This is a genomic window from Desulfovibrio sp. UIB00, assembly GCF_022508225.1.
Classification (GTDB): Bacteria; Desulfobacterota; Desulfovibrionia; order Desulfovibrionales; family Desulfovibrionaceae; genus Desulfovibrio.
This window is the reverse complement of record NZ_JAETXJ010000001.1, coordinates 346,029-460,391: the sequence shown is the minus strand read 5'-3', so window position 1 is coordinate 460,391 and position 114,363 is coordinate 346,029. Positions and strand designations below refer to the sequence as shown.

Here is a 114,363-nt window from a genome sequence, read left to right as displayed (position 1 = left end):
CGAAATGGTGGGCGCCATCACCGGAGAATGCGGCATTGCTGGCCGCAGCATCGGCGCCATCAGCATTCAGAAGCATTTCAGCCTTGTTGAAGTGCAGAGCGAATTTGCCGATGACGTGCTGGCCGTTCTTAACCGGGGCGTGTTCATTGCCGGTACGCGCGTGACCGCCAAGCTCGACACTGGCGGCGGCTCGTTCCAGCGCAAGAGTTTTGGCCCCGGCCCCCGCGCGCCGCGTGGCCCCCGGCCCGGGTACCCTGCCCGCAATCAACGCGATGGCGGCGGTAACGGTGGTGGTGGCGGTAAGCGGTTTACGCACCCCGACAAATGGGGCAGAAAACCGCGCGGCGCTGAAGACGACAGGGATTAATCTTTGTTGCCAGCACAACGGCCCGTTGACTCCTGGAGTCAACGGGCCGTTTTATTTTCATCTACGTGCCGCTCTAACTGTTGCATGAGGAACGAGAGCAGGCCCATTGCAGCGGCCACGCCTCCGGGTATCCGCACGGGCGGCTCCTTCCCAATCCTTGGGTAACGCCCCCACCTCAGATGCGCTTATCCCTTTATATGTCCAAAAGAAAAAGGGCTTACAGTGATTAGCTGTAAGCCCTTGAAATATGTGGTGGGTCGTGCGGGGATCGAACCTGCGACTCTCTGCTTAAAAGGCAGATACTCTACCTACTGAGTTAACGACCCGTAGAGACGCGGAATATAGCGACAGCCTTAGCAACTGTCAAGCGCGTCTTGCGACAAAATGCCGATCAAACCCATATTTGCTCAAAAAGTCGCTATGCGCCCTTCTTTTCCAGCTTGGCCCAGGTGTCGCGCAGCGTGGTTGTGCGGTTGAACACGGGCTTGGCGTCGGTGCTGTCCTTATCCTTGCAGTAGTAGCCAAGGCGCTCGAACTGCATCTTGTCCCCGGCCTTGAAAGTAGCCAGTGCAGGCTCCAGCAGGGCCTCCACCTTAGTGAGCGATTCGGGATTAAGGTTATCCAGAAACGTCTTGCCCTCGGGCGCGGCATTGGGGTTTTCCACCGCGAAAAGCTGATCGTACAGGCGCACTTCTGCGGGGATGGCGTGAGCCGCCGACACCCAATGGATGGTTCCCTTCACCTTGCGGCCATCGGGGCTTTGCCCGCCCTTGCTTTCTGGGTCGTACACGCAACGCAGTTCAACCACGTTGCCCGCATCGTCCAGCACGGCCTCGCGGCAGGTGATAAAGTAGGCGTAGCGCAGGCGCACTTCCGCACCAGGGGCCAGCCGGTGGAACTTTTTGGGCGGCTCAAGGCGGAAGTCGTCCCGCTCAATATACAGCTCGCGCGAAAACGGCACCTTGCGGCTGCCATAGGAGGCATCTTCCGGGTGGTAGGGCATGTCAAATTCTTCCACCTGGCCTACGGGATAGTTCTCAATAACCACCTTCACCGGGTCGAGTACAGCCATAACGCGCGGGGTATGCTCGTTGAGATATTCGCGTACGCAGAACTCGAGCATGGAGTATTCCACGGTGGAATCGGCGCGGGCCAGTCCGATACGGGAGCAGAATTCACGCAGGGCCTCGGGCGGGATGCCACGGCGGCGCATGCCGCTCAGGGTGGGCATGCGGGGATCGTCCCAGCCTGTAACGTGGCCTTCCTTCACAAGCTGAATGAGCTTGCGCTTGGAGAGCACCGTATAGGTGACATTAAGCCGCGCAAATTCGATCTGCTGCGGGCGGTACGCGCCGAGGGTTTCGAGCACCCAGTCGTACAGTTCACGGTTATTGATGAATTCCAGCGTGCAGAGCGAGTGGGTGATGCCCTCGATGGAGTCGGACAGGCAGTGGGTGTAGTCGTACATGGGGTAGATGCACCACTTGTTGCCCGTGCGATGGTGCTCCGCATGGCGGATGCGGTACAGCGTGGGATCGCGCATGACCACGTTGGGCGAAGTCATGTCGATCTTGGCGCGCAACACTTTTTGACCATCGCCAAATTCGCCCGCGCGCATACGGCGGAACAGATCAAGATTTTCGTCCACGCCCCGGTTACGCCAGGGGCTTTCGCGCCCAGGCTCGGTCAGGGTGCCACGATATTCGCGGATTTCCTCCGCCGAAAGGTCATCCACATAGGCCTTGCCCATCTTGATGAGCTGTTCGGCATAGTCATAGAGCTTCTCGAAGTAGTCGGAAGCGTAAAATTCGCGGTCATGCCACACGCCGCCAAGCCAGCGCACATCCTCACGGATGGAATCAACGTATTCCGTTTCTTCCTTGGTGGGGTTGGTGTCGTCAAAGCGCAGGTTGCACTGCCCGCCAAACTCCCTGGCAACGCCAAAGTTAAGGCAGATGGACTTGGCATGCCCCAGATGCAGATACCCGTTCGGCTCTGGAGGAAAACGCGTGTGTACGCGATTGCCGAATCGGCCCGAAGCGTTGTCTTCAGTTATGCGGGTACGGATGAAATCCAGGCCGACTTTTGCAGTATCGCCAGCGGCGGTGCCTTCAGCAACATTGGCGGGTGTCGTATCATTTTCGGGGGCCATAATGCGCTCCAATAGTTCCATTTAATGGGAAGTCCATAAAATTACGCCAAGCTGCGCCCCCGGTCAATGCGTGGCTGTGCTGGCTGCACGGCCCGCTTGTGATTCCCTTTTATTCATAGATGGCAGAACATTCTTGACAGGTGCCGCCGTCTAGGCTAGCTTGCTTTTCTGCATTCTGGTTCGCTTAGTTGCTGACCTGATGCTGCGGAGAGGTGTCCGAGCCGGCCGAAGGAGCTCGCCTGCTAAGCGAGTATACGGGCTTAAACCTGTATCGAGAGTTCAAATCTCTCCCTCTCCGCCACATACGCAAGTAAAACGGCGAGTTACTGTTAAAGGTAACTCGCCGTTTTTGCGTTCTAGAGGGGTAAAATTCGGGGTGGCGCGGGGTGGCGTACATACCGGCGTACATACTTTTGGGAAATCTGCGGGAGAAATATCTGAAAAATATTTTGTTTAGCCGCCGATAATCTGCATAGCCATCTTTGGCATGGAATTGGCCTGCGAGAGCATGGCTACCGAGGACTGGGTCAATATCTGCTCGCGCACAAACTGCGTCATTTCCGAGGCCACGTCCACATCCGAAATACGCGACTCTGCGGATTGCAGGTTTTCAGCCTGAGTCTGAAGATTGCTGACGGTATTTTCAAGCCTATTTTGCAAGGCGCCGAGAGACGCGCGAATCTTGTCTTTTGAAACAACGGCGTTATTGATGGCTACAAGGGCTTGTTGGGCCGCATCCTGCGTGCGGATATTCCCACCCGCTCCAGAAGAAGTACCAGAACCAATCGCGACATCGCTGGTAATAGTTTCTGTCGGGTCTGATACACTTGTTTCTATCGCATGTATCGTTCCAGAATTATCGGTTGCAAACCTATATATATTATTACCAGATGCATCCCTGTAATCTGATGTCGTTTGTGATGGATTGTAATTTGAAAAATATGACGTGTTAAACATATAGAGAAGCGATGAACTAAATAGGCTAGAACCCAGATACGTCAAACCATGATTGGCGGCATATGCATCCACTGGTGACGAGTTACTACCATCTCCCAACCCCAAAGAACTCGCCGTAGCGCTACCGATCTGAATATAGTAATAGTCTTCGGCGCTGTCGTTGGCGGTGCCAAAGTGAATTTTCATTTTTCCAGTGGAGGTCATGCCCGACCCATCGTGGGTGCCGCTGGAGAGATTGCCATCAAGCAGGTGGATACCGTTAAAATCCGTGGCATTGGCGATTCGGGTGATTTCTGAGGCCATGGCCTGATATTCCGAATCAATCATGAGCCGCTGCGTGGAATCATATGTACCTGTGGCGGCCTGTTCTGCCAGTTCCTTCATGCGGGTAAGCTTTTCATCAATTACACCAAGCGCACCGTCTGCCGTCTGAATCAGCGAGATGGCGTCGTTGGCATTACGCACCCCCTGATTGAGTGCACGAATATCTGTGCGCATCAGTTCACGAATGGCAAGGCCAGCGGCATCATCTGAGGCACTGTTTACCCGCAACCCAGTGGAGAGACGCTGCGTGGATGTTGCCAGCTCGGTGTAATGCGACTGAAGATTCGCCGCAACGCTATTAGCCATCGAATTGGTATTTATGTACATGCGCCCCCCAGATAACTAGGGCTTGCAAATTTCATGCACAAGTGAATGGATATTTTTTCTCGTTTAACCGAATAATGATTTTTTTACGCCAAAGTATTGGCGAACGGCCATTTCTCTACATGACGCCCTATCAACAAAAAAGGACGAGCTGCCGCAAAGCAACCCGCCCTTTCTACTGACACAGCCAAGCATACCCTTCTGCCTCAGCCGCATCCCCATGGCCAGCGACCGACAGAACCGCCCCTTCAATGCCCCCGGCTAAGCGGTCAAGGTTAAGGGCAACGCTCCTCTGGTAAATATCAGTCGTAATGGGCCTCTGATGGCCCAAAAGCTGCTGTAGTTATATCTGCCTTCTGCGATTTGACCAGACTGACGGCAAAATAGCGGCGTATGGCATGGAACCCGAATGGGCTTACCCCTGCCTTTTCGCAAAGCCGCTTCAACATCTGTTTCATTGTCGGTTGCCGCATGGAGCAGCACTGCAGTCGCCTCCATGATGCCCTTGATGCCGACAACCAGCCCGACACCTTAGATGTGGCTATGTGCGGGCTTTCTTATCCGTCCGAGGAAGTGGATAGAGCCGTCCTCGCCCTGCGCAACGCCGACATATCGATATCTTTGTTTTTGGAAAACGGTGTAGGCGAACATAACCAATGCGGCGATTTTTGGCTAGAATATCTATCTCTGGTGATGTCCGAGTACTTTCTGGGAATGCTGAACGGCGCATTTTGCTGTCGCCCTGATGCAAACAGACTTAAATATCGACAATATAATATTAAAACAATATTATAGAAATTTAAATTATTGACCAACTACTAGTTTTAATATATCAAAAGTAAACTTTTTTGCAACCTACACAGGAATGGTGAAGTGATGAAAAAATGGAGCATGCTTCGCATTGCAGTATTTTTTTGCGCATCCATCATGCTCTCGCTGGGGTGCGTTAAGAAAGCGGATAACTACCAGCAACTTGCTGTAAACTTTGAGTGGGCAGGCGGGGGCCTCAGCTCTCCCAACCCAGAGATAAAAATTACCAATCCCCCCGCAGGCACAGCCTTTTTCAAGGTCCAAATGACCGATCTGGATATGACCAGTTTTGACCATGGAGGCGGCACTGTACCTTGCACTATTAAGAACGGCATGGCGACTATTGAGCAAGGCTCCCTCAAAGGGTATCGCGGTCCTGAACCGCCAGCAGCACAAAGCCATCGATACATGATAAAAGTTTTCGCTCTGAACAAGGACCAAACGTTAGTACTGGGAGAGGGCAAAGCGGTTCGCAGCTACCCCCACTAACAAGCATCGTGCAGCACCTTCGATCAGCATCCTTGAAAAAGGATGCTGATTTTTTATACAAAAATAGGGCGGGATTTATCACGCCCGAAACAATCATATAAATATATGCATGCCTCATTTGGCACGGGCTTAATCTGCTGCTATTTGTGCAAGTTAGATGATGGTTGCTCCAAAGATATTGAGCGCGCTACTGAATGGTCGAGCACCCCAACGAGCCCCACCCTACGGCTAGTTTTGTTTTCCATGCCAGCCACTGCAACTCTCTGGAACATAATCTTCTTATCGGAGGCCTCGCCCAATTGCCAACAGAGCTGATAGCATGTATAGCGCATTCCACAGACAATGTATCGGGCATCTGGAAAAGTGGCGTTGAACACGCGGCCAACACGATGTTGCACCATTAATGAGACAGATTGGCGCTTTCTTTTGGGACGGTATCCAGACATGGTTGATTATGCAGTTATAGTTCCCACTCTCAACGAAAAAGACAACGTTATTCTTACTGTCGAACGACTTGAGCGTGTTCTTTCCGGCATGAACTGGGAAGTTGTATTTGTTGATGATGATTCTACAGACGGAACATGGCAAGAGCTTCTTAAACTTGCAGCAAAAAAACCTCATGTGCGTTTGATACGGCGCGTTAATCGCAGGGGTTTGTCCTCTGCCTGTGTTGAGGGCATGTTAGCTACGGCCGCCCCGTATCTTGCAGTAATGGATGCGGACCTGCAGCACGATGCCGCGATTTTACCCCAGATGTTTGCTGCCCTTGTTAACGACGAAGCCACAGTTGCCGTTGGCTCACGCTATTGCGATGACGGCGGCGTGGGAGAGTGGGACAAAACCCGGGCCAAAATGTCGCAGATGGCAACGGTGCTTGCGTCAAAACTTCTCCTGACACCTTGCTCTGACCCCATGAGCGGCTTCTTTGCGCTTAAACGCAGCCTCATTGATGAAATAGCGCCCGACATTTCTTTGAGTGGGTTCAAAATCCTCTTTGATATTCTGACCACTAAGGACATTCCCCTTAAGGTCAAAGAAATACCCTATACATTTTGCACCAGAATACATGGCACCACCAAGCTCAGCGTATCTACGCTTATTGATTTTGCATGGCTTCTGCTCAAAAAGATCAGCTTTCGACTCCCCATCACCAACTTTTTTATGTTTTGCCTGGTGGGGCTGACTGGTGTGGCTGTGCATTTTTGCGTGCTCTACACCATGTACAAACTATTTCAATATCCGTTCTTTTTGAGCCAGTGTACTGCAACTTTTTTTGCCATGACGTCTAACTACTTTATTAACAACAGATTGACGTTCTTCTCTAACCAGTTGCGTGGCAAGGCTTTCATTAAAGGGTATTTTCTTTTTTGCCTTGCGTGCACGTTTGGGGCGATTGTCAACATAGCAATTTCAGAAATGCTGTTTGGTCTGTCATTATCATGGTTTTTTGCGGCAGGTGCAGGCATTGTTGCGGGGTCTGTGGTCAACTATATCATTTCAAAAACTATGGTCTGGAAGGGACTGTGATACCATAGCAAATTCTAGCCGCTGCTCTGCCCCTGCGGATGTTCTCGTACTGCATTATCACCCTTGAGATTTTATAGCCTGACTGACACACAGGCCGTATTTCAAAAACACCAGATGATAAAAGTGCACCTAGGGCTGTCCAACCTTGCTGGGCGCTGTGAGAGATCCGTTGCCGCGTCAATAGCGCCCTTTACAAACAGCATGTTAAATCCCGCGAAAGTGACGCTCTACAACTGCAACGTTCTGCCTAACAGAGCAAAGGCTTTCTTGCGGATCTCGTTCGATAGCGCTCACCACATCACACTTTGCCTGGAAACACCATATGCAGCAAAAACATATTGAAAACGCTATTCTGTGGTATATACCCGCCCTCTGGACGAGTCTTTTTATTGCGGCCAGTGTTATGCAGATGTGGTCATTCACCATTAATGACTTTGATTTCAGTATATTTCTAACGCAGATATGGCGTGTCTGGAATGGCTGGGACTGGCACGCACCGTTTACCGAATATTATCTTGGCATGCCCTACTGGGGGGAACATTTCACCCCGATCAGCGCGCTCCTGGCACCGCTGATCGGCCCATGGAAGAGCCCCTATGCAATGAGTGTGCTTCAGGCCATCTCCACAGGTTTTATGATCTTTTTGCTGCCGCGCCTCGTCAGAACTATCTATCGGCAAGAAGGGGATGACTCATCAAGCAACTGGCTTTGGGCTGCTGGCATACTTCTGGTTCTTGTCTTTGTTTTTCGATTTGTGCTGGCCCCATGGTCACGACAAGTACATTTTACCACTATTGCCACCTCCCTTCTGATGCTTGCCGTGCTGTATTTGCACCAACGGCGCTGGGTGCTGATGGGAATATGCTGCCTTATCGTCTGCATGGCAGAGGAACGCGCTGCCCTAAGTATTTTCAGCCTCGGCATGTACGCCTTTCTTTTGCTTGAAATGCGCAAAACAGGCATGGTGCTGTGCACATTTTCTAGCATATGGTTTATTGGGGCTTCGCAGGTATGGCTGCCCCACGCGCTCAAGATGGCAGGAACTTCCCTGCATTACAGATTCCAAAACTATATAAACATCATGGGGAGCTGGGATAAAAAATTCTTTTATCTGTTTAGAATAGTCGCCTACTCATGGTTTTTGCCTTTTTTTGGAAAAAAGGCCTTTCTTTCCCTGCTTTGTACGGCACCGTTTTTGGGTATTGTGGTTGTTTCCGACTATCCCACCATTTGGGGGATGAACGGGCAATATGAAGATTTACTGGCAATTTTTCTGCTTATTTCTTTTTGCCACGCCATTATCTGGCTGCAACACAATCTTCCACCACGCTGGCAGAAACAGATCTTGACGGCGGGCACTATAACTATTGTCATAACCATGTTTGCTACTCAAACTGGCTGGTACAACCCTGTGGCCACGCTGGCAAGACTTTCCGCCTCACCCGAGCGTACCCAGTATGCCAGGCTTCACGCAGTGCTTAACAAACTGCCAGACTTTCCGGACGATATTAATGTGTGGGTGCAATCGGGGCTTGGGCCACACCTATTCTTTCCCTACAGTCGCATGGCCGCTGATTCAAGGCGTATGAATCAGAAGCTGGAAAAAGCCTTTGTGATAATTTCTCCCATTGTTGGCACCATGCGTTTAAACGGCAGGGATGAAGACAAAAAAGAAGTGGCTTATGCTGAAGCAAAAGCCGTGTTTGACACCCACCCAGACCTTGAAAAAATCTATGAAAATGACGTTGCAGTTCTGTATGTCAGCCACGACATCAGGACACAAAACACAGATTTTTCAAATAAAATTCAGCAACTCATTGCGAGTTTACAACAATAGGCTCCCTAATATACGGAGCAACGATGCAGAATCCTCACAAAAATTAAAACCGACCTGTAGCTGGTTGAATTGGGGGCGCACGTTGCCAATTCACCAGCCATATGTCGTGCAGGGGCATACACTGCGGAAAACGGCCTTTTCCCCAACCACCATCACAAGGGAAGCCGTGTATCGCATTCAGACGGATCATGGCTACTCAGAGCGCCGGGGCGAACTGAGTGATTCAGTTTAACCGCTGTTCTGCCAGGCGATTGCAATCTGAAGACCGTGACCTTGTTTTACGGCGGGGATGCTGGAATCGACAGAAGATCTGCGGAGTTTCGGTTCTTCGGCCCGCATGAATTATTGCGCCGGGAAGGGCTGGTGCAGAACCACAAACGGGCAGGACGGATTTACCAGGAAGAAAACCTTTCGTTGCGTACCCGCTACCGAGTGAAGCGTCCGGATATTGACAATTGCCGATCTGTGGGATCGTTCAAGCCCGGCGCGACATATAATAGCTTTCCCGACATCACCCATCTGAACAGACAGTAGAGAATTTATTCCCCCAACCTGGCTACACTTGAAGAAATAACCACAGAGGCATTGCGCGTACTTAGCCTTTCTTTAAGATTTTCCCTTACTCTCACGCTGCTCTGCAGCAGCCTCAATGCCGTTTAAAAACGCAAAGTACTTTCCGTCTTCCTTGACCATGTGGTTCAGCACGAGGTCGTGTATTATGCATTGCAGCATTTGCACGGGGGACACAGGAGTTTCCGCATCCTGTTTGAGCAGGCCCGAGCACTTTTGCAGCAATTCTTTGTGCCGGGCCACATGCTCGTCAACCTCCGGGTATCCACTGCCGCGCAGCACCGCTTCTTCGTCATTAAAATGCTTTTCTACAATATGATACACATCGTTAAACCGGGAATTGAGATCAAGAAGATCTCCCTCAGCGAGCACACGATCAAGCAGGCTGTTCACAATGGAAACCAGCTCCATGTGCTGCTCGTCCAGCTCCGCATTGCCGGAAGCATACTCGCTGTTCCATAGCACTTTCAGCCCCAAGCTGTTTCCGTTGTGCATCTGGGCATACATCCCGTCCTCATCTGACCGGAATTTAACGCAGTTACGGCCTTCATGCTTTGCCAGATAGAGCTGTTCATCCGCGTGTTGCACAATCAGCTCTGGAGTTGTGGATTCCTGACAGGTGCAGGACACGACCCCAACACTGACCGTCACCACCCTGGCTACCTGTGACGCCGCATGGGGAATCCCGCACTGCATGACAGCCTTGCGTATGCGTTCGGCCAGACTCACCGCGCCAAGAATGTCGGTTTCGGGCAACAGACAGACAAATTCCTCTCCACCATACCGCGCGGCCATATCTGTGGGGCGGTTAAGGCATTGCGCCACGGTCTGAGCAACAGTCTGAAGGCATTCATCACCCTTCACATGGCCGTATGTGTCATTGTAATTCTTGAAAAAATCTATGTCCAACATGATGAGCGAAAGCCTTGCCCCGGAACGGATGTGGCGATTTCGCTCATAAGCGAGCATGGCGTCAAAATGCCGCCTGTTGGAAATTTTTGTCAGACCATCCTCGTTGCTCATGAGTTCGAGCTTGCGGTTGGATTCCGCAAGGGCGATCTCTGCAAGCTTTCGCTCCGTAATGTCTTCGTGCGCCACCACAACCATGCGCGGGCCGTCTCCGCAAAAAGGGTTGACCCTGCCCAAAAACCAGCGCTTTTGCTCTGGCGAATGGCAGCCATATTCCATGGAGAACGTTTCAAGCTTGCATTCAAGAACATCCCTTATGCCCTGAGCAAATGAATTGGCTTCCAGAGCATTATCAACACACACGCCTTCGCAGACACGCAGATAATTTACCCCTTCGGAAACAAACTCCTGCGACATGCCATTTGCAACAGCAAAGTTGCGCCAGGCCTGATTGACCAACACAATCTCACCTTCGGCGTTGATGAGGGCGATATTGGCGGAAAGTCCGTCGAGCGTGGACTCCAGAAACTGCTTGGAAGAACGCAACTGGTCGGACAACTTCTGGCTCACCAGCATAATGAGCCCTATTGTCCAAAAGGTGCTGGTGGTCATAAGAAGAAAATACGTTGCAGCCAGAGGGGATGGGCTTGTGAACAAGGCCATTCCCGGCCCTCCCCACCAGGGAAGAACCGCGAAAATAAAAAGCCACAGCGTATTAAAAATAAACACATACTTTAAAAATTTGGCAGGCAGCGTATGCTTACAGTTGCCGCCAGCAACTGTAATAGCTGAAAACAGCGAGAGAATGGAACAGGAGAAAGAAAGGAGTGTTCGCCGTAAAAAGATGCTGCCTTCAATAAATGCCAAATAGCTCAGCGCAATCAGTGACACAATCACAATAATCAGCACAGGCCGCAGCAAATTTTTATTTTCCACAAATTCGGCAAGGCCAATATATATGCACAAAAAGCAAAGCAAAAACGAAGCGGTATAAATAAAGATTGCAATGCTGGCGACTAAGTCGACTTCTCTGAACGAATTCATGAAAAATCCAAAAACCATCAGCACGCTGCCCGCTATCCACCACTGAACCCCCTGCCCGCCTTTGTTGATCCGATACTGGAGTATAAAGGCGACAAGCTGGGTACAACAGCACAAACCATAGCAAACAACTAATGTTTTTATATCAATAAAATCAGTCATCTTGCTGGCACTCGCAGTTGAGGGATCACCCACTTTGGCGTGCTTACATCAACACAGGGCCGACTGATTGTAAACAGCATTATATGACGTGCATATGTGACGCACATGATATGGAGCACCTCTAACCGAATGAGGTCGGACGAATGGGAGCCAGGCGAGCTGACAGAATCGCCAGCCAAGCACGCATGCGGGCTTGCCCAGCGCGGTATTAGGGCAAGCTTGCCTGTGTGGAGTTCTTCTCAACGACTGCCAGCCCCTTGTGCGCCTCGGCACACTTTCTCATAGTGACTTTCAGGCTTCTTCATGTTTCTGTAAAAAGAATTCACCGTTATAGTCAGCAACCGGCCTCCTCCCGTATCGTTTGTTCTTCAGACAATATGGGCGGGTTTTGTTGATATTCAATGAACAGCTATGGCAAAATATGATGAAAGCTATCGCGTTCTATTTGCCGCAATTTCATGTCATTCCAGAAAATGACATCTACGGCAAAAATTTTACGGAATGGTGCAACGTCCGAGGGGCCGTTCCCCTGTATGAAGGGCATGCCCAGCCGCATATTCCGCACGATATTTTGGGCTACTATGATCTTACTGATGAAAAGATCCTGACAAAGCAGCATCACATCGCCTGGGATAACAACGTTACGTCATTCTGCTACTATTACTACAACATGGCTGGGCGCACACTTTTGGATGCACCGCTGCACATCATCAACAAAAGCCACCTGATACGGAACGAATTTTGCCTCTGCTGGGCGCACGAATGCTGGTACGACAATACCCAGCCCCAGAGGATAAAACCGTTCATCGCACAAGAATATTCGCCGAAAAATGCCAGAAAGATTATCCGCGACCTCGCACAGTATTTTGACAATCCGCGCCATATCAGAATAGACGGCAAGCCCTTGCTGCTGGTCTTTGCACCGGAGCGTAATCCCCTGATGTCAGTGTACAGCGAGGTATGGCGCGAAGAAGCGTGGACCATGGGACACACGGGACTTTGTCTGGCTGGCGTGGAATGTCACGTGGGGCAGCATCCCGCCAATCTGGGATTTGACGTAATGGTGGAATTTGCCCCAAACCTGAACCCCATGAACATGCTCTCCACTACAGGAGAAGAACCCCGCCGTTTTGATTATGCTGCCACCGTGCAAGACATGCTGCTGAAAGAAACCCCCGATTATACACGGCTGCGTTGCACCTTCCCTGGTTGGGACAACACACCCCGGCGCGGCAGGCACGGGCTATCTTTTGAGCACACTTCAGTGGATGTATTCATCGCTGCCCTGCGCGCCATGGCGCAACATACCCGCGCGTATCTGCCAGAAAACCTGCAATATGTTTTTATCAACGCCTGGAACGAATGGGGCGAGGGTTGCCATCTGGAACCGGATCAAAAAGACGGTTTTGCGTATCTGCTCGCAGTGCGTGACGTGATGAACGAATTCAACTCCTAGGCTGCCTTGCCCATTGGGGTGGCGTTTTGCGACAGCAAGGGTGTTTGCGCAGCCCAAACACCCGCCCTTTCTATTACAACGTAAGCCTCACTTTCGCCCCTTGCCTCATCCCTGTGGAATAAAAAACTAAATGGCGCGCAGATCGCTTTGCTTTCTAACACCCCACCCACTTGCGAACCGATGCGTAACCATTTTTTCAGGACCATACTTTACAAATATTCGTGCGCTGGGCAAATTAAAGCCCGTCAAAACGCCTAACTATCCCTTATTGCCGGGACACCTCATGAATACTTACACACCGCTACGTTATGCCGCGACTATTTCAATTTTACTTGCTGTTCTTGCGATACAAGGATGCGGCGTCAGATCTATTTCGGATTCCGGGTATCAGGCGGAGGCGGGCAGATTGCGGCAATCAGGCAATTCTCTTTACAAAGGCGAGTTGACGGAATTCGAAGTATTGGGGATCAATCCTACCGCTTCGGTCTCACAGGAAGAAATCCAGCGCACGCTGGAAAACAGGCAACAGTTTTCCCTGCCCAAAGGCTCCTCTGTCATGCTTATCCAGTCAGGGGCCATCATGCCGGATGACAGCATGATCCAGGCATTGGAAGCGCATTACCGGATTGTGCCCTTTTCCGGCATTCCTGCGGGCCAGGGTGATGCCAGCCATGCAGCAGCATTGCGCTTGGTTGCGGCAAAGGGCAATTGCCCAACAATACTGATTTATTGGGGAATTCTGGAAACTGCGCAAAAAGATATGAGCACAAAAGCGGTTTCGTGGGTTCCCATAGTTGGCGGCATGATTCCGGATGAATCGCAGGAGATGCGGATCCGCCTGAAAATGGCTCTCATTGATGTTGCCACGGGTCAGTGGGAAGTTTTTTCACCCAAACCTCTTCAGGATACATCTGCCAGTGCGCGATACACACGCGCAACTTCAGACCAGCAACAAGTGGCTGTCCTTAAAGCCCGGGCATATGCAGAACTGGCTCACGCCATCGTAAAAAAATACGCTGAATAGCCTGCAAGCACTGCAGAGCCGCGCAGCCCGGCCAATGTACTGACTCTGCCAGCTAACTGGCCGCTTCCGGCCTGTATTGTTTTCTGATGTTCTGCTGGCACTGCAAGACAATAGCGTTTATTTCATCCTTGTACCCTTCTATGGCATCAAACATTTGATCAGATATCTTTGCAGAGATACTTTTTCTGATTATCTCAAAGGCCGTATCAATAGGCAGGCTTTTGCGATATGGACGATCTTCCATCAATGCTGCAATCACATCTGAAAACGCCAGTATTTTTGAACCCACATCCAGATTCTCATCTTGCAGGGAATACGGATACCCAGATCCATCGACCTTCTCGTGATGATTTTTGGCCCAGAGCACAATTTCAGAAAACCACTCAGAAATGCTGAGGCTGCTCAGTATTTGCCCCGTATAATACGTATGCAGCTTGACCTGATCAAATTCATCATCAGTGAGTGGGCCTCCCTTTTCAATAAGGCCGGGGTCGATTCCGATTTTACCTATGTCGTGCAGATAGCCGCTAATCTTCAGCTTCAGGCAACGCTCGCGGGAAAAACCAAATATCTTGCCGAGTTCGCAAGCAAGATTGGCTACCGTGTAGGAATGCGAGGCCGTAAAATGGCTTCGAAAATCAATGATGCGCGAAATAGTCAAGGCAAAATCGAGAACATTTTCAAGTGTAAGATCAAAATTCATCGACGAATCGACCAGCCTGAAAAGCTGATCAAGCTCGAGATTATTGATTTCTATCCAGAAGATATCCGGGGCTGATGCCTGCACAAAGGCCGCGAAAACATCAGGATGAAACGTAGTGGAAACGTTGTCCCTGATTTTTTCTATGACCGAGGCCTTTTGCTTGAGCACAAAAACATCTGGATTGATCAGCACGTCAACCCGGTCCGCAAGGTGAAGTATGTGACTGTCCAGCAGCACCTCGCCTTCATCCATATTCAGCGATGCATCATAGTGGATATGATGATACCTGATGATCCTGGCAACGTCCTTGAACGGGCCGAATGACGACAGCATTCTGTATCCCATTTCACAGTGCGGCCTTGGATTATGCACGTCAGCCTGAATGAGCGCATTACGTTCCTGAACAGACAAGGCTCCAACGTCGTGGACAGCAGCTGCAATGATCAGTCTGAAGAGCTGATCAGAGTCAAGATCCATTTTTTTGCCAATATGGTAGGCAATGACGGCTGTACGCCTATGGTGCGACTTTAACAGGTAATTGCAGCTATCGATGGATTTAATGATCGGAACGGCCAATTCTTTCAGAGAAATAGCTTCCATGACAGGCACCCTTGCGTTAGAGGAAAGCAAAGATAGCTTTTTTTACTAAACCAAATAACTTATAGCAAGACATTTGATATTAAACCCAAAAGAGTCCAATCATTGTAACATATAACTAAATAATATTTATAGAATATTCAGACTGCCACAAACTGAACACACATTTGACAATGCACAAGTCAGATACTCATGCTATCAATACCACAGCATCTATGGATGTTGACAATCAATAGCCACTTACCAGACCACGACTACATGCCTTTTACATCCCCGATTTCTAGAGCCTCCAGCTTGAAAAATCTGGATTGCCAGCAGCATGGTATTGATAGCGCCGCTCGCATGGCATACACATCAGACACCCCAAGAATCCAGAGCCGAGGCCTTGCACTGCAGATAGTGCCACTATGCCTTTCGGCCTTTCCATTTCCCAGATACCGCACCAGGAGACGCCATGTTCCGTTATGTGCACACAAATATCATTGCAAAGGATGCAGTCAGGCTCATTGCCTTTTACAAGCAGACGCTGCATTGCTTGAGCATAGGACAAATACGTGACCTGCGAGGGCCGTGGCTTGACCGGCTCACCGGTTTGCCCAAGGCCCACATTACTGGCGAGCATCTGCTGCTGCCCGGCTACGACGACAGCCATCCAACGCTTGAAATTTTTTCATACGACAGCCTGCGCGACACCCTGCCGCCGGAGGTCAATCGCCCCGGCTTTGCGCACATTGCATTTGAAGTGGACGACGTGCACACAACCCTGGCAGAGATCATTGCCGCAGGTGGTGGACAGGTTGGAGAGGTTGTTACAGCCGCCTACCCCAACGACATGGAAGCGGTTTTTGTGTACGCGCGCGACCCTGAGGGCAACATCATTGAACTGCAAAGCTGGCGCAAGGTGGAGACAAATTCCTAGTCAGCATTTCCGCAGTTCGCCCAGACAGACAAAAGCCCCTGCTACCCGACAATTTGGGGCAGCAGGGGCTTTTGCAAAAACAGGGTACCCGGCGTTAACTGGAGCGTAAGGTCGCTATAAGCTGTTCAAGTTTTTTAGTCTGCACCACAAGAGCTTCGACCGCCTCTGTTGACTGAGCCATGGCATTGTCCGTTTCAGAAGCGATAACACTGATGGAACTGACCGCACGGTTTATCTCTTCAGACGTAGCGGATTGCTGCTCAGCGGCGGTGGCAATGGAACGCACCTGATCCCCAGCAGATTCAACCATACCCACAATTTCGGCCAGGGCCTCACCAGAACGTTGAGCTAGCCCTGTGGCCAGGGTTACGCGCTCCACGGCGGCATCCATCTGCGCGGCAGCGGTATTGGTACCGCTTTGTATGCCACCAATTGCCGTGCGCACCTCGGTGGTGGCGTGGGCGGTTTTTTCCGCCAGTTTGCGCACTTCGTCCGCCACCACGGCAAAGCCGCGCCCGGCTTCGCCAGCGCGCGCTGCCTCAATGGCGGCATTGAGCGCCAGAAGGTTGGTTTGGTCTGCGATATCCGAAATAACGCCCATGATGGCCCCTATGCCCTGCGCCTGTTCGCCCAGGCTGCGCATGCTGTCGGTCATCTGCCCGGCTTCATTCCGGATGCTCAGTACTGCGGCGCTGACTTCCTCCACCAGCCGGGCGCCGTCCTGCGCCTTAAGCTTGGCCTTTTCGGCATTTTCCGATGTGGCAGAGGCGCTTCTGGCAACCTCAAGAATCGTGGCGTTCATCTCTTCCACGGCATTGGCAGTGTCGCTCACGCGGCCACTCTGCTCGCGCGCGCCCTCGCTTGAATGCGCAATCTGCTGCGAAAGCTGCTGCGAGGCTGTGGCGATATTTTCCGCCACTTGCGAAACCTCAACGGCAGTCTGGGCAATGGCCGCGTTCTGCGATTCAATGCGCGTTTTCTGACCGTAAATTTCCGTCAGATCCGTCCAGAATGTAATGGAACCCAGCATGCGGCCATCCAGATCATAAAATGGCGTTGTCTGCACGGAAACACGCAATTGCTTTCCTGACTGCGCCGTATAGTCGAACTCACGGCTCAGAGCCTTGCGCTCCTTGATGGCCCGGTCAGACAGCGTTTCATGGTTGGCATCCCCCCTTGAGAAAAGGCCAGAACGCTGACCCAGATATGTATCCTTGGGGTCCGGCTTATCCAGCAAGCTGCACGCCTGCTCATTCAGCCAGGTTATCTTGAAATCGCTGCCCACGATGTAGCATGGCGTGGGTATGCCGTTGAGCACCCCCTGGGCAAAACCAAGGCGTTTTTTCAGCTCGTCCACCATCACGCACAAATGTTCGGCAAAGCGCCGCATCTCTGCACGGTACTTGCCAGAAAGCGTAGCCTTAAAATCCCCTTGGGCAACGGCCTCGGTGAAGTCAGATATGCGCTGCAGGGGGCCAAATACCAATTTTTTGCTAATAACACCCAGAACTATGTTCAGCAGAATAGCCGCACCCAAGCCAATTATATACAGCACCCACCGTTGGTCTGCAGCTGGAGCGGTGAGTTCTGTATCATAGGCGCTCATGCACACAAGCCACCCCGTAGCCGGAACTGTGGCCACAGACATGAACTTGTCTTCGCCTTTCCAAACATAGCTGAAGGTTCCGCTGCCTTTGGCAAGCGCATCCTGAATAAACTTTTCTTTGGAATAATCCTGAAGCAGCAGTTTTTTGTCCAAGCTGTGGGATATAAAACGGCCACTCTGGTCGATGGTAAAGCCGTATCCACGCCGTCCCAGCCGGATGGGATCAATGGTTTTTTCCGTAAAGTCCGTCCAGCGGGGGCACACGGCCACGGCGCCGAGCAACGCGCCGTCCTTGCCGCGCACAGCTTTGGCCGCCACGTAGATCAACACATCGCCCGAGGTGGCTTTCATGACGCTTTCGCTCAGGGCGACATCCTTGCCGCTGAATATCTGGCGGGCATAATCCCGATCAGCCCTGTTGCCGCCGGTAATGTCAACATTGTCGGCATTTATCCCGGCAACAATACGTCCTTTGAGGTCAAAGGCAAAAAAAGACCAGTAACCCGGCAGGGATTTGACATACCCGCTCAAGAGAGTCTGGGCTTCTTGCGGTTGCCCTTCAAAAGCCTTGATCACCACATCCTGGCGGGCAAGAATGGTGGCGACATCTACAGATTGCTGAATGTACATTTCTGCCGAGCGCGCCACAATTTTGCTGGTTTGGTCCAGAGCCTCGGTTTGCACACCGGCTACCATACGGTATGACGAAGTGGACACGTAGAGAACAAGCACCGCAATGATGCCAACAACCGCTGCCGTGATGGACAAGGTGCAGATAGTACTGATGCTGATCTGGCGCATGGTAAACTCCGAAATACAGAGGTGACCGGGGTTCGCTACAGGGGACGGGGCTGAAGGCTGAGAGGCATTTTCATAGTAATTTCTACCAGTATTGCTTCTTAACGACAATACCTGTAAAAACATTAGAACAACAGCCCTTCCCTGGTGCTGCAGATAAACACATTGACATTGAAATATATTTACTAATAGATACCTGTTACGAAAACGCATCTCGGGCTTTCAGCCCTTTTCCCTGACAGCATGAGCCAGGACTCTTACGAAATGCAACACACTGAATTAAATTCCGCCGCGCAGGCTGCTCAAAAATCCGCTCGTTTACGTCGCAATCGCTTTATTTTCACAAGTCTGCTCATCGTGGGCATCATGTCATGGTTTTGCGCCATGTCTCCTTGGGTCAGCGATGATTATTCTTTCTCCAGTATCTTTCCTGGCTGCACGGGCATGTGGGATATGCAGGTACAGGAATACTTTGAATGGAGTGGAAAATTTATCGGGCATTTCACATCGCGCATACTTCTGCGCGGCCCGGTCTGGCTGCACCCCTTGCTCACTTCCATCGCATTTCTGCTGCTTGTTACAAGTGGCTCCCTGCTGGCCTTGGGCGCGCAGTGGCGTGAACGCCTGAGCGCCTGGCACATCGCTGTCATGGCCGGGCTTGTGTGGATTGCCCTACCTGCTTTTGGAACCGTTTTTTTCTGGCGCACTGGTACGGGCGATTACGGCTACAGCCTCATGTGGGGTGTTCTTTTTTTGGTGCCGTACCGCATCTGGGCCGACAAAGCAGACTTCCGTATGCCGGGCGGCCTGCTTTATGCGCTTGTGGGTGTTTTTGCTGGCTGGAGCAACGAGAATGTCGGAATGCTGGTTCTGCTTGCATCTCTGGGCGTGACGCTGTTTCGCTGGCGCACATCCCGCAGCGCGCCAGCGTGGGCACTCTCGGGCATTACTGGGGCAGCCTTTGGCTGGGGCATGATGATGGCCGCACCGGGCAATGCCGTGCGCCTCGCAGCCGTTGGCGGAGCGGAAAAAATCCCGCTGCTGTCCCAGCCTGCTTTTCTGCACTTTTTGGAATTTTTTGGCACGCAACAACTTGAAATGCTGCCCTATTTTCTTTCAGCCATGGTGTTTGCATGGCTGTTGCACCGCCGGGGACTTTTAAAGCCTGCCGTGTGGGTCCCGTCAGTAATTTTCTTTCTCATGGCCCAGGCCAGCCTGGCAGCCTTTGCCGCCAGCCCCTCAACACCCTACCGGGCCATGAGCGCCACCTTTTTTTTCACTGCGCTCTGCCCTTTTTCACTGCTTGCGGCTCTGAACCCCTCCAGCATCAGGGCCAAGGCGCTACTTACCATTTTCTGCGCCCTGCTGCTCTCAAGCGTACTGCTTGAGGCCCGCGTTTTTCTCATGGCGCAGCCGTTTATTGCCGCGCGCAACAGTAACAACTTGCGCAGCCTGGACTACCCGGGAACAGACAAGTATTTCTTTCCCGGCTACGACATCCGCGAGGTAAACCTTTTTTCAACGGATTGGCGTGATCTTGTACCCTGGAACGAGTCGCATACGTTGCGCGTATTTGAAGCGCCCGATGCCCGAGCGTTCGTGGCATGCAACATTGCATTTTTTGACAACCTGCCTCAGGGCAAAGTCCATGTGGCAGCCAGGAGACGCACCGCCACCACTGTAAGCCTCTTGCAACAGGCCGCAAGGGCCTTGTTTGAGAGCCCTGACGAAGGACTTATTTCAGCCAGAACAGCTGCTCTGCGGTATTTTCCCGCCTCTGCCATGGTTACGGACGATGGCAAGGCCGCGGTGTTTATTCCCGGCATCAAATCTGTGGACGACATCGCCTATATCGCTGTAGAACAGCCAGACGCGCCCCTTGTGTGGCGCAGAGCAAGTGCGTCCCATTAATAAAACTGATCGCACCCAAGCTACTCTCCGCATGGAGGAATAAGCATTGTCCCGCACCGTCCCATTGTTGGCACTGGTTGTACCCTGCTATAATGAAGAGGAAACCCTGCCCCGCACCCTTGATGCCCTGGCCGGCCTGTTGGCAGACCTCAAAAAACAGGGCCGTGTGCATGCGGAGAGTTTTGCCCTCTATGTGAACGATGGCAGCCGTGACCGCACATGGGAGCTGCTTGAAGAACGGCACTTGATCGACCCCTTTTGCCGGGGCGCAAGCTTTGCCGCCAATGCAGGCCACCAAAACGCCGTATGGGCAGGCATGGTCACGGCGCGCGATATGGGCGTGGACTGTATAATCAGCCTTGATGCCGATTTGCAGGACGACATCGCCGCCATTCCCGACATGATCGCCAAGTACATGGAAGGCAACGACATTGTCTACGGCGTGCGCAACGACCGCAGTACTGATACGCCTTTCAAGCGGCGTACCGCGCATATGTTTTACGGATTCATGCGCTGGCTCAAGGTGCCGTTGATCCCCGACCATGCAGACTACCGCCTTGTGGCCCGCCCCGTGCTGGAAGCGCTGGATCAAATTCACGAGCATTCCCTTTTTCTGCGCGGGATTTTTCCGGCCCTGGGTTTTAAGAGCGCACAGGTCTTCTACGTGCGCCAATGCCGCATTGCCGGTGAAAGCAAGTATCCTTTCTGGAAGATGGTGTCTTTTGCCTGGAAGGGCATTACGGCATGCAGCGTTGCGCCTCTGCGCATTGCAGGCCTTATGAGCATGGTCTGCATGCTGGCGGCGCTGGCCTTCAGCGGCGTTTCCCTGCTCAAATACGCCATGGGCGAGACTATTCAGGGCTGGACATCACTGATTATCGTAGTCTTGCTGCTGGGCTCCGTGCAGCTGTTCTGCATGGCACTGGTTGGTGAATATCTTGCCAAAATATTTACCGAAGTGCGCCACAGACCCCGCTACATCATCGCCAAAAAGCTGTAGGCGAGCTGTAAGGGAATACATGGCCCCCGCAAGAGCTTTGAGGAAGCTGCCTAGCCATCAGAACGAAACTGCCTGTACGTCAGGTTGAATTTCTTCATGCGCAGCCCCATACTGCGGCGCGTCAGGCCAAGGTTTTCTGCGGCCTTGCTGGTGTTGCCCCGACAACGGCGCAAGGTTTCCACCAGCATATCGTATTCTATGGAGGCCAGCCGGGCCTCCAGACCTGCTGGTTGCGCTGCTTGCGGGGTTTCTGTCTGTTGCAGGGCAAGCGGCAGATCATAGACGTGCAGCAAACTGCCCTCCGCCAGAATCACCGCCCGATGGATAACATTTTCAAGCTCGCGCACGTTGCCCGGCCAGGTGTGCCGCATAAGCAGATTCAGGGCTGCGGGTGAAATGCCCGTCAGGCTTTTTTCCGTCTCTCTGGCATAGTGGGCCGCAAAGTGTTCGGCCAGCGCCACCACGTCATCGCCCCGCTCGCGTAGTGGCGGAATCATGATGGGAAACACGTTGAGCCTGTAGAACAGGTCTTCCCTGAACGTCCCCGCCGCTACCATTTCGGCAAGATCCCTGTTGGTGGCCGCGACTATGCGTATATTTACGGCAATGCTGCGGTTGCCGCCCACGCGCTCAAAGCAGCGCTCCTGCAACAGGCGCAACAATTTGGCCTGTACTCCAAGGGGCAGCTCACCCACCTCGTCCAGAAAAATAGTGCCGCCATCGGCCTCTTCAAATCGTCCCTTGCGAAAAACAGCGCCGGTGAACGCCCCTTTTTCATGGCCAAACAGTTCGCTTTCCACAATACTTTCGGGCAGGGCCGCGCAGTTGCACTTGACGAACGGCCCGCCCGGCGCAAGCCCTCCGTAATGCAGCGCATTGGCGACCATTTCCTTGCCCACGCCGCTTTCGCCCAACAGCAACACTGTGGTGCGCGTGGAGGAAACCTTGCGGATCAGCTCGTACACATCCTGCATGGGGCGCGAAATGCCAATCATGTTTGAGGGATGGAATCGCTCCTTCAGATCGCTGAGCAGCAGGCGGGTGCGTTTTTCCCACTCGACCTTGTCAACATTTTCAACAAGATACAGCTCCACCGCATGGGCCAGCATCTGGGCCATGACGCTGAGCACATTCACATGCTGCTGAAGGGCTGACTCCGTGCGGTACAGGCGGCTGGCGCTGATGGCACCCAGCACCTTGCGCCCATGCCGGATGGGTACGCAGATGAAGGACATATCCTTGTCGCGCTCAAGAGCGAGGCTGCCCGTGCGGTTCAGAAAAGCAGGTTCGCTGCCTATGTTGCGCACGATTATAGGCTCGGCGCTTTCCACCACCTTGCCGGTTATGCCCTCGCCCACGTGGTATACGCCCCTGTCCTGCTCCGAGGGGGTCATGCCCATGCTGCGATAAACGAATACGTGGCCGGATTCACGGTGCAGCAGGCTTATCATGCCCCGCGCCATGCCCATCTCGCGGCGCATGTAGTCCAGCTGACTGTCCAACGCGGCCACGATATCGTTTTGTTCAGAAAGCAATCTGCCCACGTGGAGCAAAAGCGCGATAATCCTGCCACGGCAGGGTTCGGTCTCGCATTCGTGCAACAGGTCTACGGCTGGGGAATTCATGGTGAACCAGACCATTGTTCAGAGTCTGCACCGGCTGCGCCGGCAGGGACAGCCCGGCTACGCGCCGGGCAAAAATCCCTGATTCCAATCTACCCCACGCGCCGGATCACGCATAGTATTTCCCGGTGATTTCATGAATGGTGATTTCAACTACCGCCGTCATCTTGAGCATGTTTTCAGGATAGGCCGTGCCCACATGCTGGGGAGTGTGCTTGGCAACAACGGCATCGAGGGCGGCGATCTTTACGTCGCGGTCTTCAACCACGGAGGCATTGCCCGTAATAATCACGCTCTGGTAGGCGGTATTGGTGTCGCAGGGGGTATCGGCCTGGATAAACGAATGCTGGCCTTCAACTTCAAAACAAACCCTGGAATCGGCGCGCAGATTTTTCAGCTTCTGCCCTGCCGCCAGACCATGAAAGTAAATGCGCCCGTTCATGCGTACAAAGTGCACAGGGGTTACGTAAGGGAAACCATTTTCACCCAGTGTGGCAAGGTGCCCGACCTGAGCAGCATCCAGCAGGGAATCCATCTGTTCAGTGGTCAGCGGGTGTTCTTTCATACGTAGCTGCATGGTTCCTCCAGGGTAAACGGATACAGAGAGCGTCGTGCGAGTGCAAATTCCTGCATACCCGCCGCCTTTATGGGCAAAATATCTGACCATAAAAACCGGGCATTCCGGAAAGCACTTTTTTGCGGATATGCTCCCAGAAAAAACCTTTTACGTCAGGTCTGAGTTATTTCAAAGTAAAAACAGCATGCAATTTCTATATATTCCTTAACGTCTTTTTATCTTTCAGCCACATTTACGTCATGCCACAGGCACAAGACCTTGCGGTGCACCAGGTGTGAGGGCGCGCCGGACAGAAACCGGACCACCCGGCCCTACCCGGCGCACTCTGCGCAGGTAGACTCGCGCAGTACGCCCCTCAGCATATCCCGTTTGGGTACAGGATAACGTGCGGGTACGCTCTGCAACTTTTCAAGATGATTCACATATGGGCCAGGCAGACCATTGGCCCTTGCACCAGCAAGAATGTGAGCCAGATACTCGCTGCTTGGCGCCACGGCTTGCCCAAGCACATCTTTTTTGTACAACACGGCCGTATGCGCGCGGCCTGCCACATCCACCACCTGGACAGGATAATGAAAGTACGCCCCGCCGCCGTCCAGCCGCACGCTAGACCACAGATCAAGGCTTGCGGCATCGCCGAACGGCAGTTCGTACAACACGCCCCACACGCCCGGCATATTGTCTGGCCCACTGCCCGGTTCCGTTACCTGCACCACGGTTTCCTGCCCGCCGTCCCACACGCGGTTGCAACCATAAAATGCCAGCCTGTACCCCGGCAGACAGGCCGCGCATACCACTTGGGCGGCAAAGCAGCGCTCCGCCATCTGCTTCGGATTCATGTTGGAACCGTAGGCGAAATAATACTGCCTGTCCTTGCGCCCATAGTGTTCAAAGCCCGTGGTGATATCCATGACGCATGCCTTTTATAAATAAGCAGAGGCTCGTTGCCTTCATTTACGGCACTGGCGGCCTGCTGCGATTTTTGTTTCCGGCGATCAAGGCGGCTTTTCACAGGTGCTGAAAAGCCTGCCTGACGCCACCGGGAACAACTTGCCAGAGATTCTGACGCGCAGCCCGCTACCAGACGTTGAGAATCCATTCCTTGTTCTTTTTGTATTCCATGTCGGTGAACAGGGTGTTTGCCATGTTCTCGGCCAGCCACATGGCCCCGGCGTAACCCATGACCGGGTAGCGGTACAGGCCCGCGCGGTCGTAGGTGGGAAAGCCCACTCGCAGCATGGGGATATTGTTGTCCATGGCGGCCCAGCGCCCCTTGGAGTGCCCGAGAATCAGATCCAGCTCTATTTCCTTGCGCTTCAGACGGCCATCCAGATCCCACAGATCGGCGTTGGTGACCACTTCCATCTTCCAGCTGACATTTTCCACCATTTCCTTGAGGCGCGGATCATCCGCATAACGGGGGTTGTCGTCCCCCAGCAGCAGGAGTTGAGGCTTCATTTCAAGGTCAATGCAGAACTGCGCCAGACCGATGACCAGATCGGGGTTGCCGTAGATAGCCACCTTCTTGTCAGCCAGAAACATGTGGGCCACATCGGTAATGGCATCCAGGGCAATGCCGCGCTCGTGCACCAGCTCCTTGGTGAGGGGCTTGCCCGTGAGCTGCGAAACCTGCTTGAGGAAAATATCCGTATTGCGGATGCCAATGGGCGAAGGGCCGATGACCGTGGGAATATCAAATTCCTTGTGCAGATATTCCGCAGCCTTGCCGCCCTCGTACCTGTTGAGGGCAATGGTGCCCAGCGCATTGGCGGTGTCCTTGAGGTCGGCAATGGTAGTGCTGCCGTGCGACTTTCCCGTGCCGTCCGGCAACAGCGGCGAATCAAAACTCTCAATCTCAAACAGCACGCTGGCGTCCACGTCCATAAGCTTGAGCAGGTGCTTGAGTTCCTTGACGTCGCCGGGGTTTACCCAACCAGTAACTAGGTTGAGTTTGCCGTTGGGTTCGCCCTTTTCCGCAAAGTGGGTGATGATGTCGCGCACGGCCACATCATAGCCACTGATCATGCTGCCCACAAAGCTGGGCGTATGGATGGCGATAAGGTGCACCTCGCGGCCTGCGTACTTTTCCTTGAGCAGGCCGTTGTTGAGCTTGGTCACCACGCCATCGATATCATCGCCGATAACCTCGGTGGAGCAGGTGGAAATGATGGGTACCACCTTCACTTCTGGGTAGCGCATCAGCAGCACGTCCACGGCTTCTTCCACGCGGTTGGTTGCGCCAAATACCGCGCCGTCTTCGTGCACCGAGGACGAAGCGATTTCAAAATTATCCTTGAAGTGCTGGGAAAACAGCAGGCGCACAAACATGACGCAGCCCTGGCCGCCATGAACAATGGCGATGCAGTCCTTGATGCCAATGCTCGCGTACTGCGCGCCGCAGGGCTGACAGGTAAATATGGGATTGATGACCCCTGCCCTTTCCTTTTCCATAATTTCGCATGACATGGCAGTTCCTTATGTGAGGCCGGGCTACCCCGGCGCTTGGCTGTTGTGAAAAGCAGTCTTCGGCTCCTGACAGGAACATGCCTTTCAGGCCAGGCCGCATGTATCCAAGGCATCACCCTGTTTTGCCCGTGTCCGATGGCAGAAGAGACCTGCCGGACACGGGCACGACGAACCTAATACTTGGGATCCGTCAGCTCCAGATTCAGCGAACCGTGGATGGTCAGAAAATCCAGCCGGGTTTTGGCTGCAGCCATAAGCTCGCGTATGTCGTCCTTGCCCATGCTAACGATCCAGGGATTCTCGCTCGTGAGGCCACGGGCCATCATGACGGCGTCCACCCAGTAGCAGCGGTTTTCCGGCGATTCGATATCCGGTTCCTCACCGCACAGTATCTGCATGGTCTGGGTCATGATGCCCTCGTTCTGCCGTTCCCTGTCCCATGCGCGGGAGTGGAACTGCCAGAGGCACTTTTTCATGATATAGTCGATGACGACTTCTACATTTTCGCTAAGGGTTCCGGCACTCATGCTGTTCCTCCGCAGTGGTGGGTCTGGTGGGCTGGGGCTTACACTGCCTGCAAAAGCGGTTCGGGATAGGGCGGATATTCCTTGCTGCGCAGGTGGGTCACGCAGTCGTAGCCGCCGGAATATTCCCGCTCGCCAGATTCGTCCTTGATGTCGCGTCCGCAGACCATTTCCTGTGTCATGAAACCCTGATCCAGCGGATACTCGTCCTTGGTGATGTCGATTTTTGCCAACTGGTGGATGGGCGAGTACACCGCATTGTAAATATCGCGGGCAAAGCGCACCCAGCCTTCAAATCCCTTCCAGGGGCCGTTGTGATAGGCGTGGGCGTTGAGGTAAGGCACCAGCACCTTTTTTGCCACTTCGCCGGGTCGCTTGCCGGTAAAAATGATGTCGGCCTTCCAGTCTTCCATGGCCTCCAGGCCTTCAAGCTCGTTGGGGTCGTCAATGGCAAGGGTGCCCACCTTGGCGCGGGCAATGCCCTTTTCAAAGTCGCCCTGATGGCCGAACTTGGAGTAGATGGAAACAACGTCCAGGCCCATTTCCTTTTCAATAATGTGCGCCCAGTGCCACAGCTTGGAGCCGCCGGGCCACAGGCAGACCTTCACGCCCTTGAGGCGTTTGGCGTACCAGTCAAGCTCGGGCCGCCAGCGGGCGGTTTCTTCGTCAATGATGGCTTGGGCTTCCTTTTCCAGCCCAAAAAACAGGCCTATCTTGAGCAGGGATTCGCTCACCATCTCGTGGCCGAAACCGTCAATGTCGAGGCGCGGCGTGCCGTAGCGCACACGCAGCTCGTTGCAGATGTATTCCGCCGAGCGGGCGCATTCCAGCACGTTGAGCTGGGCCTTGTGCATGGCGCGCAGATCGTCGTACTTGCCGTTGCCGGTAAAGACCGAAAGAACCTGAATGCCCATGCGGCGAAAGTAGTCGCACATGATTTCCACATCGCCCTGAATATTGTAGTCACCCACGTAGTTGATGACGTAGCGGCTTTTGATTTCAGGCTCGATCGTGCCCACCTTCTGATTGATCCAGGCGATGTTGATCTTGTGGTGCCCGCCGGACTGGCTGGGCCCGGCAAAACCGGGCGAGTTGCACACAAAAATGTCCACTTCGGGCATTTCTTCCATGATCTCCTGTGCCAGGGCGTTGATGTCATCGCCGATGAGGGCCGAGGCGCAGGTCTGATAGATGGTCATGCGCTTGATGTGCGGAAAAGCCTTGAAGGCCTCCTTGATGCTGTTGCGTAACTGGTCTTCAGCGCCAAAGACCACGTGCTTTTCCTTCATGTCCGAGGCGAAGGTGTACTTGAGCTGAAAGTTGCCGTCGTCGCTGATATAACGCTTGGTCTGCCATGTATCGTAGGTACAGCCTACGGGGCCGTGGCTCAGGTGGATCACGTCCTTCATGGGCGTGCCGATCACGTGCTTGGCCCCGCAAAAAGCGCAGCCACGCTCGGAAATACTGCCGGGGATGGTGTTCAGGTAGCCAAGCGGCAGGCAGGTGGAGAGGTCATCACTTTCGCCCTTGACCACTGCGTGCTTTTCCCGCTCGGGGATGCATTCGCTGCATTTGAAAAGATGGTATGGCATATCAGTATCCTTTACGCGGCCTAGAGCCGTTTGCGAATGAAATGAGGTAACTGCTCTGCGCGGATTTTTCTGAAAATCCTTGCCGCGAAATGCGCGCAGGCAAGCTTTGCCTGCCGTAAGCGAGCATTTCATGTGTACATGCTCTAGAGTATGGCCGCCGTGCCCATTTCGCCGGTACGCACCCGCAGGGCCTGTTCAACCGGGCACACAATGATCTTGCCATCGCCGATGCCGCCCGTCTGGTTGATCTTGATGATGGTGTTCACGACCCTGTCCAGCATGTTGGCGGGAACCACAATGGAGAGCAGCCGCTTGGGGACGTACATCATGCCTTTGTAGCTCCCCATGCCGCGCACGATGGGGCTTATCTCCACTGAAACCTCTTCGGCTATGCCCTTCTGCTTGCCCCGCCCGAATACGGGGATGACGCTCATGCCCGGGAAGCCCATGCGATCCAGGGCTTTTTTTGTGGCCGTCACCTTGTTGGGACGGATAATGGCGATAATCTCCTTCATGGCGAGCTCCTGAACTGTATTGCCTCAATGCTGTATAAAAGCGCCTTGGCGGCGGGCAAAAGCAATTGCTGTTGCGCTAGATGCCTTCCTGCCCGGTGCGGATGGTCAGCACCCGCTCCACCGATGACACAAAAACCTTGCCATCGCCAAAATTGCCCGTGTTGGCATAGCTCTGCACAAGTTGCAGCACCTGATCCACGTGCTCGTCCTCCACCACCATCATGAGCAGATTTTTGGGCAGCTCGTCGTAGTGAACGCTGCCGCTGTCCAGTCCTTTCTGTTTGCCACGCCCAAAGGCCTGAATTTTTGTCAGGGCCACAAAACCCGATGCGGCAAGCCCTTCCACCACATTTTCGGTGCTCTCTGGACGAACGATGGCTCGTACCATTTTCATTGGCGGCTCCTTTGGAGTTGTTGATGCTGTCATTTCCGCTCAAATTTTTTCATGCGCGCTTGCGTTGCCAAAAGCGTCATTTGTTCACTGGCAAGAAAAATGTCCGTTTCAGGCTTCAGGCCGCGTTGGGCATTCGATGCATTTTTGTTTTCCTGCAAGGATGGCAAGCCTTTTATGCAGGGAGTGTACTCTCGCTTTAGCCGTTGCGACAACGGAAGCTACGGATAAAGACAGCAACGCTACGGTACTCGACCGGAATAAAAGGCGAGCCAGACGCAGCAGGGAACGAAAAGGCGCGAATGCCCGCGCGGCCTAGTCGGCAATGCCGTACTTCACGACCATCGCCTCCAACTGATCCATCGACAGCGGCTGGGGAATAACGAAGTTCTGGTTGTTGATGATCTTTTCTGCCAGTTCGCTGTATTCCTTGGCCTGATTCTGGCTGTCGTCATATTCGGTCACGGTTTTTTTGTTAAATTCGGCCTTCTGCACGATGTTGTCGCGGGGCACAAAGTGGATCATCTGCGTGCCGATAGAGGCGGTGAATTCTTCAAGAAATTCCTTTTCGCGGTCTACGTTACGGCTGTTGCAAATGATGCCGCCAAGGCGCACGCCGCTCTGCTTGGCGTACTTGAGCAGGCCCTTGCAGATGTTGTTGGCGGCGTAGATGGCCATCATTTCACCAGAGGCCACGATGTAGACTTCCTGCGCCTTGCCGTCGCGGATGGGCATGGCGAAACCGCCGCACACCACGTCGCCGAGCACGTCAAAGAAAACGAAATCAAGATCATCAGTGTACGCGCCCTGATTTTCCATCAGGTCAATGGCCGTGATAACGCCTCGGCCAGCACAGCCCACGCCCGGTTCCGGGCCGCCAGATTCCACGCAGAGGATGTCGTGAAAGCCCTTCTTGACCACCTTGTCCAGAGTCACTTTTTCCGCACCCACGGCGCGCAGGGTGTCCATGAGCGATTCCTGCGGCTTGCCGCCCAGAATCAGGCGGGTGGAGTCGGCCTTGGGGTCGCAGCCGTGGATAAAAATCTTCTTCCCGTGAAAATGGGCCATGGCCGCAGCCGTGTTCTGGGTTGTGGTGGACTTGCCGATGCCGCCCTTTCCGTAAATGGCTATCTTGCGAGGCATAACGCATTCTCCCGCCGTCTTCCGGCTGTTTTGACCAGGGACAAGGCGTCTCTGGCACCGTGTATGCCCCTCTTGTGCATCGGCTGTGCCATTGTGGAAGATTTTTAATTTAACGTTTTAAAACGAATAGTTATGGAAACTATGCTTAATCACGCTTTGCAACATGCGTACGCAAGCGTACAAAGCACCGCTTTTTTGGACAGATTGGTACATTTAACAAATACATATGTAATTTCAGTATATTACTAAATCCCTCTTTCAAATATTTACGTGACCATGAACAATATATAAAATTTGTAATACACTAATTTATTTAACTTTATATACAATCAGCAATCACTCCCGCTTTGTTATCGAGTCATAACTTTGTACGCAGGTGGAACGTACCTGCTCCGCGCCCGATGCAGGCAGAGAGCGCGCAGTGATGTAGACATTAATAATAGTGTTATTTCAGCATGTTATTTGTAAATCTTTTCAAGCGCATGGATATTGCAATGGCAATGCATATGAAAGGCCGGACTGCTTTGAGGCCCTGCCACAACAGACGGAGAGCATATGCAAGGTTTACTCGACGGCTCGCGGATTGCGGTTTTTCACGATGATTCAGGCGCGCTGGCAGCGCCCACAGCGGCCAGTGCGGTGGCGGTGTATGTGCGGGGGGAACACAACTGGAGCGAAGGCAAAAGGCACAGTTTCAGCCTGACCCAAGGCGCTGGTTTGAGCGAACTGCGCGAACAGATGCAAACACTGGCCGCCAATCTGGGAGATTGCCGCATTGTGGTGGGTGCGGAAGACCATGGCGCGCCCTACGGTGTGCTGGACAAGATGGGATTTTACATCTGTATGATGGACAGATTTGAGGCAGAAGCTCTGGAAGGAGTGCGCAAGGGGGTGTTGGCCGCAGTACAGCAGGCGACCCGCCCACAGTGCGGCATGCTGCCCACAAGCAGACCGCGAGAAATAGCACCGGGGCGTTTTTTTCTGGACATGTGCGAGGCCAAGCTGACCGACCCTCTGTTCACAGCCAGAGAATCCATCTTGGTATTTGTTGAAACCGCGCCCTTTGAGCAGTTGCAGATCAAGTGCGACCACGAACCGCGCTGGCTGCCCAGCTTTGCGCTGGTGACAGGGCTTGAAATGGAAAAAGAAGAGCTGGAATCGGGCCTCATGCTGGTGACCGTGCGCCAGCCTGCAGACCGCAATGCCGATGCCCTGCTGGGGCAAAAGTGGTTTGACGGCACGGGCTGTTCTTGCGGCTAGAGCAGCACAACGTTACACGCCGTATTCCCTGAGTTTGCGCCACAGGGATGATCGGCTGATGCCCAGCATGTCTGCGGCCAGAGTGCGGTTGTCGCCCGCCAGTTCAAGGGCGTGCAGGATGTGCTGTTTTTCCATCTCTGCCAGCGGAACAAGCGGCGTTGATACGCCCGATGCTGGCGCGGCGGGCACCGATGCACCTGGCGTTGTTGCCTGGGGGCAGACTGGGGTTGCAGCCTCGGCAGGCTCTTGCCGGGCGGCAACAGCAGAAGAAAAGACGGGATCGCGGGCTGGCAGGCGGGCCGCAGCCTCGGAAACTTCCGGCGGCAGATGCGCCAGACTTATGCTGCCGCCCGGCGGACAAAAAACCGCCGCCCGCTCGAGAATATTGGCAAGTTCGCGCACGTTGCCGGGGAAGGGATACTGCCGCAGCGCATCAAGGGCGTCATCTTCAATCTCCAGCGGCACGGCCCCGCCCTGCTCCGCCAGCCGCGCAAGAAAAAACCGCGCCAGCAGTGGGATGTCCTCTGCCCTGCTGCGCAGGGGCGGCAGCTCCTGCGTTACCACGGCCACGCGGTAATACAGATCACGCCGGAAGCGCCCTGCCTCCACCTCTTCCTTAAGGTTGCGGTTGGTGGCGGCGATGATGCGCACGTCCACGGGTATATCCACGGTGCCGCCCACGCGGCGCAGGTTCTGCTCCTGCAGAACACGCAGCAGCTTGACCTGCATGCCCGCCGGCATTTCACCCATCTCGTCCAGAAACAGCGTACCTCCGCTGGCGGCTTCAAACAGGCCTTCTTTGCGCCGCACCGCGCCGGAAAAGGCCCCCTGCTCATGTCCAAAAAGTTCGCTCTCAAGCAGCTCCGGCGAGAGCGCGCCGCAGTTGATCGCCAAAAAACGCCGCCGCGCCCGCTGGCTCTGGGCGTGCATGGTGCGAGCAGCCAGCTCCTTGCCCGTACCTGTTTCACCTTGCAGTAGCACAGCCACATCTGTGGGGGCCAGACGCATGAGCGCCTGCCTCAGGCCACACATAGCTGGCGACATGCCCACCATTTCCGGCACAGAGCCGCTGGCCTCAAGCTGGGCCCGCATCTGGGCGACCTGCTGCCGCAGACGGCGCTTTTCCAGCGCCCGCGCCACCAGCATGCGCGCTTCTTCCAGCGAGTAGGGCTTTGCCAGATAATGAAATGCCCCAAGCCGCATGGCCTCCACGGCGCTTTCAATCATGGGGTAGCCCGTGACCATGATGACTTCCACATCCGGCTTGCGCGAGCGTACCGCCTTGAGCACCTCCATACCGTTCATGCCCGCCATGGCAATATCAGTAATGACCACGTCAAAATCCTGCTCGGCCAGCAGTTTCAGGCCTTCTTCGCCGCTGCCAGCCTGGGCCGATTCATGCCCTCCGCGCTCCAGGGCGCGCGCAAGGTTGGCGCGGGCCATGCGCTCATCGTCAATGATCAGCAACCGGCCACCGCCGCCAGCCCGCTGCGCGGCGTCAAGCCCGTGGCCGTGCCGAGCTTCGCCGGGGTTTGCCTGCGCAGGTGATTGCTCCGAAAGCCGGAACCGTTCCGTAGTCATGTCTCTGCTCCTGAACCGTCTGCGTCATGCCGTTCCGCAAGGGGCAGCCGCACGGTAAAACACGCCCCTTGCCCCGGTTGGCTCTGCACTTCGAGCTTCCCGTTGTGCTTGCCCACAATGCCAAAGGCTATGGACAGCCCAAGGCCCGTCCCTTCGCCCACGGGCTTGAGGCTGAAAAAGGGATCAAACACCCGGCCAAGATTCTCGGGTTCAATACCCTTGCCAGAGTCGCGCACGCGCAGCTCTGCCATACCCGCCAGTTCGTCCACAGAGGCGGTGATATGCACTTCACCCTTGCCATTCATGGCCTGTGCCGCATTGAGCAGAAGGTTGATAAGCACCTCCTGCATGCGCTGGGCATCCACGGGCAGTTGCAGCCCTTCAGGCACGTCCACTGTAATCTGTACCGTTGCGCCCATGTCGTGCCGCACAAGGCCAACAGCCCTGCGCACAAGGCCGGAAAGATCATGCAGGGCAACGGTAAAGGGCCGATCGCGCGCAAAATCCAGCAGGCCGCGCACAATATCGCGGGCACGAACAACCTCGGCCTGGATTTCATCCAGCTGCGCTGTCACGTCTTCAGCCGTGGGCATGGGCCGCAGCCCCTGCCGGGCATCGTTCACATCCTCGCCGAGCAGCTGACAGCCAACGGAAATATTGTTGAGGGGATTGTTCAGCTGGTGGGCCACGCCGGAGGTCAGCACACCAAGAGAAGCCAACTTTTTTTCCTGCAACAGCAGGGAGTGGCGCTTTTCCAGCTCCGCCGCCATGCCGTCAAGCGTCTGGAGCACATGCCGCGCTTCTTCCTCAAGCTGCGGCGGGGGCGGCGGCAAGGGCATGCCCGCGCCAACGTTGCGGGCGGCGCTTTCAATGGCCCCAAGGGCGCGCATGATCTGCCTGCCGATAAGCCATGCAAAAGCCACCCCGCAGGCCAGCAAGGCAGCAATGGCCCCCAGCATCTGGGTGCGCAGATCCCCCACGGCGGCAAAAATGCCCTGACGCATGCGCCGCACCGCCGAATCAGCCAGCTCGCTCAGGCGCTGCCCTTGATCGGTGAGCGCTGCGCCGTCTGTGGGCTGATCTTCCAGCAGGGCCTCATAGGTGCCGAAGCCTTCCAGCAGCAGGTCAAGATTATGGTGCGCGCCATCGCCCACCCGGCGGCCCATGGCTGCGTTATAATCCTGCCCCACAGATGTGGCCCGCTCCCGCGCCAGCTCCACAAAACTGCGCAGGGCAAGCAGGTCGCCCTTTCTGCCGGGGAAAAGTTGCAGGTTTTTTTCGTACCTGCGCATCTCGAGCACGTCGCTGCGCAGGTCGTCCACCATGTCGATCAGTCGGGCCGCCCTGTCGATGCGCCCCAGATCATAACAGGCGATGCCGCCCAAAAGCAGCAACATGACCAAGAACAGGCCCGTGCCCACGGCAATCTTGCCGCGAATGGTATGCCAGACAGATAAATGCGGAAGCATGCTTCACCCCCGCAGGCGCAAAAGTTTACACCTGCGCCCGTCGCCGTTTCAATTTGCAACAGCGTATAAAAATAAAACAAAGCTGACAAGCCCTGTCCTGCAACAACTTGCAGACCTTATCCGCTTGAACATGTCAGAATGAAACAGTCCATGGGCAGCGTGGCGCGCAGCACACGATACATAAAATCATATAAATTCAGCATGTTATACATTGAACTTTTTGGCACAATAGTTGTAATCGCAAGCGCAGGAGGCCGACATGAACACCCTGCAAAAAACGATGGAAAACTGGTTTACCGCTGTGGCATATGCCGATGCCGGGCAATCCGGCTGGACAGACGATTTGTGGACTCTGAACGGCAAGCGCGAAAACACGGCGCTGAAGCAGACCCTGCTTTATGGCGCGGGCAGCATTCTCATTTACCTGCTGGCTTTTAGCAACGCCGATGCCTTTGCCGCCTTGTGCGCCAAGGGTGGCCTGTGGACAGCCCTGCCCATCGCCTCGGTGCTGCTGCTCTCATACGTGCATGGTCACTTTGCCGGCGCGCTCTGGGAATTGTGCGGTATTACCGGCGTGCAAAAAAAGAACGCGCAATCCACCGCAAAGGCTGCCCCCCGTCAGAGTGCCGCACCGGCTCCCCGGCTGGACACCACGGCCGTGGTTCACGGCTAACCGACCGTTTTTCACAAGTCCGGGCCGCGCCGCCCGGCTCAATTTTTTTGTTCAGCGGCGGCATGGCGGCGGCATGTTTGGCCTTACGCCAGCACACAACAGTACGCCCAGGTAATTCGCCAGCCGGAGGTAACATGGATCTGCTCAGTCTTGACCCGTCCCAGTTCATCGCACTCACGCCCGTTTCTGTGGCCTTTCTGCTGGCCGTGGGATTTGTGGGCGGGCTTGTAAGCGGCTTTATCGGTTCCGGCGGGGCCTTTATTCTCACGCCGGGCATGATGGGCCTGGGTGTGCCCGGCGCCGTGGCTGTTGCCAGCAATATGTGCCACAAGTTCCCCAAGGCCATGGTGGGCGCCATCAAGCGCTACCGCTTCGGTCAGGTGGATGTAAAACTGGGCATGGTTATCGCCGCCACAGCTGGCATAGGCGTACAGATTGGCATCCGCATTCAGCGTTTTATTCTGGAAAAGTGGGGCCAGGCCGGGTCTGATCTTTACGTCAGCGTTTCCTTTGTGGTGGTTCTTGTTGTGGTGGGCAGCTATATTCTCAAGGATGCCCTGCACTCCAGCCACTCCGGCAAGGAGGATGACGAAAGCACGCCGCCCCTTGCCCAAAAGTTGCAGGCCATCAACCTGCCCCCCATGATGTCCTTTCCCAAATCCGGCTTGCGCATTTCTCTGTGGTTTACCCTGCCCGTGGGCATTGCCACCGGCATGCTGGCTGCCACCATTGCCGTGGGCGGATTTGTGGGCGTACCGGGGCTTATCTATGTGATCGGCGTACCCGGACTCATTGCATCAGGCACGGAACTGGTCACGGCCTTTGTCATGGGCCTGTGCGGCTCGGTCAACTGGGCCATGCACGGCATGATAGACATCCGCCTCGTCTTTATCATCCTGGCTGGCTCCCTGCTCGGCGTGCAGCTTGGGGCCATCGGCACCACCTACGTCAAGCCCATCATGATCAAGTACGTTATGGCCGCCATCATGCTCATTGTTGCCGCAAGCCGCATAGTCGCCCTGCCGGGCTACCTCAACGCGCTGGGGCTTATCCAGATGGGCCCAGGGATTCTCTATCTGCTCAAGGTCGTGAGCTTCATAACCATGTGCGCCGGATTGCTTGTTGGCGCGGGCATGATCCTTGGCGGCATGTGGCGCGGGCAAAAGCGCAACCGCAAAGAAGCGGCGCTGGGCAACCCGGCCTAAGCGATCTCTCTCTTAAACAAACCCCAATAACATCTTCTCCTCAAACCCTATAGCAAAAGGGGGGTGCATTGCGTCTGCACCCCCCCTTTTTAGTTTCCTGTCAAAGGCAGCGCGCGGACAATTGGCCATTGCCTATTTCCTGATTTTCTGTATGCTTTCATAATCATCATTATACCCTGTCAGCTTTTCTGCCATCCCTTCGCAGGAGGAGCCATGCGCATATTCACGCGCAGCCTCAAGACGCAGTTTATTGAGGCATTCACGCTGCTTATCCTGCTGTCATCATGCTTTCTTGCGGCCATAACCGGGCGCGAAGCCAGCAGCGAGGCCCGCTACGAACGCGGCCTGCTGCTGACCAACCGCGTGCAATCCCTTGCCAAGGCCCTTGATCAGTCCATGTGGTTCTGGATCAAGGAGGTTGGCACCCTGCGCCACACTGTGGGGCTGATCGGCGGGGATATGAAAAAACTATCCATCGCCGTGAACAGATTGCAGGACACCATGCCCGCCTTTGCCTGGATCGGACTCATGAATCCTCAGGGCATGGTTCTGGTCGCCACCGATGGCGTGCTGGAGGGAACCGATCTTTCCATCTGCGCCATCTTCCGCCAGGGCAAAAACGGCCTTTTTGTGGGTGACGTGCGCAAAGCCACCCTGCTTGCCCAACTGCTGCCCCACCCAGAAAATGCCCCGATGAAATTTGTGGATATCAGCATGCCCATTGGCGAGGGCGAGCTGAAAGACTGGGTTCTGGTAGCCCATCTGAGCTGGGCATGGGCCAGAGAGGTGGAGGAATTCATCCTTTCGGGCGAAGGCTCGGATACCAACACCAAGATCATGGTTCTCGGTGCAGACGGCGGTGTCATCCTGGGCGGCGACAACAATGAAAAACCGCTGGCCTTGCCCCTGCTGCAAGAACTTGAACACTCCACTTCGGCCTGGGCCGTGGAAACATGGCCCGATGGCATTGCTTACCTCACTGCGGCAGTAAGCTGCACGGGATTTAAAGACTACGATGGCTTGCAGTGGAGCGTGGTGGCGCGGCAATCGCTGGATGCCGCCTACGAACCCGTGCGTCGCCTTGTGGCGCGCATTCTTGTGGCTGGCCTCTTGCTTGCGGTGCTGTTTGCGCTGGTTGCCGGATACATCGCCCAGCGCACCATTGCCCCCCTCAAGGCGCTTACCGCCGCCGCAGACCGGCTCAGCCGGGGCGAACGCGTTACCATTCCGCGCAACAGGGGCATACGCGAAATTGAAGTGCTTTCAGCCTCCCTGTCCACCCTGGTTGAAAACCTCACCCGCACAGAAAAAGACCGGAACCGTATCCAGCATACCGCAGAGCGCGATGCCCTCACAGGCCTGCTGAACAGGCACGGACTGGCCGCGCGCATTGACGAAGCCATGCCCAGCCTGGCGCAAAGCCAGGGGCTGGTTGAGCTGCTGTACATGGATCTGGACGGCTTTAAACCAATCAACGATGCGCACGGACACCATGTGGGCGATGCTGTGCTGACCATTCTGGGGCAGCGCCTTACGCGCTGTCTGCGCAAGGATGATGTGCTGGTGCGGCTGGGGGGCGACGAGTTTCTGGCCCTGCTCGGCCATACCAGGGGCACGCCAGACATACTGCGCACCATCAGCCGCATCCGCGAGGATGTGGGAGCCCCCATTTCCATTGACGGCCTCATGCTGCGCATCGGCATCAGCATAGGGCACGCCACATGGCACTGCGCGAGCGAGACTGTTGAAGATGCGCTCAAACGGGCAGACAGCGAACTTTACATGGCCAAACGTGCATCAAAAGCCTCGCAGGAAGTGCTGTAGCCTGGTCTGCTGCGCATCACCCCCGGCTTTATCCCACAGACTGCCCCACCGGATATTTCTTTAGATCCGTTTAAAGGAGCCATACGCCGTCAGGTCGATCAGACCCAGGCCTGCTCCTGCAAATGCCGCAGGCACTTGCCCGCTGTGGCAAAATCCTTGCGCAGATCGGCATAGTCCGGCACCGTGCGCGCGCCGCCCCGGTCATAGAGCACAAGCCCGCCCGCAAAGGTATCCACATCGTCAGGATCGTGGCTGATAATCACGGCAGGGATGGTCAGGTCATCCATCAGTTCGAGCAGTTCTTCGCGCAGGCGTTCGCGCAGCAGGGGATCAAGCGCAGAAAAAGGCTCGTCAAGCAGCAGAAGCAACGGGTCTGCATTAAGGGCGCGGGCCAGAGCTGCGCGCTGCCGCTGCCCGCCGGATATCTGCGAGGGCAGATGGGCCGCCAGATGCCCGATGCCCAAACGTTCCAGCATGGCCTGCGCCTTGTCACGCTCCTCGCCGCGCACCTTCCAGGGCCAGCAGCCCGTGCGCGGATAGGCCACGTTCTGCAACAGGCTCAGGTGCGGAAACAGGGCGTAATCCTGAAACATGTAGCCGATACGCCGCTTCTGCACAGAAATAAACACGCCCTGCGCAGCATCGTACAACGTGCAGTCGCCGATACGGATGTGGCCTGCGTCGGGCTTTGTCAGCCCCGCCAGACACTGCATGGTCAGCGATTTGCCGGAACCGGAAGGGCCAAAAAGCACCGCGCACTTGTGTTCGTCGCCGATGTCGTAGCGCACATCCAGATTGAAGGGCGTAACCCCGTTCCTGAAACTTTTTACCAGCCGCAACGAGATCATCTGCGCCGCCTCTTGAGTTTCACAAGCAGCTCCGCCGCCATCAGCAAGGTCACGCACACGGCGGAGGTAATGAACACAAGCCAGGAGGCCTGGAGGTCATTGCCCGCCTGAAAGGCATCGTAGATGGCAAGAGCCAGGGTCTGGGTCTTGCCGGGGATATTGCCCGCAATCATCAGGGTTGCGCCAAATTCGCCCATGCCGCGCGCAAAGGCCAGCATGATGCCCGCAAAAATACCTTTCCAGGCCAATGGCAGCGACACGCTGATAAACACCCTCCATTCCGAGGCCCCAAGCGTGCGGGCCGCGTCTTCCAGATGTTTGTCCACCTGCTCCAGCGCCGCGCGGGCTGACTTGTAGATAAGCGGGAACACCACAACAGTGGCTGCAACCACAGCCCCCTGCCAGGAAAAAATCAGGTTGATGCCCAGTTCCGCCAGTCCATGCCCAAAAACGCCGCGCCGCCCCACCAACAAGATGAGATAGTAGCCCAGCACAGTTGGGGGCAGCACCAGCGGCAACGAGCACAGGGCGTCCAGCAGGGCGGGCATGGGACCTTTTTTGCGGGCCAGCCGCCAGGCCGCCAGTGTTGCCACAACAAAGGAAACAGCCGTAGCCGCTCCTGCCACGCGCAACGAAAGCTCCAGCGGGCTCCAGATAAACGCTAGGTCAAAATCCATTTCCAACTCTGCCCCCTGCCGCCGACCGGATCCGTTGATGCGTAAAAAAATAATGAAGGCGGTTGCCGCTTCTGCCAAAACGGCAACCGCCAGTAAACACAATCCATCATTGCAGGCCGGTACGCAAGGGCACGGACCACGCCTCCATGCACTACGGCTTGGAGAAACCGTACTTGGCAAGCACGGCCTGACCTTCAGGCGAAAGCACAAAGTTCAGAAATTCCTGGCCCATCTTGGCATCCTTGCCAGTGGTGGCCACGGCGATAGGATAGCTCACGGGATCATGACCTTCCACAATCATGACCACTTCAACCTTTTCCGCCAGCTGTTTGGCATCGGTGCGGTAAACAAAACCTGCATCAACTTCGCCACGGGCCACATAGTCCAGCACCTGACGTACGCTGTTGCCCAGGATAAGCTGGGGCTGCACGGCTTCCCACAATTTGGCGGTGTTCAGCGCGTCCTTGGTGTAACGCCCGGCAGGCACGGAATCGGGATTACCGATGGCAACGCGCTTGAAGGCCTTGATGTCTTCAAGCTTGGCGGGCTTTTTGGAGCCAGCGGGCACGATAAGCACGAGGTCGTTGAGCGCAAAATCCTTGCGCGTAGCGGGGTCGACAACCTTGGCGGCCACGGCCTTGTCCATGGTGCCCTGGTCGGCAGAGGCAAAAACGTCTACGGGTGCGCCTTCCTGAATCTGTTTGAGCAGCGGATTGGAGGCAGCATAATTGGTGTGCACCTGCAAGCCCGTGTGCTTCTTTTCAAACACGCCTTTGATTTCGTTAAAGGCATTGGTAAGGCTGGCTGCGGCAGAAACGGTTATTTCCGCAGCCTGAACGGGAAGGCTGAGCAAGGCCACGCAACCCAGCGCCAAAGCTATGCGGCAAAAGGCCCCACGAGCGGATACAGTCTTTTTCATGAAATTCCTCCGTGCGCCAGAAGCGCGGTTTGTACGCCAACAGTACAGAACCCTTGAAGGCGAGCAATACAGTCACGTTTTTTAATGAAAGCGTGAACACTGTACAACAAAAGGGTTTTACTTGTATAAGGTAGGAAAACTGACGGGAATCAGCATGGAAAAAAACAAAAACCGTGAGGAAATGGCCGCGCTTTTGCGCTCCCTCTCTTCCGCAGACAGGGCATGGCTGCGCCAACGCCTTATGCGGCGGGACTCTGCCGCTCTGCTGCAGGATACAGGACGCATCAGCCCGCGCGAGCTTCTGGCCGTGGAAACATGGCTGTGGGAACGGGCCAGCGCTGCCCGTGGCCCGCGCGAAAAACGCCCCCGCCTGCGCATGTGGCTGATTTTCATGCTGTTGCGTTATGCGGCCCTGCGACTTGTGGAAATTTTTGAGATCATGCCCTCGCATCTTGATTTTCAGGACGGCGTTATCCATGTGCCGGGCAGTAATGATGCCCCCGGGCGCGAGGTTCCCCTGCCGCTTACCATCAGCCGCCGCCTCAGGCGCGTGCTGGAAGACCCGGCGCTGTTTCCTGAAACCCGCGAACTCATGCGCTGCGACGCGAGCTATGTGCGCCGCTGCCTGCAACAGTGCGGCGCGGCCTGCGGCCTGCCCAAGGGCCTTTTGAGCGCCCGCGCCCTGCGCCATACCCGCGCCCTCGAGCTGGGCAGGCAGGGCCTGCCCCTGCCCGTGGTGGATATTTTTCTTGGCCGGCGATCCGCGCCCGGCCAGAGCGGCATTGTCCGCTGCGACCCGCAGGAGGCCAAACGCCTGCTGCGCGAACAACTGCAAAGGGAGCGACCCATGAAAACCAGTGCGCGCAACGTCTTTCAGGGGCGCATAACCTCATTGCGCCAAAGCGGGCTGCTGGTCGAAGTGGTGCTGCGCACCGCAGGCGGCCTGCGTGTGGCCTCGCTCATTACGGACGAAAGCGCCAAGACCCTGGCCCTCAATGAGGGCAAGCTTGTTAATGCCAGCATCAAAGCCCCTTGGGTGCTGGTGCAGGGGGGCGAACTCTCGCCCAAAAGCTCCCCTCCGGCGGAGAACTGCTTTACCGGCGTGGTGGAACGGGTGCGGGAAGATGAAATGGTGGCCGAAATTCTGGTGGCCCTCGGCGAAGGCAGTCAGGTCTGCGCCCTGCGCAACCGTGGGCCGGAAAACCCCATCAATCTTGTGGCCGGGCAGACTGTAACCGTATTTTTCAAGGCTTTTTCCGTCATTCTCACCGTAGATTAGCCAGCATACACGCAAACAAAGCCGCGCCGGCAGTCGTAATGACCATCGGCGCGGCTTTGTTTATTTTAGCGACAGTTTCTGGCAGGCCCTACTTCCACAAGGCGCGGTTTTCTTCCATAAAGCGCTCAAAGGCCTCAATGGCGCGCGCCATATCCTGACGCCCCACCCCATTGTAGGTTGTCAGCCGCAGGTGATTCTTGCCCATGCCTTTTGCCAGCAGCCCCAGAGGCGCAAGCTTCTGCTCGAACCATTCTGAAGACCTGCCGGAAGCGCTTATATCCAGCATCACAATATTGCTCTGCACAGGCGTGAGCACAAACTCGCCATAGGCCGCCAAGGCCGCGCCGAGGTGGCGGGCGTTTTCGTGGTCTTCCGCAAGGCGCTCAATACCCGTGCGCAGGGCAACCAGCCCGGCAGCCGCCATAATGCCCGCCTGCCGCATGCCGCCGCCAAGCAGTTTGCGCGTCTGACGCGCCTTGGCGATAAACTCGCGCGTTCCGCACAGCACAGAACCGAACGGCGCGCCCAGCCCCTTGGAAAGACAGAACATCACGCTGTCCGCGCAGGCGGCCAGATGTGCGGCGTCCACCCCAAGGGCCACGGCTGCGTTAAACAGCCTCGCGCCGTCCATATGCACGGGAATCCCCGCCTTGCAGGCCGCAGCGGCCAGCGCCTGCTGCCGCGCCAGCGATACGCAGATGCCGCCGCCGAAGTTGTGACTGTTTTCCACACAGGCCAGCTTGACGCCCGGCGTTACGCAAGCGGACGCAAAGGAGGCGACTTCGGGCATGCCCTCTGCATCCCGCGAATAAAACACAGGTTGAATACCCAGGAACTTTTCCATGAAGGGCGACTTTTCGGTGCGGAACACGTGCAGGTCCGGCTCCAGAGCCGCAGCATCACCACGGTCGCACCACGTAGCCAGCGCGACGAGATTGGCCATGGTTCCCGATGGGCAGAAAAGCGCGGCTTCCTTGCCCAGCAGTTCGGCAGCATGATCTTCCAGCCGATTGACTGTGGGGTCGCCGCCGCGCCCTTCCGCGTCAACACGGCCGTCATCGCCCACTTCGGCCTCACGCATGGCGGCGCGCATGGCCTCAGTGGGAACGGTCAAGGTATCACTGCGCAGATCGACTACAGGCATGAATTTCACCTTTTAGACTTCGGCGGTTTCTTCCGTCGGTTCATAGGCAATCCCCGCCCAGCGCATGACAAGCTTCACTGCGACAGTGTTGCTGACCACGTTGACGGCGGTACGGCCCATGTCCAGAAAAGCGTCCACGCCCGCGATGATGGCCAGAGCCTCCACAGGAATGCCAATGGTGGTCAGCACCATGGCAATGGCCACAAGGCCGCCCGAAGGCACGTTGGCGCTGCCCTTGCTGGCAAGCGTGGTCACCACGATGATGGAAAGCAGGGTGCTGGGATCCAGCGGGATGTTATAGGCATCAGCCAGAAAGCCAACGGCCAGCGCAAAATACATGATGGAGCCGTCGCGGTTGAAGGCGTAGCCCAGAGGCAGCACCACCGAGGCCACGGCCTTGGGAACGCCCATTTCCACCAGTTTTTCCATGTGCAGAGGCAGTGTCGCCTCTGACGAACGCGTGGCAAAAGCCAGAATCACAGGCTCGCTCACGGCTTTGGCGGTCTTGAGGGGGTGTTCGCCGATGCAGAGCATCAAGATGGCGAACAGCACCAGCAAGACGCCAAGCCCCAGGTACATGACCAACACCAATTTGAGCAGGGCCAGAATGGTGTGCATGCCCTGCGTGGAAAACAGCCAGGCTATGATGGCAAAAATGGCAATGGGCGACAGGGCGATGATCCAGCCCGTGAGCTTGAAGACAGCGCCCATCAGAGCGTCCAGCACGTCAACGAGAGGCTTTGCCCTGCTGCCGGTGGAAGCCAGAGCAAGGCCCAGCAGCACTGCAAAAACCAGCACAGGCAGGAGGTTGGTGCCCGACATGGCCGCAAACACGTTGGAGGGGATCATGTCGAGAAAAAACTTTGTCCAGTTGACCGTGGTATTGATGTTCTTGGGCAGTTCTGCGGTGTGCGACAGGTTGACGCCCACGCCGGGGTGGAACATGCCGTTGAGGGCAAGGCCAATGATGATTGCCACCACAGTGGCAATGAAAAAATAGAGCAGGCTGATAACGGAAACCTTGCCCAACTGCTTGGCGCTGTTGCCCATCTGGTAGATGCCAAGGGTGATGGCCGTGAACACCAGCGGCACCACGATCATTTTGATGGCCTGCACAAAGGCCGTGCCCACCGGGGCCAGGGCCTGGGAAAAGTGCGGCGCAAGAAAGCCGAACACAATGCCCAGAACAAGGCCGAGCACCATCTGAATTGGCAGCGGAATGGGCCGCTTTTTGCTGGTTTTTGTCATTTCCATCGCCTCTCTTCCCCCTCTGATCCTTGCACGTAAAACGTCTTGTGATGCCGACGGCCAGGTTTAGCCGAGAACTGCAAGCAGTGAGCGCAGTTTCGTTTCCATGGCCTTTTGCAGATGATCCCAGACAAGCTGGTGAGCCAGTGTTTGATTGCGATCCAGAATGGCATTGCCAATGGCGATATGTTCCTTAATCACCACGCGTGTCCGTTCTGCATCGTAATTTTTGACGCGCTGCATGGCCAAGGAGTTCTGCACGCGCACGTCTGCATAGAGTTTTGCCAGCCGTTTGTTTCCAGCGGCCTGAAATATGGCTTTGTGAAAGTCCCAGCCGATGCGCTGCGCTTCAAAGGTATCAAGCTCCGGCCCATCGGGCAGGGCCTGAAGTTCGGCAAGACAGGCCCGCAGTTCAGGGCTGCCGCCTTTTTCTGCCGCCAGCTTGGCGGCCATGCCTTCGAGCGCCAGGCGCACCTCGTGGATTTCTTTCAGGTCTTCCACAGACAGGCGCTGCACAAAGGTGCCCCGCAGAGGAACGCTCATGAGAACGCCCTCCCTGCACAGATCCTTGATGGCCTCGCGCACTGGCGTACGCCCAAGTTGCAGGCTTTCAGCCAGGCTGCGTTCCGACAGTTCTTCGCCGGGGCTGAGCTGCCCTTGCGCGATCATGGAACGAATGGCCTCATACGCTGTGGAAGATGCCTTGGTGTTTGTCTGCTTCATAACTGGTATACCAGCACAAAGCCAAATAAATGTCCATACGCCGCAGAACAGCTCCAGCATGACAACCTTATAATATTACAGCGGTGTGGAGTTTTTTGAACAGAAAAAACTCGGAGATTTGCTAACTATGCTGCGCGGAGCCAGCAGGGGCGTTCATGCTGCCGGTTGAACAAAACGCCCCCTGGCTCAGCCTACGCGACAAATAACCAGAGCCAACGATAGTGTCCGGCGGCCTTTTTGGGCGCTGGCAAGGAAGTGTGGCTTTTTGTGAGGGGAGTGTACTCCAATGGTACTCGACCCGAGCAAAATCACTTTTGAAATACAAGACTCACCAACCCAAGATACCAATGTGTCCGGCGAGGATTTTTCGCTTCTGGCAAGGAAGGGATGTTTTTTGCGAAGGGAGTGTACCCGCTTTAGCCGTTGCTTTAGGCGTTGCGACACAGGAAGTTACGCCTAAAGGCAGCATGCGCAACGGCATAGTCGTTCCATGCAATCGCTGTCGCCATCCGTAAGCCCTTTGGGCAACGGCTGCCGCGCGACAAAGGAAGCTACGGATAAAGACAGCAGCGCTACGGTACTCGACCTGAACAAAAACCATCCCTGACGCAGCCAACACGAAAGAAATCTAAGAAACAGCGATAGTGTCCGGCGAGGATTTTTGGGCGCTGGCAAGGAAGGAGTTATTTTTGCGAGGGGAGTGTACTCTGATAGTACTCGACCCGAGCAAAATCACTCCTGACGCAGCCAGCACTCAAAAAGACCGCCGGACACACCTCGGGGGAGTCGCAGAACTTCCCTTGCCACAACTCCCTCGCCCCCAGCGCCCGCCGCAAATCCCCCAGCAGGCCGCGCTTGTCTTTGGCCCAGGCGGGAGCCAGCAGTTCACCGGGGGCGGGGTCGCTCTGGAGGCGGTGGATGACGATGTGTGAAGGGATGCGCGGCAGGGCGGCGCAGAGGAGGTCGACATATTCATCGCGCCAGAGGGGGTGATACTGGCCTGCGGCGTACTGGCGGGCCAGCTCCGTCCCCTTGGGCACGTAAACGTTGTGCAGTTTGAGGCCACTTATCGGCTGGGAAGTCGCCCATTCCAGACTTTGCAAAAAATGGCCTTCGTCTTCACCGGGTAACCCGGCCATGAGGTGAGCGCATACGGCAATACCACGCGCGGCGGCCATGCGCACGGCATTTTCAGCGCTGGCTGCGGTATGGCCCCGGTTAATGCGGGCAAGGGTGACATCCTGGGATGTTTGCAGGCCCAATTCCAGCCAGAGGTCGCAATCAAGGGCTGCGAGCAGGTCGAGCTTTTCGTCATCAAGGCAGTCGGGGCGGGTTCCCACGGCAATTCCAAAACAGCCGGGTAGTTGGCGAACCGTTTGGAGCAGTTGTTGCAGGCGTTCTGATGGCCCATACGTGTTAGAGAAGGATTGCAGGTATGCAATAAAGCGCGTATTGGGGTCGTCCCGCAGATATATGGAACGCCACAAATTCCACTGTTGCAGTAGGGAATAGCCCTGTTTTGCGCGGCCCGAGCCGGACCCATCGACATTGCAAAACGTGCAGCCGGAAAACGAAAGCGTACCGTCGCGGTTGGGGCAGGAGGCCCCGGCGTCAAGTGGAATTTTTTGCACCCGGCTACCACAGCGTCGATTATAATAAGCGGCCAGAGTATGCCAGCGCTGCATGTTTGCGTCCCTTGAAGGCTTATTTCCGCGCCTTCCGGCGGGACAAATATTTTAACCCTGCGTCCACCGTCTTGACTTCATGCCAGTTTTAGCAGAACAGTTTTCAGCCTGACGTTACCAATTCCAACAGCGCCCCCACTCCAGGCCTCTTCGCCTCGCCGGGTGCGGGAGTTGTTTCAACATGACGGTAAGGTAGCACACCAGCACAGCGAGGCAAGTTAGAGTAATGTCCAAAATTCTGGATTTCGCACTAGGATTGTTTTCCAATGACCTGGCCATTGACCTTGGCACAGCCAACACCTGCGTTTATGTCAAGGGGCAGGGAATTGTGTTGCGCGAGCCCTCGGTGGTCGCGGTCAAAAAAGACCCGCGCGGCAACAATGTAGTTCTTGCCGTTGGGCACGATGCCAAGCGCATGCTGGGCAGAACCCCTGGCAACATCTGGGCTATCCGCCCCATGAAAGACGGCGTTATCGCCGACTTTGAAGTTACCGAGGCCATGCTGCGCCACTTTATCGCCAAGGTTCACAATTCGCGGCGTCTTGTGCGCCCGCGTATCATGATTTGCGTACCTACGGGCATCACCCAGGTGGAAAAGCGCGCCGTGAAAGAGTCGGCCCAGTCCGCTGGCGCACGTGAAGTGTACCTCATCGAGGAACCCATGGCAGCGGCCATTGGCGCGGATCTGCCCATTCAGGAACCCACTTCCAACATGGTGGTGGATATCGGCGGCGGCACTACTGAAGTGGCGGTCATCTCCCTTTCGGGCATTGTGTATTCGCGCTCTGTGCGCGTGGGCGGCGACAAGATGGACGAAGCCATCATGACCCACGTCAAGCGCAAGTATAACATGCTCATTGGTGAATCTTCCGCTGAAGAAATCAAGATCAAGATCGCATCCGCCTACCCGCTCGATCCGGAACAACAGATCGAAGTCAAGGGCCGCGACCTTGTGACGGGTATTCCGCAGAATATTATCATCACCTCTGAAGAAGTGCGCAAAGCCATTTCTGAACAGGTGGACAGCATTGTACAGGCTGTGCGCATCGCCCTGGAACAGACCCCGCCGGAACTGGCGGCGGATATTGTTGACAGGGGCATTGTGCTCACGGGCGGCGGCGCGCTGCTCAAGGGCCTTGACCAGCTGCTGCGCGAAGAAACATCGTTGCCCATTACGGTTGTGGACGATCCCTTGTCCACGGTTGTGGTGGGTACCGGCAAAGCGCTGGACAACCTGCACATTCTTAAAGAAGTGTGCATCGACTAGAACCGACCTTGTCCTCGCGCCCCTGTGCGGCTGACGCAATGCCGGAACACAAGCTTCCGGTTCTGCGTCTCCGGCACAGGGGCGCGATTTATTCCGCACCGGCTTTCAGGAGCTTCCGCCTGTGACACTGCGGCGTCTTCTCCTCCTCGCGGGCATTTTGCTCATCCTGTTTCTGGGCATGTACTCCTGGAATCAGCGCACGCGCGTTCTGGACGACCTGGCCGCGAAACTGGGGCTTGAAATCACCGGCGCGGTGCTCACGCCCGTTCGTTCCGCGCAGGACGCTGCGGAAAACATGTGGGACCGCTATTTTGACCTTGTGGGCGTGCGTGAAGAAAATGAAGCCCTCAAGCAAAAGGTGGACGAGCTTGAAGCACGCCTGCTTGCCAATGGTGAAGACCTGGCCGAGCTCAAGCGCCTGCGCGCGCTGGTGCAACTGCCGGTAGACCAGACATGGCGTCCCCTTGGGGCCCGCGTTCTTTCCGGCCGCATGGGTCCCAACGCCGTCCTTGACAGCATCACCATCAGCCGGGGGTACAGCACGGGGGGACGTCCGGGCACGCCGCTGGTTACCCACCTTGGGCTGGTTGGCCGCGTTCTCAAGGCCAGCGCCCACAGTTCCATTGTGTTGCTGCTTACTGATCCCAGCAGCCGCATAGCCGTTTTTTCGCAAGAAAGCCGCGCTCCCGGCATCCTCATGGGCATGGGCACGGGCCAGAAGCTTGAAGTCAACTTTGTGCAGCGCGATGCCAAGGTCAAGCCAGGCGAAATAATCATCACCTCCGGCCTGGACGGCAAGTACCCCAAGGGCATACCTGTGGCGCGCGTACTGCGCGTGGCTCCTTCGGATTACACCCAGTTCATGGCCATCAAGGCAGAACCGCTGGTTGACCTGCAACATCTTGAAGAAGTGCTGCTGCTCGAATCCACCGGCGCGCCCCGCCCGCTGGAACCCAGCGAAGCTCCCAAAGAATTTGTGGGCCCGCCCGCGCCCAAAAGCGCCACGCCATGAGAACGCTCCGCAGCATTGCATGGTGGGCCTTTTTCATGGCCTGCGCCATTGTTTTGCAGGCGGCGGTGCCGGGGCTTGATGTGCTCACGGTGGGCCTGATCATCCTGTTGCAGGAACGGGATTATAAAAATATGCTCTGGCTGCTGCCCGTGTTCATCCTGTTGCAGGAAGGCATGGGCACGCGCCCCTTCGGGGCCGTCATTGTCTGGTATGCCGCAGTCATTTTGCTGTTCAAGATGGGCCGCTGGCTGTTTGAAGTGGAAAATTTCATTTTTGTCTTTTTGCTGTCAGCCTGCCTGGGCGCCGCATACTACGCCATTGCGTGGCTCATGGCCCCTTTGCAGAACCTGCCTTTCGATGTGCAGGGAACCCTGGACACAAGCCTGATTCAGGCCATCTTTGTGCCCTTCGCCTGGCGGCTGTTGGTGGCCACCCGCCACTGGAACCCCAATGATCAGGAAAACTGACAATACCTCGCTGCTGGCGCACAACGACAAGGCGCAGCATAAGGGCATTCGCTCCTGGCTCAAGATTCAGGTCGAGAGCGAGGGCTATCAGCCGCCGCGCGCTGGCGCAATCCTGCTTCAGGTTCTGGTGGGTCTGATGTTTTTTGTGCTTGTGGTGCGCTTCTGGTATCTGCAAGTGCACAGAGGCGAAGAATTTGCACGTCAGGCTCAGGACAACCGCCTGCGTATCGAGCGCATCTTTGCCCCGCGCGGGCGCATCATGGACGACAAGGGCAAGGTGCTGGCCGATAACCGCACCGCCTACGGTCTTTCCATCGTGCGCGAAGACTGCCACGACATCCCCGCCACCCTGGCCCAGATAAGCGAATGGTCGGGCATCCCCCTCCAGCAGGTCTGGGACAAGTTCCGTCAGGACCGATTCAAGGTTAAACCCTTTGAGCCCCTGCTGCTCATCACCGATATCGACTTTGACCTTGTGGCCCGCATTGAATCCGAGATTCACGAATGGCCGGGGCTTGAAATTGTGGTGCGCACCAAGCGCAGCTACCCCGAGAAAGAACTTTTCGCCCATATTCTTGGTTACGTGGCGGAAGCCAACGAGCAGGAAATGACCGCAGACAGCGCCCTTGCCATGGGCGACCTGGTGGGCAAGCAGGGGCTGGAACTGGAGCTGGAAAAGCAGTTGCGGGGCCGCAAGGGCTTGTACGATGTGGAGGTTGACGCCCACGCCCGAGTGCTTGGCAAAACTCTGCGCGATGAACCGCGCGGCGGGCACGAAATACATCTTTCACTCGATGCGGGTTTGCAAAAGGCTGCCTGGGACGCCCTCGGCGGCGAGGCTGGCTGCATCGTGGTCATGGAACCGGACAGCGGCAAGCTGCGCGCGCTTGTGACATCCCCGGCCTACGACAACAATCTTTTTGCTGCGGGCATTTCGCAACGCGACTGGGACGCCCTGCGCACCAACAACCGCTTTCCCTTGCAGAACCGCGTTATCCAGAGCGTGTACCCCCCAGGTTCCGTATGGAAGCTGGTTATGGCCACCATGTTGCTTGAAAAGGGCGTCAACCCGCGTGAAAGCGTATTCTGCCCCGGACAGGTCAAACTGGGCAACCAGATTTTCCGCTGCTGGAAGCGCGGCGGGCACGGCTCCGAAGACCTCGTGCACGCGCTCATAGACTCCTGCGACGTCTATTTCTACCTCATGGGCGACCGCCTGGGCATTGACAAGTTGGAAGAATTCGCCAAGGCTTGTGGATTCGGGCGGCCTACAGGCATTGACCTACCACATGAAAAATCGGGCCTTGTCCCTTCGCGCGACTGGAAACGGCGGCGTTTTGGTCGTCCGTGGACACGCGGTGAAACCTACAACGTGTCCATCGGCCAGGGCTACACCCTGGTGACGCCGGTGCAGGTGGCAGTATTTGTTTCGGCTCTGCTCAACGGCGGCGATCTGCTCAAGCCCCAGCTTGTGGATGACGCCACACGCGAAGTGCGTGGCCGTGTACCCGCCAAGCCAGAGACGCTCAAGTTTGTGGTGGAGGCCATGCGCCGCACTGCCAACGGCGGCACAGCCAAGGTTGTGGGCCGCAAGGATGCCGACATGGGCGGCAAAACAGGTACAGCGCAGGTGGTCAAGCTCAAGATGGCCGCAGGCGACCGCCGCCTGAAAATGTCAGAAATGGAATACGCCCAGCGCGACCACGCCTGGATTGCCACCTGGGGTATTAAAGACGGCAAAACCTATGTGGTTATTGTCATGGTGGAACACGGCGGCGGCGGTTCAAGTGTGGCTGGCCCTGTGGCCCGCAAGGTTTACGACTATCTTTTCGGGCCTGACCCCAACGCGCCCATGATCGCGTTGCCCGCCCCAACCGCAGCCGTAGAGCCCACGGACTAGGCAACATGCGCAAAGAGCCAGCACCGCGCACAGGCGCAAACAACGTTTGCCCCGGTGGCAGCACTACAGCCAACAATCGTTGCGAGGCCCGCCACGGGCAAGGAGTGTTGCGTTGCGGAGCGGTGGCACATGGGCAAGCCTTTTCACACCACCCTGCAACCACGCATTCCTGACAAGAGCGGACAAGCGGCATGGATAATCGCCTTTTCAGCTATATCAACTGGGGCCTTCTGGCCTGTATGCTGCTGCTCTATCTTGTGGGCGTGGGCAACCTGTATTCCGCCAGCGGTACGCGCGTGGAATCTGGCCTGGCATTCAATTCCTTTTATCAGCGCCAGCTGATCTGGGGCCTGTGCGGCGTGGTATGCATGCTGCTGGCAATGGTTTTTGACTACCGCCAGTTGCGCAACCTTGCCTGGCCTTTCTTTCTCATAACCGTCTTTCTTCTGCTGCTGGTGCCCATTGCGGGCAAGACAGTCTACGGTGCCAAGCGCTGGATTTCGCTGGGTTTCATGAGTTTGCAGCCTTCAGAAATGGCCAAGCTCTCCGTGCTGGTTCTGGTGGCGCGCCTGCTGGCGCGCGACAGCCGCCCCCTGGGCTGGAAAAATTTTTGCAGCGTGCTTTGCGTGGGGCTTGTGCCTTGCGGGCTTATCATCGTTCAGCCCGATCTGGGCACTACCCTGTTGATATTGCTGATCATGGGCGGCATGATCCTGTTCCACGGGCTTAAGGGCTACGTGCTCAAAACATGCCTGCTGGTGGCGCCAGCCGCTGTGGCCTTTATGTGGTTTGTGGGCATGCACGATTACCAGCGCCAGCGCATCCTGACGTTTCTGGACCCCGGCAACGACCCGCGCGGCACCGGGTATCACATCATCCAGTCGCGCATTGCCATTGGCTCAGGCGAATTGTGGGGCAAGGGCTTTCGCGAAGGTACGCAGAGCCAGTTGCGCTTTTTGCCCGAACGCCACTCCGACTTTGCCGTGGCTGTTTTTGGCGAGGAATGGGGCTTTGTAGGCTGCGTGGCGCTGGTCACGCTGTTCTGCCTGTTTTTGCTTTCCATCTTCTCAACCGCAGTTCAGGCCAAGGATCGCTTTGGCAGTACCCTCGTGGTTGGGGTGTTTTTTTACTTTTTCTGGCAGATTTTTATCAACATGGGCATGGTCATAGGCCTCATGCCGGTGGTGGGCATTCCCTTGCCCTTCATCAGCTACGGCGGCAGCGCCACAGTGGTCAACTTCACCCTGCTTGGCATTGTGCTCAACGTGTCCATGCGACGTTTCATGTTTAAAAGCTAACTGTAAAGCCAAAGGGGATACACGTGGCAAAGGACGAAATAGCGTACCTCGGCTCCGATACCGTTTATGAAGGCAAGCTCAACTTCAAGGGCACTGTGCGCATTGAAGGCCGCTATACTGGCGAAATTGTCAGTGACGGTACGCTCAACGTGGGCAAGGATGCTCAGGTTCAGGGCACCCTTGATGTGGGCGAACTGCTGCTTTCCGGCCACTTCACCGGCGATGTGACGGCCAAACGGCGCATCGTGGTTTACAGCTCCGGGGTGCTTGAAGGCCAGGTTGTCACGCCCAATCTGCTTACAGAAGAAGGCGGCATCATTGAAGGTCAGATCAGCATGAAGGCCCCGGTCAAGCCAAAGGCATAGGGGGGGCAAAACAAGAACACCTGAGAGTGCGCACAGACGCGTTTTCAGAATGTTTGGCGCTCCTGTGCAGATTGATCCTTAAAACTCTGCAGCGGTTCTGTTGCGGTGCCGGATTCCGCGCATGCAGCATAACTCCTGCCAATGCAATGACTCGGGCCAGCAGCCCGCTGAAATCGCTTTACATTGGTGCTCTCTTGCCTGTTTGCGACGCATTCGCCGGGCCATGTCTGACCGCATTTGCCTGATGCAGAAAAATAGCGCATAGTTGGAACTGGAAAACGTGTTACAAACCAGATCAACAATTCATGCGCGGCAGGCTTTACTGCCTGTCGAACCGCTTTCCTCAGGAGGCACCTATGGCACACGATTATTTCCGTGCGCTCAGGGATGTGGCGCTGGTTATCAACTCCAGCCTTGAGCCCCGCGAAGTTCTGCACAAAATCACCGAGCAAACCGCCGTTACCATGGGCTGCAAAGCAAGCACCATCCGTCTGCTGGACAGCACCGGACGCTTTTTGCTGCCCAGCGCCGCCCACGGCCTTTCTTCCACCTACATGCGTAAAGGCCCGGTGGAAGTGAAACGGAGCGGCCTTGACGGCGAAGTGCTTTCCGGCAAGACCATCCACCTCAAGGACGCCACCGCCGACGGACGCTTCCAGTACCCGGAATCGGCCAAGGCCGAAGGCCTTGTTTCCGTGCTGTCCTCTCCCCTTATGGCTGATGGCAAAGCCATTGGTCTCATCCGCGTGTATTCCGATGTGGAGCGCGAATTCAGCGCCGACGAAGAAACCTTCATGGAAGCCGTGGCTGCCATTTCGGCGCTGGCCATTGAAAACTCCCGTCTGCACGAGGCCCTGCGCAACAATTACGAGCTGATGGCAAAACACGCTTACTCTCTCTACGAGGACTAGGCCGCGCACAGACGATTTAGTCCCGGCTGCAAGGCAGACTTTCGACTGCTCGTGCAGCGAAGGTACCGCCAGAAGATGGCGGGGCTCCCTTTCGGGAAACAACCGGACGCAGTGCATGCACTTTTGCAAATTTGAGCCGTTTCATTCCGGCGGCAGCGCACGATAACGATTTTCCCTCAACGCTATGAGGAACTTGCATATGAGCAGAATCAAAGTAGGCATCAACGGCTTTGGTCGTATTGGGCGGCAGGTTTTCCGCGCCCTGCACCAAAGCTACCGCGACCAAGTGGAAGTAGTTGCCATCAACGACCTGTTTGACGCGGAATCCAATTTCCATCTGCTGGAATACGATTCCGTCTATGGTCGTGCCAACCTTGACGCCAAGGTCAACGGGCAGGACGCCACAGTAGGCGACTGGAACATCCACTGCTTTGCAGAACGCGATCCCAAGCAGCTTACCTGGGGCGCGCATGATGTTGACATCGTGGTGGAAAGCACGGGCATTTTCCGCTCTGCCACACAGGCGGCCGTGCACATTGAAAACGGCGCCAAAAAGGTCATCATCACCGCCCCGGCCAAGGACGAAGACATCACCATCGTCATGGGCGTGAACCACGAGCAGTACGACCCGGCCAAGCACCACGTTGTGTCCAATGCCTCGTGCACCACCAACTGCCTCGCTCCGGTGGCTCTTGTGTTGCAACGCAAATTCGGCATCCAGATGGGCAATATGACCACCATCCATGCCTACACCAACGACCAGCGCATTCTCGACATGGCCCACAAGGACCCGCGTCGCGCCCGCGCTGCCGCCTGCAACATCATCCCCACCTCCACCGGCGCGGCTCAGGCCGTGGCCAAGGTCATTCCCGAACTCAAGGGCAAGTTCACGGGCTATTCGCTACGTGTTCCCACGCCCACGGTTTCCGTTGTGGACTTTTCGGGCATTCTGGAAAAATCCACGGATACCGAAAGCCTGCTCGGCGAACTCAAGGAAGCATCGGAAACCTACCTCAAGGGCATTCTGGCTTACAACGAAAAGCCCCTGGTTTCCATGGACTTCAAGGGCGACCCGCATTCTTCCATTCTTGAAGCCCCCTATACCACCGTGCAGGAAGGCCGCCTGGTCAAGATTGTGGCCTGGTACGACAACGAATGGGGCTATTCCAACCGCGTGTGCGACCTCGCCTGCCTCATGGGGGCCAAGGGCTTCTAGCACAGCACCGTATAACGGCACAGAACGGCCCCCGGTCAGCCGCTCCGCAAGGAGTGGGCCGGGGGCCGTTGTTCGTGCAGGGAGGAGCGCCCCGTGGACAGTACAGCACAAAATGAACCGTCTGTTCTTGATCTTCCTGTGGGCATAGATGCCGCTGGAGAACGCGAAGAGTTTGACAGCATGGGGCAGGTCATGGTGCCTGCCAGCCGTTACTGGGGTGCGCAGACGCAGCGCTCGCTCGAACATTTTTCCATTGGCGACGACAAAATGCCGCTGGAAATCTGCCGCGCCCTCTGCCTGATCAAAAAGGCCAGCGCACAGGTCAACGCCCGCATGGGGCGGCTGCCCGGCTGGAAGGCACAGGCCATTGACCGCGCTGCGCAGGAAGGCATGGACGGCCTGCTGGACGAACATTTCCCCCTCTATGTGTGGCAGACTGGCTCTGGCACCCAGACCAACATGAATGTGAACGAGGTGCTGTCCAACCGCGCCATCCAGTTGCTTGGCGGCGTCATGGGAAGTCAAAAACCCGTTGGCCCCAATGATGACGTGAACATGAGCCAGTCGTCCAATGATGCCTTTCCTACAGCCATGCATCTGGCCGCCGTGCAGAGCTGCGATGCGCGCCTGCTGCCGGAGGTGGAAGCCCTGGCCGAAGCCGTGGAATGCAAGGCAGTGCAGTGGATGGATGTGGTCAAGATTGGCCGCACCCACTTGCAGGATGCCGTACCCCTCAGCGTGGGGCAGGAATGGTCTGGCTATGCCGCCCAGCTGCGGGCATGTATTGCGGACATCCAGACCGCCCGCGTGGGCCTCTACCCACTGGCTCTGGGCGGCACCGCCGTGGGCACCGGGCTGAACGCGCCAAAGGGCTTCAGCATGGCTGTGGCAGAAGAACTGGCGAGCATCACGGGTAAGCCCTTTGTCACCGCGCCCAACAAGTTCATGGCTCTTGCCTCGCAGGATGCCATAGTGCGCTTCAGTGCCACCCTGCGCGGCCTCGCCGTGGCCCTTGTCAAAATAGCCAACGACATGCGCTGGCTGGCGGCTGGCCCCCGCTGCGGCCTGGGCGAACTGCAACTGCCGGAAAACGAACCCGGCTCGTCCATCATGCCCGGCAAGATCAACCCCACTCAGTGTGAATCCCTGATCATGATCGCCATTCAGGTCATGGGCAACGACAGCGCCGTGGCCCTAGCGGGCAGCCAAGGCAATTTTGAACTCAATGTCATGCGCCCTGTAGCCATCAAAAACGTGCTGCAATCCATAAATATTCTGGGCGATGGTTGCCGCAAGTTCCGGGAGCATTCCGTTGAAGGCACCACTCTCAACAGGGCAAAAATAGATTCGTTCGTCAATAATTCCCTGATGCTGGTCACGGCACTTTCACCCGTCATCGGCTACCAGCAGGCGGCAAAAATTGCGGAAAAGGCCTCGGCGGAAGGGCTCACGCTCCGGCAGGCCGCGCTGGCGCTGGGAAGCGTAACGGAGGAACAGTTTGACAGCATCGTGCGGCCCGAAACCATGATCGGCAACGGCCTGGCGGGCGCGTAAGCTCTGCGGCTTGCACGTGCCCTGAAAATCAAATATCCGGCAGGGAATCCCCTGCCGGATGTTTTTTTATTCTGCAAACGCGTCCCGCACGCGGGCCGCATGCTATGCGAAGTTGTAACCCTGCTCCAGCGCCTTGGCGTTGGCGGAGATCAGTTTGGCATAGTGGGCGCTGACCACGCGGTTCAACGCTTCCTGCACCACATTGAGGGGCAGCGCGCCTGTAGCCTTGAGCCATGCACCCAAAGCCACCATGTTGGCCATCTTTACATTGCCCAGTTCGTGGGCCATGTCGTTCACGGGAATATAGACCGTGCGCTTCGCTGTATCGAGCAGATTCTCCGCCACCAGCGAGGCATTGACGATCTGCACGCCGTCCACGCTCAGCCGGGGCTGGAACTTGGAAAGCGAAGGCTCGTTGAGAATGATGGTGGACATGGGCTCGCGCACCAGGGGCGAACCGATGGGATGCTCGTCAAGCACCACCGTGCAGTTGGCCGTGCCGCCGCGCATTTCAGCCCCGTAAACGGGGATAAAACTCACTTCAAGCCCGTGCTCCATGCCGGCCTGCGCCAGCAGGTTGCCAATGAGCATGACGCCCTGACCGCCAAAACCGGCAATAATCACATCCTGATATGCATTAGGCATGATCCGCCTCCACGCTGGCCGTCACGTCCTTGTACACCCCAAGGGGGAACACGGGCATCATGGCCTCGGCAATCCGCTTGTTGGCGGCAATGGGATCCAGATGCCAGTTGGTGGGGCAGCCGGAAAGCAGTTCGATGAAGCCAAAGCCAAGGCCCTGCAACTGCACTTCAAAGGCTTTGCGCATGGCCTTTTTGGAGGCGCGTACATTTTTGACCGAATCCAGCGAGCAGCGGGCGGAATAGGCCACGCCGTCCAGCTGGGCCATGATTTCGGCCATACGGATGGGGCCGCCCTCGTTGCTGATGGAGCGTCCCTGCCGCGATGTGGTGGTCTTTTGTCCCACCAGGGTGGTGGGGGCCATCTGCCCGCCGGTCATGCCGTACACCGTATTGTTGATGAAGATGCCGGTGATCTTTTCGCCACGGTTGGCGGCGTGCATGGATTCGGCCATGCCGATGGCGGCCATGTCGCCATCGCCCTGATAGGTGAAGACCACAGAATCCGGGCGGGCGCGGCGCACGCCGGTGGCCACGGCGCAGGCGCGGCCATGCGGGGCTTCGAGGCCATCCACGTTAAAGTAATCATAAGTAAAGGTGGCGCAGCCTACCGAAGCCACCAGAATGGTGCGTTCGGCCACGCCCAGTTCGTGCAACACCTCGCTCACCAGCCTGTGGGCAATGCCGTGATGGCAGCCGGGGCAATAGTGGGTGGGGCGCTCGTTGAGCACGGGATTGGTATCAAAAACCAGGCTTTCGCCCTCGGCGGGACGCAATGCGTCCAGTTCCTGAGCTTGCATGATTAGTTCTCCTTGAGGGCCTGAAGCATGGGTTCGCGCAGGGCATCGGCGCCGATGAACAGCCCCGGCATGACGCCGTGCCACAGTACGGATGCGGGCGCAACGCCCGGCTGGCCAAAGAGGGCCAGGCGGACATCTTCCACCATCTGCCCCGTGTTCTGCTCCATAACCAGAAAACGCCGACCAGGCGCAAGAGCGCGCAGGGCTTCATCCGGGAAGGGGAACAGCGTAATGGGCCGGAACAGGCCGATTTTATGCCCCTGAGCGCGCAACTGACGGATGGCGCTGCGGGCAATGCGGGCAATGGAGCCAAAGGCCACCACGACCAGTTCCGCATCGTCAGTATCAACGCATTCAAAGGCGCAGTCGGCCTTCATGGATTCGTATTTGCGCATGAGCATACGGTTGCGCTCGGCCAGCGCCCCTTCGGCCAGATAGACCGACTTGAGCAGGCGCGGCTGCGCGCCGGGGCCACGGCGACCATAACCCTCCATGCGCCAGGGCGCTGCAAGGGCGGCAAGCTCCTCGGCGGGCACGGCGTCCTTGGGCGGCACACGGCGCACGGGTTCCTTGATCTGGCCCACGATGGCGTCGCCCAGCACCATGACCGGGTTGGCGTATTTGAATGCCAGGGCAAAGGCCCTGAACATGAAGTCATAGCATTCCTGAGCGGTGGAGGGGGCCAGCACCAGATTACGGTGATCGCCGTGCCCGCCGCCCTTGACGGCCTGAAAATAATCGCCCTGCGAGGGGCCGATATCCCCAAGGCCGGGGCCGCCACGCTGCATGTTGACGATCACGCCGGGGATCTGGCTGCCCGCCATGTAGGAAATACCTTCCTGCATGAGCGAAATACCGCAGCTGGAGGATGACGTCAGCGCAGGAATACCGCTGGCAGCCGCACCCAGCACCATGTTGATGGCGCCGACTTCACTTTCGGCCTGCACAAACTGGCCGCCGACTTCGGGCAAAAGGCTGGAGAGGGATTCCGGCACTTCATTCTGCGGAGTGATGGGGTAGCCGAAATAGCAGCGGCAGCCCGCATCTATAGCGCCAAAGGCCACGGCCTCGTTGCCCTTGATGAGCACACGTTCGGTTGCAGCGCTCATGCCTTGCCCCCCTTGGTTTTCGCGCTTTTGAACACGCGTATGGCCACATCGGGGCACATGACCGCGCACGAGGCACAGCCCGTGCATTGGCCTTCCATTTCCATCACTTCGTAACCGTGGCGGTTAAAACGGCCCGAAGGCCTGAGGATGTGCACCGGGCAGACTTCCACACACAGGCGGCAGCCCTTGCAGCGCTCTTCCATGAATACAACTCTTGACATTTCAGCTCCTTGGGATTCCACACTCGCTTCTTGAAACAATCAGCGAATAAGCATGGCATCGCCATATGAGAAGAACCGATACCCCCTGCTCACAGCCTCGGCATAAGCGGCAAGCACGCGCTCGCGCCCGGCCAGGGCAGAAACCAGCATGATCAGGGAGGACTCAGGCAGATGAAAGTTTGTCAGCAGGCCGTCAACCACACGGAAGGGCCTGCCGGGGTACAAAAAGATGTCCGTCCAACCGGTAAAGGGCTGCACCCTGCCGCACAATTCGGCCACGCCCTCCATGGAGCGCAGGCTGGTGGTGCCAACGGCAATCACAGGCCGCCCTTCACGCTTGGCCTCGGCAATGGCAAGCGCCGTTGCCTCGGGCATTTCCACATATTCCCTGTGCATGCGGTGGCCGCGAATGTCGGCGCTGCGCACAGGGCTGAAGGTGCCGTAACCCACATACAGGGTTACGTCCGCCCACTGAAAGCCACGGGCCTTCAGGGTTTCTCGCATCTCGGGGGTAAAATGCAGCCCCGCCGTGGGCGCAGCCACAGAACCCGTCTTATCCTCGCGGGAATAGATGGTCTGGTAGCGGCTCAGATCTTCTTCCGCATCTGTCCGCTTGATGTAGGGCGGCAGGGGAATGTGCCCGGTGGCGGCAAAGGCCTTGGAGAGGTCGCCGTCCCAGGCCAGGCGCACACGCCGATGCCCGAATTCGCCTGATTCCAGCACGGTCACGCTGATGCCCGCGCCAAATTCAAGTTTTTCACCGTCACGAATACTGCCGCCGGAGCGTATGAGCCCCTCAACCTCGGCGCTTGTGCCGCCAAGCTTGTCGGGCCGCGCCCTTTCAAGCACCAGCGGCAGGGGCGTGAGCAGCAGAAACTCCACCTTGCCGCCGGTGGAGCGTGTTCCCAGCAGGCGCGCCTGCAGTACGCGGGAATTGTTGGCGACCAGCAACGCCCCCTCGGGCAGGCAGTCCGGCAGATTGCTGAACTGGTGGTGCTCAAGCTCAAGCGCGCCCTGGCGCGGCATGACCAGCAGACGCGAGTTCCCGCGCTCTTCGGGCGGGAACTGGGCTATCTGCGCTTCAGGCAATGCAAAATTATAACTTTCGAGAAAAAAATCCGCTTCCTCAGTGGGCATGATACGTGGGCCTCGTTAATGAACCTCTCGCGCCGTGGGCTTGTCAGCATGCGGCTGAGGGGCTAGTGTACTTGGGTTGCTCCCGGAGCATTTCACGCCGGAAGGAGGAGATTATAGCCATGCGACGCCCGCTTGTCATCCTTGCAGTCACCCTGCTTGCCGCTCTGATGGCGGGCTGCTCGACAATGGAAATCAACAATCCCTTTAGCAATGACCCCCTTACGGGCGGCGTTGATACTGGCACAAGCCAACTTTTGGGGGTTCCCACTCCTGCCGGAATGCAGCGTTTTCCCACCCATGGCTACCAGACCGCCGGGGCCGGAGGCGCGCAAGGGCTTGAAATATTTCGCGGTGATGCCGACATGGGCTTTGTAGCCCAGATCATGTTCACTGGCTTGCAGGGTCAGGGCTGGCATTTGCGCATGGCCCAACGCAAGGGCATACGTAGCGTATACGTGTACGAACGAGGCTCAACCGTGGCTACGCTGACAATTGAACGGGAAACCATGGGCACAGTGCTTGCCATCTGGGTTGCCGACCGCATGCCCGATGGCGCAACCCTGCCCATGCAGGAAAATACAGGCACCAGCGGCTACGGCGGGGGCAACAGCGGCAGCGGCTCCTCGTCTGGTTACAGCGAAAGCTCTGGCGGTGGCGGCGGAATGAACTCCTCTCCCAAGCCTGGCTTTACTGAAAGCTGGGGCGGCAACAAGGGCGGCCTCCAGGAGCGAAACCTATGAGCGAAAGCAAAAGTGGCCTGAAAACTCCCTTTGACCAGAGCACCCGATACGAACGCAAACGTCTGCACCTTGGCGTGTGCGGTTCTGTGGCCTGCTACAAGGCCGCTGATCTGCTGCGCGCATGGACAGGTATGGGCATGCATGTTTCCGCCACGCTCACTCCGGGCGCGCGCCACTTTGTGGCTCCCCTGCTCTTTGAATCGCTGGGCGCTGCCCCGGTGTACGAAGACATGTTTTCGCCGGGTCAGGATGTTTTTTCTCATCTTGAACCGGGGCAACATGCGCAGGCGCTGGTGGTGGCTCCGGCATCGGCCGACGCCCTGTTCCGTCTGGCGCACGGCGCGGCGGGCGACATGCTTGCCGCGCAGGCACTGGCCTTTGACGGGCCAATGGTGATCGCCCCGGCCATGAACCCGCGCATGTGGGCCAACCCTGCCACGCAGGCCAACATTGACATCTTGCGGCAACGCGGGGCGCACATTGTACTCCCTGCATGCGGCGGCACGGCCTGCGGAGAACAGGGCGAAGGCCGTCTTGCCCCTCTGCACGATATTTTTCTGGCTGCCCTGCGCGCACTTTCACCGCAAGACATGGCGGGCAAGCGCGTTATGGTCACGCTTGGCCCCACCCGCGAGGCATGGGACGGCGTACGCTTCTGGTCAAATCCTTCCAGCGGCCTCATGGGCGCGGCGCTGGCTGTAGCCGCATGGCTGCGCGGCGCAGAGGTTACTGCCGTCTGCGGCCCCGGCGTACGCGCGCGTTTGCCGCGTGAAATCGTCCGGCACGATGTTGTGAGCGCACGCGACATGTTTCAGGCCGCCGCCGATGTCTGGCCCGGCGTGGACATGGGCATGTTCACTGCGGCTGTGGCGGATTTTTCGCCCCAACCCTTTGGCTCCCGCAAATTCAAAAAGGCGGACGCTCCGGACGGCCTCACCGTGGCCTTTACGCCCAACCCCGATATTCTGCGCACCCTTTCCGAGGGCCGCAAGCCCGGCCAGAAGGTGCTGGGCTTTGCCGCAGAAACCGCCGCAGACATGCAGGCCCTGCTGCCTCTGGCCCATACCAAGCTGCAAGGCAAAAAGGCCGATGTGCTGGCCGCCAACCGCGTCAACGCCACAGACAGCGGCTTTGGCACCGCCACCAATTCCATGGTGGTTGTGGACGCTGCCGGACACGAAGAAATCTGGCCCAACCAAAGCAAGGCTGATGTGGCCTGGGAACTGTGTTCATGGCTTTTGCGCTCGTAAACCCCGTCAGCGCGCTCTGGCAGCGCCGGGGGCTTACCACTCTGCTCATGCCCGAAGGCTACGATGCCTTTGCCGCCCCACAACAGGAGGCGTCTCGCGCAGCATCCGTCAACGCCCACGTCCAGACGCATGCGGGCCAGCCCGCACGGGAACGCCAGTCATGGCAACAAAGTGGTCAGCAGCAAAGTCCGCGACCGCCAAGCCCCGCGCCAAATCGTGAAGCGCAAGCCCAACGGCGGTCCCGCATGCCTCAAGGACAGGATACTGCCCAGGCTGCCAACAGAACAGCCCCCCAAGCCGAAGCCGCTCCTTCTGCAGAGCAGGGCAAGGCCGCCGCGTGGCTGCCCTTGCCTCCCCACGTGTGGCCCGCCCCATGGCAGGCCCGACTGGAACAGACCCGCCCCGGCCCCATATTGTGGACATACTGGAATCTTGGCCCCGACCTCTGCGACCCGCAGACTCCGGGGCGTCTGGAACGCCGCCAGTTTTTACAGCGCCTGCTGAAAGATCTGGGGCATCCCGCTGGTACGCATACCTTCTGGCCCTCGTGCCTGCCGCCTGATCCTGCGGCATTGCCGCCAGCCGTGCCCCCCATGTCGGACAATGGCTTTGCGGCCAATGCGGACGTGTTCTGGTCTGGTGCTGCCCAACTCCGCGCCAGAGGCGTGGTGGTCATGGGTTCGGCGGCTGCCAATGCCGTTGCGCTCCCCGGCGGGCTGCGACCTCCGCAGCAGATACGCCACAGAGGCAAACTGGTATGGGTTCTCTGGGACGTGGACAACCTGCTCCAGTTTGACCAACGTTACGCATCCATGCTGGCCCTGCTGCGCGAAGCCCTGCGCCACATTTTGCGGTAAAGCCGCAAACAGGCGCGTGGGAGTCGCCCCGCGCAACGGCCTGCCCTTCATTGTCGCTCATGGGCGACCGAGAGGAGATTTTCTTTCCATGTTTATCGCGCTTGGACTCACCTTTCTTGGCATGGCCCTTGGCTTTCTGCTGCGCGGCCAGCCCTGGATCACCTCGCTGACACGCTGCGTCACACCCGCCATTATGCTGCTGCTTTTTGCGCTGGGCATCTCCGTGGGCAGCAACGAACTGCTCATGCAGTCCCTGCCACGGCTTGGCGGCGCAGCCCTGGCCCTCACGGTTGCGGGCATTTTGGGTTCCTTTGCCTGCGTGACGCTGATCCGCCGATTCTTCACCAAAACGCCCACTCCCACAGGGATTTCTCCCCAACAAAAAACGTCCGATGCCGAGGCACCCAACCATGAAGGGTAGCCTTATCATCCTTTTTTTCTTTTGTTCCGGTGCGTTGCTGGCCCGCGTGGGGCTGATACCCGCCTATCTGGTGGAGCACGACTTCACAGTCTATGCCCTGTGGCTGCTCATGCTGCTGGTGGGCATTTCCATCGGTTCGGATCGCAGGCTGGGCGAAATTTTGCGCACCCTGCGCCCGCGCGTCTTGCTGCTGCCGCTGGCAACAACTGTGGGCACCTTTGCGGGAACGGCCCTCATGAGCCTGTTTCTGGCCTACAGCGTGAGCGAATGCATGGCTGTGGGCGCAGGCTTTGCCTATTATTCGCTCTCGTCTATCTTCATTTCGCAATACAAAGGGCCGGAGCTGGGCACCATTGCGCTTATCAGCAATATTGCCCGTGAACTCATCACGTTGCTGCTCACGCCCGTGCTGGCGAAGTATTTTGGTCCACTCATGCCCATCAGTTGCGGTGGGGCGTCTACCATGGATACGACGCTGCCTGTTATTACACGGTATTGCGGCAAGGACTGGATTTTTGTTTCCATCGTGCATGCCATGATACTTGATTTCAGCGTGCCGTTCTGGGTGATTTTCTTTTGTACCCTTTAGAATAGTCATCCCAATGCGGGAGGGCATTGAGCCTGTCAGGCTGATTTACGCAAACCCGACTTTTACGCTCTGAATATGTCAGCGCCGGGATTTTGATGCTCACGTACATGAGTACGCTGCGCTCAAAATCCCGGCGCTTTCTTTTCAGCCCGCAAAAAGCGTATTTTGCAAATTCGCCCAACACCAACCATCGCCTCTGCTCCGCTCCGGCGAGTATAAGGAAGGCGACGCCACGACCTGCTTCTGATCACGGGCAATGGGAAAAGGCAATTAAAGGCAAAAGAGACAGGAAAGCAGAGGAGGGGTTGGTAGTGGATAAGGCCAGCGTGACGCAAAAATTTTTAATAAGTAATGCGGACAGTGCTTGTTGGCTGAAGCGGAATCTCATCCAAAGCGAAAACGGGCGCTGGCATTTACGCGTCGCAGAGGGAGATCACCTGAGCGAGCGCAGCGAGAGAAGGAAGCTCCCGCAGCACCAGACGCGTGCCCTCGCAATCCCACGGTAATTGAAACCCCAAGGGGGGTGCTCCGGGGGGAGTGCATAGGGGGCCGAGGAGGGGGCGCAGCCCCATACGGAGTATTGGCTTGGCCAATACGACCGGAAATCAGGAGCAAGTCGCGGCTTTGCCGCGCCGTCAGCGACTGATAGCCGTGCCTTACCGCTCGGCGGCAACGCCGCCGAAAGCGGCCCAAAAACCGCAGAGCGGGGTTTGGCATCAGAATGGCGGGGCGCAGCCCCATAACCGGTCCCCTTAGCCCCGCGCCGGGCAGGCGTCCCAAACTTCGCCTGGTGGCGAAACTTCCGCGCCCAAAGGGCAAAAAATACGCTCTATCCAGCTAAATCCCCTCACTTGCCCCGACTTCGAAGTAAATAGAAGTCACCTGAAACAACGGCAATCTATGGTCGCAGATTGAAGCGGCCCCTCGCAAGCCAACGGCAATTGCCCCCCACGCCGGGCAGGCGTCCCAAACTTCGCCGGATGGCAAAACTTCCGTGCCCGAAGGGCAACAATCCCGCCGCAAGACGAAACAACTTACCAGATTCCTGCCTTGCCAGATCGCTCAAAAGCGCTCACTATAAACGCAAGCCTGAAAACAGACCGTGGAGGAACTGCTCATGGCCCGCATGCGATCTACAAAACAAAAGCTCAAAGAATGCCTCGTCAGCCCGCAGTGGCGCGAACACCTGGACGAAATCGCCCAAGGCGGCCTCGAAAACGTAGGGCCGCTCTTTTCCTTTCTTCTGCTCGGCCCCCAGACCATGCACCGCGCCGCAGTGGCGCTGGGGCAGGTAACGGCGCGCCTGATGCAGGAACAGCCGGAATCGGCCAAGAATATCATCCGTCGCCTCATGTGGCACCTCAACGAAGAATCCGGCAACATCGGCTGGGGCATCCCCGAGGCCTTTGCAGAAATCCTCGCTGCCAGCGAATCCCTGGCCAAGGATTTTCACCGCATTCTTATCAGCTACATCATTGATCTTGGCCGCGACGACAATTATTGCGACAACGACACCCTGCGCCGCTCCTGCTACTGGGCCATCGGCCGTCTAGCCCAGGCACGCCCGCAATTGTGCCTGACCGCCCGCCCCTGGCTGCTGAAAGGGCTGGAAGACGTTGACACGGTATGCCAGGGCATGGCCGCATGGGCGCTCAGCCAGCTGCCGCCCGACCTCATGGACGCCCCGGCCCTGCGCCGCCTGGCTGAAGCGGGCAACACAGCCCCCTGCGAACTTTTTGACGGCGAAGATGTTTACGAAAAAACCGCCAGTCAGATTGCTGCCGAGGCCCTTGAGGGCAAGCTGAAGTAACGTTCTTCTTACGCGCGGCCTGCAAGCCATAGCTTGCACTTGATAAATACAAAGCTCCCCCGGAACCGCGAGATTCCGGGGGAGCTTTGTTATGCCAGCCGCCAGCGGCGGCTTTCAGCTATTCTTCCGTTATTCTTCGGCCAGGGCGCGCACGGGTTCGCCGTAAGCGTCGTTAACCGTGCCAGTGGTGTTCATGAGCGCGATCCAGCGGCGGATGGTACCCACAAGCACAAAGACCATCAGCACCATGACCAGGCAGGCCAGGAAGGCAAGCAGATACTTGCCGCCGGGGATGTAGGTCGTGGTGACCTGCAAGTAGCCAGCCCAGAAGGTCACGGCGGTCAGGAAGATGCCGGGGATGGCCGTCACAAGGCTGAGCTTGCCACGGTTCATGCGCAGCAGCATGGAGGTGCACACGATCAGGGCGCAGCCAGCAAGCAGCTGGTTGCTCAGACCGAACAGGGGCCAGATGTTGCTGATGTTGCCGGTGTACATCAGGTAGCCCCACATGGACGTGAAGATAAAGCTGGTGATGTAGACGCCGGGCATCCAGTTCTTGTCGCCAAAGGGCGCGTACACCTTGCCCAGCATTTCCTGCAGGAAGAAGCGGCCCACGCGGGTACCGGCGTCAATGGCGGTCAGGATGAAGACGGCTTCAAACATGACGGCAAAGTTGTACCAGTAGGCCATCAGGTGATCCATGTAGGGGATCTTGTGGAAAATGTGGGCCATGCCCACGGCCAGGGAAACTGCGCCGCCGGGGCGGGCATGCAGGTTCAGGCCGATCTTTTCTTCAAAGAAGCCCAGGTCAACAGTGTTCAGCGCGGGGTGCGCGGCGATCAGCGAGCTGAACTTGTCAGGGGTGGAGTTGATGGCAAAATAGTCGCCGGGCATCAGGGTGCAGGCGGCGATCAGGGCCATGATGGCAACAAAACCTTCGGTCAGCATGGCGCCGTAACCCACAAAGAGGATGTCGCGCTCGTTGCCGATCATTTTGGGCGTTGTGCCTGTGCCGATGATGGCGTGGAAGCCGGACATGGCACCGCAAGCGATGGTGATGAAGATAAAGGGCAATGCAGGCCCGCCGATCACGGGGCCACCGCCGTTAATAAAGGGGGTAACGGTGGGCATGAGCAGGGTGGGCTGCACAAAGATGATGCCCACGGCCAGCATAAGAATGGTGCCGATCTTGAGATAGGTGGAAAGATAGTCGCGCGGCACCAGCAGGAACCACACGGGCAGCACTGAAGCCAGGAAACCGTAGCCAGCAATGGCCAGAGCCACGGTGTTGCGATCCCAGTCGAAGGCCCAGCCCAGAACATCCTTCTGCATGAGGTCATGACCGCTCAAAATACCCACAACCAGCAGCACCAGACCCACAAGGCTGGCAAGCAGAACGCTGTTCTGCTTGAAGCGCATGATCAGGCCCATGAGCATGGCGATAGGCATGGTGATGACCACGATAAACAGCGACCAGGGCGCGTTGTGCATGGCGCTGATGCAGGCCAGCGAAAGACCGGCCAGGGTCAGAATAAGAATACACAGCACGGCGATACCCGCCACGGTACCCGTAACGGGGCCGACCTCGCGCTGGGCGATGGCCGAAAGGCTCTGGCCTTTGTGCCGCACAGAGGCGAACAGCACCACCATATCGTGCACCGCGCCGCCAAGCACGCAGCCAATCAGAATCCACAGCGCGCCGGGCAGATAGCCAAACTGCGCGGCGAGCACAGGGCCAACCAGCGGGCCAGCAGCCGCGATGGCGGCAAAATGATGGCCGTAGAGAACAAATTCGTTGGTTTTGACGTAGTCGTGACCATCAGCAAAACGAACCGCTGGCGTAATACGGCCCGCGTCCAGTTTCAGCACCTTGTTTGCCAGAAAAATGCCATACACCCGATAGGCAATGGCAAATATGCACAATGCCGCAAACACTAGCGTGATGGCATTAATGTGCTCCAAGCTTTCCATCGTGTCTCTCCCTGTTTTGTTCTTCTGGTCGCAGCCTGCAAATCATTCCAAAGCACACAGCCGCTACCCCAAAAAAACGCTACTGAATCCTGCGGAACAATGCACAGTCTGCTTCCTCCTTGCCAATGCGTCGGGCATCACAACCGCGACAAACCAGAACCCCCAGTTAACTGGTCAGCATTGCTAATCATAAACTTTCCTGCTTTTCGACCTACCCCCAATACCAATTTCTGTCCATACAAATTGTCCGCTCAATGCATTTGCCGCAAACGCTGTTCAAAGCAAATCAGCATACATCCTGCATGGTTTTAATGAACCAACACCATAAGTGCGCCATTTTTGCAGTGCTTTACTACTGTTTCAGAAGGTAGGTTGCTTATAATCGCATATCCCAAACAGCGATGTGAAAATTTTCACTCTTTTCATAAATCCATGCAAGCACTTTGTTGGCGGTCTTCCTGTCCAGCGCAAACCAGCCCCAAGTTGGCAATTGCAGTGCATTGATTCCGGGTTGCTGCCTATCATGGGTGCGTTTTGCTTGCATTCCTCCCTGCCTGGGCCTAGACTCAAAAAACCGGCTGGGGGAGCCTCAAAGGCTGAGAAAGGGTGATAGCGCCCTGACCCCTAGAATCGCGCAAAACAACGCGGTTCTGCACCTGACGCGGATAGTGCCGACGAAGGGAAGCTGGCCAACCTGCAACTATTTGCAGGATTGTGCTCGCCCGCAGCCGTAATGGTTTTTGCGGGCATTTCTGTTTTATGCCGTCCGGCATCAACTGTCCCGCAGAACCATTACAACCTCAACCTCGGAAGCAGCCCAGCGGCTGTTTTCCTCTGGAGGCGCGTATGGATGTCACAGTCAACGGGGCAACCGAAGCCATTGCCGAACCATGCAGCGTTGCCGAACTTCTGGCAACACGCGGGCATGATACGGCACGGGTTGTCGTTGAACGCAACGGAGAAATCCTGCCCCGCGAGCGGTTTGCCCAAACCCTGCTCTGCGGGGGCGACAGTCTGGAGATCGTGCACTTTGTGGGCGGCGGATAACAGGCCACCTGTTCCCGGCCCAGAACACCATCCTTTTACCAGCACATTCCAGACGGAGAGCACAATGAACGATCCCTTCATCATCGGCGGAGTCACCCTTACCAGCCGTCTTTTCATCGGTACCGGCAAATACGGAGCCGACAGCCTCATCCCTTCAGTGGCGGAAGCCAGCGGCGCGCAAGTCATCACCGTGGCCATGCGCCGTGTGGACAAACAGGCCGAGAATCAGGCCTCCAGCCAGGGCATCATGGGGCATATCCCCGCGCATATGCGCCTTTTGCCCAACACCTCGGGCGCGCGAAGCGCCGAGGAAGCCGTGCGCCTGGCCCGGCTCGCCCGCGCTGCGGGATGCGGCGACTGGATAAAAATTGAAGTCATTTCCGACACCCGCCATCTGCTGCCCGACGGCTACGAAACCGCCAAGGCCACGGAAATACTTGCCAAAGAAGGCTTTACCGTGCTGCCCTACATCAATCCAGATCTTTACGTGGCGCGGGCCTGCGTCAACGCTGGCGCGGCAGCCGTCATGCCGCTGGGTGCGCCCATCGGCACCAACCGGGGTCTGCGCACAAAGGAAATGGTGGGCATCCTGATTGAAGAAATCGACCTGCCCATTGTAGTGGATGCGGGCATTGGCCGCCCTTCGCAGGCTTGCGAGGCCATGGAAATGGGCGCGGCGGCCTGTTTGGTCAACACGGCCATTGCCTCGTCCAGCGATCCCGTCAGCATGGCCCGCGCATTCGGCGCGGCAGTCCAGGCCGGGCGCGATGCATGGCTGGCGGGCCCCGGCGCCGTCAAGGCGCAGGGTCAGGGCGCGGAAGCGTCTTCACCGCTCACAGGATTTCTCCGCTAACGCTTGCAATACACACCATGTTGACCGCCAGCCAAAACGCTGGCAGCCGACCGCTTATAAGGATCACACATGGAAACTTTTCAGGAATATCTGCAGGCGTGGCCCTCAGCCCGCCGGGCAGAGGGAGCCGCTCGCGCCACAGAAGCGGATGTGCTGGCCGTGCTGCAAAAAGAAACCTTGCAGCCAGCCGATTTCCTTACCCTGCTTTCTCCTGCGGCTGCTCCGCACCTTGAGGCCATGGCCCGCCGTGCGCGCGATCTGACCCTGCGTTTTTTTGGCAAGGCCGTGAACATCTTCACGCCGCTCTACATCTCCGATGTCTGCACCAACCAGTGCCGCTACTGCGGATTCAATGCAAAAAACAAGCAGCCACGCCGTCATCTGAGCATTGATGAGGCCGCTGCGGAGGCGGACGTTATCGCCGACAAGGGCTTTCAGCACATTTTGCTGCTGACGGGTGATGCGCGTCATTTGTCCTCGCCGCAATATATCGCGGATGCGGCCCGCCGCATCAAACCCCGCTTTGCCTCGGTGGGTGTGGAAGTCTATTCCCTCACCACTGAAGAATACGAGCTGCTGGTGGACGCAGGCGTGGACAGCATGACCATGTTTCAGGAGACGTATAATCCGGAACTTTACGCATGGCTGCACCCCGTTGGCCCCAAGCATGATTATGGTTTCAGGCTCAATGCACCGCAACGCGCAGCAGAGGGCGGCATCCGCTCCATCGGCGTGGGCGCCTTGCTGGGGCTGGAATCTTTTGAACAGGATGCCTTTGCCACAGGCTTGCACGCATGGTGGCTGCAAAGGCGCTATCCCGGCGTGGACGTAAGTGTTTCCATCCCGCGTATCTGCCCGCATGAAGGCAATTTTGACGTGCAGCACGGTGTGGACGACCGCCATCTAGTACAATATGTTACGGCCATGCGCTGCTTCTTGCCGCGTGCGGGCATCACTTGCTCCAGCCGCGAAAGCGCCTTTATGCGCGATCATCTGGTGCCCATCGGCGTGACCCGTGTTTCCGCCGGTGTTTCCACCGCCGTGGGCGGCCGCGCAACCGAGGATTTGCACAATCCCGGCCAGTTTGAGATCACCGACCGCCGCAGCCTTGAAGAAATGACGGCTTCCCTTGCGGGCATTGGCTACCAGGCTGTGCTTAAAGACTGGGAAGATCCGGTGGCTGTATAAAAACTGCTTGCAGCTATGGTGCGGCGGCCTGGTGCACACCGGGCCGCCGTGTGAAACAGGCTGACAACTCCCCGCCCAACAACCAACTTACGGATCCACGCCATGCACAATGCACTTCACAACGGTCTTGCCCGCTACCTCCGCCCCGGCCAACTGGAGGCCCTGCGTGCCGCCCGCGTGGGCATTGCCGGGGCGGGAGGGCTTGGCTCCAACGCAGCCCTGATGCTGGCCCGAAGCGGCGTGGGAAATCTGGTGCTGGTGGATGATGACGTGGTGGACGCCTCCAATCTCAACCGCCAGCAATACTGGCCCCGCCATGTGGGCCGTCCCAAGGTGGAAGCCCTGGCAGAACTGCTGCTGGAGCTGAACCCCGAAATGGGCGTGGAAGCACGGCGTATGCGCCTTGACCAGAACAACATGGCTGAGGTGCTGCCCGCATGCCCCATCTGGGTGGAAGCCTTTGACGGACCAGACGACAAAACCCTGCTGGTGGAAACGGCCCTGCTCGGCGGCTACCGCATAGCCAGCGCGTCGGGTATGGGCGGCTGGGGCGGCAAAGCCATGGGCAAACGCTATCTTGGCCATCTGGTGCTCGTGGGCGACTTCAGCACGGATATCTTGCTGGCCCCGCCCCTTGCCCCCCGAGTGACAGAAGCTGCCGCCCTGCTGGCTGACGCCGTGCTTGAGATGGTGCTGGGCGTGAACGAGCCGCTTTAGAACCATACCTTTTACCGCAAAAAGGCCCGTTGCAGGCAGATATTGCGCGTTTATCGCTCTATCCGGCTGCAACGGGCCTTATACTGCCTTGAGGCAAAAAACTGCGCTACACTTTGAGTTGCGCTGTCAGGTCTTCCAGCTTGTCGGTCAGTTCCTGAAGCTTGTCGGTTTCCATGCTGGCCTGGCCCATGGATTGGGACGTGTCGGCCACCATGTGGTTCACCTGATCGATGGTGTGGGTGATCTGCTCGCTGGCGGCTGACTGCTCTTCACTGGCAGCGGCGATGGCCTTGACCTGCCCTACGGTGTTTTCCACCGTGCCCACGATGGCGTCCAGCGCCTCACCAGACTGCTTGGCATAGTCTGTGGCCTGCTCCACCTGCTGTACGGCATTGTCCATGGACGACATGCTCTTGGCGGCGCTTTGCTGAATGGCCTCAATGGCACGGCCCACATCTGTTGTGGAAGCCATGGTTTTTTCTGCCAGTTTACGCACTTCATCGGCCACCACGGCAAAACCCCGCCCGGCTTCGCCAGCACGGGCCGCTTCAATGGCGGCATTAAGAGCCAGCAGGTTGGTCTGGTCGGCAATATCCGAAATAACGTTCATGATTTCGGTAATGGCTCTGGCATGTGATTCCAGCGTGGCCATATCCGCACGCAGTTCAAGGGTGACACGGTGCACGTTTTCAATGCCGTGCAGGGCGTTCTGCACAACTTCCGCCCCTGTGGTGGCCTTGGACATTGTGTGTCCTGAAGCTTCGGCGGCCTTATCCGCATTGCCGGCAACTTCCTGCACTCTGGCGTTCATGTGGCCCATGGATGAGGCGGCCTCTTTAAGCTGCCCTGCGGCAATGGCGGCATTTTTGTCCGACTGCCGGATGCTGCCGGTAAGGGCCACCACGATCTGGGCCAGTTCATCCATGGTTTCTTCCAGCGCCTGCGCCACTTCGGCCATACGCTGGTTCTTCTCCGTGATCTGTCGCTGCGCCTCATTGAGCGCGGTCATGTCCACATACACGCACATGCCGCCAATGCAGGCACCCTCGGCATTGTAAATGGGAAACACGTTGGCGAGCACGTTGACCTTGCCGCCCTTGTGTCCGCCGATGGTCACTTCAAGATTCTTGAAGCACTCGCCCGTTGCCATGCTCTTTCCCACGGCGGTTTTACGCGTGGGATCGTTATAAAACAGATGGGCCAGGGTTTTGCCAAGGCAGGATTCAATGCTGTCGTCGATTTCCAGCATGTTCAGACATGCCCTGTTGGTGCTGAGCGCGCGCTCGTTGGTGTCCACCAAGAGGTACGGCATGGGCAGACCACGCAGGATGCCGTCTTTATATTCCCTGTCGTGTTTAAAAGCCTGTCGCAGGTCTTCAAGACTTGCAAACAGCGGAGCAAGAGAGGGATCAGTATTGTTCAGGCTTCGGCTTGGATTGGCCGCCACGGCGCAGACAGCTTCACCAGCCTCACGCAAAGCCCCGTTTGCAAACGCACGACCGGCAGCAAACGCCCCAAAAGCCGCCACAAGAGCGGTCACAATAAGAGCAAAAACGGGCAAACCCGCAAGCTGATTTACGCCAAAACCAAGACCCGCTGCCAGCAGCGCTGATACGCAACTGTACAAAAGGAATTTACCGTTCACTGAGCCACCTCACTTTAAAACGCAAAAACTTTTTATGCTTGGCAAAAACTTGCCGTCTGCATGCCATCGTGTACAAAACGGAACAGCAGCCCCCTAATGCCGCTGTCCCGGACTATTCTCTTCTCACTCTGCATTTCGGCAGTTTTTGGAAAAAAATTAGTTTTCAGAAAAAAAGGACCATTTTTACCATTTGGTGGTATCCATACTTCATCAATCAAGGTACGACAACTCACCTCAGCATATCTTGCCCGCATTGCACAAACATCTTGACAATTTTTTTTCACCAAGATAATGAAACTCATTCAAAGCGGCTGGCGTTCGCGCCACTGCTACATCCTGATGCGGAACGCAGTTCCTGCGGGGTGGCCTGAATGGGCCCCCTTTTTTTTGTCCTTGTGACAGGGCAAACCCGCCAGGCAAGCGCATTTTCAGCGCAAAGGAATGCTCTAAGAAACGAATGACCGACGACGTACTCAAAGAAACCATCACCAGTTTGGCCGAGCCCCTCGCAACATCGCTGGGCCTGGTTATCTGGGGAGTGGAAATCGTCCGCGCCGGGCGCACAGTGGTTCGGCTCTTTGTAGACGTGCCGTTTTCTGCGGAATCCGGCACCAAGCCCGCCCCCGCCGACACCGACGACATTGATGCGCCAGCCTTGGTCGCGCTTTCTGCCACCCTTGAGCAATGCGAGCATATCTCACGCCACATCGGCCTCGCCCTTGAGGTGGAAGATACCATTCCCGAGGCGTATGTGCTGGAGGTCTCCACCCCCGGCCTGACGCGACTTTTCTTCAGCCTTGACCAGATGCGCCACTATATTGGTGATGTGGTAGAAGCCCGCCTGCTCAGGGCCGTTGCCATCAACGAAGGTTCTCCTGAAGGGCCCAACCCCTCGCACGGCGGCCCCCGCCGCTTGTGGCGCGGCACCCTGCTTTCCGTTGAAGAAAATGCATTCACCCTGGCGCCAGCCACCATCTCGCCCGAGGGCGAGGTGACACCCGAAAACCTGCCGCCGGTCAGCATCCCCTGGGATGCCGTGCGCAGGGCAAGCCGCATGTATATTTTCAGGCAGCCGCAAAAGCCTGGCAAGGGCCGCGCCAAAGCGCCCACCGCCAAGGCGGAGGCCAAGCCCCGCAAGGAAAAGAAAACAAAATCCAGTGGTTCTGAAGAGAACCAGTAAAACCTGACGCAACTGCACACTCGCTTGGCATGGCCAGAATCACTGGCCGCCGTGAATAGAGCAGGAACCAGAGATATTTTCGCCGCAGCGCCAGCAGCCGGAGGCACCCATGAATCTTGAACTTAAAAAGGCCATTGACCAGATCAGCAAGGACAAAGGCCTTGACCGCAACATGCTCATCGACACGCTTGAAGACGCGGTGCGCACTTCGGTGCTGCGCCGCTTCAGCGAAGATATGGACGTGGAAGTGACCTACAATGACGAAACAGGCGACATTGAGGTCTACCAGTTCAAAATCGTCATGGACGACGACGACGTTGCCAATCCTGACACGCAGATCGAATACTCCGAAGCGATCAAGCATGATCCCTCCGTGCAGGTGGACGATGAAATGGGCTTCCGCGTCAAGGTCGAAGACCTTGGCCGCATTGCCGCCCAGTCTGCCAAGCAGGTTATCATCCAGCGCATGCGTGATGCGGAGCAGGAAATCATCTACACCGAATACAAGGACCGCGTGGGCGAAATTGTATCCGGCATCGTGCAGCGCCGCGACAAGGGCGGCTGGGTTGTGAACCTTGGCCGCACCGAGGCCATACTGCCCCGTGAGGAACAGATTCCCCGCGAACATTACAAACGCGGCGACCGTGTGCAGGCCCTCATCATTGAGGTACGCCAGGAAGGACGCGGCCCGCAGGTTGTTGTTTCGCGTTCGCACCGCGATTACATGGCCGCCCTGTTCCGCCGTGAAGTGCCTGAAGTTGACGATGGCGTGGTGCAGATCATGGGCGTTGCCCGCGATCCCGGTTCCCGCGCCAAGGTTGCCGTGCTTTCGCGTGAGCGCGATGTGGATCCCGTGGGCGCATGCGTTGGCGTGCGCGGTTCACGCATTCAGAACATCGTGCAGGAACTGCATGGCGAGCGCATCGACATTGTTGTCTGGAGCGCAGACATCGCCACCTATGCCCGCAACGCTTTGGCCCCGGCCTTGGTTTCGCGCATCGTGGTGGACGAAGAAGAAAATCTTCTGGAAGTCATCGTGCCTGACGATCAGCTCACCAACGCCATCGGGCGCAAGGGGCAGAACGTCAAGCTGGCCGCGCGCCTGCTGGGCTGGAAGGTCGATATCTTTACCGAAACCCGCTACAACGAGGCCAACGCCATTGGGCACGGCCTTGAACAGGTTGCCAGCGTGGCGGAAGTTTCCATTGAGGCGCTTCTGGCCGCAGGCTACAGCTCGCTGGACAACCTGCGCGAGGCTACGGACCAGGAACTGGCCGACAAGCTCACTATCAGCGCGGCGCGCATTGCCGACCTGCGCTCGGCCATCAACTTCCTGGCCCCGATTGTGGAGAGCACTCCCGAATCCTCGGCAGTGGAGCTGAAAATGCCCGCAGCCACGGAAAGCGGAGATGCAAAAGAATAACGCTGCGCCCGTTGAAGTCGGGGAGCAGGCCTGTGACGGGCCGGAGCGCATGTGCGTCATCTGCCGCCGCCGCTTTCCCAAGGCCGATCTCGACCGCCACGTACTGGCGGAGCAGGGAATTTTGACTTTAGACGCAGAAAAAACCAGACCGGGCAGAGGCTGGTATGTATGTTCCGATCCTGTCTGCGCGGCCAAGTTCGCGAAATTCAGACCCGGAACACGGCGCAAGGGGGGAAAACATGTCCGATGATAAAATAAAAATTAAGGATCTTGGCGGGGATATCTCGCAGGATCCCAAGGATATACTGCGTGTCGCGCGTGAGCTCGGCCTGCCGGTAAAATCCGCTACTGGTTCCGTCACCTCAGAGGAGGCCACTCGCTTGCGCGACTACTTTGCCGAACAGAAACAGGTTGATGCGGAGCGTGCCGGTTCGCAGCGCGACGTCATCGTGCGCCGCCGCCGCAAGGACTCCCCGCAGGAAGCCGAAACCGCAGCGCAGGAAGCCCCCGTTGCCGCACCGGTTGAAACCGAAGCGCCCAAGGAAACTGCCCCTGTGGTAGAAGCCGTGGCTGAAGCGACCCCGGCAGCCCCTGCTGCCGCTGCCGAGCCCGTTGCGCCCAAGGCTTCCAAGCCCGCGCAGGAACCGGCCCCCGCTGCCGAGCACAAGGCCCGCATCGTCAAACCTGCCAAGGTCATTTCGCCAGCGCGCGTTATCAGCCGCCCCAGCGATCAGAAAGAACCCGAGGTTGTGGAAGCTCCGGCTCCCGCAGCAGTGGAATCTGCCCCTGCGCCAGAAGCGGCCCCTGCCGCCCCTGTGGTGGAAGCCGTTGCCGCAAAGGCTTCGGCTGAAAAGCCCCACGCAGACAAGACTGAAGCGCAGGACAAGGCCGCCAAGGCCCGCGTGGCGCGCCCCGACGCCTCGGCCATGCCCGAAGGCTCGTCTGCGCCTACCCTGCCCCAACGTTCTGCCGAAACCCGCGCCAGTGAAGACGGCGAGGAAGGGGCCGCGCCCCGTCGCGCGCCCCGTGCGGAAGCTCCGGCAACGCCGCAGGTTCGCATTATTTCCCGTCCTGTTCCCGGCGCTACGCCCACGCAGGATGCCCGCCCCGCCCGCACTGGCGACAGCCGCCCCGGTGGCTATCCGCCCAGAGACGGCGCTGGCAGGCCTCCCCGTCCCGGCGGTCCCCGTCCTGGCGGCCCCGGTGGCCCCGGCGGCGCGCCGCGTTCTGCTGGCGGCCCCCGTCCCGGTGGTCCCGCAGGCGGCTTTGGGCAGCAGGCAGCACCTGCGTCCCCTTCCGACACACGCGATGGGCAGAGCAAGAAAAAACGCCTCAAGGGTCGCCGTACTGTTGATTTCCAGCAGGGTGATTTTGGCCGCCGCAGCGATGACGACGACAGTGGTCGCCTGAACAGAGGCAAGGGCCGCCGCAAGTCGGGCCGTTCTTCTGTGGTGCCTCAGTCCACCCAGCCGCTCAAGGCCGCCAAGCGCAAGATCCGTATTACCGAAGCCATCCGCGTTGCCGACATGGCCCACCAGATGGGTCTTAAGGCCAACGAGATCATCAAGGTACTCTTTGGTCTTGGCATCATGGCGACCATCAACCAGACGCTGGATATCGACACCGCCACTCTGGTGGCCGCAGAATTCGGCTATGAAGTTGAAAAAGTCGGCTTTTCTGAAGACGATTATCTGGTTCCCAAGGAAGTGGACGCGCCTGAAACTCTCAAGCCGCGCCCGCCTGTTGTTACCATTATGGGTCACGTTGACCACGGTAAAACTTCGCTGCTCGACGCCATACGCAAGTCCAACGTCACCAGCGGTGAAGCCGGCGGCATCACGCAGCACATAGGCGCATACCATGTGAAGACCAAACGCGGCGAAATCGTGTTCCTCGACACGCCCGGCCACGAAGCCTTCACAGCCATGCGCGCCCGTGGCGCTCAGGTCACCGACCTTGTTATTCTTGTGGTCGCCGCCGACGACGGTGTCATGGAGCAGACCCGCGAAGCCATCAACCACTCCCGTGCCGCCAATGTTCCCATTATGGTGGCCGTGAACAAGATGGACAAGCCCGGTGCCGAGCCTGACCGCGTACTGCGCGAACTGGCCGAACTTGGTTTGCAGGCCGAAGAATGGGGCGGTGACACCATCGTTGCCAAGGTTTCGGCCAAGAGCCGCATGGGTCTGGACGAACTGCTCGAAATGGTGGCCCTCCAGTCTGAAATTATGGAGCTCAAGGCCAACCCCGACAAGCCCGCTCGCGGTCATATCGTGGAAGCCAAGCTCGACAAGGGCCGTGGCCCCATCGCCACCGTGCTCATTCAGGAAGGCACCCTGCGCCAGGGCGACAGCTTTGTGTGCGGCACCTTCTCGGGCCGTGTGCGCGCTCTCGTGAGCGACCAGGGCAAGAAGGTCAAGGACGCCGGCCCCTCGCTGCCTGTGGAAGTACAGGGCTTTGAAGGCGTGCCGGAAGCTGGTGAGGAATTCTTTGTGGTGTCCGACGAAAAGGTCGCCCGCCGCATCGCCGATTCCCGCGCGGTCAAGCAGCGTGAACGCGATTTGGCCTCCGAATCGCGCGTCACCCTTGAAACCTTCCTGTCGCAGCGCAAGTCCGATCAGGAAACCCTGACGCTCAACCTCGTGGTCAAGGCGGACGTGCAGGGCAGCCTGGAAGCCATCACCGAAGCTCTGAACAAGCAGAGCACGGAAAAGGTACGCATCAACGTGGTGCACGGCGGCACAGGCGCAATCACGGAATCCGACATCCTGCTGGCTTCTGCCTCGCAGGCCATCATTATCGGCTTCAACGTGCGTCCCACTTCCAAGATCAAGGATGTGGCCGACCACGAAAACGTGGATATCCGCTTCTACGAGATTATCTACAAGCTCGTGGACGATATCAAGAGCGCCATGGCCGGCATGCTCGCCCCTGTGCAGCGTGAAGTGTACCTCGGTCAGGCCGAAGTGCGCGACACCTTCAGCGTGCCCAAGGTCGGCCTCATCGCCGGTTCCTACGTGGCTGACGGCAAGATCGCCCGCAATGCCGGCGTACGCCTGCTGCGCGACGGCGTGGTGGTCTACACGGGCAAAATCTCTTCCCTCAAGCGCTTCAAGGACGACTCCAAGGAAGTGGTTAAGGGCAACGAGTGCGGCGTGGGCCTTGAAAACTTCAACGACGTGAAGATCGGCGACATCATTGAAGCCTTTGAAACCGTCGAAGAAGCCGCCACTCTTTAAACAGTGATTATGGGAAGGGAGGCCGCTTACTGGCCTCCCTTCTTTTTTGCATACATGCCTTTGACAGACAGCCTTTCAGGCCATATCTGTATTCTTCGGCTGTGCCGGAAGGAGCCCCAGGGGCCAAAAGCACGCCGCCGACCCCTTGCCGCCACAAGGCGACAAGCCTGCAAAATGCCTTTCGCCCGGCAGGAATCCAGCCTATGGCCATGTTTATGGCGGTTCTTACCGTAGAGTTCAGCCTGGAAGGCAACGACAATCTCAAGGCCAAGCGCCGCGTTGCCAACAGCCTGAAACAGAAAACCAGAAACAAATTTAATGTAGCCATAGCCGAAGCGGGAACAGAAGACAGTCTCTCCCGCCTGCGGCTAGCAGTGGTATCCATTTCCAACAGCGAGACCCATCTGCGCAGCCGCATGGACAAATGCGCGCTCATGATGGAAGCGGTCTGCCCCGAGGAAATGACGGATAGCCAGGTGGAGATATATGCAGCGGACTGAACTCATTCCCCCGCAATTCCGCGAAGGTGCGGAACGCATGGCCGAAGCTCTTCGCCATGTGGATCAGGTTATTGTGGCCGCCCATGTGAATCCTGACGGTGATGCTGCAGGCGCGGTGGCGGCTGCTGGGCATATTCTGCGCTCCATGGGCAAGGAATTCATGCTCTACGCCCAGCCAGGCTTGCCGGGATATCTGGATTTTTTTTCCACGCCGGGCTTTGTGCACACAACGCTGGAGCATCCGCCCTTCAAGCCGCGCTGCGCGGTGCTGCTTGACTGCGGCGAACCCGAACGCCTTGGGCGCGAGCTGGCGGGTCGCCTGCCGGATATGCAAACCCTGAATATTGACCATCACCTCGGCGGCAACGGCATGGGGAACGTGGCAAACTGGGTTGAACCCCAGGCAGCGGCCACAGCCCAGCTCATGGCCTATGTGGCCCTGGCCGCAGGCCTGCCCCTTACTGGCGATCTGGCAAACGCCCTGGCCCTTGGCATCATTACCGACACTGGCGGCTTCTGCCACGGCAATACCAGCGCCGAGGTGCTCTACCTCACGGCCCATCTGGTTGAGCATGGCTGTAATATTGCCCAGTTGCGCGAACATCTTGAAAACAGCTGGAGCCGTGGCCGCCTGACCCTCTGGGGCCAGCTTTTGCAGCGGGCGCACCTTGAGCGCAACGGCAGCGTCTGTTTTTGTCCAGTCTATCTTGAAGACCTGCGCAAATGCGGGGCGCTGAAGGAAGACCTCGAAGGCTTTGTGGAACAACTGCGCCGTTTGCGCGGCGTTCAGGTGGCCGCGGTGCTGCGGGAGGATTCCCCGGCCTGCTGCAAATTCAGCCTGCGCTCCTATGGCGCGGTAGACGTGCGCGCCGCAGCGGCCAGACTTGGCGGCGGCGGGCACCGCAATGCTGCGGGCGGCACCGTGAGGGCAGATATGGACGCGGCAAGCGCCCAGCTGCTTGCTGCCATTGCCCAAGAACTGGACGCCGAAGCTCTGGGTTCGTCCGGCGAGTAACAGTTTTCTGCTTTTTTCTCGGTTTTGGCTCCCCCAGTGGCCTTTGTCGCCGATATTTTTTTGACTTATGCCCGCTCTGCGGCTATGGTTGCAACTTGCGTATGAGTATGACCACAGCGGCTGTTGCCGCACCCAGCACCCCAGACCGGCAGCCGGCAAAAAGCTCCGGGGCGGCCCAGTTGCCCCAGCAGCACGGCATTCTGGTGTTGCGCAAGCCCTCCGGCCCCACCTCGGCCCGTTGCCTCACGGCTATCAAACGCCTTGGGCAAAAAAAGATCGGGCATGCAGGCACTCTTGATCCTTTGGCATCAGGAGTTCTGCTTGTTTTGCTGGGACAGGCCACCAAGCTTTCAGGCCATCTGCTGGCTGGCGGCGGCAAGGTTTACAGCGGCACGTTGCGGCTGGGACAGGCCACCGACACATGGGATATTGAAGGCAAAGTTGTGGCCGAAGCGCCGTGGGAGCATGTGAGCGAAGCTGACGTGCGCCGCGAGGTCGCCGCATGGCTTGAGCTTACCGAGCAGGCCGTGCCGCCCTATTCAGCGGCCAAGCACGAAGGCCAGCCGCTCTACAAACTGGCGCGCAAGGGTGTGGAAGCCCCTGCCAAGGTCAAACGCATAAAAATTTCGCAGGCGGAAACACTCGAGGTGAGTCTTCCGTTTGTGAGCTTTCGGGTCGCTTGCAGTTCTGGCACCTATATACGCTCCCTGGCCCACAGCTTGGGGACGCGCTTAGGGTGTGGAGCCGTGCTCACAGAACTGACCCGGGAGTATAGTCACCCCTTCGGCCTCGATGTGGCCCGCGATCCTGCGGACTTCACGGCTGATCCCGCCCTGTTGCCGGGTTGCGTGCGTCCCATTGCGGAAGCACTGCCCCACTGGCGCAAGGTAGATCTCACGCCGGATGAAGCCGCTCGTGTGCGCAACGGCATAGCCGTGCCATGCCGCCCGGAAGCACCCGCGCAAGTGGATGCCCCCGAGCCGGGCGCGACAGATGCCGAGCCTGCGGAAGGCTTTGCGCTGCTGCTTGAACAGGGCACTGCCCTGGCTCTGGCGCAGCTCGAAACCACGCCCGCTGGCCCATGTTGGACCGTGTTGCGGGGACTTTGGAACTAACCCCGACTATCAAGGAGTACTGCTGTGGTAATGGATGCCAGCGACAAGAAAACGGTTATTGATGCCCACGCCAAACATGAAGGCGACACCGGTTCCCCGGAAGTTCAGGTGGCTCTGCTCACCGCCCGTATTGAAGACCTCACCGGTCACTTCAAAGAACACAAGAAGGACTTCCACTCCCGCACTGGTCTGCTCAAGCTGGTTGGCCGCCGTCGCAACATTCTGAACTATCTGAAGAAGAAAGACGTTCAGCGTTACCGCGCTCTTATCGAAAAGCTCGGTCTGCGCAAGTAAGACTTCTGTCGCGCAAGGGGGAGCCAGCGCTCCCCCTTGTTGCTTGAATCAACCCCATCGAGGGTACAAAACGCGAAGAAGGGGGGTCCGGGAAAATCAGGCAGAGGCCAATGGCCGAGGATCTGCCCGCTTTTGCCGGAATCCCCTTCGCACGACGCAAAGGATTTTTTATGTATCAAGATATTTTTGAACCCATCAGGGTTACAGCCATGGTCGGCGGCAAGGAAGTTATCCTTGAAACAGGCCGTATGGCCAATCAGGCCCACGGTTCTGTGTGGATTCAGTGCGGCGGTACCGTGGTACTCGTCACCGTGTGCTCGCAGACACTTGAATTCGACAAGGGATTCTTCCCCCTTACCGTTGAATACTCCGAAAAAATGTACGCCGCTGGCCGCATCCCCGGCAGCTTTTTCCGCCGCGAAATCGGCCGTCCTTCCGAGCGTGAAACCCTGGTTTCCCGCCTGATCGACCGCCCGCTGCGTCCGCTCTTCCCCAAGAAGGGCCTGAACGAAGACGTGCAGGTTCTTGCCAGCGTCATTTCTGCCGATCAGGTGAACGACTCCGATGTGCTGGCGCTTACGGGCGCTTCCGCCGCTGTCATGCTTTCGCCCCTGCCCTTTGACGGCCCTGTGGCCGGTGGCCGCATTGGCCGTATCAATGGGCAGTTTGTGCTGAACCCCACCTTTGAGCAGCAGGAACAGAGCGACCTCAACATCGTGTTTGCCGCCTCCGCCGATGCGCTCACCATGGTGGAAGGCGAAGCCCGCTTTGTGCCCGAAGAAGTCATCATCGACGCTCTTGAATGGGGCCGCCAGCAGATTCAGCCCCTGGTTGAAGCCCAGCTCAAGCTGCGCGAACTTGCCGGCAAGCCCAAGATGGCCTTTACCCCCCACGCCGACGACCCGGTTCTGGTTGCCCGCGTGAAGGAACTGGCCCTTGCCGCTGGCCTGGAAGAAGCCCTGCGCGTGCCTGAAAAGATGGCCCGCAAGGACGCCCGCAAGGCCGTGAAAGAAAAGGTCATGGAAAACCTCAAGAGCGATCCGGCCTGGGCCGAAAACGACGCCGCGCTCAAGAGCGTGGGCGACATGCTCTCCGACCTGGAAAAGAAGCTGGTGCGCGCACGTATTGTCAACGAAGGCACGCGCATTGACGGCCGCGACACCAAGACCGTGCGCCCCATCCAGATCCAGACCGGCCTGCTGCCCCGCGCCCACGGCTCCGCCCTGTTCCGCCGTGGCGAAACCAAGTCCATGGTTGTGACGACCCTTGGTTCTTCCACTGACGAACAGCGCATGGATTCGCTCACCGGCGACGTGACCAAGCGCTTTATGCTGCACTACAACTTCCCGCCTTTCTCTGTGGGCGAGGTCAAGCCCGTGCGCGTTTCGCGCCGCGAAATCGGCCACGGCGCCCTGGCTGAAAAGTCCCTGCGCCCCGTGCTGCCCGCTGACGCTGATTTTCCCTTTACCCTGCGCGTTGTGTCCGAGACTCTCGAATCCAACGGCTCCTCCTCTATGGCTGCCGTGTGCGGCGGCTCGCTTTCCCTCATGGATGCGGGCGTGCCCATCAGCGCCCCTGTGGCCGGTGTAGCCATGGGCCTCATCAAGGAAGGCGACAAGTTCATCGTGCTCACCGACATTCTTGGTGACGAAGACGCCCTCGGCGACATGGACTTCAAGATCGCAGGTACCGCTGAAGGCGTGACCGGCGTGCAGATGGACATCAAGATCACCGGCCTCACCACCGAGATCATGCGCGCCGCCATGAAGCAGGCCCATGAAGGCCGCCATCACATTCTGGAAGAAATGGCGAAGGCCATTGGCGAACCGCGCAAGGAACTTTCGCGCTTTGCCCCCCAGCATGCCGAAGTGTTCGTGAATCCGGACATCATCCGCCTCATCATTGGCCCCGGCGGCAAGAACATCAAGGCCATCACCGCAGCTACAGGCGCATCTGTGGACATTGAAGATACGGGCCGCGTGTCCATCTTCGCCCCCACGGCTGAAGCCCTGGAAAAAGCCCGCGAAATGGTTTCGTACTATGACCAGCGCCCCGACCTCGGCAAGAACTATCTTGCCAAGGTGCGCAAAATCATGGAAATCGGCGCCATCGTGGAAGTGCTGCCCAATGTGGAAGCCCTTGTGCACGTGTCGCAGCTTGACGTTAACCGCGTGGAACAGCCCGGCGACGTCGCTCGCCTTGGCGAAGACATGATGGTCAAGGTCATTGAAATCAACGGCGACCGCATCCGCGCCAGCCGCAAGGCCGTGCTGCTTGAAGAACAGGGGCACCCCTGGAATCCCGAAGAAACCGCCCGTCCTCCCCGTTCCGACAGGGGCGACCGTGGCGACAGAAATGGCCGTGGTGACCGTGGCGGGCGTGACCGCCGCGACCGTGGCGACAGACGTTAAATTGTATTGCGCGCTGGCCGGACACCCTCCGGCCAGCGCCCTGACCGCGCGATGAAAGGAATATTTCATGGCCAAAAAAGCTGAAAACAAGATTCAGGCTGCCGAAACCGAAGCCGAAGAATGGGTTCGCGTTGACAGCGAAGGCAATCCTCTTGCCGATCAGGCTCCTACTGCCGAAGAGCTGGAAGCCAAACTGGCTGCCGCCAACCGTGGACATACAGAAACCCTTGGCGATGCCTGGGCTGTACTGACGGGGCAAAATCCCGCCGCCATCATGGGCCAGATTGCCACCACCGTCATGCACGACGGCGGCACCCGCCCCTCCTGGCAGTGGAAACGTGACGGCAAGGATCACATTCTGCTGGCATGGCCGCAGGATCAGCCCGTGAGGGCTGCCGTGCTTGTGGCTGGCGAGGAAGGGGAAAAACTTGCCCCAGTTACCGCCACCCCCCTGCTTGAAGGGCTGCCCAACGACCTCACGGTTGACAACGTGCACCCCTGGCAGACCGGCGTTGAGGCCAACGTGGCCGTGACCATGCTTGAAGGTAAAAACCCCATGTGGTTTTACGACCCGTTGTATGGACGCGACAAGGACGACCTCACCCCCGGCGTCATGCACACATTTTTGCTGGCTGGCCTTGCCCTTGCCCTGCGCAAGGCCCTGCTGGACGAAATCACCATCACCCAGGGCGTGCGCTACGAGGCCTATGCCGAGGCATGGCTTGCCGAAAATCCCGGCAAAACCCGCCTTGACGTGCCGCCCCTCAAGGTGAGCGTCAGCAATCGTCACCTCATCATGCCTGGCCGTAATTTCTGCGAATACCAGATGCGCGCCACCATTGAAGAAGTGAAGGACTGCCAGCTTGAAAAAATGCCCGTAAAGCTGCTCTACCTCAGCTTTCCCTTTGAGGACAGGCAGCCTATGCGTCTGGCTGTTTACGCCTCCAAGATGGTTCTGGGCGACTACGAACCAGAAGCGGGACACGAAATTGATGCCTATGTATGGCTGCAAGGCCGTATCATTGACATTGACCAGGGACCGCAGCAATAATCTTCTGAAGGGCCGCGCCACGGGCGCGGCCCTTCACCCCTCTGTGCGGAGCCGCCTTGCCGCCAGCTATGAAGCGGCCCGTTTCAGAACGATCAGCCCCATCGGGGCCACTGCGACCTGGGATTGCACCATCCGCAAGCCGACAACAGGTCAGACCAGATCCACTATTCCCCCCTCAGTCGGCATCAACGGGCACCTTGTGCCGTGATGCCTGATGTGCCGTTCCGTATTGCAGCATTTTTGCTTGAGATTGCTCAGGTTACTGCGTGAGCAGATGCCCGCCACCAAGGCAACGCAGCTATGGACAATGTTCGGCAACTTCGGAAAACAGCGCCGTACTCACGCCGCATTGAGCAGGGGACATATGCAAGAAGCCCATTTCGCCGCGCCCTTCATGGGCACAGGGCAGTGCCTCGACACCCTTAACCGGGTGTTGGCCGCCCTATCGCCGGGCCATTCCTTTCACGATTCTCTACAGGAGCTGCTGGCGGCTCTTGCAGAAGACATGCACTTCGACAGGCCCCACATCGTGGTTCAGGATCCCGAAAGCGGCGAGCTCAAGCTCTCGCTTTCCTACGGCCCTGCGGACGCGCCCGAGGCCGCCTATGAACCGGGATCAGGCATCACTGGTCAGGTTTTTGCCGAGGGCAGGCCCATAATTGTTTCATGCATGCAGGGTCGGCCAGACTTTCAGAACCGCCTTTTTGGCCGCAGCCAGGAAGAAATGGCGCGGCTGGCATTCATAAGCGTGCCGGTGCGCGTTGAAAATGCCGACCAGACGGAAGTTATCGGCACCCTGAGCGCCGATACCCCCACCGCCCCGGAATCAGAACTGGATCTGCGCTGCCGCTTTCTCGAAACAGTAGCCACGCTTGTGGGTCGGCAGGTGGCCCGTTTGCAGGAAGAAATGGCGCGCCAGCATTTCTGCATGCTGCCCGATGAACCTCTTGTCAGCGGCACGCCAGCCTCGGTCATAGCCACCTCCAAGAGCTTGCGGCACGTGCTGCGCCGCCTCACGCAGGCCGGGGCCAGCCGCGCAACCGTGCTGTTGCGCGGGGAGTCGGGCGTGGGCAAAGAACTGATGGCCCAGGCCCTGCACACAGCAAGCCCCAGGCGCGCGCAGCCTCTGGTCATGCTCAACTGCGCCGCCCTGCCCTCAGAGCTCATTGAAGGCGAGCTTTTTGGCTGGCGCAAGGGCGCGTTCACAGGCGCTGTGCAAAACCGCGCCGGGCTTTTCCGCCAAGCAGACAAGGGCACGCTGTTTCTGGACGAAATCGGCGACCTTTCCACCACAGCCCAGGCAAAGGTGCTGCGCGCGCTTCAGGAAGGCGAAATCCAGCCGCTGGGCGATGAACGCCGCTACAAGGTGGACGTACGCCTTGTCTGCGCCACCAACCGCCCGCTGGAAGAGCTGGTGGAGCAGGGGCTGTTCCGCGAGGATCTTTACTACCGCATCAATGTCTTTCCCGTGTTTATTCCCCCGCTGCGCGAAAGACCGGAGGACATTTTGCCCCTCACGGAGCATTTTCTGCGCATGTTCAGCAAGGAATACGACCGCCCGGTACGGCGCATTTCCACGCCTGCCATCGACCTTTTGCTGCAATACCACTGGCCCGGCAACGTGCGTGAGCTGAAAAACGTCATGGAACGCGCCGTGCTTATCTGCGAGGATGCCGTGCTGCGCGCCCATCACCTGCCCAGCACCCTGCAAAGCGCGGAGAGCAGCAGCACCGGCCCCACGGGCGGCGGCCTTGGCTTTAATGAAACCATCGCCAGGGTGGAGCAGGAATTTATTGTGGACGCCCTCAAAAACGCCCGTGGCAACATCCATCAAGCCGCGCGTGATCTGGGCATCACCTACCGCATCATCTATTACAAGATGAAAAAATACGGCATAGATCACCGCAGGTTCGCGCCTTCAAACCCTGCCTAGAACCACAAATCATGCAGGACATGCACACTCCACACCCGGCCGGCAGACTTGTAATCTGCCGGGCCGGGTGTGTTTTTTTTGCGCGGACGCTCAAACCTGTTGGAGGGCAGACAGCACCACTCCAGAGGCGTACAAAAATGTTTTAAAATCTCATGATTTTACAAAATTGTTTTAACATTAGAGCGCAATCTAAAAAATTATCAAATAAATACAAAATATTACAGATAAAATCACCTTGGAACGCCTCTTGCTTACCTATGTGCTGTAGCAAGCAGCGCGGCAACCATGGGGGTGCGCCGCGTCACGTACAGACATACAGACAGTTCCAAGGAGGCTCCACATGTTCAAGAAAACGTTGGCGGCGTTGGCTCTCATGCTCGTCACCCTGTGCGGTTCGCTGAACGCAAAGGCCGCAGAAGACACCATCAAGGTGGGCATTCTGCACTCGCTCTCCGGCACCATGGCCATCAGCGAAACAACGCTGAAAGACGTCATGCTCATGCTCATTGACGAGCAGAACAAAAAAGGCGGCCTGCTGGGCAAGAAGCTGGAACCAGTGGTGGTAGACCCTGCCTCCAACTGGCCCCTCTTTGCAGAAAAGGCCCGCGAGCTGCTGAGCAAGGACAAGGTCGCCGCTGTTTTCGGCTGTTGGACCTCGGTTTCGCGCAAGTCCGTCTTGCCCGTGTTTGAAGAACTCAACGGCCTCCTCTTCTACCCTGTGCAGTACGAAGGCGAAGAATCATCGCGCAACGTCATCTACACCGGCGCGGCCCCGAACCAGCAGGCTATTCCCGCTGTGGACTACCTGATGAACGATCTCGGCGTGAAGCGCTGGGTACTGGCCGGTACGGACTACGTGTTCCCCCGCACCGCCAACAAGATCATCGAAGCCTACCTGATCTCCAAGGGCGTGAAAAAGGAAGATATCCTTATCAACTACACGCCATTCGGTCATTCCGACTGGCAGTCCATCGTTGCTGAAATCAAAAAGTTCGGCAACGCGGGCAAAAAGACCGCTGTGGTTTCCACCCTCAACGGCGATGCAAACGTGCCTTTCTACAAGGAACTTGCCAACCAGGGCATCACGGCCGCCGACATTCCCGTCATGGCTTTCTCCGTGGGTGAAGAAGAACTTTCCGGCATAGACACCAAGCCCCTGGTGGGCCATCTGGCTGCCTGGAACTACTTCATGAGCGTGGACAATCCCGCCAACAAGGCCTTCATCAAAAAGTGGCACGACTTCACCAAGAATCCCAAGCGCGTGACCAACGACCCCATGGAAGCCCACTACATCGGCTTCAACCTGTGGGTGAAGGCTGTTGAAAAGGCCCAGAGCACCGATGTGAACAAGGTCCTGAAGGCCATTGTGGGTCTTGAAACCCCCAACCTCACCGGCGGCATGGCCAAGGTACTGCCCAACCACCACATCACCAAACCCGTGCTGATCGGCGAAATCCAGGCTGACGGCCAGTTCCAGGTGGTCTGGGAAACTCCCTCCGTGGTTCCCGGCGAAGCGTGGTCGCACTACCTGCCCGAATCCAAGGATCTGATCGGCGACTGGACCGACCCCATCAACTGCGGCAACTACAATACCAAGACCAAGAAGTGCGGCGGCGCTTCCAAATAGCCCGCGCAACCGTATGAACCTGCTGCGGGGGCCTCAGCGGCCCCCGCAATCCCCCCACGGCACGTCGGCCAGGGCCAGCGCCCGCGCAGACCCGGCAGACCAGACTAAAGGATATTCCCATGCGCACGGCGCTCTTGCTCTGCTGCCTCATAATTTTCAGCCTGCCTCCCGCAGTGCTGGCGTCCGGACCGGAACCGGACGGGAATGCCGGGGGCGCGGTTTCGACTCCTTCCGCGTCCCCGGTGCTAACTTCGCCATCCATTATTCCAGCCGATCTGCTCAAGGCTCTGGTGAGCCCCAAGGTAGCAGACAGGGATGCGGCCATTGCCGCGCTGGAAAAGGATGACAGCAGCCTTGCCGCGCCACTGCGCGAAAAACTGCTGGAAGCCCTGCTGCGCAATACCCTGCTGGCCGATGCCGCTACAGGAGCGCTCTTTGTGAGCGACGATGCTGGTCAGGCGCGGCCCCTTGACGCCAAAGGCGAACTTGGCGCGGTGCAAAGTGCCGACAGCCTGCGCAAAGTGGGCACAAGCAACCGCCAGCGCCAGCGCATTACGGATATTCTCAACGCTCAGGCTCTTACTTCAACCGACACGGCCAAGCGCCGTCAGGCTTCGGCAGCCCTCATGGACAGCGCCACCCCGCCCCTCAAGGCAGAGGCCCTGAACAAACTGCTGGCTGGTGAAAAAGATGAAGCCGTGCGCGGCAACCTCAACGCAGCTCTTGCCCTGTACGTGGCGGCTGATCCAGCCGCCGTGCGCTCAGACCAGCTTGCCGCCGTCAAAGCCCTGAACAGCAACGGCAGTCCCGCCGCCCTCAACGCCCTGCGCACGCTTGCCGCTTCATCCGACGCGGCTGTGGCCAAGGCTGCGGACGATGCCCTCTATTCCCAGCGCGTTTCCGCCCAGTGGGCGCAGTTCTTTGAAATGCTCTTTTTTGGAACGAGTCTGGGATCCATTCTTGTACTGGCCGCCATTGGTCTTGCCATCACCTTTGGCGTCATGGGCGTCATCAACATGGCCCACGGCGAGCTGATCATGCTTGGGGCCTATACTGCCTGGGGCATGCAGCAGCTCTTGCCGGGCCAGCCCGGCCTTGCTCTCATTCTGGCTGTGCCCGCCGCCTTTCTGGTGAGCGGCGGCACAGGCGTACTGCTTGAAAAGACTGTTATCCGCTTTCTCTACGGTCGCCCGCTGGAAACATTGCTGGCGACATTCGGCATCAGCCTTGTGCTGCAACAAGCCGTGCGCACGGTGTTTTCGCCCCTTAACCGCGCCGTGCAGAATCCGGAATTCATGAGCGGCGTGTGGCAGATCACCCAGCATTTCAGCCTGACCTGCAACCGCGTGTACATCATCCTTTTCTGTCTTGGCGTGTTTGCCCTCATCCATGTGGCCATGCACCGCACCCGGCTGGGGCTTGAAGTGCGCGCCGTATCGCAAAACAGGGCCATTGCCCGCTGCATGGGCATACGCGCCTCGCGCGTGGACGCGCTGACATTCGGCCTTGGCTCCGGCGTGGCGGGCATGGCTGGCGTGGCCTTGAGCCAGGTTTCCAACGTTGGCCCCAATCTGGGCCAGACCTACATTGTGGATTCCTTCATGGTGGTAGTGTTTGGCGGCGTGGGCAACCTCTGGGGAACGCTCACGGGCGGGCTGGCTCTTGGCATTGCCAACAAGTTTCTGGAACCTGCCAGTGGAGCCATGCTTTCCAAGATCATCATTCTGGTCTGCCTTATCCTGTTCATCCAGAAGCGCCCGCGCGGCTTGTTTCCGCAAAAGGGCCGTGCGGTGGAGGCATAAATGGCGACCGATATCTTTGAACGCGAAAGGCTGCTCAACACGCCTACCCGCAATTTTCTGGCTGTTACCGCCCTGCTGTCCCTGGCTGTGGTTGCAGGCAGCCTGCTGCCCGCAGGCAGCGCCCTGCACGTGCCGGGCTACATGGTCACCCTGCTGGGCAAGTATCTGACATATTCCCTGCTGGCCCTTTCCGTTGATCTGGTCTGGGGTTTCATGGGCGTGCTCAGTCTTGGGCACGGCGCGTTTTTCGCCCTTGGGGGTTATGGATTCGGCATGTACCTCATGCGGCAGATAGGCGCACGCGGCGTTTACGGTAACGCCAACCTACCGGACTTCATGGTTTTTCTGAACTGGAAAGAACTGCCATGGTTCTGGCAGGGCAGCGAATACTTTGTGGTGGCAGTGCTGCTGGTGGTGCTGCTGCCCGGCCTGCTGGCCTATGTATTTGGCAGGCTGGCCTTTGGTTCGCGGGTTTCGGGCGTGTATTTTTCCATCATGAGTCAGGCCATGACCTACGCCCTCCTGCTGGCCTTTTTCCGCAACGAAATGGGCTTTGGCGGCAACAACGGCCTTACAGACTTCAAGACCCTGCTGGGCTTCGAATTGCAGACAGACGGCATGCGTACAACCCTGTTTGCCTGCTCCGCCGTGGCGCTTATGGCTGGCTACCTCCTGTGCCGGGCTGTGACGGCGTCGCGCCTTGGGCGCGTGTGCGTGGCCGTGCGCGATGCGGAAAGCCGCGTGCGCTTTATCGGCTACAGGGTGGAGCGGTATCAGGTGGCGGTGTTCACGCTGTCCGCCATTCTGGCGGGCATCGGCGGCGCGCTGTATGTGCCGCAGGTGGGCATCATCAACCCCGGCGAATTTTCGCCCCTCAACTCCATTGAAATTGTGGTCTGGGTGGCGCTGGGGGGCCGGGGACGGCTTTATGGCGCGGTGCTTGGCGCCTTTGCCGTCAATGCCTTCAAAACGTGGTTTACGGCGGTCATGCCCGAGGCGTGGCTGTTTGCCCTTGGCGGAATGTTTGTGCTGGTGACCATCTTCCTGCCGCAGGGTCTGGCGGGCTTGCCCGATCAGTGGCGCAACCGCGCAACACGCGGCGCTATGCCAGGTTCCCCTGCCGATTCCACCAATGAAGGAGGCGCAGCATGAAGACCCAGCAGGATATTTTGCACGGGCGCAGCCTTGAGGATGTGGCAGAAGCCGCCCGCGCCTACGAAGAAACCCACGCCCCCTTTGACAAGCGCCCCATGAAGATGCGCGCCCGGCCCCCGCGACACATGATGTCCAAGCCGGACATCGCGCTGTACATGGAAAAAATCAGCGTGAGTTTTGACGGCTTCAAGGCGCTCAACGATCTGACCTTCTATGTGGACAAGGGCGAACTGCGCTGCGTCATCGGCCCCAACGGCGCGGGCAAGACCACCATGATGGACGTGATCACCGGCAAAACCCGGCCCGACACTGGCTCCGCATGGTTTGGCCGCACCTGCAATCTGCTGCAAATGGACGAAGTCGCCATCGCTCAGGCGGGTATTGGCCGCAAATTCCAGAAGCCCTCGGTGTTCGAGGCCCTGAGCGTGCTGCAGAATCTGGAGCTGGCGCTGGCTGGCGACAAGCGGGTATGGCCTACATTCCGCGCGCGGCTCTCTGCCGACAGCAAGGTCTTTATCGAAGAAGTGCTGCACCGCATCCGTCTGACAGACCTGGCCCGTTTGCAGGCGGGCAAGCTCTCGCACGGGCAAAAGCAGTGGCTTGAAATCGGTATGCTGCTTATGCAGAAGCCCCAGCTTCTGCTGCTGGACGAACCCGTGGCAGGCATGACCCCTGAAGAAATGGACCGCACCATCGAGCTGCTGCATGACCTTGAAGGCGAGCAGAGCATCATGGTGGTGGAGCACGACATGGAATTTGTGCGGGCCATTGCCCACAAGGTCACGGTGCTGCATCAGGGCAGCGTGCTGGCCGAGGGCACCATGGACGAAATGCAGAACCACCCCGCCGTGGTGGAGGCCTATCTGGGCGAACCGCTGGGCGCGGCCTAGCGCCTGCACGGCCCTGGCCTGCCGCTGGCTGATCTTGGGCTGATTTTAGGCTGGACGACCGCTGCAAACTGCCAATTTTCGAGCCTCATGCTCCGGAGGAGCGTAATGCTGCATATTACAGGTCTCAATCAGTATTATGGCGAAAGCCACATCCTGCGCGACGTCAACCTTGAGGTAAAGGCCGGTTCGTGCGCCTGCCTCATGGGGCGCAACGGCGTGGGCAAAACCACATTGCTTCAATGTATCATGGGCGTGCTGCCCGCACGCTCCGGCCATATTCTCCTTGAAGGAACGGACTTGCTTCCTCTGCCTGTGGAGCGACGGGCGGCCCTGGGTATCGGTTATGTGCCGCAGGGCCGCCAAATCTTCCCCCTGCTGACCGTGCGCGAAAATATGGAGCTTTCCCTGCCCATGCGCAAGGACAAGGCCGGGGCCATTCCTCCCTTCATCTTTGACTTTTTTCCCGTGCTGGGCGAAATGATGCATCGGAGGGGCGGCGATCTTTCCGGCGGGCAGCAGCAACAGCTTGCCATTGCCCGCGCGCTCACGCTGGAGCCGCGCCTGCTCATTCTGGACGAACCAACAGAGGGCATCCAGCCCAATATTGTTCGCGATATCGCCACGACCATTCGCAGACTCAACGAAGAAATGGGCCTTACAGTGCTGCTGGTGGAGCAGAAAGTGCCTTTTGCCCGCCGCATGGCAGATACGTACATGATTATGGATCGCGGCCACATCGTTTCACAGGGGGGCATGCACGGCCTGGACGATGGCACTGTCAAAGCCTTTCTGAGCGTCTGATTCCCGCTACGGGAACAAAAGGAACTGCATGTCTGCCAACCCCGCAAGCCCTGCCGGCAATCTCCACGGTCACTGCTTTACGCCTGACCGCCGCTGGAGCGCACGCATGGATCTGGATTTTGCGGTGCGGCAGGGGCGCACCACGCTGACAAAAATGCAGTTCAGCGGGCCTTTGCGCGTGCAGCGGCCCTTCTATCCCGAAGCCGCGCCCACCAATGCGCCGGGCCGGGCGCAGGCATCCCAGCCCTGCCATTGCTGCCTGCTGCACCCTCCCGGTGGCCTTGTGAGCGGTGATGATCTGAGCCTTAGCGTGCGGCTGGAGCAAGGCGCGCACGCACTGCTCACCGCACCTTCTGCCTCCAAATTCTACGCTGCGGATGCGCATAACGTCGCCCAGCGCCAGACCACAGACCTGAACGTTGCGGGCGGCATGCTGGAATGGCTGCCGCGTGAAACCATCATCTATGACGGCGCGCGGGCCGAAATGCGCACATCGGTGGAGCTGGACAATACCAGCGCCTGCATCGGCTGGGAAATGATCTGCCTTGGCCGCCCTGCCGCCAACGAGAGCTTTACACACGGCAGCGTGCGCCAAAGCCTCATCCTCACTCGCGAGGGTCTGCCCCTGCTGCATGAGGTACTGCGCTTTGAAGGCGGCGATGCCCTGCAAAAATGCGCCTGCGGGCTGGGGGATCAGGCGGTCTCCGCCACCCTTTTTGCTGTGGGGCGAGGAACGGATGACGGACAAGACCTTGCCGCGCTGGAGGCATGCTGCACCACGCTGCAAAACATGCTCTCGCCCATCCGCGATTTTGACGATGCGCCTGAGGGTACTTCTGATGACGCGCCAGCAGAGCAGGCCCCTGCCGTTGGTGGAACTTCCGTCCTGGCCAGGCCCGTTCCCCTGTCTGCCCACATGGGGGAGCGGGCCGGAGCCACCGTGCGCGGCGGGGTGCTTGTGGTGCGCTATCTGGGGCCGGATATGGAAGAAGCGCGCAACCTGTTGCTGACAGCCTGGAACCTGCTGCGACCCGCACTGACCGGCTGCCCACCGCACATGCCGCGCATCTGGTACGGCGCTTTTTAGGGATATTTCTCATAGCCGGGCTGCGATCATTTAATTTTCAAGGAACACTTGCGGCATGCCGCACATACAGGAGGCATCATGGAACTTCTGCCCAGAGAAAAGGACAAGCTGCTGCTTTTCACCGCCGGACTGCTGGCAGAAAGGCGCAAGGCGCGCGGCCTCAAGCTCAATTACCCCGAGGCGGTGGCCTACATCAGTCTGGCCGTGCTTGAAGGCGCGCGCGACGGGCAAAGCGTGGCCGAGCTCATGGGCTCATGCCGCAACCTGCTTACGCGCGAGGACGTCATGGACGGCGTGCCCGAGATGGTCCACGAAGTGCAGGTGGAGGCCACCTTTCCTGACGGCACCAAGCTTGTGACGGTGCACGACCCCATTCTGTAATCAGGGCGCCACGGGCAAGCCGGACACGACAACGAACGCGGCAACGTACACGAACACGCAAGGGGGACGCATGATTCCCGGTGAATTTCATATCGCTGAGGGCGAAATAACCCTCAACGCCCTCTCTGAAGGGCAGGAAGTGGTGCTGGAAGTTTCCAATACCGGCGACAGGCCCATTCAGGTGGGCTCGCACTATCATTTTTTTGAAGTAAACCCGGCCCTGACCTTTGCCCGCGAATCCGCACGCGGCATGCGGCTCGACATACCTGCGGGAACAGCCGTGCGCTTTGAGCCGGGGCAGAAACGCGAGGTGCGCCTTGTGCCCTACGCCGGGGCACGGCGCGTGTTTGGCTTTCGCGCCCAGATCATGGGGGCGCTTGATGCCGAAGCCCCCAGGGAGGAAAAAGCATGATCCGCATTCCCAGAAGCCAGTATGCCGAACTCTACGGCCCCACCACAGGCGACCGCATCCGCCTTGCGGACACGGAACTGTGGATCGAAATCGAGCGCGACCACACCGTCTATGGCGATGAAGTCTGCTTTGGCGGCGGCAAGGTTATTCGCGACGGCATGGGCCAGAGCCAGATCAGCAATGCCGACGGCGCTATGGACACCGTCATCACCAATGCCGTCATCATGGATGCGGCCCTTGGCATCATCAAGGCGGATCTTGGCATACGCGACGGACGCATTGCCGCCATCGGCAAGGCGGGCAACCCCGATGTGCAGCCCGACGTGGATGTGATCATCGGCCCCGGCACGGAGATTATTGCGGGCGAAGGCTGCCTGCTCACCGCTGGCGGCATGGACTCGCACATCCATTTCATCTGCCCGCAACAGGTGGAAGAAGCCCTTGCCAGCGGCATCACCACCATGCTCGGGGGCGGCACCGGCCCTGCTACGGGCACCAACGCCACCACGTGCACTCCCGGCCCCTGGCATCTGGAACGCATGCTGGCCGCCACAGACGCCTTGCCCATGAACTTTGGCTTCTTGGGCAAGGGCAATGCCGCCATGCCCGAGGCCTTGCGCGAGCAGCTCGAGGCAGGCGCTTGCGGCCTGAAACTGCACGAAGACTGGGGCACTACCCCGGCTGCCATAGACACATGCCTTACCGTGGCAGACGAATACGATGTGCAGGTCGCCATCCATACCGACACGCTCAATGAGGCGGGCTTTGTGGAAGACACGCTGGCCGCGTTCCGGGGCCGCACCATCCACACCTATCATACAGAAGGCGCAGGCGGCGGCCACGCTCCCGACATTCTGCGCGCCTGCTCCCTGCCCAACGTACTGCCCTCGTCCACCAATCCCACCCGGCCCTACACCGTGAACACTGTGGACGAACATCTGGACATGCTCATGGTTTGTCACCACCTCAACCCCTCCCTGCCAGAGGACGCGGCCTTTGCCGATTCGCGCATCCGGCGCGAAACCATTGCAGCAGAGGATATCTTGCAGGATATGGGCGTGATCTCCATGATTTCCTCAGACTCGCAGGCCATGGGCCGCGTGGGGGAGGTCATTACCCGCGCGTGGCAGACCGCCCACAAGATGAAAGTGCAGCGCGGCCCCCTGCCCGAGGACCGTGGGCGCGGCAACGACAACTTCCGGGTGCGCCGGTATCTGGCCAAGTACACCTGCAATCCTGCCGTAACCCACGGCCTTTCCCACGCCATTGGCGCAGTGGCCCCCGGCCTTCTGGCCGACCTCGTGCTGTGGAAGCCCGCCTTTTTTGGGGTCAAACCCTCCTTGGTCATCAAGGGCGGGCAGATAGCCGCCGCACCCATGGGCGATGCCAATGCCTCCATTCCCACGCCGCAACCCATGCACTACCGCCCCATGTTTGGCTCACTGGGGCAGGCTGCGGCTGCCGCCAGTCTGAGCTTTGTTTCGCGCGCCTTCATGGAAAACGGCGGCGAGGGACGGCTGCGGGAGCTGGGCCTGCTGCGCGGGCTTTCCTCCTGCCGGGGGACGCGCACCCTGTGCAAGAGCGACCTCCTGCTCAACAGCGCCACCCCGGCGATCTCCGTGAACCCGCAAACGTATGAAGTCCGTGCTGACGGCGAGATACTCACCTGCGCTCCGGCAGAAGTGCTGCCGCTGGCGCAACGGTATTTTTTGTTCTAGGCAACCACCCAAGGAGCGACCATGCTGGAATTTACCGAGAACATGGGGCAGCGCACCAATCTGGAGCCTACGGCCACCCTCACCCTGACCTGGGAGCAGCGCGGCAAGTGCCGTCAGCGGCTTCGGCTGGACAGCGGCGAAGAAGCGGGCCTGTTTCTCACGCGCGGGCAGGTTCTGCGCGAGGGCGATATTCTGCGCGCCGGGGACGTGCTGGCAATCGTGCGCAACGGCGCGGAACCTGTGGTGACGGGCATTGCCCCCAACTGGGAAACCCTGGCCCGCGCCTGCTATCACCTTGGCAACCGCCACGCCGCCTTGCAGCTCGGGCACAAGTGGCTGCGCTTCATGCCCGACCACGTGCTTGAAGAACTGGCGGAAAATCTGGGCCTGCGCCTGCGCCGAGAAAACCTGCCCTTTGTGCCCGAGGGCGGAGCCTACGGCGGCCACGGTCACAGTCATGGCTGAATTGGCTGCCGGACTGGCGACTGAGCCTGCATCCGAGCTGACGCCCCCCGCAAGGGTTCTGGCTGGCGGAACCTGCTTTGCTCAACATGTTCAACAGGGCGCAGCGCATGGGCAGGCGGCGGATGCCGCAGGGCAAACCGGGCCGCATGCTGGCCGTGGCTGTAGCCGCGCGGCATGGAATGGGCCGCAGTTTGGCCTGACAGCCCTGCTCTATCTGGCGGGACAATCCCTGCCCGTGGGCGGTTTTGCATGGTCGCAGGGGCTTGCAGCCGCCGTGGAGCGGGGGCATGCGGCCACTGCGGAAGGCGTGCGTCGCTGGCTTTTGGGCGTGCTGCGCCTCGGTCTTGCGCGCAACGACCTGCCGCTGCTGCTGCGCATGCACGCGGCGGCATCCAGCGCAGATGCCTTTGCGCTGGCCCGCTGGAATGCCCTTATGCTTGCCGGACGCGAAAGCCGCGAACTGTGGCAGGAAGAAATCCAGATGGGGCGCGCCCTGCGCCGCATTTTGAACGATCAGAATATGCTGCCGCACTGGCCTCTGCCAGACAATGCGGGTTACACGGCCTGCTTTGCGGTTGCCGCCGTCATGCTCGACCAGCACGCCCGCAGCATGGAGCCTTTGAGCGACCCTGCCGCGCAACAGCGCGCCGGGGTGGATACGGCCTGCGCCTATGTGTGGAGCTGGCTGCAAAATCAGGTGGCCGTGGCCTGCAAAACAGTGCCTCTGGGCCAGACCGCCGCGCAAAAATTGTTGCTGGAGTTCATGCCTGCCGTGCCGCTACTGGTGGCTCAGGCAGCGGCCCTGCCCGATGAGGACATCGGCTCCAGCCTCCCCGGCCTTGCCCTGTGCAGCGCCGGACACGAACGACAATACACCCGACTTTTCAGGAGTTGAACGTCATGACCAATAGACCCTGCCTGCGAGTGGGCGTTGGCGGCCCTGTGGGTTCCGGCAAAACGGCCCTCTTGCGCCACCTGTGCATGCGCCTTCGCAAGCACTACAACATGGCTGTCGTCACCAACGACATTTACACCCGCGAGGATGCGGAATTTCTGCTGCGCCACAACGCCCTTGAAGCCGACCGCATCATCGGCGTTGAAACGGGCGGCTGCCCGCATACTGCCATCCGCGAAGACGCCTCCATGAACATTCAGGCCATTGAAGAGCTTCAGGCCCGCCATCCCGGCCTTGAGCTGGTGCTGGTGGAAAGCGGCGGGGACAACCTCTCCGCCACGTTCAGCCCGGAACTGGCAGACCTGACCATCTATGTCATCGACGTGAGCGGCGGGGACAAAATCCCGCGCAAGGGCGGCCCCGGCATCACCAAATCCGACCTGCTCATCATCAACAAGGTTGACCTCGCGCCCATGGTGCATGCCTCGCTGGACGTGATGGAGCGGGACACCCGCCGCATGCGCGGCGAACGCCCTTATGTGCTCACAGAGATGCTTTCCGGCGCCGGCATTGAAGCCGTGATCGCCTTTATCATCCGCGAGGGCATGCTACGCCTGCCCGATCAGTCCGTATAAGTGCATTGTCTGCCGCATGCAGACGCAAAAAACGCCCGCTATTGCGGGCGTTTTTAGTATCCATATTTAATGCAAGTGGGCGATTAATCAGTAGCCTGCGCCTTAAGCGCATCGGCCTGCGCCACCGTGCTCAAGGCTTCAATCAGAGGATCAATTTCGCCTTCCATGATGCGATCCAGAGAATACAGGGTCAGGTTGATGCGGTGATCCGTACAACGCCCCTGCGGGAAATTGTAGGTACGGATGCGCTCGGAACGGTCGCCGGAACCCACCTGCGACTTGCGGTCGGCGGAAATTTCCGAATTATAGCGCTCGCGCTCGGCGGCCAGAATGCGTGAGGCAAGCACTTTCATGGCGCGGGCCTTGTTTTTGTGCTGCGAGCGCTCGTCCTGACAGGTCACAACGGTATTGGTGGGCAAGTGCGTGATGCGCACAGCCGATTCGGTCTTGTTGACGTGCTGGCCGCCAGCGCCGGAAGCCCGGTAAATATCGATGCGCAGGTCTTCGGGGCGGATTTCCACGTCCACTTCTTCCGCTTCGGGCATAACGGCCACAGTTGCGGCAGAGGTATGGATGCGGCCCTGAGCTTCTGTGGCGGGCACGCGCTGCACGCGGTGGGTGCCAGCCTCGAACTTGAGGCGGCTGTACACCTTGTTGCCGCTGACAAGGCAGATAACTTCCTTGAGGCCGCCCGATTCTGAGGGCGATTCGCTCATGAGTTCCACCTTCCAGCCCTTAACTTCGGCATAGCGCGAATACATGCGGAACAGATCGGCGGCAAACAGGGCCGCTTCTTCGCCGCCAGTACCGGCTCGAATTTCAAGAATGGTGTTCTTTTCGTCCAGCGGATCCTTGGGCAGCAGCATGAGCTTGAGCTCCTGCTCCACCTCAGGCAGTTCCGTTTCAATGCGGCGCAGGTCTTCCTGGGCAAGCTCGCGCATTTCGGGGTCATCATCGCGCAGCAGCTGCTTGTTTTCGGCCTGTTCCTGCAACAGCGCCTTGTGACGGCGGTACATCTCCACAATGTCGCGCAGATCGGCATGGGCCTTGGTGAGCTTGCGGTAGTGCTCCTGATCGTTGAACACATCCGGCTCAGCCAGGGAATGCTCCAGCTCCATGAATTTCTTTTCCAGACCTTCCAATTTGGCGAACATAGGTGTCTCCAACACGCTGTGGGCGGAAAAAACGAAAATCGGGCGCGCAGCCATGCCGCAAGCAGCATGCCAAGCAACAAGCCCATGTACAGCATCTGCCGCAAAAGCGGCAGAAAAATCGGCAATAAGCGCTATTCCGTGGTGTAGGCTACGGTATGCACCCTCGCACCGTCATCTGGGCCAAGGGCTTCGCGCAAGGCCACCACGGCCACCTCAAGCTGGCTTTCGTCAGGCTCATAGGTGGTGAGCCGCTGGAGGGCCAGCCCCGGCGCGCGCAGCACCGTTGCCAACAGCCCTTCGGGCAGCTTGGCAGCGTAGCGTATAAGCTCATAGGCCAGCGCGCTGATGGGCACCATCAGCAGCAGCTTGACGCCAATGGTGAGAACGTGTTTGGCAACCTCGCCCTGTGGCGTGTAAATGCTCAGCATCAGAGGAACCAGTACCGCATGCAGCAATATGGAAATGCTGATGACAAACAGCAAAAACGTGGTTCCACAACGCGGATGCAGGCGGCTTTTGCCCATGGCGGCGGCAGCGTCCACATCCCCCCCCGCCTCATAGGCGTGGATGGTTTTGTGTTCTGCCCCGTGATACTGAAAAACACGTCGAATATCAGGCACATATGAAATTGCCTTGATATATCCCATGAAGATGCAGCACTTGAAAAAACCGTCCCAGAGGTGGAACGAAAGGCCTTCCACATCGCCTCCAAGGCGAGCCCAGAGCATTACCAGCGAGAGCAGGTGCGGCACAACCACAAAAAGGCCCACTGCCATCAGCAGGGCCAAGATCAGTGTAAGCACCAGATGCCAGCCGGAGATTTCCTCCTGCTCGCTCTGGGCCACAGCTTCAACCGAGCGGTTGAGCGCCTTGATGCCGTTGACCAAGGTTTCCAGCAGCACAGGAAAGCCCCGTACAAAAGGCTTTTTGAGCCAGGGGCTGCGGGTAAGCGAAAACCACGGGCAGCGCATGGCACGAATGACCCCGTCGGTCTGGCGAACAGCCAGTCCGTAGACATCACCGTGACGCATCATCACGCCTTCCATGACGGCCTGCCCGCCCACCGGGGCGCATTCCGCATTCAAAAGAGCGAGGGCAAGCTGCAACACACCGCTCGCGCGCTTTGCGCGCGGGGCGATTTGCTGCGAGCCTGCCCGCCGCGAACTTTCGGGCGTCATGCCAGTGCTGGAGTCCCGGTTAAGGCCCGACCCAAGCTTACTGCTGATCAAACTTGGCGTACTTCTTGCGGAAGCGGTCAATACGACCAGCGGTATCAAGAAAACGCTGCTTGCCGGTGAAGAAAGGATGGCAAGCGGAGCAAACTTCCACGTTAACCTGTTCGCCCTTGGTGGAGAGCACGTGCTCTTCGTTGCCGCAGGCGCAGGTGATGGTGGCGTTGAACACTTTGGGATGGATATCATTTTTCATGGCAGCTACCTCGTGAACGCGGCATAATCCAGCTTTTACAGCAATTCGGACGCCCGCGCGTTTTACCCTTGGCGCGGCGCAGTACCGCACAAGGGCAAGCTATATAGCCCTCTTTTGCGGCTTTGGCAAGTGCGCCGGGCGGGGTTGAGCATAAAATGGCGTTACGGCCTCTTGCGATGGGTCAGCGACAATCCATTTCACGGCCCCTTGCGGGCAATTTGGGGGCAGCCCGGGGCAGCCTTGTGGTTGACGCGGCAAGCAGCTATAAGACCCCCATGCCTAAATCACCCAGACAACGCGCCGACCAGCTTGTATTTGAACAGGGCCTTGCGGAAAGCCGCGAGCAGGCCCGCCGCCTCATCATGGCGGGCAAAATCATCCTTGAGCAGACGGTTCCCGGCGCCCCGCCGCAGGTTGTGCCCAAACCGGGGCATCCTTTTGCTGCGGACACGGTTTTTGCTCTGCTGGAGCCAGAACGCTACGTGAGCCGTGGCGCTTACAAGCTTTTGACCATCCTCGAGCATTTCAAGCTGGATGTGACCGACTTTGTGTGCCTGGACGCGGGCGCTTCCACCGGCGGCTTCACCGACTGCCTGCTGCAACGGGGAGCCAAACGCGTTTATGCTGTGGATGTGGGCAAAAACCAGTTACACGAACGCCTGCGGGCTGATGAAAGGGTGGTAAATCTTGAAGGCGTCAACCTGCGCCATGCGGAGCTGAGCCTTATTCCCGAGATGGTTGATCTGGTGGTCGCGGACGTTTCCTTCATTTCGCTCACCCTCGTGCTGCCCTCGTGCATGCCCTGGCTCAAACCCGGCGGCATGCTCGCCACGCTTATCAAACCCCAGTTTGAGCTTGGCCCCGGCGAAACCGTCAAGGGCGTGGTGCGCGATGAGGCCGCCCGCCAGCGCGCGGTGGACAAGATTCTGCTCTTCACCCAAGCCAATCTGGGTCTTGAATGTCAGGGTGTGCTGCCCGCCGCCATCAAGGGCCCCAAGGGCAATCAGGAATACATGGCCCTGTTTGCGCGGCAGGGTCAGACAAGCGCATAAAGCCGCCTACTCCTCACGATCAGATTCTTTTGCATCCGACGTGTCCGCATCCCCGGCGCTATCCGGGGTAAGCGCGGCAGCTGCCTTTTTTTCCGCAGGAGTAAACAGCCGCCCGCGCTGCACGGCCTTGTTGCCAAAGCGGCTGCGCAGATCGTCCAGCGCGGCATCGAGTTTTTGCCTTCTGGCCTCAACCTGCGGGTCCAGCCCCTGCGTTGCGGGCTTGACTGCGCCCGGCAAGACCAATTGCGCCACAGGCGCGTCAAAACCTGAAACCCCAAGGCCGATAAGCCGCACAGGCTGGGGCAGGGGCAACTCACGCAGCAGGGCGCAGCCCACCTCAAAAATGGTTTCCGTGGCGTTTATGCCCTCCGGCAGTGTGCGCGAGCGGGTAACCTGTCGAAAATCCGTATACTTGACCTTGAGCGTCACCGTGCGGCCCCTGTAGCCGTGCCGCCGCAGCGAAGCGCCCACGCGCTCTGCATGGGCCAGCAGCATGCGCTGCAAAAAATCCCGGTCGCGCGTGTCCTCGGTAAAGGTGCATTCCGCACTTTCGCTCTTGGCGGCGCGCTCAGTTTCTATGCCGCGCGGGTCGCGCCCGTGCACGCGCTCAAACAGCACACCGCCCCACTTACCGTATTTGCGCAGCATAAAATCCAGACTGTAGCGGCGCAACTGCCCCACGGTTCTCACTCCCAGACCTTGCAGACTCTCAACCATGCGCTTGCCCACGCCGGGAATCTTGCCCACGGGCAGGGTCGCCAGAAAGTCGTCCACTTCTTCGGGCCGCAGGATAAACATGCCATCGGGCTTATTGATGTCTGAACAAATCTTGGCAAGAAACTTCACAGGCGCTGCCCCGGCGGAACAGGTAAGGCCGCCCGTGGCCTCGCGCACACGCTCCTTGATGCGCAGAAGCAGCTCTTCCAGAGAGCCAAACAGACGCTCAAGGCCTGTGGCGTCCACATAGGCCTCATCCACGCTGGCCTGCTCCACAAGGGGCGAAAACTCGCCAAGGGCCGCCATGACAGCCCGCGAAAGCTCGGCATAGCGCGAGTGTCGGCCACGCACCACAATGGCCTGCGGGCAGAGCCTGCGGGCTGTTGCCATGGGCATGGCGGAATGCACCCCAAAAACGCGCGCCTCATAAGAACAGGTGGAAACCACGCCCCGCTGCTCGCCGCCCACAATGACGGGCTTGCCGCGCAGGGACGGGTCGTCCATCTGCTCTACCGATGCAAAAAAGGCATCCATGTCTATGTGGATGATCATGGCGGTATTTGATGCTCAACTAGCTATTTTTATTTCAGTTCTGCAACGTTTAAAAAGATGGATTTTGTCCTCTGGCAAGGAAATGGCCCGTTTCAGGACAGGGATAGTACATGCTGGTACAGCCCTGGACTGAAACGGGCTTTTGACGCAGTCCAGAGGGCAAAAGACGCTTTCTAAACTATGCTATGGTACTCGACTGGAGCAATAAGCCATTCTGACGCCGCCGGTGGGCAAAAAAGCCCTGTGCGAGCTACGACTAGTCGAGCTTCTCGCGCACGCGTTCAAGTTCCGTCTGCACATACGCCTCCGGCGCTCCCGCCGAACGCAGCAGATATTCCGCCATGGCCAGCGCAACTTCGCGTTCGCCGCTGAACACGGCGTCTGCGCCTTTGTCGCGCAGGGAGCGGGCTTCGCTCACAAAGGCCGTGTGCGCCAGAATACGCGCATGCGGGTTCACCGCGCGCGCTATGGACGTCACTTCGCCTGCGGGAATACTGGGGGATGTGAGCAGCAGGGCCTCGGCCTTTTCCAGACCAGCCTCACGCAGCACCTCGGCCTGCATGGCATCGCCGTGCACCACGGGCACACCTTCGCTGCGCAAAAGCCGCACAGTGTCGATATTCATTTCCACAACCACGGGCAACATGCTGCTGTCCTGCAAGATACGGCAGCAACTGCGCCCAACGGGGCCGTAGCCCACCACAACCACCCGCGCGCGGTCGCCTTCGTCCGGTACGATCAGGCAGGCCGCAGGTTCGATAATATTACCGCGCTTGCGCTTCTCCCACCACAGGGCCACATCCTTGGCCTTGCGGTACAGCATGGGGTTGAACGTGATGGAGATGATGGCCGCTGGAATAAGCGCATTGTTGACCCTCTGGTCAAAAACCCCAAGGCTGATGCCAAGGCCCGCAAGGATAAACGTAAATTCACCCACCTGCGACAGGGAGGCGGCCACGGAAAGCCCCTGCTTGAGAGGCTTGCGAAACAGGCTTGTCATCAGCAGCGCCCCAAGGGGCTTCACAATCATGATGACAAAAAGAGTCGCCAGCATGAGGGGCCAGTCCTGCGCCAGCGAGGCAGGGTCAAAGAGCATGCCCACAGACACAAAAAACAGCACGGCAAAGGCATCACGCAGGGGCAGGGCTTCGGCGGCGGCACGGGCGCTGAACTCGGACTGCCCCACAACCATGCCTGCCAAAAATGCGCCAAGCGCCATGGACGCCCCAAAAAATTCCGCAGCAGCAACGGCGATGCCAAGGGCCAGGGCCAACACTGCGAGGGTGAACAGATCGCGGGTGCCCGTGCGGGCCACGTAGCCCAGAAACAGCGGGATAAGTTTTTGCCCGGCCACAAGCGTAAACACGGAGAGCGCCGCCAGCTTCAGCAGGGTCATGCCCAGGGCGCTCCAAAATTCGCCGCCCGGAGAAAGAACCGAAGGCAGCAGCACAAGCAGCAGAATGGTAAAGATATCTTCCACCACCAGCCAGCCCAGGGCCACGTGCCCGGTGGGATTGTGCAGGTCATGGTTATCGGCAAGTACACGGGTAAGGACCACGGTGCTGGCAACGGAAATAGCCATGCCGTAAACCGCGCCGGAAAGCAGATCAAAGCCGAAAAAATGCAATAACCCCATGCTTGCCAGCGTTGCCAGCGATATCTGCGCCGCTGCGCCGCCAGTGGCAATGGCCCCCACGGCCAGCAGATCCTTGAGGTGAAAATGCAGGCCCACGCCAAACATCAGCAGGATAACGCCAATCTCGGCGCACTGGGCCGCCGTGGAGGCATCGGCCACAAAGCCGGGGGAGTGAGGGCCTACGATGATGCCTGCAAGCAGATAGCCCACAAGCGGGGAAAGACGCAATTTCTGCGTGATAAAACCAAGAACCAGGGCGGCGGAAAGCCCCCCGGCAAGTGTAAGAATAAGATTTACGTCATGGGGCATGGATAGTGCTCCTTTGAGGCCATGAAAAGGCAGGCCGCAAGCAGCTGAATGCCCGCTCTAGAGCTGTTTACGCATGAAATGAGTCAACTGCTCTGCAAGGATTTCTCTGAAAAATCCTTGCCACGAAATACTCTAGTCGTCGGACTTCAGCCATTGCAGCCACAGGTTGCGTCGGCGTGGGCCATCGCCCTCGCACAAATAAACGGATTGCCACGTGCCAAGGCGCAGTTCGCCCTTCTCCACAATCAGCAGGAGGGATGGCCCGTGCAGGGTGGTTTTTATGTGGGCATCGCTGTTGCCCTCAGCGTGGCGGTAGTCGCCATGCTCCGGGACAAGGTGGCTGAAAAAGGCCAGCATGTCGCGCCGCACGTCAGGGTCTGCGCCTTCGTTGACCGTGAGGCCGCAGGTGGTGTGCGGGCAGAACAGGGCCAGAGCGCCGCTCTGCCAGCGACCATCGGCGGCCCTGCGGCGCACCAGCGCGCGCAGCTCCGCCGTGATGTCGATCATCTCGCACCGGCTGCGGGTGCTTATTTCAAGGGTTTCCACGGTTGCCTCAGCTTGTGAATTCCAGCAGGTCGGAGCGGGCTATGCGGTCCAGCTCTTCACGCTGGTTTTCCGGCGTTTCGGTAAAGAGAAAACCAAACAGCCCATAGCGCGTAAAATCGCTTTTGCGCACATGCAGGACACGGGCAAAGCCACGGCCCAAGGCCTCGTAATCAAAGTTGCGTACGGGCGGGCAGTTTTCCGGCTTGTTCAGCACGATGAGGGTGTAGAGCTTGCCTTCGCGCCCGGCCAGAGCCTTGTCCCAATCGGGCCGCCGCCCTTCCAGAAAGCACCCGTAGGTGTGGAAGCCCCAGGAAAACAGGGTAACGTCCGTGCAGCACCAGCCCGCAAAACGCAGAGCGTTGAATTCGATGGGCCGTATGCGCCCTTGGGCGTCACGCCGCAGCTCCACATGGGTGGGAAAATTCCGCAGGCAGAGCAGGGAGTTAACCTTATTGAACCATGCCTCGAACTCTGCAAGGTGGGAACGTACCACAGAAGCGCCCGTGTAGTACAGGCGGTCGCTCACGTCTGAAGCGGAAGCAAATTCGTGCCGCAGAATGTTGCAGATCACGGCCTGCCCCTGCGCGTCAAAGTATACATCCACGGCGTATTCATCGCCTTCAATGTATTCCTCTATGAGCCAGTCTTCGCTGTCCACAACGCTGTCGGGATACTGCTCGCGCCAGTGCGTTGCTTCCTGCTCAATGGCGACGAGGGCGGCAAGCCAGTCTTCGCGAGTGCGCACAATGCGCACGCCCAGGCTGAAAAAACCCACAGAAGGCTTGACCACGCAGGGCAGGCGCAATTCTTCAAAAGGCAGATGGCGCAGGGCATCAAGAGTGAGTCTGCGATAGAAATAATCATCGTAGAGAGGACGCAGCAGCTCGCGGGTTCTGGCCTTGTTCTTGAGCTTCTCAATGCCGCTGACAAGCTCGGCATTGTCCACGTGGTCGCAAACCCAGGCCAGGGAATTTTCCGAGCAGGTATAAATGCGCGGGGGCGCGCAGTCCGGGCAGGACTTCCGGCACTGGGCCGCAAACTCCGCTTCCGGTACGAGGTTCAGGGGCGCTGCGCCAGAAAGCGCGCGGGCGCGGGACAAGTCCCGCGCCACAGCATTGTCGAGCACCGGTTCCCGCCGGGCTGCCGCGTAGTCGAGCAGCTCTGGCGAGACGTATGGTTCGTCAAAAATTATCATGCTCCTCCCAACACGCGGAAGTACACCGCAGGTTCCTTGAGCAGGCCGGCGTCCATGGTGCGCTGGAGAGCATCGCCCATGGCGCGGGCCGTGGTTTCGTGGGTCATGAAGACCAGCGGAACGCCATTGCCTTCATCACTCTTCTGGATGACCTGGGCCATGCTGATGCCCTCGGCGGCCATGCAGCCCGAAAGATCACGCAGCACGCCGGGGGTGTCCTGCACCATGACGCGCACGTAGTAGCACGAGCGCCATTCTTCCGGCGGCACAATGGAGGCCTTGGGCAATTCCTTGCCCACAAAGCCGGTGTTGTTGGGGCGTTCATCGCGGGCAACGGCCAGTAGATCGCCCAGCACGGCTCCGGCTGTGGGCAGATCGCCCGCGCCGCGCCCGTGGAAAAACAGCGGGCCGGAGGCGTTGGCGTCCACCCGCACGGCGTTGTACACGCCGCCCACGCGGGCCAGCAAAAACTTGTGGTACACAAGGGCGGGGAACACCCCGGCCTCAAGCCGGATGTTGCCATCACTCTCAGCGCCCTCGGCGCCAGGTACCTCACGCACCTGACCAATGAGCTTGATGCGGTAGCCAAATTCGCGCGCAAGGCGGATATCCATGCCGGAAAGCCCGCGAATGCCGCGCACCGAAAGGGCCGTGTAGGGATAGTGCACCCCATAGGCCAGACGGATAAGCAAGATAAGCTTGTGGGCGGCATCATGCCCGTCAATGTCCAGCGTGGGGTCGGCCTCGGCATAGCCCAGCTGCTGGGCCTGCTTGAGCGCAACGTCAAAATCCATACCGTTGCTGGTCATTTCAGACAAAATATAGTTGCTGGTGCCGTTGAGAATGCCCATGAGCGATTCGATGCGGTTGCCCGTAAGGCTTTCCTTCAGCGTCTCCACAATGGGGATGGCCCCAGCCACGCTGGCTTCGTAGCGCAGGATGCGCTTTTTGCGGTCAGCCTTCTGGAACAGGGCCAGACCTTCCTCGGCCAGCAGGGCCTTGTTGGCGGTGACGATGTGCTTGCCCTGATCAAGGGCGCGGTCGATGATGGTGCGGGCATTGTCGATGCCGCCGATCAGTTCCACCAGCACGTCGATTTCAGGATCATCGGTAAGCGCGCGGTAATCAGTGGTAAGTTCCGTTCCGGCGGGCAACTGGGCGCTGCGGGCCTTGGTGGCGTTGCGCACAAGCACCTTTTTGAGCACGATGTCGCGCCCGCAACGGCGGCGGATAAGGTCGGCGTTTTCGTCAAGCAGACGCACAAGGCCGCCGCCCACGGTGCCGAATCCGGCAAGGCCCACTACCAGGGGTTTATCGCTGTTCTTTGTCATGTCGCCTCCGAATCTGCTGCCTAACCCCGGTCTGTCCGCCGCGGGCCTGCGCGGTTGTTGGCCATATGCGGCCTTATGGTTGCTGCGGCGGGGCCGGAAAACCTCCCGACCCCGCCGATTTCAGTTGTTCTGACCTCGTTTCATCCCGTCCGAAAAACGGTTTTTGAAAGCGAGATTTTGTTCCCTGGCGAGAAAACGGCCCGTTTCAGGCTGTCCAGGGGACAAACGATGCTTCCAAAACCTATTTTGCCATCCTGGGGATTTTTGCCTTCCGGCAAGGAAGACGGGCTTTTTATGCAGGGAGTGTACTCTGATGGTACTCGACCGGAATAAAAAGACCGCCTGACGCCGCCGGAAGCAAAAAGACGCGGAGGGCGAAACAGGTTTAGTCGGAGACGCCCGACAACAACCGCCGCATGCTGCTAATAGCCTGCCGCGTGCGGTGCTCGTTTTCAATCAGGGCAAAGCGCACGTATTCGTCGCCGTAGGAGCCGAAGCCCAGACCAGGCGAAACGGCCACGTGGGCCTCCTGCAACAGCAGCTTGGAAAATTCCACGGAACCCATCTTGCGGAAGGGTTCGGGAATGTGCGCCCACACAAACATGGTCGCCTTGGGCGAAGGCGTTTCCCAGCCGATGCGGTTCAGGCCTTCGATGAGGCGGTCGCGCCGTTCCTGATACACGTCGCGGATCTGGTGCACGCAGTCTTCAGGGCCGTTGAGGGCCACGGTGGAGGCAATCTGGATGGGCTGGAACATGCCGTAATCCAGGTAGCTCTTGATGCGCGCAAGGGCGTGGATAAGATCCTTGTTGCCCACGGCAAAACCCACGCGCCAGCCGGGCATGGAATAGCTCTTGGACAGGGAGTAGAATTCCACGCCCACATCCTTGGCGCCCTTGGCCTGCAAAAAGCTGGGGGCCTTGTATCCGTCAAAAACCAGATCGGCGTAAGCCAGATCATGCACAACCCAGATGTGGTTTTCCTTGGCGAAATCCACAATCTTCTGGAAGAATTCCAGATCCGTCACTTCGGTGGTGGGGTTGTGCGGATAGCAGATGAAAAGCACCTTGGGCTTGGGCCAGGCCTGACGCATGGCGGCCTCAAGGTCTTCAAAAAAATTGCGGCCAGGGCCGATGGGCACGCTGCGCACGTCCGCGCCTGCAATGATGGGCGCGTACTTGTGGATGGGATAGGTCGGGTCGGGGGCGAGCACCACGTCGCCAGGCTCAAGAATAGCCAGCGAAAGGTGGGCCAGACCTTCCTTGGAACCCAGGGTCACGATGGCTTCGCTGTCAGGGTCGAGCTGCACGCCGTAGTGGCGCGCATAGCGATCACAGATGGCTTTGCGCAGGTTCGGAATACCGCGCGAAAGCGAGTAGCGGTGGTTCACCGGCTTCTGTGCTGCCTCAACAAGCTTGTCGACGATGGGTGCGGGCGTTGCGATGTCCGGATTGCCCATGCTGAAGTCCACGATGTCGATATTCTGCCGACGCAGCCGCATTTTGAGGTCTCCCACCACCGCAAAAACATAGGGGGGGAGGCGGCGAATCCGCGAAAACTCTTCCATGTCTGATAGCTCCTAAGTTGATCGACATGCAGTCTGTCCCATGCGCTCGCAACAGGTCACGCCCGCACCATGCAGGCATGGACTCCACCCTGCCGCGCAGCCCCACAGGAAGCCCGTGCGTTTACCGGGCGCTCACAAGTCGCCGGAAACGATTTTGTCAAGCCGCAGCATAGCCAGCCGTGCGCCTGTTTGTAAAGCATTGCGGGCCGCCGAACCCCTTGATGGGGCATGTTTTTTATATGGTTTACGGCGGAATGCCGCCAACTGCGCTTTGCCTTCCGCGCATAGTTGTGTATCCTTGATAAATATCTTGAATCCTGCGGAGGCAAACCATGGAAGATCATATTCGCTTTGACAGGCAAAATCTTGCGCTGCACCTGCTTGACCAGCGCTTGCTGCCAGAGCAGGAAACCGAAGTGATCTGCCGCAATACAGACGACATTGTATCGGCTTTACAAACCATGGTTGTGCGCGGGGCTCCGGCCATTGGCGTCACTGCGGCCTGGGGCTGCGCCCTTGCGCTGAACGAAACCAGCGGCCCCGGCTGGGCCACCCAGCTTGAAGAACTGCTTGACCGCATCGCCAATGCCCGGCCCACAGCCGTAAACCTGCGTTGGGCCGTTGAACGCATGCGCAAATGCTGGTGGAAGATAATCAACAGCGGAAGCGGCGACCGCGCCCCCCTGCTCGCGGCCTTTCTTGACGAGGCCGCCAGAATGCAGGCCGAAGATGTGGAAGCATGCAAGACTCTGGGGCGCTTTGGCGCGGATTGCCTGAAAGACGGCGACACCGTGCTCACCCACTGCAATGCTGGCGCTCTGGCCACTGCGGGCTATGGCACGGCGCTTGGGGTTATTCGCGGCGCTGTGGAGCAGGGCAAACGCATCAAGGTTATTGCCGATGAAACGCGGCCCTTTCTCCAGGGCGCGCGCCTCACGGCCTGGGAACTGCACAAGGACAATGTCCCCGTTACTGTTGCCTGCGACAATGCCTGCGCGCTGCTCATGAGCAAGGGGCTCGTGCAGTCTGTGGTGGTGGGGGCCGACCGCATTGCCGCCAACGGCGATGCGGCCAACAAGATCGGCACCTATGGCGTTGCCCTGCTGGCAAAGCACTTCAATATTCCCTTCTACGTGGCTGCCCCGCTCTCCACCATTGACCCCACAACATCCGACGGCAGCGGTATTCCCATTGAGCAGCGCCCGGAACGCGAGGTCACTCACGTGGGCGATACGCGCCTGACACCCGCAGATGTGCCCGTGTACAATTTTGCTTTTGATGTAACCCCCGCAGAGCTTATCACCGGCATCATCACCGAAAAGGGGGTGTTGCAGCCGCCCTACGGGCTTGCAATCTGGGCAGCCCTCAACGAGGCCAGTGCCGCGCCCGAAGCAGAAGACGCCGGGATTAAGGAGCGTTAGGGGTTCAGCATGAAAGAGCTTGTACTTGTCATAGGCCCGGCGCTGCCGGATGCGGCGCGCGCGCTGTGCACGGCCCCAGGATACAGCCCCAGCGGCAAGGCCGAAACAGAGTCCGGCCAGGCCCTGCCTGAACGGATTGTTGCTCACTGGGACGGATGGGAAGCGCCCAGTGGTGAAATTTCGCTGTCTGCGCGCCTGCGTGATGAACTGACGACCATCCGCGCCGAGCATATGGCCTGGGCGCACGATTTGGGACGCATGCGCGTTGGCGGACGCGAGGTGCAGCAGCATCTGCGCTGCGGCGAAAAACTCTCCATGTGGTGGTGTTCGCTGCTGTACGAACGCCATCCCAAGATGACGCCCGGCCTCTACACGGTTTACAAGCTACGCGCCCTTGAGCGCCTCATGGACGAGGGCGGATTTGCCTCCCTGCGCGTTTTTGGAGGGGATGAAGACCTGCGCGCCGCGCTTGCGCGCCTGTGCACCTCAGGGCACAGGCTGTTTGCAGAAAGCAGCGAAGCTCCGGTTCCGCTTAAGCCAGCCCGCAGTCTGCTGCGCAAGGTTTATGACGCAACACCTCCCCCCTTGCGCGCGCTGGCCCGCTACGCCCACTGGTGGTGGACTGTACGCCGCCACCTGCCGCCAGTTTCAGCCAAAAAACCTTTGCAGCCCGCTCAGGGGCAGGCTGCCACCATCGCCACCTACTTTCCCAATGTGGACATGAAGGCTGCGGAAAATGGCCGCTACCGTTCCCGCTACTGGGAGAACCTGCATGATGCGCTGAATGCGACCGCCGAAGTGGAGGCGCAAGAACAGGGGAACACCCGAAAGGATGCCCAGACCGCCGGGCACTTTGTGCGCTGGCTTTTCATCCGCTTTCCCGCGCCCCAGCTCAATCTGGCCCAGTGTATTGCCCTGCGCGACCGCTTTCGCCGTGAAGGCAGGGACGGCGCGAGCTTTCACTACCTTGAAGAATTTCTGACCACAGGCGACCTCGTCGCCGCCCTGTTCCGCTACGCGCGCATCTGCCTTGCCAGCCTGCGGCTGGAAAAAGAAGCCCGAGCGGCCTTTCGTTTTGCAGGCTCAAAGCTTGATTTCTGGACCTACCTCGGCCCCTACTGGGCGGAATCGTTCCGGGGCTGGCGTTGCCTTGAACGCTGCCTGCAACACCGGGCATTCAAACGATATGCCGCTATGGCTGGCCCGCAGCGCTGGACGCTCTTTCCGCTGGAGAACTGCCCGTGGGAGCGCATGCTCACCCAGACCATGCACGAGGCGGATAACGGCCCTGTCATCGGCGCGCAGCACTCCACCATCCGGCCCACAGACTTTCGCTATTTTGACGACCCGCGCACCTTTACGGGAGAGATGGCAGAATTCCAGCCCGACATGGTGCGGGGCAACGGGCGATCCGCTTGCTCGCAGTGGCGCGAGGCAGGCGTGCCCGCCGAGCGCCTGGGCGAAGTGGAAGCCCTGCGCTACCTCTATCTGGCGAACAATGAATCACAAAGTGCTGCTGCGAGTCATGAGTCCACGCCTGCCCCTCGGCGCTTGCTGGCCGTAACCAGTTTTTTTGCGGATGAAACCGAGGC

Annotated in this window: 108 protein-coding genes and 2 tRNA genes (2 of these 110 running past the window's edge); 66 read left to right on the top strand and 44 right to left on the bottom strand. The window is 58.2% G+C overall.

Features of this window, described 5'->3' with window-relative positions:
* A protein-coding gene (locus JMF94_RS02030) for a DEAD/DEAH box helicase (RefSeq protein ID WP_240823535.1) crosses the window boundary here: on the top strand, positions 1-367 show its 3' end. The gene continues 1,490 nt to the left of window position 1, outside the view; only the last 367 of its 1,857 coding nucleotides appear in the window; its start codon lies beyond the left edge, outside the window; it ends in the stop codon at positions 365-367.
* A 250-nt stretch (positions 368-617) separates the two neighbouring features.
* On the opposite strand, the gene JMF94_RS02025 is transcribed toward JMF94_RS02030, so the two are convergent.
* Both JMF94_RS02025 and JMF94_RS02020 read right to left on the bottom strand, forming a co-directional pair.
* Positions 618-693: transfer RNA gene (locus JMF94_RS02025), tRNA-Lys, on the bottom strand.
* A gap of 92 nt (positions 694-785) precedes the next feature.
* Positions 786-2,540 (bottom strand): glutamine--tRNA ligase/YqeY domain fusion protein, encoded by a 1,755-nt coding sequence (locus JMF94_RS02020; RefSeq protein WP_346769999.1) that lies wholly within the window; start codon positions 2,538-2,540, stop codon positions 786-788.
* 185 nt (positions 2,541-2,725) lie between these two features.
* Here JMF94_RS02020 and JMF94_RS02015 point away from each other — a divergent pair.
* A tRNA-Ser gene (locus JMF94_RS02015) sits at positions 2,726-2,820 on the top strand.
* A 152-nt stretch (positions 2,821-2,972) separates the two neighbouring features.
* On the opposite strand, the gene JMF94_RS02010 is transcribed toward JMF94_RS02015, so the two are convergent.
* The gene (locus tag JMF94_RS02010; RefSeq protein WP_240823533.1) at positions 2,973-4,127 is read right to left on the bottom strand and encodes a flagellin; all 1,155 of its coding nucleotides are present in this window, start codon (positions 4,125-4,127) and stop codon (positions 2,973-2,975) included.
* A gap of 390 nt (positions 4,128-4,517) precedes the next feature.
* Here JMF94_RS02010 and JMF94_RS02005 point away from each other — a divergent pair, with 390 nt between their 5' ends.
* The 5 genes from JMF94_RS02005 to JMF94_RS01985 all read left to right on the top strand — a co-directional run bounded on the left by JMF94_RS02005 (position 4,518) and on the right by JMF94_RS01985 (position 9,321).
* Positions 4,518-4,919 (top strand): hypothetical protein, encoded by a 402-nt coding sequence (locus tag JMF94_RS02005; RefSeq protein WP_240823532.1) that lies wholly within the window; start codon positions 4,518-4,520, stop codon positions 4,917-4,919.
* An 81-nt stretch (positions 4,920-5,000) separates the two neighbouring features.
* A complete protein-coding gene (locus JMF94_RS02000; RefSeq protein WP_240823531.1) occupies positions 5,001-5,423 on the top strand; it encodes a hypothetical protein in 423 nt (140 codons plus the stop codon).
* A 444-nt stretch (positions 5,424-5,867) separates the two neighbouring features.
* Positions 5,868-6,950 (top strand): glycosyltransferase family 2 protein, encoded by a 1,083-nt coding sequence (locus tag JMF94_RS01995; protein WP_240823530.1) that lies wholly within the window; start codon positions 5,868-5,870, stop codon positions 6,948-6,950.
* Between the two features lie 322 nt (positions 6,951-7,272).
* Entirely contained in the window at positions 7,273-8,787 is a 1,515-nt protein-coding gene (locus tag JMF94_RS01990) for a DUF2079 domain-containing protein (protein ID WP_240823529.1), read from the top strand.
* A 267-nt stretch (positions 8,788-9,054) separates the two neighbouring features.
* Entirely contained in the window at positions 9,055-9,321 is a 267-nt protein-coding gene (locus tag JMF94_RS01985) for a hypothetical protein (RefSeq protein ID WP_240823680.1), read from the top strand.
* Positions 9,322-9,393: 72 nt separating this feature from the next.
* Here the strand turns inward: JMF94_RS01985 and JMF94_RS01980 are convergent, their stop codons facing one another.
* Positions 9,394-10,878, bottom strand: a complete 1,485-nt coding sequence (locus JMF94_RS01980) for a diguanylate cyclase (protein ID WP_240823528.1) — start codon at positions 10,876-10,878, stop codon at positions 9,394-9,396.
* Between the two features lie 37 nt (positions 10,879-10,915).
* Here JMF94_RS01980 and JMF94_RS01975 point away from each other — a divergent pair, with 37 nt between their 5' ends.
* Together JMF94_RS01975 and JMF94_RS01970 are read left to right on the top strand one after the other, a co-directional pair.
* Entirely contained in the window at positions 10,916-11,137 is a 222-nt protein-coding gene (locus JMF94_RS01975; protein WP_240823527.1) for a hypothetical protein, read from the top strand.
* Between the two features lie 753 nt (positions 11,138-11,890).
* Complete coding sequence (locus JMF94_RS01970; protein WP_240823526.1) at positions 11,891-12,925, top strand: glycoside hydrolase family 99-like domain-containing protein; 1,035 nt, start codon at positions 11,891-11,893, stop codon at positions 12,923-12,925.
* Here JMF94_RS01970 and JMF94_RS01965 read toward each other — a convergent pair.
* On the bottom strand, positions 12,922-13,131 hold the full coding sequence (locus JMF94_RS01965; protein ID WP_240823525.1) for a hypothetical protein: 210 nt from the start codon (positions 13,129-13,131) through the stop codon (positions 12,922-12,924). The genes JMF94_RS01970 and JMF94_RS01965 overlap by 4 nt on opposite strands.
* A gap of 77 nt (positions 13,132-13,208) precedes the next feature.
* On the opposite strand from JMF94_RS01965, the gene JMF94_RS01960 reads away from it, so the two are divergent.
* The gene (locus JMF94_RS01960) at positions 13,209-13,949 is read left to right on the top strand and encodes a hypothetical protein (RefSeq protein ID WP_240823524.1); all 741 of its coding nucleotides are present in this window, start codon (positions 13,209-13,211) and stop codon (positions 13,947-13,949) included.
* A gap of 52 nt (positions 13,950-14,001) precedes the next feature.
* Here the strand turns inward: JMF94_RS01960 and JMF94_RS01955 are convergent, their stop codons facing one another.
* Positions 14,002-15,252, bottom strand: coding sequence for an HD domain-containing phosphohydrolase (locus tag JMF94_RS01955; RefSeq protein ID WP_240823523.1), 1,251 nt, complete (start codon positions 15,250-15,252; stop codon positions 14,002-14,004).
* Between the two features lie 451 nt (positions 15,253-15,703).
* Here JMF94_RS01955 and JMF94_RS01950 point away from each other — a divergent pair, with 451 nt between their 5' ends.
* Entirely contained in the window at positions 15,704-16,168 is a 465-nt protein-coding gene (locus tag JMF94_RS01950; protein ID WP_240823522.1) for a VOC family protein, read from the top strand.
* Positions 16,169-16,262: 94 nt separating this feature from the next.
* Here JMF94_RS01950 and JMF94_RS01945 read toward each other — a convergent pair whose 3' ends face one another.
* Complete coding sequence (locus JMF94_RS01945) at positions 16,263-18,575, bottom strand: methyl-accepting chemotaxis protein (RefSeq protein ID WP_240823521.1); 2,313 nt, start codon at positions 18,573-18,575, stop codon at positions 16,263-16,265.
* A gap of 240 nt (positions 18,576-18,815) precedes the next feature.
* Here JMF94_RS01945 and JMF94_RS01940 point away from each other — a divergent pair, with 240 nt between their 5' ends.
* Together JMF94_RS01940 and JMF94_RS01935 are read left to right on the top strand one after the other, a co-directional pair.
* Positions 18,816-20,483, top strand: coding sequence for a DUF6056 family protein (locus JMF94_RS01940; RefSeq protein ID WP_240823520.1), 1,668 nt, complete (start codon positions 18,816-18,818; stop codon positions 20,481-20,483).
* A gap of 46 nt (positions 20,484-20,529) precedes the next feature.
* Positions 20,530-21,483 (top strand): glycosyltransferase family 2 protein, encoded by a 954-nt coding sequence (locus JMF94_RS01935; protein WP_240823519.1) that lies wholly within the window; start codon positions 20,530-20,532, stop codon positions 21,481-21,483.
* 50 nt (positions 21,484-21,533) lie between these two features.
* Here JMF94_RS01935 and JMF94_RS01930 read toward each other — a convergent pair whose 3' ends face one another.
* The 10 genes from JMF94_RS01930 to nifH all read right to left on the bottom strand — a co-directional run bounded on the left by JMF94_RS01930 (position 21,534) and on the right by nifH (position 30,313).
* Entirely contained in the window at positions 21,534-23,108 is a 1,575-nt protein-coding gene (locus JMF94_RS01930; RefSeq protein WP_240823518.1) for a sigma 54-interacting transcriptional regulator, read from the bottom strand.
* 106 nt (positions 23,109-23,214) lie between these two features.
* On the bottom strand, positions 23,215-23,682 hold the full coding sequence (locus tag JMF94_RS01925) for a pyridoxamine 5'-phosphate oxidase family protein (protein ID WP_240823517.1): 468 nt from the start codon (positions 23,680-23,682) through the stop codon (positions 23,215-23,217).
* 311 nt (positions 23,683-23,993) lie between these two features.
* Entirely contained in the window at positions 23,994-24,593 is a 600-nt protein-coding gene (locus tag JMF94_RS01920) for a gamma-glutamylcyclotransferase family protein (protein ID WP_240823516.1), read from the bottom strand.
* Between the two features lie 166 nt (positions 24,594-24,759).
* Positions 24,760-26,148 (bottom strand): Fe-only nitrogenase subunit beta, encoded by a 1,389-nt coding sequence (gene anfK, locus JMF94_RS01915; protein ID WP_240823515.1) that lies wholly within the window; start codon positions 26,146-26,148, stop codon positions 24,760-24,762.
* Positions 26,149-26,321: 173 nt separating this feature from the next.
* The gene (gene anfG, locus JMF94_RS01910; protein ID WP_240823514.1) at positions 26,322-26,675 is read right to left on the bottom strand and encodes a Fe-only nitrogenase subunit delta; all 354 of its coding nucleotides are present in this window, start codon (positions 26,673-26,675) and stop codon (positions 26,322-26,324) included.
* A gap of 38 nt (positions 26,676-26,713) precedes the next feature.
* Positions 26,714-28,264: a nitrogenase iron-iron protein, alpha chain gene (gene anfD, locus JMF94_RS01905; RefSeq protein ID WP_240823513.1), complete on the bottom strand. Its 1,551-nt coding sequence runs from the start codon at positions 28,262-28,264 to the stop codon at positions 26,714-26,716.
* A gap of 143 nt (positions 28,265-28,407) precedes the next feature.
* Entirely contained in the window at positions 28,408-28,779 is a 372-nt protein-coding gene (locus JMF94_RS01900) for a P-II family nitrogen regulator (protein WP_240823512.1), read from the bottom strand.
* A gap of 76 nt (positions 28,780-28,855) precedes the next feature.
* Positions 28,856-29,173, bottom strand: coding sequence for a P-II family nitrogen regulator (locus JMF94_RS01895; RefSeq protein ID WP_240823511.1), 318 nt, complete (start codon positions 29,171-29,173; stop codon positions 28,856-28,858).
* Positions 29,174-29,202: 29 nt separating this feature from the next.
* Positions 29,203-29,331, bottom strand: coding sequence for a hypothetical protein (locus JMF94_RS15040; RefSeq protein ID WP_276612805.1), 129 nt, complete (start codon positions 29,329-29,331; stop codon positions 29,203-29,205).
* Positions 29,332-29,485: 154 nt separating this feature from the next.
* Positions 29,486-30,313 carry a nitrogenase iron protein gene (gene nifH, locus JMF94_RS01890; protein ID WP_240823510.1) on the bottom strand — a complete coding sequence of 276 codons (828 nt, stop codon included), beginning with the start codon at positions 30,311-30,313 and terminating at the stop codon, positions 29,486-29,488.
* Positions 30,314-30,868: 555 nt separating this feature from the next.
* Between nifH and JMF94_RS01885 the strand changes: the two genes are divergently transcribed.
* Complete coding sequence (locus JMF94_RS01885; RefSeq protein ID WP_240823509.1) at positions 30,869-31,573, top strand: Fe-only nitrogenase accessory AnfO family protein; 705 nt, start codon at positions 30,869-30,871, stop codon at positions 31,571-31,573.
* A 12-nt stretch (positions 31,574-31,585) separates the two neighbouring features.
* On the opposite strand, the gene JMF94_RS01880 is transcribed toward JMF94_RS01885, so the two are convergent.
* Positions 31,586-33,154, bottom strand: coding sequence for a sigma-54 dependent transcriptional regulator (locus JMF94_RS01880; RefSeq protein ID WP_240823508.1), 1,569 nt, complete (start codon positions 33,152-33,154; stop codon positions 31,586-31,588).
* Positions 33,151-34,623 (bottom strand): ATP-binding protein, encoded by a 1,473-nt coding sequence (locus JMF94_RS01875; protein ID WP_240823507.1) that lies wholly within the window; start codon positions 34,621-34,623, stop codon positions 33,151-33,153. The genes JMF94_RS01880 and JMF94_RS01875 overlap by 4 nt, the downstream gene beginning before the upstream one ends.
* A 259-nt stretch (positions 34,624-34,882) precedes the next feature.
* Between JMF94_RS01875 and JMF94_RS01870 the strand changes: the two genes are divergently transcribed.
* The 3 genes from JMF94_RS01870 (at position 34,883) to JMF94_RS01860 (ending at position 38,325) form a co-directional block, all read left to right on the top strand.
* Entirely contained in the window at positions 34,883-35,296 is a 414-nt protein-coding gene (locus tag JMF94_RS01870) for a hypothetical protein (RefSeq protein WP_240823506.1), read from the top strand.
* Positions 35,297-35,430: 134 nt separating this feature from the next.
* Positions 35,431-36,501, top strand: a complete 1,071-nt coding sequence (locus JMF94_RS01865) for a sulfite exporter TauE/SafE family protein (RefSeq protein WP_240823505.1) — start codon at positions 35,431-35,433, stop codon at positions 36,499-36,501.
* 213 nt (positions 36,502-36,714) lie between these two features.
* A complete protein-coding gene (locus tag JMF94_RS01860) occupies positions 36,715-38,325 on the top strand; it encodes a GGDEF domain-containing protein (protein WP_240823504.1) in 1,611 nt (536 codons plus the stop codon).
* 98 nt (positions 38,326-38,423) lie between these two features.
* Here the strand turns inward: JMF94_RS01860 and JMF94_RS01855 are convergent, their stop codons facing one another.
* The 3 genes from JMF94_RS01855 to modA all read right to left on the bottom strand — a co-directional run bounded on the left by JMF94_RS01855 (position 38,424) and on the right by modA (position 40,769).
* Entirely contained in the window at positions 38,424-39,173 is a 750-nt protein-coding gene (locus JMF94_RS01855) for an ATP-binding cassette domain-containing protein (RefSeq protein WP_240823503.1), read from the bottom strand.
* Positions 39,170-39,850 (bottom strand): molybdate ABC transporter permease subunit, encoded by a 681-nt coding sequence (gene modB / locus JMF94_RS01850; protein WP_240823502.1) that lies wholly within the window; start codon positions 39,848-39,850, stop codon positions 39,170-39,172. Before modB ends, JMF94_RS01855 begins: the two co-directional genes overlap by 4 nt.
* Positions 39,851-40,001: 151 nt before the next feature.
* Positions 40,002-40,769, bottom strand: coding sequence for a molybdate ABC transporter substrate-binding protein (gene modA, locus JMF94_RS01845; protein ID WP_240823501.1), 768 nt, complete (start codon positions 40,767-40,769; stop codon positions 40,002-40,004).
* A gap of 154 nt (positions 40,770-40,923) precedes the next feature.
* On the opposite strand from modA, the gene JMF94_RS01840 reads away from it, so the two are divergent.
* The gene (locus tag JMF94_RS01840) at positions 40,924-42,048 is read left to right on the top strand and encodes a TOBE domain-containing protein (protein WP_240823500.1); all 1,125 of its coding nucleotides are present in this window, start codon (positions 40,924-40,926) and stop codon (positions 42,046-42,048) included.
* An 88-nt stretch (positions 42,049-42,136) separates the two neighbouring features.
* Here the strand turns inward: JMF94_RS01840 and JMF94_RS01835 are convergent, their stop codons facing one another.
* From JMF94_RS01835 to JMF94_RS01820, 4 genes are all read right to left on the bottom strand, one after another.
* Positions 42,137-43,192: a GntG family PLP-dependent aldolase gene (locus JMF94_RS01835; RefSeq protein ID WP_240823499.1), complete on the bottom strand. Its 1,056-nt coding sequence runs from the start codon at positions 43,190-43,192 to the stop codon at positions 42,137-42,139.
* Between the two features lie 12 nt (positions 43,193-43,204).
* Entirely contained in the window at positions 43,205-44,440 is a 1,236-nt protein-coding gene (locus tag JMF94_RS01830) for a dicarboxylate/amino acid:cation symporter (RefSeq protein WP_240823498.1), read from the bottom strand.
* Between the two features lie 66 nt (positions 44,441-44,506).
* A complete protein-coding gene (locus JMF94_RS01825; RefSeq protein ID WP_215646848.1) occupies positions 44,507-45,163 on the bottom strand; it encodes a GntR family transcriptional regulator in 657 nt (218 codons plus the stop codon).
* A 683-nt stretch (positions 45,164-45,846) separates the two neighbouring features.
* Positions 45,847-46,848 (bottom strand): TIGR01212 family radical SAM protein, encoded by a 1,002-nt coding sequence (locus JMF94_RS01820; protein ID WP_276612804.1) that lies wholly within the window; start codon positions 46,846-46,848, stop codon positions 45,847-45,849.
* Positions 46,849-47,074: 226 nt separating this feature from the next.
* On the opposite strand from JMF94_RS01820, the gene JMF94_RS01815 reads away from it, so the two are divergent.
* From JMF94_RS01815 to fumC, 9 genes are all read left to right on the top strand, one after another.
* Entirely contained in the window at positions 47,075-48,115 is a 1,041-nt protein-coding gene (locus JMF94_RS01815; RefSeq protein WP_022659878.1) for a rod shape-determining protein, read from the top strand.
* A 121-nt stretch (positions 48,116-48,236) separates the two neighbouring features.
* Positions 48,237-49,127: a rod shape-determining protein MreC gene (mreC, locus tag JMF94_RS01810; protein ID WP_192113541.1), complete on the top strand. Its 891-nt coding sequence runs from the start codon at positions 48,237-48,239 to the stop codon at positions 49,125-49,127.
* Positions 49,124-49,594: a hypothetical protein gene (locus JMF94_RS01805; RefSeq protein WP_022659880.1), complete on the top strand. Its 471-nt coding sequence runs from the start codon at positions 49,124-49,126 to the stop codon at positions 49,592-49,594. Before mreC ends, JMF94_RS01805 begins: the two co-directional genes overlap by 4 nt.
* Positions 49,578-51,494: a penicillin-binding protein 2 gene (gene mrdA, locus JMF94_RS01800; RefSeq protein ID WP_240823496.1), complete on the top strand. Its 1,917-nt coding sequence runs from the start codon at positions 49,578-49,580 to the stop codon at positions 51,492-51,494. The genes JMF94_RS01805 and mrdA overlap by 17 nt, the downstream gene beginning before the upstream one ends.
* Before the next feature lie 191 nt (positions 51,495-51,685).
* Positions 51,686-52,792, top strand: a complete 1,107-nt coding sequence (gene rodA, locus JMF94_RS01795) for a rod shape-determining protein RodA (RefSeq protein ID WP_240823495.1) — start codon at positions 51,686-51,688, stop codon at positions 52,790-52,792.
* 23 nt (positions 52,793-52,815) lie between these two features.
* On the top strand, positions 52,816-53,157 hold the full coding sequence (locus JMF94_RS01790; protein WP_192113538.1) for a polymer-forming cytoskeletal protein: 342 nt from the start codon (positions 52,816-52,818) through the stop codon (positions 53,155-53,157).
* Positions 53,158-53,513: 356 nt separating this feature from the next.
* Complete coding sequence (locus tag JMF94_RS01785) at positions 53,514-54,068, top strand: GAF domain-containing protein (RefSeq protein WP_022659885.1); 555 nt, start codon at positions 53,514-53,516, stop codon at positions 54,066-54,068.
* A gap of 199 nt (positions 54,069-54,267) precedes the next feature.
* Complete coding sequence (gap, locus tag JMF94_RS01780; RefSeq protein WP_240823494.1) at positions 54,268-55,284, top strand: type I glyceraldehyde-3-phosphate dehydrogenase; 1,017 nt, start codon at positions 54,268-54,270, stop codon at positions 55,282-55,284.
* A 138-nt stretch (positions 55,285-55,422) separates the two neighbouring features.
* Positions 55,423-56,838 carry a class II fumarate hydratase gene (fumC, locus tag JMF94_RS01775; RefSeq protein ID WP_346770002.1) on the top strand — a complete coding sequence of 472 codons (1,416 nt, stop codon included), beginning with the start codon at positions 55,423-55,425 and terminating at the stop codon, positions 56,836-56,838.
* Positions 56,839-56,940: 102 nt separating this feature from the next.
* Here fumC and JMF94_RS01770 read toward each other — a convergent pair whose 3' ends face one another.
* From JMF94_RS01770 to queA, 5 genes are read right to left on the bottom strand one after another with little or no spacing between them, the layout of a single operon-like run.
* Positions 56,941-57,483, bottom strand: coding sequence for a 2-oxoacid:acceptor oxidoreductase family protein (locus tag JMF94_RS01770; protein ID WP_240823493.1), 543 nt, complete (start codon positions 57,481-57,483; stop codon positions 56,941-56,943).
* A complete protein-coding gene (locus tag JMF94_RS01765; RefSeq protein ID WP_240823492.1) occupies positions 57,476-58,279 on the bottom strand; it encodes a thiamine pyrophosphate-dependent enzyme in 804 nt (267 codons plus the stop codon). Before JMF94_RS01765 ends, JMF94_RS01770 begins: the two co-directional genes overlap by 8 nt.
* A 2-nt stretch (positions 58,280-58,281) precedes the next feature.
* The gene (gene vorB, locus JMF94_RS01760) at positions 58,282-59,388 is read right to left on the bottom strand and encodes a 3-methyl-2-oxobutanoate dehydrogenase subunit VorB (protein WP_240823491.1); all 1,107 of its coding nucleotides are present in this window, start codon (positions 59,386-59,388) and stop codon (positions 58,282-58,284) included.
* Positions 59,385-59,609 (bottom strand): ferredoxin family protein, encoded by a 225-nt coding sequence (locus JMF94_RS01755; protein ID WP_192113534.1) that lies wholly within the window; start codon positions 59,607-59,609, stop codon positions 59,385-59,387. The genes vorB and JMF94_RS01755 overlap by 4 nt, the downstream gene beginning before the upstream one ends.
* 39 nt (positions 59,610-59,648) lie before the next feature.
* A complete protein-coding gene (gene queA, locus JMF94_RS01750) occupies positions 59,649-60,746 on the bottom strand; it encodes a tRNA preQ1(34) S-adenosylmethionine ribosyltransferase-isomerase QueA (RefSeq protein ID WP_240823490.1) in 1,098 nt (365 codons plus the stop codon).
* A gap of 119 nt (positions 60,747-60,865) precedes the next feature.
* On the opposite strand from queA, the gene JMF94_RS01745 reads away from it, so the two are divergent.
* From JMF94_RS01745 to JMF94_RS01715, 7 genes are all read left to right on the top strand, one after another.
* A complete protein-coding gene (locus tag JMF94_RS01745) occupies positions 60,866-61,486 on the top strand; it encodes a hypothetical protein (RefSeq protein ID WP_240823489.1) in 621 nt (206 codons plus the stop codon).
* Positions 61,483-62,736 carry a bifunctional phosphopantothenoylcysteine decarboxylase/phosphopantothenate--cysteine ligase CoaBC gene (gene coaBC, locus JMF94_RS01740; protein WP_240823488.1) on the top strand — a complete coding sequence of 418 codons (1,254 nt, stop codon included), beginning with the start codon at positions 61,483-61,485 and terminating at the stop codon, positions 62,734-62,736. The genes JMF94_RS01745 and coaBC overlap by 4 nt, the downstream gene beginning before the upstream one ends.
* Positions 62,718-63,593, top strand: coding sequence for a hypothetical protein (locus JMF94_RS01735; RefSeq protein WP_240823487.1), 876 nt, complete (start codon positions 62,718-62,720; stop codon positions 63,591-63,593). Before coaBC ends, JMF94_RS01735 begins: the two co-directional genes overlap by 19 nt.
* Positions 63,594-63,681: 88 nt before the next feature.
* A complete protein-coding gene (locus JMF94_RS01730; RefSeq protein ID WP_240823486.1) occupies positions 63,682-64,014 on the top strand; it encodes a LysO family transporter in 333 nt (110 codons plus the stop codon).
* The gene (locus JMF94_RS01725; RefSeq protein ID WP_240823485.1) at positions 64,004-64,603 is read left to right on the top strand and encodes a lysine exporter LysO family protein; all 600 of its coding nucleotides are present in this window, start codon (positions 64,004-64,006) and stop codon (positions 64,601-64,603) included. The genes JMF94_RS01730 and JMF94_RS01725 overlap by 11 nt, the downstream gene beginning before the upstream one ends.
* Before the next feature lie 107 nt (positions 64,604-64,710).
* The gene (locus tag JMF94_RS01720) at positions 64,711-65,109 is read left to right on the top strand and encodes a hypothetical protein (RefSeq protein WP_240823484.1); all 399 of its coding nucleotides are present in this window, start codon (positions 64,711-64,713) and stop codon (positions 65,107-65,109) included.
* A gap of 611 nt (positions 65,110-65,720) precedes the next feature.
* A complete protein-coding gene (locus tag JMF94_RS01715; RefSeq protein WP_240823483.1) occupies positions 65,721-66,413 on the top strand; it encodes a DVU0298 family protein in 693 nt (230 codons plus the stop codon).
* A gap of 129 nt (positions 66,414-66,542) precedes the next feature.
* On the opposite strand, the gene JMF94_RS01710 is transcribed toward JMF94_RS01715, so the two are convergent.
* Both JMF94_RS01710 and JMF94_RS01705 read right to left on the bottom strand, forming a co-directional pair.
* Positions 66,543-68,384, bottom strand: coding sequence for a carbon starvation protein A (locus JMF94_RS01710; RefSeq protein ID WP_240823482.1), 1,842 nt, complete (start codon positions 68,382-68,384; stop codon positions 66,543-66,545).
* 376 nt (positions 68,385-68,760) lie between these two features.
* Positions 68,761-68,928 (bottom strand): hypothetical protein, encoded by a 168-nt coding sequence (locus JMF94_RS01705; RefSeq protein ID WP_240823481.1) that lies wholly within the window; start codon positions 68,926-68,928, stop codon positions 68,761-68,763.
* Between the two features lie 302 nt (positions 68,929-69,230).
* Here JMF94_RS01705 and thiS point away from each other — a divergent pair, with 302 nt between their 5' ends.
* The 4 genes from thiS (at position 69,231) to thiF (ending at position 72,189) form a co-directional block, all read left to right on the top strand.
* Complete coding sequence (gene thiS, locus JMF94_RS01700; protein WP_240823480.1) at positions 69,231-69,431, top strand: sulfur carrier protein ThiS; 201 nt, start codon at positions 69,231-69,233, stop codon at positions 69,429-69,431.
* Between the two features lie 64 nt (positions 69,432-69,495).
* Entirely contained in the window at positions 69,496-70,284 is a 789-nt protein-coding gene (locus JMF94_RS01695) for a thiazole synthase (protein ID WP_240823479.1), read from the top strand.
* Between the two features lie 69 nt (positions 70,285-70,353).
* Complete coding sequence (thiH, locus tag JMF94_RS01690) at positions 70,354-71,472, top strand: 2-iminoacetate synthase ThiH (RefSeq protein WP_240823478.1); 1,119 nt, start codon at positions 70,354-70,356, stop codon at positions 71,470-71,472.
* Positions 71,473-71,574: 102 nt separating this feature from the next.
* Positions 71,575-72,189, top strand: coding sequence for a sulfur carrier protein ThiS adenylyltransferase ThiF (thiF, locus tag JMF94_RS01685; RefSeq protein ID WP_240823477.1), 615 nt, complete (start codon positions 71,575-71,577; stop codon positions 72,187-72,189).
* A 106-nt stretch (positions 72,190-72,295) separates the two neighbouring features.
* Here thiF and JMF94_RS01680 read toward each other — a convergent pair whose 3' ends face one another.
* Both JMF94_RS01680 and JMF94_RS01675 read right to left on the bottom strand, forming a co-directional pair.
* Complete coding sequence (locus JMF94_RS01680; RefSeq protein ID WP_240823476.1) at positions 72,296-73,834, bottom strand: methyl-accepting chemotaxis protein; 1,539 nt, start codon at positions 73,832-73,834, stop codon at positions 72,296-72,298.
* A gap of 32 nt (positions 73,835-73,866) precedes the next feature.
* Positions 73,867-74,136: a hypothetical protein gene (locus JMF94_RS01675; protein WP_240823475.1), complete on the bottom strand. Its 270-nt coding sequence runs from the start codon at positions 74,134-74,136 to the stop codon at positions 73,867-73,869.
* Between the two features lie 155 nt (positions 74,137-74,291).
* Between JMF94_RS01675 and JMF94_RS01670 the strand changes: the two genes are divergently transcribed.
* The 24 genes from JMF94_RS01670 to ureG all read left to right on the top strand — a co-directional run bounded on the left by JMF94_RS01670 (position 74,292) and on the right by ureG (position 99,863).
* Positions 74,292-75,014 carry a ribosome maturation factor RimP gene (locus JMF94_RS01670; RefSeq protein ID WP_240823474.1) on the top strand — a complete coding sequence of 241 codons (723 nt, stop codon included), beginning with the start codon at positions 74,292-74,294 and terminating at the stop codon, positions 75,012-75,014.
* Positions 75,015-75,123: 109 nt separating this feature from the next.
* Positions 75,124-76,437, top strand: a complete 1,314-nt coding sequence (gene nusA, locus JMF94_RS01665; RefSeq protein WP_240823473.1) for a transcription termination factor NusA — start codon at positions 75,124-75,126, stop codon at positions 76,435-76,437.
* Positions 76,424-76,687: a DUF448 domain-containing protein gene (locus tag JMF94_RS01660; RefSeq protein WP_022659908.1), complete on the top strand. Its 264-nt coding sequence runs from the start codon at positions 76,424-76,426 to the stop codon at positions 76,685-76,687. The genes nusA and JMF94_RS01660 overlap by 14 nt, the downstream gene beginning before the upstream one ends.
* The gene (gene infB / locus JMF94_RS01655) at positions 76,677-79,676 is read left to right on the top strand and encodes a translation initiation factor IF-2 (protein WP_240823472.1); all 3,000 of its coding nucleotides are present in this window, start codon (positions 76,677-76,679) and stop codon (positions 79,674-79,676) included. Before JMF94_RS01660 ends, infB begins: the two co-directional genes overlap by 11 nt.
* Before the next feature lie 209 nt (positions 79,677-79,885).
* The gene (locus JMF94_RS01650) at positions 79,886-80,176 is read left to right on the top strand and encodes a DUF503 domain-containing protein (protein WP_240823675.1); all 291 of its coding nucleotides are present in this window, start codon (positions 79,886-79,888) and stop codon (positions 80,174-80,176) included.
* Positions 80,163-81,191, top strand: coding sequence for a DHH family phosphoesterase (locus JMF94_RS01645; RefSeq protein ID WP_240823471.1), 1,029 nt, complete (start codon positions 80,163-80,165; stop codon positions 81,189-81,191). The genes JMF94_RS01650 and JMF94_RS01645 overlap by 14 nt, the downstream gene beginning before the upstream one ends.
* Before the next feature lie 179 nt (positions 81,192-81,370).
* Positions 81,371-82,306 carry a tRNA pseudouridine(55) synthase TruB gene (gene truB, locus JMF94_RS01640; protein WP_240823674.1) on the top strand — a complete coding sequence of 312 codons (936 nt, stop codon included), beginning with the start codon at positions 81,371-81,373 and terminating at the stop codon, positions 82,304-82,306.
* Positions 82,307-82,330: 24 nt separating this feature from the next.
* The gene (gene rpsO / locus JMF94_RS01635) at positions 82,331-82,600 is read left to right on the top strand and encodes a 30S ribosomal protein S15 (RefSeq protein WP_022659913.1); all 270 of its coding nucleotides are present in this window, start codon (positions 82,331-82,333) and stop codon (positions 82,598-82,600) included.
* 170 nt (positions 82,601-82,770) lie between these two features.
* Positions 82,771-85,011 (top strand): polyribonucleotide nucleotidyltransferase, encoded by a 2,241-nt coding sequence (gene pnp, locus JMF94_RS01630; protein WP_240823470.1) that lies wholly within the window; start codon positions 82,771-82,773, stop codon positions 85,009-85,011.
* A gap of 67 nt (positions 85,012-85,078) precedes the next feature.
* Complete coding sequence (locus JMF94_RS01625) at positions 85,079-86,062, top strand: hypothetical protein (RefSeq protein WP_240823469.1); 984 nt, start codon at positions 85,079-85,081, stop codon at positions 86,060-86,062.
* Positions 86,034-86,270, top strand: a complete 237-nt coding sequence (locus JMF94_RS01620; protein WP_240823468.1) for a hypothetical protein — start codon at positions 86,034-86,036, stop codon at positions 86,268-86,270. Before JMF94_RS01625 ends, JMF94_RS01620 begins: the two co-directional genes overlap by 29 nt.
* A 156-nt stretch (positions 86,271-86,426) precedes the next feature.
* The gene (locus tag JMF94_RS01615; RefSeq protein ID WP_240823467.1) at positions 86,427-87,995 is read left to right on the top strand and encodes a sigma 54-interacting transcriptional regulator; all 1,569 of its coding nucleotides are present in this window, start codon (positions 86,427-86,429) and stop codon (positions 87,993-87,995) included.
* 373 nt (positions 87,996-88,368) lie between these two features.
* Entirely contained in the window at positions 88,369-89,622 is a 1,254-nt protein-coding gene (gene urtA, locus JMF94_RS01610) for an urea ABC transporter substrate-binding protein (RefSeq protein ID WP_346770001.1), read from the top strand.
* Between the two features lie 119 nt (positions 89,623-89,741).
* The gene (gene urtB / locus JMF94_RS01605; protein WP_240823465.1) at positions 89,742-91,424 is read left to right on the top strand and encodes an urea ABC transporter permease subunit UrtB; all 1,683 of its coding nucleotides are present in this window, start codon (positions 89,742-89,744) and stop codon (positions 91,422-91,424) included.
* Positions 91,425-92,576, top strand: a complete 1,152-nt coding sequence (gene urtC, locus JMF94_RS01600; protein ID WP_240823464.1) for an urea ABC transporter permease subunit UrtC — start codon at positions 91,425-91,427, stop codon at positions 92,574-92,576.
* Positions 92,573-93,469: an urea ABC transporter ATP-binding protein UrtD gene (gene urtD, locus JMF94_RS01595; RefSeq protein WP_240823463.1), complete on the top strand. Its 897-nt coding sequence runs from the start codon at positions 92,573-92,575 to the stop codon at positions 93,467-93,469. The genes urtC and urtD overlap by 4 nt, the downstream gene beginning before the upstream one ends.
* Before the next feature lie 105 nt (positions 93,470-93,574).
* Positions 93,575-94,270, top strand: coding sequence for an urea ABC transporter ATP-binding subunit UrtE (gene urtE / locus JMF94_RS01590; RefSeq protein WP_240823462.1), 696 nt, complete (start codon positions 93,575-93,577; stop codon positions 94,268-94,270).
* Positions 94,271-94,298: 28 nt separating this feature from the next.
* Positions 94,299-95,357 carry an urease accessory protein UreD gene (locus tag JMF94_RS01585; protein WP_240823461.1) on the top strand — a complete coding sequence of 353 codons (1,059 nt, stop codon included), beginning with the start codon at positions 94,299-94,301 and terminating at the stop codon, positions 95,355-95,357.
* Between the two features lie 78 nt (positions 95,358-95,435).
* Positions 95,436-95,738: an urease subunit gamma gene (gene ureA, locus JMF94_RS01580; protein ID WP_192113509.1), complete on the top strand. Its 303-nt coding sequence runs from the start codon at positions 95,436-95,438 to the stop codon at positions 95,736-95,738.
* Positions 95,739-95,808: 70 nt separating this feature from the next.
* On the top strand, positions 95,809-96,150 hold the full coding sequence (locus JMF94_RS01575; protein WP_022659923.1) for an urease subunit beta: 342 nt from the start codon (positions 95,809-95,811) through the stop codon (positions 96,148-96,150).
* A complete protein-coding gene (gene ureC, locus JMF94_RS01570; protein WP_240823460.1) occupies positions 96,147-97,868 on the top strand; it encodes an urease subunit alpha in 1,722 nt (573 codons plus the stop codon). Before JMF94_RS01575 ends, ureC begins: the two co-directional genes overlap by 4 nt.
* A gap of 21 nt (positions 97,869-97,889) precedes the next feature.
* A complete protein-coding gene (gene ureE, locus JMF94_RS01565; protein ID WP_192113507.1) occupies positions 97,890-98,333 on the top strand; it encodes an urease accessory protein UreE in 444 nt (147 codons plus the stop codon).
* A complete protein-coding gene (locus JMF94_RS01560) occupies positions 98,326-99,228 on the top strand; it encodes an urease accessory UreF family protein (protein ID WP_240823459.1) in 903 nt (300 codons plus the stop codon). The genes ureE and JMF94_RS01560 overlap by 8 nt, the downstream gene beginning before the upstream one ends.
* 5 nt (positions 99,229-99,233) lie before the next feature.
* Positions 99,234-99,863 carry an urease accessory protein UreG gene (ureG, locus tag JMF94_RS01555; RefSeq protein WP_192113505.1) on the top strand — a complete coding sequence of 210 codons (630 nt, stop codon included), beginning with the start codon at positions 99,234-99,236 and terminating at the stop codon, positions 99,861-99,863.
* Positions 99,864-99,946: 83 nt separating this feature from the next.
* On the opposite strand, the gene prfA is transcribed toward ureG, so the two are convergent.
* The 3 genes from prfA to rpmE form a co-directional block, all read right to left on the bottom strand.
* Positions 99,947-101,017: a peptide chain release factor 1 gene (prfA, locus tag JMF94_RS01550; protein WP_240823458.1), complete on the bottom strand. Its 1,071-nt coding sequence runs from the start codon at positions 101,015-101,017 to the stop codon at positions 99,947-99,949.
* 131 nt (positions 101,018-101,148) lie between these two features.
* Entirely contained in the window at positions 101,149-102,063 is a 915-nt protein-coding gene (locus JMF94_RS01545) for a DUF1385 domain-containing protein (RefSeq protein ID WP_240823673.1), read from the bottom strand.
* A 169-nt stretch (positions 102,064-102,232) separates the two neighbouring features.
* Positions 102,233-102,445 (bottom strand): 50S ribosomal protein L31, encoded by a 213-nt coding sequence (gene rpmE / locus JMF94_RS01540; RefSeq protein WP_192113503.1) that lies wholly within the window; start codon positions 102,443-102,445, stop codon positions 102,233-102,235.
* Between the two features lie 275 nt (positions 102,446-102,720).
* Here rpmE and JMF94_RS01535 point away from each other — a divergent pair, with 275 nt between their 5' ends.
* Complete coding sequence (locus tag JMF94_RS01535) at positions 102,721-103,497, top strand: TlyA family RNA methyltransferase (RefSeq protein WP_240823457.1); 777 nt, start codon at positions 102,721-102,723, stop codon at positions 103,495-103,497.
* 6 nt (positions 103,498-103,503) lie between these two features.
* Here the strand turns inward: JMF94_RS01535 and JMF94_RS01530 are convergent, their stop codons facing one another.
* The 5 genes from JMF94_RS01530 to JMF94_RS01510 all read right to left on the bottom strand — a co-directional run bounded on the left by JMF94_RS01530 (position 103,504) and on the right by JMF94_RS01510 (position 109,783).
* Positions 103,504-104,766, bottom strand: a complete 1,263-nt coding sequence (locus JMF94_RS01530; RefSeq protein ID WP_240823456.1) for a DNA polymerase IV — start codon at positions 104,764-104,766, stop codon at positions 103,504-103,506.
* A 256-nt stretch (positions 104,767-105,022) separates the two neighbouring features.
* Positions 105,023-106,711: a cation:proton antiporter gene (locus JMF94_RS01525; protein ID WP_240823455.1), complete on the bottom strand. Its 1,689-nt coding sequence runs from the start codon at positions 106,709-106,711 to the stop codon at positions 105,023-105,025.
* Between the two features lie 132 nt (positions 106,712-106,843).
* The gene (locus tag JMF94_RS01520) at positions 106,844-107,257 is read right to left on the bottom strand and encodes a secondary thiamine-phosphate synthase enzyme YjbQ (RefSeq protein WP_240823454.1); all 414 of its coding nucleotides are present in this window, start codon (positions 107,255-107,257) and stop codon (positions 106,844-106,846) included.
* A 7-nt stretch (positions 107,258-107,264) separates the two neighbouring features.
* Positions 107,265-108,452, bottom strand: coding sequence for an ATP-grasp domain-containing protein (locus JMF94_RS01515; RefSeq protein WP_240823453.1), 1,188 nt, complete (start codon positions 108,450-108,452; stop codon positions 107,265-107,267).
* A complete protein-coding gene (locus JMF94_RS01510; RefSeq protein WP_240823452.1) occupies positions 108,449-109,783 on the bottom strand; it encodes a homoserine dehydrogenase in 1,335 nt (444 codons plus the stop codon). Before JMF94_RS01510 ends, JMF94_RS01515 begins: the two co-directional genes overlap by 4 nt.
* Positions 109,784-109,858: 75 nt before the next feature.
* Here JMF94_RS01510 and JMF94_RS01505 point away from each other — a divergent pair, with 75 nt between their 5' ends.
* Positions 109,859-110,116 (top strand): hypothetical protein, encoded by a 258-nt coding sequence (locus JMF94_RS01505; protein ID WP_240823451.1) that lies wholly within the window; start codon positions 109,859-109,861, stop codon positions 110,114-110,116.
* Positions 110,117-110,168: 52 nt separating this feature from the next.
* Here the strand turns inward: JMF94_RS01505 and JMF94_RS01500 are convergent, their stop codons facing one another.
* Positions 110,169-111,350, bottom strand: coding sequence for an aminotransferase class I/II-fold pyridoxal phosphate-dependent enzyme (locus JMF94_RS01500; protein ID WP_192113495.1), 1,182 nt, complete (start codon positions 111,348-111,350; stop codon positions 110,169-110,171).
* A gap of 332 nt (positions 111,351-111,682) precedes the next feature.
* Here JMF94_RS01500 and mtnA point away from each other — a divergent pair, with 332 nt between their 5' ends.
* Complete coding sequence (mtnA, locus tag JMF94_RS01495) at positions 111,683-112,771, top strand: S-methyl-5-thioribose-1-phosphate isomerase (protein ID WP_240823450.1); 1,089 nt, start codon at positions 111,683-111,685, stop codon at positions 112,769-112,771.
* Between the two features lie 9 nt (positions 112,772-112,780).
* Positions 112,781-114,363: the 5' portion of a TIGR04326 family surface carbohydrate biosynthesis protein gene (locus JMF94_RS01490; protein WP_240823449.1), read on the top strand. 439 nt of this gene lie beyond the right edge of the window; the window shows 1,583 of its 2,022 coding nt (coding positions 1-1,583); its start codon is at positions 112,781-112,783; its stop codon lies off the right edge, out of view.

Excerpts from the sequence above, each read along its gene's own strand:
- JMF94_RS01670 (WP_240823474.1), top strand. The coding sequence starts at position 74,292 with ATGACCGACGACGTACTCAAAGAAACCATCACCAGTTTGGCCGAGCCC.
- JMF94_RS01880 (WP_240823508.1), bottom strand. The coding sequence starts at position 33,154 with ATGACTACGGAACGGTTCCGGCTTTCGGAGCAATCACCTGCGCAGGCA.
- ureA (WP_192113509.1), top strand. The coding sequence starts at position 95,436 with ATGGAACTTCTGCCCAGAGAAAAGGACAAGCTGCTGCTTTTCACCGCC.
- thiS (WP_240823480.1), top strand. The coding sequence starts at position 69,231 with ATGGATGTCACAGTCAACGGGGCAACCGAAGCCATTGCCGAACCATGC.
- JMF94_RS01730 (WP_240823486.1), top strand. The coding sequence starts at position 63,682 with ATGTTTATCGCGCTTGGACTCACCTTTCTTGGCATGGCCCTTGGCTTT.
- JMF94_RS01980 (WP_240823528.1), bottom strand. The coding sequence starts at position 10,878 with ATGACCACCAGCACCTTTTGGACAATAGGGCTCATTATGCTGGTGAGC.
- thiF (WP_240823477.1), top strand. The coding sequence starts at position 71,575 with ATGCACAATGCACTTCACAACGGTCTTGCCCGCTACCTCCGCCCCGGC.
- JMF94_RS01855 (WP_240823503.1), bottom strand. The coding sequence starts at position 39,173 with ATGATCTCGTTGCGGCTGGTAAAAAGTTTCAGGAACGGGGTTACGCCC.
- JMF94_RS02020 (WP_346769999.1), bottom strand. The coding sequence starts at position 2,540 with ATGGAACTATTGGAGCGCATTATGGCCCCCGAAAATGATACGACACCC.
- ureC (WP_240823460.1), top strand. The coding sequence starts at position 96,147 with ATGATCCGCATTCCCAGAAGCCAGTATGCCGAACTCTACGGCCCCACC.
- JMF94_RS01860 (WP_240823504.1), top strand. The coding sequence starts at position 36,715 with ATGCGCATATTCACGCGCAGCCTCAAGACGCAGTTTATTGAGGCATTC.
- rpmE (WP_192113503.1), bottom strand. The coding sequence starts at position 102,445 with ATGAAAAATGATATCCATCCCAAAGTGTTCAACGCCACCATCACCTGC.
- modB (WP_240823502.1), bottom strand. The coding sequence starts at position 39,850 with ATGGATTTTGACCTAGCGTTTATCTGGAGCCCGCTGGAGCTTTCGTTG.
- urtC (WP_240823464.1), top strand. The coding sequence starts at position 91,425 with ATGGCGACCGATATCTTTGAACGCGAAAGGCTGCTCAACACGCCTACC.
- ureG (WP_192113505.1), top strand. The coding sequence starts at position 99,234 with ATGACCAATAGACCCTGCCTGCGAGTGGGCGTTGGCGGCCCTGTGGGT.
- JMF94_RS01510 (WP_240823452.1), bottom strand. The coding sequence starts at position 109,783 with ATGACAAAGAACAGCGATAAACCCCTGGTAGTGGGCCTTGCCGGATTC.
- urtA (WP_346770001.1), top strand. The coding sequence starts at position 88,369 with ATGCTCGTCACCCTGTGCGGTTCGCTGAACGCAAAGGCCGCAGAAGAC.
- nifH (WP_240823510.1), bottom strand. The coding sequence starts at position 30,313 with ATGCCTCGCAAGATAGCCATTTACGGAAAGGGCGGCATCGGCAAGTCC.
- JMF94_RS01745 (WP_240823489.1), top strand. The coding sequence starts at position 60,866 with ATGCGACGCCCGCTTGTCATCCTTGCAGTCACCCTGCTTGCCGCTCTG.
- JMF94_RS01585 (WP_240823461.1), top strand. The coding sequence starts at position 94,299 with ATGTCTGCCAACCCCGCAAGCCCTGCCGGCAATCTCCACGGTCACTGC.
- JMF94_RS01815 (WP_022659878.1), top strand. The coding sequence starts at position 47,075 with ATGTCCAAAATTCTGGATTTCGCACTAGGATTGTTTTCCAATGACCTG.
- JMF94_RS01940 (WP_240823520.1), top strand. The coding sequence starts at position 18,816 with ATGAGCCAGGACTCTTACGAAATGCAACACACTGAATTAAATTCCGCC.
- JMF94_RS01625 (WP_240823469.1), top strand. The coding sequence starts at position 85,079 with ATGGCCAAAAAAGCTGAAAACAAGATTCAGGCTGCCGAAACCGAAGCC.
- JMF94_RS01735 (WP_240823487.1), top strand. The coding sequence starts at position 62,718 with ATGGCTTTTGCGCTCGTAAACCCCGTCAGCGCGCTCTGGCAGCGCCGG.
- mtnA (WP_240823450.1), top strand. The coding sequence starts at position 111,683 with ATGGAAGATCATATTCGCTTTGACAGGCAAAATCTTGCGCTGCACCTG.
- JMF94_RS01805 (WP_022659880.1), top strand. The coding sequence starts at position 49,124 with ATGAGAACGCTCCGCAGCATTGCATGGTGGGCCTTTTTCATGGCCTGC.
- JMF94_RS01865 (WP_240823505.1), top strand. The coding sequence starts at position 35,431 with ATGGATCTGCTCAGTCTTGACCCGTCCCAGTTCATCGCACTCACGCCC.
- coaBC (WP_240823488.1), top strand. The coding sequence starts at position 61,483 with ATGAGCGAAAGCAAAAGTGGCCTGAAAACTCCCTTTGACCAGAGCACC.
- JMF94_RS01515 (WP_240823453.1), bottom strand. The coding sequence starts at position 108,452 with ATGATAATTTTTGACGAACCATACGTCTCGCCAGAGCTGCTCGACTAC.
- urtD (WP_240823463.1), top strand. The coding sequence starts at position 92,573 with ATGAAGACCCAGCAGGATATTTTGCACGGGCGCAGCCTTGAGGATGTG.
- JMF94_RS01785 (WP_022659885.1), top strand. The coding sequence starts at position 53,514 with ATGGCACACGATTATTTCCGTGCGCTCAGGGATGTGGCGCTGGTTATC.
- JMF94_RS01960 (WP_240823524.1), top strand. The coding sequence starts at position 13,209 with ATGAATACTTACACACCGCTACGTTATGCCGCGACTATTTCAATTTTA.
- ureE (WP_192113507.1), top strand. The coding sequence starts at position 97,890 with ATGCTGGAATTTACCGAGAACATGGGGCAGCGCACCAATCTGGAGCCT.
- JMF94_RS01835 (WP_240823499.1), bottom strand. The coding sequence starts at position 43,192 with ATGCCTGTAGTCGATCTGCGCAGTGATACCTTGACCGTTCCCACTGAG.
- JMF94_RS01705 (WP_240823481.1), bottom strand. The coding sequence starts at position 68,928 with ATGCAAGCAAAACGCACCCATGATAGGCAGCAACCCGGAATCAATGCA.
- nusA (WP_240823473.1), top strand. The coding sequence starts at position 75,124 with ATGAATCTTGAACTTAAAAAGGCCATTGACCAGATCAGCAAGGACAAA.
- gap (WP_240823494.1), top strand. The coding sequence starts at position 54,268 with ATGAGCAGAATCAAAGTAGGCATCAACGGCTTTGGTCGTATTGGGCGG.
- mrdA (WP_240823496.1), top strand. The coding sequence starts at position 49,578 with ATGATCAGGAAAACTGACAATACCTCGCTGCTGGCGCACAACGACAAG.
- JMF94_RS01535 (WP_240823457.1), top strand. The coding sequence starts at position 102,721 with ATGCCTAAATCACCCAGACAACGCGCCGACCAGCTTGTATTTGAACAG.
- modA (WP_240823501.1), bottom strand. The coding sequence starts at position 40,769 with ATGAAAAAGACTGTATCCGCTCGTGGGGCCTTTTGCCGCATAGCTTTG.
- JMF94_RS01710 (WP_240823482.1), bottom strand. The coding sequence starts at position 68,384 with ATGGAAAGCTTGGAGCACATTAATGCCATCACGCTAGTGTTTGCGGCA.
- JMF94_RS01675 (WP_240823475.1), bottom strand. The coding sequence starts at position 74,136 with ATGAGTTTCATTATCTTGGTGAAAAAAAATTGTCAAGATGTTTGTGCA.
- rodA (WP_240823495.1), top strand. The coding sequence starts at position 51,686 with ATGGATAATCGCCTTTTCAGCTATATCAACTGGGGCCTTCTGGCCTGT.
- JMF94_RS01715 (WP_240823483.1), top strand. The coding sequence starts at position 65,721 with ATGGCCCGCATGCGATCTACAAAACAAAAGCTCAAAGAATGCCTCGTC.
- JMF94_RS01725 (WP_240823485.1), top strand. The coding sequence starts at position 64,004 with ATGAAGGGTAGCCTTATCATCCTTTTTTTCTTTTGTTCCGGTGCGTTG.
- JMF94_RS01530 (WP_240823456.1), bottom strand. The coding sequence starts at position 104,766 with ATGATCATCCACATAGACATGGATGCCTTTTTTGCATCGGTAGAGCAG.
- JMF94_RS01895 (WP_240823511.1), bottom strand. The coding sequence starts at position 29,173 with ATGAAAATGGTACGAGCCATCGTTCGTCCAGAGAGCACCGAAAATGTG.
- infB (WP_240823472.1), top strand. The coding sequence starts at position 76,677 with ATGTCCGATGATAAAATAAAAATTAAGGATCTTGGCGGGGATATCTCG.
- JMF94_RS01920 (WP_240823516.1), bottom strand. The coding sequence starts at position 24,593 with ATGGATATCACCACGGGCTTTGAACACTATGGGCGCAAGGACAGGCAG.
- JMF94_RS01990 (WP_240823529.1), top strand. The coding sequence starts at position 7,273 with ATGCAGCAAAAACATATTGAAAACGCTATTCTGTGGTATATACCCGCC.
- JMF94_RS01575 (WP_022659923.1), top strand. The coding sequence starts at position 95,809 with ATGATTCCCGGTGAATTTCATATCGCTGAGGGCGAAATAACCCTCAAC.
- anfD (WP_240823513.1), bottom strand. The coding sequence starts at position 28,264 with ATGCCATACCATCTTTTCAAATGCAGCGAATGCATCCCCGAGCGGGAA.
- JMF94_RS01525 (WP_240823455.1), bottom strand. The coding sequence starts at position 106,711 with ATGCCCCATGACGTAAATCTTATTCTTACACTTGCCGGGGGGCTTTCC.
- JMF94_RS01720 (WP_240823484.1), top strand. The coding sequence starts at position 64,711 with ATGAGTACGCTGCGCTCAAAATCCCGGCGCTTTCTTTTCAGCCCGCAA.
- JMF94_RS01770 (WP_240823493.1), bottom strand. The coding sequence starts at position 57,483 with ATGCCTAATGCATATCAGGATGTGATTATTGCCGGTTTTGGCGGTCAG.
- JMF94_RS01945 (WP_240823521.1), bottom strand. The coding sequence starts at position 18,575 with ATGCGCCAGATCAGCATCAGTACTATCTGCACCTTGTCCATCACGGCA.
- vorB (WP_240823491.1), bottom strand. The coding sequence starts at position 59,388 with ATGAGCGCTGCAACCGAACGTGTGCTCATCAAGGGCAACGAGGCCGTG.
- JMF94_RS01875 (WP_240823507.1), bottom strand. The coding sequence starts at position 34,623 with ATGCTTCCGCATTTATCTGTCTGGCATACCATTCGCGGCAAGATTGCC.
- JMF94_RS01970 (WP_240823526.1), top strand. The coding sequence starts at position 11,891 with ATGATGAAAGCTATCGCGTTCTATTTGCCGCAATTTCATGTCATTCCA.
- urtE (WP_240823462.1), top strand. The coding sequence starts at position 93,575 with ATGCTGCATATTACAGGTCTCAATCAGTATTATGGCGAAAGCCACATC.
- JMF94_RS01870 (WP_240823506.1), top strand. The coding sequence starts at position 34,883 with ATGAACACCCTGCAAAAAACGATGGAAAACTGGTTTACCGCTGTGGCA.
- JMF94_RS02010 (WP_240823533.1), bottom strand. The coding sequence starts at position 4,127 with ATGTACATAAATACCAATTCGATGGCTAATAGCGTTGCGGCGAATCTT.
- anfG (WP_240823514.1), bottom strand. The coding sequence starts at position 26,675 with ATGAGTGCCGGAACCCTTAGCGAAAATGTAGAAGTCGTCATCGACTAT.
- JMF94_RS01755 (WP_192113534.1), bottom strand. The coding sequence starts at position 59,609 with ATGTCAAGAGTTGTATTCATGGAAGAGCGCTGCAAGGGCTGCCGCCTG.
- JMF94_RS01900 (WP_240823512.1), bottom strand. The coding sequence starts at position 28,779 with ATGAAGGAGATTATCGCCATTATCCGTCCCAACAAGGTGACGGCCACA.
- JMF94_RS02000 (WP_240823531.1), top strand. The coding sequence starts at position 5,001 with ATGAAAAAATGGAGCATGCTTCGCATTGCAGTATTTTTTTGCGCATCC.
- pnp (WP_240823470.1), top strand. The coding sequence starts at position 82,771 with ATGTATCAAGATATTTTTGAACCCATCAGGGTTACAGCCATGGTCGGC.
- thiH (WP_240823478.1), top strand. The coding sequence starts at position 70,354 with ATGGAAACTTTTCAGGAATATCTGCAGGCGTGGCCCTCAGCCCGCCGG.
- JMF94_RS01885 (WP_240823509.1), top strand. The coding sequence starts at position 30,869 with ATGCAAGGTTTACTCGACGGCTCGCGGATTGCGGTTTTTCACGATGAT.
- JMF94_RS01500 (WP_192113495.1), bottom strand. The coding sequence starts at position 111,350 with ATGGAAGAGTTTTCGCGGATTCGCCGCCTCCCCCCCTATGTTTTTGCG.
- JMF94_RS01830 (WP_240823498.1), bottom strand. The coding sequence starts at position 44,440 with ATGACAAAAACCAGCAAAAAGCGGCCCATTCCGCTGCCAATTCAGATG.
- JMF94_RS01560 (WP_240823459.1), top strand. The coding sequence starts at position 98,326 with ATGGCTGAATTGGCTGCCGGACTGGCGACTGAGCCTGCATCCGAGCTG.
- JMF94_RS01545 (WP_240823673.1), bottom strand. The coding sequence starts at position 102,063 with ATGGAAGGCGTGATGATGCGTCACGGTGATGTCTACGGACTGGCTGTT.
- JMF94_RS01615 (WP_240823467.1), top strand. The coding sequence starts at position 86,427 with ATGCAAGAAGCCCATTTCGCCGCGCCCTTCATGGGCACAGGGCAGTGC.
- JMF94_RS01950 (WP_240823522.1), top strand. The coding sequence starts at position 15,704 with ATGTTCCGTTATGTGCACACAAATATCATTGCAAAGGATGCAGTCAGG.
- JMF94_RS01965 (WP_240823525.1), bottom strand. The coding sequence starts at position 13,131 with ATGGTCCTGAAAAAATGGTTACGCATCGGTTCGCAAGTGGGTGGGGTG.
- prfA (WP_240823458.1), bottom strand. The coding sequence starts at position 101,017 with ATGTTCGCCAAATTGGAAGGTCTGGAAAAGAAATTCATGGAGCTGGAG.
- JMF94_RS02005 (WP_240823532.1), top strand. The coding sequence starts at position 4,518 with ATGGCATGGAACCCGAATGGGCTTACCCCTGCCTTTTCGCAAAGCCGC.
- JMF94_RS01955 (WP_240823523.1), bottom strand. The coding sequence starts at position 15,252 with ATGGAAGCTATTTCTCTGAAAGAATTGGCCGTTCCGATCATTAAATCC.
- JMF94_RS01650 (WP_240823675.1), top strand. The coding sequence starts at position 79,886 with ATGTTTATGGCGGTTCTTACCGTAGAGTTCAGCCTGGAAGGCAACGAC.
- JMF94_RS01820 (WP_276612804.1), bottom strand. The coding sequence starts at position 46,848 with ATGCAGCGCTGGCATACTCTGGCCGCTTATTATAATCGACGCTGTGGT.
- JMF94_RS01930 (WP_240823518.1), bottom strand. The coding sequence starts at position 23,108 with ATGAATTCCCCAGCCGTAGACCTGTTGCACGAATGCGAGACCGAACCC.
- JMF94_RS01505 (WP_240823451.1), top strand. The coding sequence starts at position 109,859 with ATGGTTGCTGCGGCGGGGCCGGAAAACCTCCCGACCCCGCCGATTTCA.
- JMF94_RS01695 (WP_240823479.1), top strand. The coding sequence starts at position 69,496 with ATGAACGATCCCTTCATCATCGGCGGAGTCACCCTTACCAGCCGTCTT.
- anfK (WP_240823515.1), bottom strand. The coding sequence starts at position 26,148 with ATGTCATGCGAAATTATGGAAAAGGAAAGGGCAGGGGTCATCAATCCC.
- JMF94_RS01840 (WP_240823500.1), top strand. The coding sequence starts at position 40,924 with ATGGAAAAAAACAAAAACCGTGAGGAAATGGCCGCGCTTTTGCGCTCC.
- urtB (WP_240823465.1), top strand. The coding sequence starts at position 89,742 with ATGCGCACGGCGCTCTTGCTCTGCTGCCTCATAATTTTCAGCCTGCCT.
- queA (WP_240823490.1), bottom strand. The coding sequence starts at position 60,746 with ATGCCCACTGAGGAAGCGGATTTTTTTCTCGAAAGTTATAATTTTGCA.
- JMF94_RS01660 (WP_022659908.1), top strand. The coding sequence starts at position 76,424 with ATGCAAAAGAATAACGCTGCGCCCGTTGAAGTCGGGGAGCAGGCCTGT.
- JMF94_RS01825 (WP_215646848.1), bottom strand. The coding sequence starts at position 45,163 with ATGAAGCAGACAAACACCAAGGCATCTTCCACAGCGTATGAGGCCATT.
- JMF94_RS01995 (WP_240823530.1), top strand. The coding sequence starts at position 5,868 with ATGGTTGATTATGCAGTTATAGTTCCCACTCTCAACGAAAAAGACAAC.
- JMF94_RS01645 (WP_240823471.1), top strand. The coding sequence starts at position 80,163 with ATGCAGCGGACTGAACTCATTCCCCCGCAATTCCGCGAAGGTGCGGAA.
- JMF94_RS01925 (WP_240823517.1), bottom strand. The coding sequence starts at position 23,682 with ATGCAGCTACGTATGAAAGAACACCCGCTGACCACTGAACAGATGGAT.
- JMF94_RS01765 (WP_240823492.1), bottom strand. The coding sequence starts at position 58,279 with ATGCAAGCTCAGGAACTGGACGCATTGCGTCCCGCCGAGGGCGAAAGC.